General features: G+C 71.1%; 84 protein-coding genes, 1 tRNA gene, 2 pseudogenes and 2 riboswitches. Of the genes and pseudogenes, 42 read left to right on the forward strand and 45 right to left on the reverse strand.

Annotation, left to right across the window (positions count from 1 at the left end; genetic code table 11):
• Positions 1-98: 98 nt before the first annotated feature.
• From AB0G04_RS38255 to AB0G04_RS38265, 3 genes are all read left to right on the forward strand, one after another.
• On the forward strand, positions 99-548 hold the full coding sequence (locus tag AB0G04_RS38255; RefSeq protein ID WP_360993602.1) for a hypothetical protein: 450 nt from the start codon (positions 99-101) through the stop codon (positions 546-548).
• A gap of 14 nt (positions 549-562) precedes the next feature.
• Positions 563-730 carry a transposase gene (locus AB0G04_RS38260; RefSeq protein ID WP_360993605.1) on the forward strand — a complete coding sequence of 56 codons (168 nt, stop codon included), beginning with the start codon at positions 563-565 and terminating at the stop codon, positions 728-730.
• Positions 731-994: 264 nt separating this feature from the next.
• Positions 995-1,414, forward strand: coding sequence for a VOC family protein (locus AB0G04_RS38265; RefSeq protein WP_360993608.1), 420 nt, complete (start codon positions 995-997; stop codon positions 1,412-1,414).
• Positions 1,415-1,461: 47 nt separating this feature from the next.
• On the opposite strand, the gene AB0G04_RS38270 is transcribed toward AB0G04_RS38265, so the two are convergent.
• Positions 1,462-1,920, reverse strand: coding sequence for a hypothetical protein (locus AB0G04_RS38270; protein WP_360993610.1), 459 nt, complete (start codon positions 1,918-1,920; stop codon positions 1,462-1,464).
• A 491-nt stretch (positions 1,921-2,411) separates the two neighbouring features.
• On the opposite strand from AB0G04_RS38270, the gene AB0G04_RS38275 reads away from it, so the two are divergent.
• Together AB0G04_RS38275 and AB0G04_RS38280 are read left to right on the forward strand one after the other, a co-directional pair.
• A complete protein-coding gene (locus AB0G04_RS38275) occupies positions 2,412-2,600 on the forward strand; it encodes a hypothetical protein (protein WP_360993613.1) in 189 nt (62 codons plus the stop codon).
• A gap of 325 nt (positions 2,601-2,925) precedes the next feature.
• Positions 2,926-3,252: a tyrosine-type recombinase/integrase gene (locus AB0G04_RS38280; protein ID WP_360993616.1), complete on the forward strand. Its 327-nt coding sequence runs from the start codon at positions 2,926-2,928 to the stop codon at positions 3,250-3,252.
• Between the two features lie 87 nt (positions 3,253-3,339).
• On the opposite strand, the gene AB0G04_RS38285 is transcribed toward AB0G04_RS38280, so the two are convergent.
• Complete coding sequence (locus tag AB0G04_RS38285) at positions 3,340-3,633, reverse strand: DUF1330 domain-containing protein (RefSeq protein WP_360993619.1); 294 nt, start codon at positions 3,631-3,633, stop codon at positions 3,340-3,342.
• A gap of 59 nt (positions 3,634-3,692) precedes the next feature.
• A pseudogene (locus tag AB0G04_RS38290) lies at positions 3,693-4,040 on the reverse strand (transposase); the annotation flags it as partial.
• Between the two features lie 215 nt (positions 4,041-4,255).
• Between AB0G04_RS38290 and AB0G04_RS38295 the strand changes: the two are divergent.
• Positions 4,256-4,541, forward strand: a pseudogene (locus AB0G04_RS38295) (site-specific integrase); the annotation flags it as partial.
• Positions 4,542-4,657: 116 nt separating this feature from the next.
• Here AB0G04_RS38295 and AB0G04_RS38300 read toward each other — a convergent pair.
• A tRNA-Cys gene (locus AB0G04_RS38300) sits at positions 4,658-4,730 on the reverse strand.
• A 47-nt stretch (positions 4,731-4,777) separates the two neighbouring features.
• The gene (locus tag AB0G04_RS38305; protein WP_360993621.1) at positions 4,778-5,464 is read right to left on the reverse strand and encodes a TetR/AcrR family transcriptional regulator C-terminal domain-containing protein; all 687 of its coding nucleotides are present in this window, start codon (positions 5,462-5,464) and stop codon (positions 4,778-4,780) included.
• 53 nt (positions 5,465-5,517) lie between these two features.
• Between AB0G04_RS38305 and AB0G04_RS38310 the strand changes: the two genes are divergently transcribed.
• Positions 5,518-6,192: a DUF4386 domain-containing protein gene (locus AB0G04_RS38310; protein ID WP_360993624.1), complete on the forward strand. Its 675-nt coding sequence runs from the start codon at positions 5,518-5,520 to the stop codon at positions 6,190-6,192.
• Between the two features lie 51 nt (positions 6,193-6,243).
• On the opposite strand, the gene AB0G04_RS38315 is transcribed toward AB0G04_RS38310, so the two are convergent.
• From AB0G04_RS38315 to AB0G04_RS38330, 4 genes are all read right to left on the reverse strand, one after another.
• Entirely contained in the window at positions 6,244-8,982 is a 2,739-nt protein-coding gene (locus AB0G04_RS38315; RefSeq protein ID WP_360993627.1) for an AAA family ATPase, read from the reverse strand.
• Positions 8,949-9,140, reverse strand: coding sequence for a hypothetical protein (locus tag AB0G04_RS38320; RefSeq protein WP_360993629.1), 192 nt, complete (start codon positions 9,138-9,140; stop codon positions 8,949-8,951). The genes AB0G04_RS38315 and AB0G04_RS38320 overlap by 34 nt, the downstream gene beginning before the upstream one ends.
• Before the next feature lie 151 nt (positions 9,141-9,291).
• Positions 9,292-10,506 carry a DUF6596 domain-containing protein gene (locus AB0G04_RS38325; RefSeq protein ID WP_360993631.1) on the reverse strand — a complete coding sequence of 405 codons (1,215 nt, stop codon included), beginning with the start codon at positions 10,504-10,506 and terminating at the stop codon, positions 9,292-9,294.
• Positions 10,499-10,894 (reverse strand): YciI family protein, encoded by a 396-nt coding sequence (locus AB0G04_RS38330; RefSeq protein ID WP_360993828.1) that lies wholly within the window; start codon positions 10,892-10,894, stop codon positions 10,499-10,501. The genes AB0G04_RS38325 and AB0G04_RS38330 overlap by 8 nt, the downstream gene beginning before the upstream one ends.
• Positions 10,895-11,395: 501 nt before the next feature.
• Here AB0G04_RS38330 and AB0G04_RS38335 point away from each other — a divergent pair.
• On the forward strand, positions 11,396-12,880 hold the full coding sequence (locus AB0G04_RS38335; protein WP_360993634.1) for a hypothetical protein: 1,485 nt from the start codon (positions 11,396-11,398) through the stop codon (positions 12,878-12,880).
• Between the two features lie 10 nt (positions 12,881-12,890).
• Here the strand turns inward: AB0G04_RS38335 and AB0G04_RS38340 are convergent, their stop codons facing one another.
• From AB0G04_RS38340 to AB0G04_RS38350, 3 genes are read right to left on the reverse strand one after another with little or no spacing between them, the layout of a single operon-like run.
• Entirely contained in the window at positions 12,891-14,504 is a 1,614-nt protein-coding gene (locus AB0G04_RS38340; RefSeq protein ID WP_360993637.1) for an acyl-CoA dehydrogenase family protein, read from the reverse strand.
• Entirely contained in the window at positions 14,501-15,904 is a 1,404-nt protein-coding gene (locus AB0G04_RS38345; RefSeq protein ID WP_360993640.1) for a patatin-like phospholipase family protein, read from the reverse strand. The genes AB0G04_RS38340 and AB0G04_RS38345 overlap by 4 nt, the downstream gene beginning before the upstream one ends.
• Positions 15,901-16,536, reverse strand: a complete 636-nt coding sequence (locus AB0G04_RS38350; protein ID WP_360993643.1) for a TetR/AcrR family transcriptional regulator — start codon at positions 16,534-16,536, stop codon at positions 15,901-15,903. Before AB0G04_RS38350 ends, AB0G04_RS38345 begins: the two co-directional genes overlap by 4 nt.
• A 230-nt stretch (positions 16,537-16,766) precedes the next feature.
• On the opposite strand from AB0G04_RS38350, the gene AB0G04_RS38355 reads away from it, so the two are divergent.
• The 3 genes from AB0G04_RS38355 to AB0G04_RS38365 all read left to right on the forward strand — a co-directional run bounded on the left by AB0G04_RS38355 (position 16,767) and on the right by AB0G04_RS38365 (position 18,173).
• On the forward strand, positions 16,767-17,078 hold the full coding sequence (locus AB0G04_RS38355) for a hypothetical protein (RefSeq protein ID WP_360993646.1): 312 nt from the start codon (positions 16,767-16,769) through the stop codon (positions 17,076-17,078).
• An 85-nt stretch (positions 17,079-17,163) separates the two neighbouring features.
• Positions 17,164-17,589 (forward strand): Rrf2 family transcriptional regulator, encoded by a 426-nt coding sequence (locus tag AB0G04_RS38360; protein ID WP_360993649.1) that lies wholly within the window; start codon positions 17,164-17,166, stop codon positions 17,587-17,589.
• On the forward strand, positions 17,586-18,173 hold the full coding sequence (locus AB0G04_RS38365) for an NIPSNAP family protein (protein WP_360993652.1): 588 nt from the start codon (positions 17,586-17,588) through the stop codon (positions 18,171-18,173). Before AB0G04_RS38360 ends, AB0G04_RS38365 begins: the two co-directional genes overlap by 4 nt.
• Here the strand turns inward: AB0G04_RS38365 and AB0G04_RS38370 are convergent.
• Positions 18,121-19,320, reverse strand: coding sequence for a helix-turn-helix domain-containing protein (locus AB0G04_RS38370; protein ID WP_360993655.1), 1,200 nt, complete (start codon positions 19,318-19,320; stop codon positions 18,121-18,123). The genes AB0G04_RS38365 and AB0G04_RS38370 overlap by 53 nt on opposite strands.
• A 125-nt stretch (positions 19,321-19,445) precedes the next feature.
• Here AB0G04_RS38370 and AB0G04_RS38375 point away from each other — a divergent pair, with 125 nt between their 5' ends.
• The 4 genes from AB0G04_RS38375 to AB0G04_RS38390 all read left to right on the forward strand — a co-directional run bounded on the left by AB0G04_RS38375 (position 19,446) and on the right by AB0G04_RS38390 (position 27,717).
• Positions 19,446-21,668, forward strand: coding sequence for an aminotransferase class III-fold pyridoxal phosphate-dependent enzyme (locus AB0G04_RS38375; protein ID WP_360993658.1), 2,223 nt, complete (start codon positions 19,446-19,448; stop codon positions 21,666-21,668).
• A gap of 11 nt (positions 21,669-21,679) precedes the next feature.
• Positions 21,680-23,281 carry an FGGY-family carbohydrate kinase gene (locus tag AB0G04_RS38380; RefSeq protein ID WP_360993831.1) on the forward strand — a complete coding sequence of 534 codons (1,602 nt, stop codon included), beginning with the start codon at positions 21,680-21,682 and terminating at the stop codon, positions 23,279-23,281.
• Positions 23,282-24,429: 1,148 nt separating this feature from the next.
• A complete protein-coding gene (locus tag AB0G04_RS38385; RefSeq protein ID WP_360993661.1) occupies positions 24,430-26,763 on the forward strand; it encodes an ATP-binding protein in 2,334 nt (777 codons plus the stop codon).
• A gap of 273 nt (positions 26,764-27,036) precedes the next feature.
• Positions 27,037-27,717: a maleylpyruvate isomerase N-terminal domain-containing protein gene (locus AB0G04_RS38390; protein ID WP_360993664.1), complete on the forward strand. Its 681-nt coding sequence runs from the start codon at positions 27,037-27,039 to the stop codon at positions 27,715-27,717.
• 3 nt (positions 27,718-27,720) lie between these two features.
• Here the strand turns inward: AB0G04_RS38390 and AB0G04_RS38395 are convergent, their stop codons facing one another.
• Complete coding sequence (locus AB0G04_RS38395) at positions 27,721-28,290, reverse strand: TetR/AcrR family transcriptional regulator (protein WP_360993667.1); 570 nt, start codon at positions 28,288-28,290, stop codon at positions 27,721-27,723.
• 79 nt (positions 28,291-28,369) lie between these two features.
• Between AB0G04_RS38395 and AB0G04_RS38400 the strand changes: the two genes are divergently transcribed.
• Together AB0G04_RS38400 and AB0G04_RS38405 are read left to right on the forward strand one after the other, a co-directional pair.
• Positions 28,370-29,191 carry a hypothetical protein gene (locus AB0G04_RS38400; RefSeq protein WP_360993670.1) on the forward strand — a complete coding sequence of 274 codons (822 nt, stop codon included), beginning with the start codon at positions 28,370-28,372 and terminating at the stop codon, positions 29,189-29,191.
• Positions 29,192-29,445: 254 nt separating this feature from the next.
• On the forward strand, positions 29,446-30,693 hold the full coding sequence (locus AB0G04_RS38405; RefSeq protein WP_360993672.1) for a spermidine/putrescine ABC transporter substrate-binding protein: 1,248 nt from the start codon (positions 29,446-29,448) through the stop codon (positions 30,691-30,693).
• Between the two features lie 16 nt (positions 30,694-30,709).
• Here the strand turns inward: AB0G04_RS38405 and AB0G04_RS38410 are convergent, their stop codons facing one another.
• The 3 genes from AB0G04_RS38410 to AB0G04_RS38420 form a co-directional block, all read right to left on the reverse strand.
• Positions 30,710-31,243 (reverse strand): DUF6817 domain-containing protein, encoded by a 534-nt coding sequence (locus tag AB0G04_RS38410; protein ID WP_360993675.1) that lies wholly within the window; start codon positions 31,241-31,243, stop codon positions 30,710-30,712.
• Positions 31,244-31,405: 162 nt separating this feature from the next.
• Positions 31,406-32,092, reverse strand: a complete 687-nt coding sequence (locus AB0G04_RS38415; protein ID WP_360993678.1) for an Ltp family lipoprotein — start codon at positions 32,090-32,092, stop codon at positions 31,406-31,408.
• 209 nt (positions 32,093-32,301) lie between these two features.
• On the reverse strand, positions 32,302-32,781 hold the full coding sequence (locus AB0G04_RS38420) for a 2'-5' RNA ligase family protein (protein ID WP_360993681.1): 480 nt from the start codon (positions 32,779-32,781) through the stop codon (positions 32,302-32,304).
• 75 nt (positions 32,782-32,856) lie between these two features.
• Here AB0G04_RS38420 and AB0G04_RS38425 point away from each other — a divergent pair, with 75 nt between their 5' ends.
• Positions 32,857-33,330, forward strand: coding sequence for a carboxymuconolactone decarboxylase family protein (locus tag AB0G04_RS38425; protein WP_360993684.1), 474 nt, complete (start codon positions 32,857-32,859; stop codon positions 33,328-33,330).
• Positions 33,327-34,382: an RNA polymerase sigma factor SigJ gene (sigJ, locus tag AB0G04_RS38430; RefSeq protein ID WP_360993687.1), complete on the forward strand. Its 1,056-nt coding sequence runs from the start codon at positions 33,327-33,329 to the stop codon at positions 34,380-34,382. Before AB0G04_RS38425 ends, sigJ begins: the two co-directional genes overlap by 4 nt.
• On the opposite strand, the gene AB0G04_RS38435 is transcribed toward sigJ, so the two are convergent.
• Together AB0G04_RS38435 and AB0G04_RS38440 are read right to left on the reverse strand one after the other, a co-directional pair.
• A complete protein-coding gene (locus AB0G04_RS38435; RefSeq protein WP_360993690.1) occupies positions 34,379-35,032 on the reverse strand; it encodes a DivIVA domain-containing protein in 654 nt (217 codons plus the stop codon). The two genes, sigJ and AB0G04_RS38435, sit on opposite strands and share 4 nt — an antisense overlap.
• A gap of 147 nt (positions 35,033-35,179) precedes the next feature.
• Positions 35,180-36,064: an AbfB domain-containing protein gene (locus AB0G04_RS38440; RefSeq protein WP_360993693.1), complete on the reverse strand. Its 885-nt coding sequence runs from the start codon at positions 36,062-36,064 to the stop codon at positions 35,180-35,182.
• Positions 36,065-36,320: 256 nt separating this feature from the next.
• Here AB0G04_RS38440 and AB0G04_RS38445 point away from each other — a divergent pair, with 256 nt between their 5' ends.
• Positions 36,321-37,388, forward strand: coding sequence for a LacI family DNA-binding transcriptional regulator (locus tag AB0G04_RS38445; RefSeq protein WP_360993696.1), 1,068 nt, complete (start codon positions 36,321-36,323; stop codon positions 37,386-37,388).
• Between the two features lie 186 nt (positions 37,389-37,574).
• On the opposite strand, the gene AB0G04_RS38450 is transcribed toward AB0G04_RS38445, so the two are convergent.
• Positions 37,575-38,342: a DUF4184 family protein gene (locus tag AB0G04_RS38450; protein WP_360993699.1), complete on the reverse strand. Its 768-nt coding sequence runs from the start codon at positions 38,340-38,342 to the stop codon at positions 37,575-37,577.
• A 100-nt stretch (positions 38,343-38,442) separates the two neighbouring features.
• Between AB0G04_RS38450 and AB0G04_RS38455 the strand changes: the two genes are divergently transcribed.
• Entirely contained in the window at positions 38,443-39,165 is a 723-nt protein-coding gene (locus AB0G04_RS38455; protein ID WP_360993702.1) for a dienelactone hydrolase family protein, read from the forward strand.
• A gap of 165 nt (positions 39,166-39,330) precedes the next feature.
• Here AB0G04_RS38455 and AB0G04_RS38460 read toward each other — a convergent pair whose 3' ends face one another.
• On the reverse strand, positions 39,331-39,693 hold the full coding sequence (locus AB0G04_RS38460) for a VOC family protein (protein ID WP_360993704.1): 363 nt from the start codon (positions 39,691-39,693) through the stop codon (positions 39,331-39,333).
• Between the two features lie 75 nt (positions 39,694-39,768).
• On the opposite strand from AB0G04_RS38460, the gene AB0G04_RS38465 reads away from it, so the two are divergent.
• The gene (locus AB0G04_RS38465) at positions 39,769-40,740 is read left to right on the forward strand and encodes a WYL domain-containing protein (protein ID WP_360993706.1); all 972 of its coding nucleotides are present in this window, start codon (positions 39,769-39,771) and stop codon (positions 40,738-40,740) included.
• Positions 40,741-40,796: 56 nt separating this feature from the next.
• Here AB0G04_RS38465 and AB0G04_RS38470 read toward each other — a convergent pair whose 3' ends face one another.
• From AB0G04_RS38470 to AB0G04_RS38480, 3 genes are all read right to left on the reverse strand, one after another.
• Complete coding sequence (locus AB0G04_RS38470) at positions 40,797-41,486, reverse strand: CBS domain-containing protein (protein WP_360993709.1); 690 nt, start codon at positions 41,484-41,486, stop codon at positions 40,797-40,799.
• A 293-nt stretch (positions 41,487-41,779) separates the two neighbouring features.
• Positions 41,780-43,732 (reverse strand): cellulase family glycosylhydrolase, encoded by a 1,953-nt coding sequence (locus AB0G04_RS38475; RefSeq protein ID WP_360993711.1) that lies wholly within the window; start codon positions 43,730-43,732, stop codon positions 41,780-41,782.
• Between the two features lie 307 nt (positions 43,733-44,039).
• The gene (locus AB0G04_RS38480; RefSeq protein WP_360993714.1) at positions 44,040-44,609 is read right to left on the reverse strand and encodes a hypothetical protein; all 570 of its coding nucleotides are present in this window, start codon (positions 44,607-44,609) and stop codon (positions 44,040-44,042) included.
• A 601-nt stretch (positions 44,610-45,210) separates the two neighbouring features.
• Between AB0G04_RS38480 and AB0G04_RS38485 the strand changes: the two genes are divergently transcribed.
• Together AB0G04_RS38485 and AB0G04_RS38490 are read left to right on the forward strand one after the other, a co-directional pair.
• Complete coding sequence (locus tag AB0G04_RS38485; protein WP_360993717.1) at positions 45,211-45,699, forward strand: MarR family transcriptional regulator; 489 nt, start codon at positions 45,211-45,213, stop codon at positions 45,697-45,699.
• A gap of 69 nt (positions 45,700-45,768) precedes the next feature.
• Entirely contained in the window at positions 45,769-47,196 is a 1,428-nt protein-coding gene (locus AB0G04_RS38490) for an MFS transporter (protein WP_360993719.1), read from the forward strand.
• Positions 47,197-47,316: 120 nt separating this feature from the next.
• Here the strand turns inward: AB0G04_RS38490 and AB0G04_RS38495 are convergent, their stop codons facing one another.
• Positions 47,317-47,874: a transglycosylase family protein gene (locus AB0G04_RS38495; protein WP_360993721.1), complete on the reverse strand. Its 558-nt coding sequence runs from the start codon at positions 47,872-47,874 to the stop codon at positions 47,317-47,319.
• A riboswitch (cyclic di-AMP (ydaO/yuaA leader) is annotated at positions 47,872-48,046 on the reverse strand. (Overlaps the previous gene by 3 nt.)
• Before the next feature lie 110 nt (positions 48,047-48,156).
• A complete protein-coding gene (locus tag AB0G04_RS38500; RefSeq protein ID WP_360993724.1) occupies positions 48,157-49,134 on the reverse strand; it encodes a CPBP family intramembrane glutamic endopeptidase in 978 nt (325 codons plus the stop codon).
• A 114-nt stretch (positions 49,135-49,248) separates the two neighbouring features.
• Between AB0G04_RS38500 and AB0G04_RS38505 the strand changes: the two genes are divergently transcribed.
• Positions 49,249-49,752 carry a GNAT family N-acetyltransferase gene (locus AB0G04_RS38505; protein WP_360993726.1) on the forward strand — a complete coding sequence of 168 codons (504 nt, stop codon included), beginning with the start codon at positions 49,249-49,251 and terminating at the stop codon, positions 49,750-49,752.
• Between the two features lie 11 nt (positions 49,753-49,763).
• A complete protein-coding gene (locus AB0G04_RS38510) occupies positions 49,764-50,051 on the forward strand; it encodes a hypothetical protein (protein WP_360993729.1) in 288 nt (95 codons plus the stop codon).
• Between the two features lie 39 nt (positions 50,052-50,090).
• Here AB0G04_RS38510 and AB0G04_RS38515 read toward each other — a convergent pair whose 3' ends face one another.
• The 3 genes from AB0G04_RS38515 to AB0G04_RS38525 all read right to left on the reverse strand — a co-directional run bounded on the left by AB0G04_RS38515 (position 50,091) and on the right by AB0G04_RS38525 (position 55,168).
• On the reverse strand, positions 50,091-52,796 hold the full coding sequence (locus AB0G04_RS38515) for a beta-galactosidase (protein WP_360993731.1): 2,706 nt from the start codon (positions 52,794-52,796) through the stop codon (positions 50,091-50,093).
• A gap of 87 nt (positions 52,797-52,883) precedes the next feature.
• Entirely contained in the window at positions 52,884-54,146 is a 1,263-nt protein-coding gene (locus AB0G04_RS38520; RefSeq protein ID WP_360993734.1) for a M20/M25/M40 family metallo-hydrolase, read from the reverse strand.
• 116 nt (positions 54,147-54,262) lie between these two features.
• A complete protein-coding gene (locus AB0G04_RS38525) occupies positions 54,263-55,168 on the reverse strand; it encodes an NADP-dependent oxidoreductase (RefSeq protein WP_360993737.1) in 906 nt (301 codons plus the stop codon).
• 141 nt (positions 55,169-55,309) lie between these two features.
• Between AB0G04_RS38525 and AB0G04_RS38530 the strand changes: the two genes are divergently transcribed.
• Positions 55,310-56,161 (forward strand): helix-turn-helix transcriptional regulator, encoded by an 852-nt coding sequence (locus AB0G04_RS38530; RefSeq protein ID WP_360993740.1) that lies wholly within the window; start codon positions 55,310-55,312, stop codon positions 56,159-56,161.
• A gap of 28 nt (positions 56,162-56,189) precedes the next feature.
• Here the strand turns inward: AB0G04_RS38530 and AB0G04_RS38535 are convergent, their stop codons facing one another.
• Complete coding sequence (locus AB0G04_RS38535) at positions 56,190-57,374, reverse strand: ROK family protein (RefSeq protein WP_360993743.1); 1,185 nt, start codon at positions 57,372-57,374, stop codon at positions 56,190-56,192.
• Between the two features lie 159 nt (positions 57,375-57,533).
• A riboswitch (glycine riboswitch) is annotated at positions 57,534-57,632 on the forward strand.
• 129 nt (positions 57,633-57,761) lie between these two features.
• Between AB0G04_RS38535 and gcvT the strand changes: the two genes are divergently transcribed.
• Together gcvT and AB0G04_RS38545 are read left to right on the forward strand one after the other, a co-directional pair.
• Entirely contained in the window at positions 57,762-58,814 is a 1,053-nt protein-coding gene (gcvT, locus tag AB0G04_RS38540; RefSeq protein ID WP_360993745.1) for a glycine cleavage system aminomethyltransferase GcvT, read from the forward strand.
• The gene (locus AB0G04_RS38545) at positions 58,814-60,112 is read left to right on the forward strand and encodes an L-serine ammonia-lyase (protein WP_360993748.1); all 1,299 of its coding nucleotides are present in this window, start codon (positions 58,814-58,816) and stop codon (positions 60,110-60,112) included. The genes gcvT and AB0G04_RS38545 overlap by 1 nt, the downstream gene beginning before the upstream one ends.
• Before the next feature lie 15 nt (positions 60,113-60,127).
• Here AB0G04_RS38545 and AB0G04_RS38550 read toward each other — a convergent pair whose 3' ends face one another.
• Positions 60,128-60,643 (reverse strand): MarR family winged helix-turn-helix transcriptional regulator, encoded by a 516-nt coding sequence (locus tag AB0G04_RS38550; protein ID WP_360993751.1) that lies wholly within the window; start codon positions 60,641-60,643, stop codon positions 60,128-60,130.
• Between the two features lie 86 nt (positions 60,644-60,729).
• Between AB0G04_RS38550 and AB0G04_RS38555 the strand changes: the two genes are divergently transcribed.
• Together AB0G04_RS38555 and AB0G04_RS38560 are read left to right on the forward strand one after the other, a co-directional pair.
• Entirely contained in the window at positions 60,730-62,382 is a 1,653-nt protein-coding gene (locus AB0G04_RS38555; RefSeq protein ID WP_360993753.1) for an LLM class flavin-dependent oxidoreductase, read from the forward strand.
• A gap of 112 nt (positions 62,383-62,494) precedes the next feature.
• Positions 62,495-62,635: a hypothetical protein gene (locus AB0G04_RS38560; RefSeq protein ID WP_360993756.1), complete on the forward strand. Its 141-nt coding sequence runs from the start codon at positions 62,495-62,497 to the stop codon at positions 62,633-62,635.
• 226 nt (positions 62,636-62,861) lie between these two features.
• Here AB0G04_RS38560 and AB0G04_RS38565 read toward each other — a convergent pair whose 3' ends face one another.
• Positions 62,862-63,857, reverse strand: coding sequence for a saccharopine dehydrogenase NADP-binding domain-containing protein (locus AB0G04_RS38565; RefSeq protein ID WP_360993759.1), 996 nt, complete (start codon positions 63,855-63,857; stop codon positions 62,862-62,864).
• Positions 63,858-63,879: 22 nt separating this feature from the next.
• Positions 63,880-64,791, reverse strand: coding sequence for a LysR substrate-binding domain-containing protein (locus tag AB0G04_RS38570; RefSeq protein ID WP_360993762.1), 912 nt, complete (start codon positions 64,789-64,791; stop codon positions 63,880-63,882).
• Between the two features lie 78 nt (positions 64,792-64,869).
• Between AB0G04_RS38570 and AB0G04_RS38575 the strand changes: the two genes are divergently transcribed.
• From AB0G04_RS38575 to AB0G04_RS38590, 4 genes are read left to right on the forward strand one after another with little or no spacing between them, the layout of a single operon-like run.
• On the forward strand, positions 64,870-66,048 hold the full coding sequence (locus AB0G04_RS38575) for a thiolase family protein (RefSeq protein WP_360993765.1): 1,179 nt from the start codon (positions 64,870-64,872) through the stop codon (positions 66,046-66,048).
• Entirely contained in the window at positions 66,045-66,707 is a 663-nt protein-coding gene (locus AB0G04_RS38580) for a 3-oxoacid CoA-transferase subunit A (RefSeq protein WP_360993768.1), read from the forward strand. The genes AB0G04_RS38575 and AB0G04_RS38580 overlap by 4 nt, the downstream gene beginning before the upstream one ends.
• Entirely contained in the window at positions 66,704-67,333 is a 630-nt protein-coding gene (locus AB0G04_RS38585; RefSeq protein ID WP_360993771.1) for a 3-oxoacid CoA-transferase subunit B, read from the forward strand. The genes AB0G04_RS38580 and AB0G04_RS38585 overlap by 4 nt, the downstream gene beginning before the upstream one ends.
• Before the next feature lie 46 nt (positions 67,334-67,379).
• Positions 67,380-67,889, forward strand: a complete 510-nt coding sequence (locus tag AB0G04_RS38590; protein WP_360993774.1) for a GNAT family N-acetyltransferase — start codon at positions 67,380-67,382, stop codon at positions 67,887-67,889.
• A 1-nt stretch (position 67,890) separates the two neighbouring features.
• On the opposite strand, the gene AB0G04_RS38595 is transcribed toward AB0G04_RS38590, so the two are convergent.
• The 3 genes from AB0G04_RS38595 to AB0G04_RS38605 all read right to left on the reverse strand — a co-directional run bounded on the left by AB0G04_RS38595 (position 67,891) and on the right by AB0G04_RS38605 (position 71,720).
• Complete coding sequence (locus AB0G04_RS38595; protein ID WP_360993776.1) at positions 67,891-68,193, reverse strand: GNAT family N-acetyltransferase; 303 nt, start codon at positions 68,191-68,193, stop codon at positions 67,891-67,893.
• Positions 68,194-68,265: 72 nt separating this feature from the next.
• Entirely contained in the window at positions 68,266-69,339 is a 1,074-nt protein-coding gene (locus AB0G04_RS38600; protein WP_360993779.1) for a hypothetical protein, read from the reverse strand.
• Positions 69,340-69,377: 38 nt separating this feature from the next.
• Complete coding sequence (locus tag AB0G04_RS38605) at positions 69,378-71,720, reverse strand: EAL domain-containing protein (RefSeq protein ID WP_360993782.1); 2,343 nt, start codon at positions 71,718-71,720, stop codon at positions 69,378-69,380.
• Between the two features lie 181 nt (positions 71,721-71,901).
• On the opposite strand from AB0G04_RS38605, the gene AB0G04_RS38610 reads away from it, so the two are divergent.
• Positions 71,902-73,761 carry a hypothetical protein gene (locus tag AB0G04_RS38610; RefSeq protein ID WP_360993785.1) on the forward strand — a complete coding sequence of 620 codons (1,860 nt, stop codon included), beginning with the start codon at positions 71,902-71,904 and terminating at the stop codon, positions 73,759-73,761.
• Positions 73,762-73,858: 97 nt separating this feature from the next.
• Here the strand turns inward: AB0G04_RS38610 and AB0G04_RS38615 are convergent, their stop codons facing one another.
• From AB0G04_RS38615 to AB0G04_RS38625, 3 genes are all read right to left on the reverse strand, one after another.
• Positions 73,859-74,536 carry a hypothetical protein gene (locus tag AB0G04_RS38615; RefSeq protein WP_360993788.1) on the reverse strand — a complete coding sequence of 226 codons (678 nt, stop codon included), beginning with the start codon at positions 74,534-74,536 and terminating at the stop codon, positions 73,859-73,861.
• A 12-nt stretch (positions 74,537-74,548) separates the two neighbouring features.
• The gene (locus AB0G04_RS38620) at positions 74,549-75,646 is read right to left on the reverse strand and encodes a DUF4037 domain-containing protein (RefSeq protein ID WP_360993790.1); all 1,098 of its coding nucleotides are present in this window, start codon (positions 75,644-75,646) and stop codon (positions 74,549-74,551) included.
• Positions 75,647-75,953: 307 nt separating this feature from the next.
• Positions 75,954-76,253, reverse strand: a complete 300-nt coding sequence (locus tag AB0G04_RS38625) for a hypothetical protein (RefSeq protein WP_360993793.1) — start codon at positions 76,251-76,253, stop codon at positions 75,954-75,956.
• 190 nt (positions 76,254-76,443) lie between these two features.
• Here AB0G04_RS38625 and AB0G04_RS38630 point away from each other — a divergent pair, with 190 nt between their 5' ends.
• The 4 genes from AB0G04_RS38630 to AB0G04_RS38645 all read left to right on the forward strand — a co-directional run bounded on the left by AB0G04_RS38630 (position 76,444) and on the right by AB0G04_RS38645 (position 80,552).
• A complete protein-coding gene (locus tag AB0G04_RS38630) occupies positions 76,444-76,566 on the forward strand; it encodes a hypothetical protein (RefSeq protein WP_360993796.1) in 123 nt (40 codons plus the stop codon).
• Between the two features lie 147 nt (positions 76,567-76,713).
• Complete coding sequence (locus AB0G04_RS38635) at positions 76,714-77,487, forward strand: cyclase family protein (RefSeq protein WP_360993799.1); 774 nt, start codon at positions 76,714-76,716, stop codon at positions 77,485-77,487.
• A complete protein-coding gene (locus tag AB0G04_RS38640; protein ID WP_360993802.1) occupies positions 77,484-79,124 on the forward strand; it encodes a thiamine pyrophosphate-binding protein in 1,641 nt (546 codons plus the stop codon). The genes AB0G04_RS38635 and AB0G04_RS38640 overlap by 4 nt, the downstream gene beginning before the upstream one ends.
• Before the next feature lie 195 nt (positions 79,125-79,319).
• The gene (locus AB0G04_RS38645; protein WP_360993805.1) at positions 79,320-80,552 is read left to right on the forward strand and encodes a glycosyltransferase; all 1,233 of its coding nucleotides are present in this window, start codon (positions 79,320-79,322) and stop codon (positions 80,550-80,552) included.
• On the opposite strand, the gene AB0G04_RS38650 is transcribed toward AB0G04_RS38645, so the two are convergent.
• Positions 80,440-80,847 (reverse strand): phosphotransferase, encoded by a 408-nt coding sequence (locus tag AB0G04_RS38650; protein ID WP_360993808.1) that lies wholly within the window; start codon positions 80,845-80,847, stop codon positions 80,440-80,442. The two genes, AB0G04_RS38645 and AB0G04_RS38650, sit on opposite strands and share 113 nt — an antisense overlap.
• A 50-nt stretch (positions 80,848-80,897) precedes the next feature.
• Here AB0G04_RS38650 and AB0G04_RS38655 point away from each other — a divergent pair, with 50 nt between their 5' ends.
• Entirely contained in the window at positions 80,898-81,563 is a 666-nt protein-coding gene (locus AB0G04_RS38655) for a helix-turn-helix domain-containing protein (RefSeq protein WP_360993811.1), read from the forward strand.
• Here AB0G04_RS38655 and AB0G04_RS38660 read toward each other — a convergent pair.
• From AB0G04_RS38660 to AB0G04_RS38680, 5 genes are all read right to left on the reverse strand, one after another.
• Positions 81,543-83,288: an ABC transporter ATP-binding protein gene (locus tag AB0G04_RS38660; protein WP_360993813.1), complete on the reverse strand. Its 1,746-nt coding sequence runs from the start codon at positions 83,286-83,288 to the stop codon at positions 81,543-81,545. The two genes, AB0G04_RS38655 and AB0G04_RS38660, sit on opposite strands and share 21 nt — an antisense overlap.
• Complete coding sequence (locus tag AB0G04_RS38665; RefSeq protein ID WP_360993816.1) at positions 83,285-84,934, reverse strand: ABC transporter ATP-binding protein; 1,650 nt, start codon at positions 84,932-84,934, stop codon at positions 83,285-83,287. Before AB0G04_RS38665 ends, AB0G04_RS38660 begins: the two co-directional genes overlap by 4 nt.
• Positions 84,935-85,120: 186 nt before the next feature.
• Positions 85,121-88,366: a discoidin domain-containing protein gene (locus AB0G04_RS38670; RefSeq protein ID WP_360993819.1), complete on the reverse strand. Its 3,246-nt coding sequence runs from the start codon at positions 88,364-88,366 to the stop codon at positions 85,121-85,123.
• A gap of 65 nt (positions 88,367-88,431) precedes the next feature.
• Complete coding sequence (locus tag AB0G04_RS38675; RefSeq protein ID WP_360993821.1) at positions 88,432-89,868, reverse strand: glycoside hydrolase family 43 protein; 1,437 nt, start codon at positions 89,866-89,868, stop codon at positions 88,432-88,434.
• A gap of 27 nt (positions 89,869-89,895) precedes the next feature.
• Complete coding sequence (locus AB0G04_RS38680; protein ID WP_360993823.1) at positions 89,896-92,328, reverse strand: beta-L-arabinofuranosidase domain-containing protein; 2,433 nt, start codon at positions 92,326-92,328, stop codon at positions 89,896-89,898.
• Positions 92,329-92,612: 284 nt separating this feature from the next.
• Here AB0G04_RS38680 and AB0G04_RS38685 point away from each other — a divergent pair, with 284 nt between their 5' ends.
• Positions 92,613-93,059 (forward strand): DoxX family protein, encoded by a 447-nt coding sequence (locus AB0G04_RS38685; protein WP_360993825.1) that lies wholly within the window; start codon positions 92,613-92,615, stop codon positions 93,057-93,059.
• Positions 93,060-93,159: the final 100 nt, after the last annotated feature.

The raw sequence follows: 93,159 nt of genomic DNA on the forward strand, positions 1-93,159 counted from the left end.
GCCGGCCAGCACGGCGATGAGCGGGTCTGGGCGATCGAGGACTGCCGTGCCATTACCCCGCACCTGGAACGTAACTACTCGCCGCCGGCGAACGCATCATGCGCGTACCACCCAAGCTGATGGCGCACGCCCGCGACGGCGCCCGCACCTACGGCAGGTCCGACCCGATCGACGCCCTCGCCGCCCTGCGCGACCCCGACCTGCCCACCGCGCACCTCGACGGATCCGAACGCGACCTACGGCTACTCACCGAGCGCCGCGACGACCTGGTCGCCGAACGCACCCGTGCCGTCGACCCGCTGCGCTGGCACCTGCACGACCTCGACCCGCAGTGGGCCCCGGCCGCGGTCGCTGATCAGCATCCGCGCCTTCACCACCATCGCCGACCAGCTGACCGGACGCACCGGCACCGTCGCCCGCATCGCCCTGGCCATCACCGAACAGTGCCGGCGGCTCACCACCGAGATCAACATCCTGGAAACGAGATCACCGCGCTCGCCAGGAAGCTGGCGCCCGCGCTGCTCGAGATCCTGGTTGCGCGGCACTGACCGCCGCGAAGATCGTGGGCGAGACCGCCGCCATCGGCCGGTTCAAGTCCGCGGCGGCCTACGCCCGCCACAACGGCACCGCACCCCTGCCTGTCCGGTCGTCCAACCGTGCCCGGCACCGGCTCAGCCGCACCGGAAACCGGCAGCTCAACGCCGCCCTGCACCGCATCTCGATCACTTAGGCCCGCTGCCAACCACCAGCCCAGACCCTCATCACCCGCCGCAAAGCTGGCGGCGACGGCGGCATGGAAGCCCTGCGCATCCTCAAACGGCGCCTCTCCGACGTCATCCACCAAGCCCTCCGCGCCAGCACCCACCAGCCGATACCCGCTCCTTGACAGAGGAGCAAATGGAAGCCGAACGGCTTGGGCCGCGTAGCGGCGTGCTCGATCGTTGGTCGACGATGGCAGGATGACGCTTCCGGCACCGGTGACAGGAGACGACCCATGCGACCACGGTTGAATCTGATCCTTCTTGGTGTCCGGGACGTCCTCAGTTCTGTGGCGTTCTACGAGGCTCTGGGCTGGAAGCGCTCCGCCTCAGGGTCCGACGAGTTCGCGCTGTTCGACCTGGGCGGCGTTGCCGTCGCGTTCCAGTCCAGGGAGGCGTTCGCCGCCGATGCCGGGCTTACCGATCATGGGCCGGGTGGGTTTGCCGGCTTCGCGCTCGCGTACATCGCACGCAGCCCCGACGACGTATACCGGATCATCGCGAAGGCCAAGGGCCTGGGCGCCACGGTCACCCGGCCGGCAGGGGCCAACGCCTGGGGACACAACGGCTACTTCACCGACCCCGACGGCCACCTGGTAGAGGTGCTGTACGAGGACGGCTGGAAGTTTGACGACCGCGACAACCTGGTCCTCTGACTGAGCCACTGAGTTCCTGCCGTGGCACATCTTTGGCAGTGCAACGCTTACGGGTACCGGGTCAGCAGCTGGTAGGCGAAGAACGCGGTCTGGAGACCGATGTAGTTGCCGGAGAGCAGGATGAGGAGGGCGCTGCCCCAGCCCATGCCACGTATTCGTACTTCCCGGTGGGCGACCTTCTCCTTGATTGTTGCGGCCAGGTCCCGGAACAGCATGGGCGTGTGCCACCAGCACGCCGCCACCATGACGAGGGTGGCGAGGGTGACGTCGTCGCTCACCGTGCTGAGGAACTCGGGGAGCCCGTACCGGCTGGCGTCGCGACCGGCGTCCAAGAACAGGTGCATAGCCCCGCGGAAACTCAGGGCGAGACCCAGGATGACGCCGATCACCGAGTAGGTGCCTACCAGTTCGAGGTAACGCCTCATCGAGGGTAACCGCAGCGGGACCGTGAAGATGACTAGAACTTGGGTCAATGTGGACGCGGCCAGCAAGACGACGATGCCCATGGCCCAGCCTGCAACTTCCTGCCAGGGGTGGGGAATCGATGCGGGATCGTCCAGGTAGCCGGCGCCGAGGTGCCCGCCGATGATCACGAGTATGGCGAGCGGGATCAGTACTGCCGGGGTGGGAATGTGAGGGCGGTCGACCGGCCCGCCAGCTGGCGGGTCCACCGGCGGTGTGGGAGGTGGTCCTGCGCTGTTGGCCGCTGCGGGTTGACCTTCAGGGGAAAACCTTGGACTCTGTACCGGCTTTTGGCGCTGCGGCCGGGAACCTCGCCTACTCTTGCCCACGCCCCGAGGCTAGCGACCCCTGCCCACAGGGATCGATTCTTAGCCCGCCGGTCATTGACTTCCAGCCGGCTCGGATCTAGGAACGGCGCTACCAGCGACCAGCGTTATCCGCCGAGTTCGGTGGGATCTCAGTTGATAATGACGGCGAGAAGGAAGCGAGTCGCGGCCGGGAACTCAGCGGATAAGAAGGAATGGGGTGTCCTCTGGTGAGTGCCGACGTCGTCGCGCTCGCCGCGGCCGAGCGAGACCTCGACCGGTCCAAGGTGTCCCCGCACACCAAACGGGCCTACCTCCGGCACCTGCGCGCGTACCTCACCTGGCCGGGCAGGCCGGCGTCCACCCCGACGCGATCGGCGCCGAGTCCGCCGTCACCGCCTGGCGCCGGCACCTGCTGACCGAGCGGCTTGCGCCCTCCACCGTCAACCAGGCGCTGGCCGCCGTCACCCTGCTCTACGAGCACGGCGCCGGGATGCGGCTGGAAGTCGACCGGCCCAGCGTGCCGCGGGCCGGCGCCCCGGACGCCCTGGACCGCGCGCAGCAGGGCAAGGCCGAACGAGCCGCCCGCCGCGGCGGCGGCCGCGACTGGGCGATCATCGCCGTGCTGCTCTACTGCGGCGCCCGGGTCAAGGAGTGCGCCCGCCCGGACTACGACGACCTGGTGCTCACCGAGCGCACCGGCATGCTGCGGCTGCACGGCAAGGGGGCGACGAGGTCCGGACCGTGCCGGTACCCCAGGAGGCCCGCAAAGCGCTGCGGGCCTGGCTCGACCACCGCGCCCCGGGGCCGCTGTGGCTGGGGCAGCGCGGCCGGCTCACCATCTCCGGCATCACCCAGGCCGTCCTCGCCGTCGGCGCGGCCGCCGATTTGCCCGGACTGCGACCCCACCGGCTGCGGCACACCTACGCCACCCGGCTACGCCCGGGCGGCGCCGACCCCGCCCAGATCCAGGCGTTGCTCGGCCACGCCTCCATCGAAACGTCGGCCAGGTACTTCCGCGCCGGCGCCGCCGAACAGGCCGCCGTCGTCGAAGCCGCCTTCGGCACCTGACCGCGTGCCGCTCGTGCAGTCAACTGGCGGGCCAGTGTTTTCCGTTGGTCTTGGAGTGGCGCCTACGACGCTTCCATGGACCAGGCGTCAGTTCTCTACCCCGTTCAGAATCCGAATGTCGCGCTCGGCACCGTCACCCAGCTCGGCAAGCGCTTGCTGGTAGCCAGGGCTGTGGTAGGCCGCGACCGCGGCATCGACGCTGTCGAAGCGGATGACGGTGGTACGCAGAGCAGAGGATCCCTCCAGCACGTGTACGGGGTTGCCGCGGGCGAGGAAGACCCCGCCTGCCGCCCGCATCGCCGGGCCGGCCAACTCGATGTAGCGCGCCAGCCTGGCCTCGTCGTGGATAGCGGTGAACGTATTGATCCAATAGGCGGTCATGCTCCTTATGATGCTCCGCTCAGCTGGCCAGATAGGTCCGGGGCCGGGGCACGAAGGTTCGGTGCTGCCCCCGGGAGAGCCGATGTCGGGCGCAGATTCCGAAACCCGCGCCTGACCCGCGCCGCGGTGAGCCGGTCGGGCGGTGACGGTTGCTCCCAGGGTCGGCGTAGATCGATGGCCAGCGGTCGGGCCAGTCGTAGTTGGGTATGGGCGGCGATCATGATCCAGGTCCATCGGTCGGCTGCTCGCGGGTCGCGCAGCTTCGGCCGGGTCCAGCCGAGAGTCCGCCTGAACAGCCGGAACGTGTGCTCCAAACCGAAGCGCCGCAGGTATGCCTGCCAGATCCGGTCCACATCCTCAGGGTCCGCGCCGGTGCGCGAGCACCACAGCCACATGGGCTGTGCATCGCGGTCCCCGGGCAGCCGGGCCAGCACACCGACCCCGGGCAGCAGCACCCGCTCGCGGCGCGGCCACGCCCGGGTTTGCTCGAACAACACCACTGCGCCCTCGGCATGAATCCACGCCGCGAGCACGTCGGCGGCGTCCTGGGTGATCACGCGCAATCCGGCGCCATAATTTGGACAGCTGGAACAGGAACTGTGCCCCGAGTCCGGCGCGACAGCCCAACAACGTCCGCTGCCAGTGGCGGCAGGCCAGGAAAGACACCGACCTCCCCTGGGTAACTTCCCCACACCTTCCGCAAAGCCGTCGCGACGCTCATCGACGATGAGGCAAACACCAAGAGCGCCGCAGCTCGACGGGGCCACGGCAGCGAAGAGGTCACCACGACGTACTACATCGCCGAACCCGCGATCGCACCGGACAACTCGGCCATCCTCGAGCGGCTCGGTGCCGGCCGGACGACCGCCACAAACCCGCCCCGTAACCGCATCCAACAGACCGAATGATCACCGAAGACGAACCGGCCCGCCGGTTCGGGTAAGTAAGGGTTTTCGGGGAACGGGTCAAATAAAAGGACAAAAGCCCTGACCAGCATTCCTGCTGGTCAGGGCATTTCAATGGTCGGGGCCGGCCGGATTCGAACCGGCGTCCTCCTGCTTGCAGCCAAGGCGCGACGACCTCTGCGCTACGACCTCGCCGCGCCGGAGCATACGCGAGCCCACCGACACTTTTCCGCGGGGTTTCAGCGTGCCCGGTCGAGGCCGTCCAGCAGGAGGTCCAGAGTGAACTCGAACTCGACCTGACTGTCACACCATCCCAGCTCGGCCTCGTGGGCCTCACTCGCGACCATCGCCACGAGGTTCGGGAGCAGATCGGCCGGCATCTCCGGGTCCTCGCCGGCGTTCGAGGTGGCGCCGGCGTTCGAGAGGGCTCCGGCGTCCGAGGTGGCGCCGGCGTCCGAGGGGGCCGGGCTGAACACCTCCTGCACGAACCCGAGCGGCATGCTCCCGAACGCGTGCAGCGCCCGGTGCGCGAGCCGGTAGGAGAACCCGGCGCCGATCATGACCCCGATGATCGAGTCGTAGTAGCGCAGCACCGTGAACGGCACCTCCCGCCGGCTGTTGAGCACGCCCGGCCCCCAGCGGTGCCGCAGCATCACCTCGCGCGCCGCGAGGAACCGGGCCCGCAGCAGTGCCTGCCAGCCGGCATCGGTGTCCACCCGTTCGGCGGCTGCGACGACCTCGCCCACCAGCGTCTCGGCAACCCCGTCGAGCAGCGCGTCCTTGCCGCGCAGGTGGTGGTACAGCGACATCGCCTCGACCCCGAGCTCGGCACCGAGGCGCCGCATGGTGAGGGCCGTGATCCCGTCCCGGTCGGCGATCGCGACTGCGGCCCGGAGTACTCGTTCTCGGGTCAACGCCTTGCGCACGTCGCCTACCTTACTGCGTAAGACATCAGCCTTACGGCGTAAGGGAAGAGATCATGGCCCGTACCACCGGAATGTTCTATCTCGGCCTCGCCATCAGCGGCATGCTGGGCTTCTTCGTCACCCGGCCCCGCCTGTACGACGCCGATGACCCCGCCGCCACCCTGGCCAACCTGACCGGCCACCCGAACCTGGCGACCGCCCTGGTCGTCTTCGAGCTGCTGATCGTCCTCACGCAGGCGCTCACCGCGGCCTGGTTCTACCGGCTCTTCCGCACCACGGACCCGGTCTCGGCCGCCGGCATCGCCGCGTTCGGCCTGATCAATTCGACGCTGATCCTGGTCAGTGCCGGTCTGCTCGGGACCGCGAACAGCATCGCCGCCGACCCCTTCGGCGACGCCGCGAACACCGTCCAGCTGCTGTTCACGATCAGCGGCCAGCTGTGGATCGTCGGCGCGGTCTTCTTCGGCCTCTGGCTGATCCCGATGGGTACCGCCGTGCTGAACACCGGACTGATGCCGAAGGCGCTCGGCTGGATCCTGGTAGCCAGCGGGGTTGGCTACGTCCTGCACGCCTTCGTGCGTTTCGACCCGCTGACCTACCTCGCCACGATCGGCGAGTTCTGGATCATCGGCTATCTGCTGATCTTCGGAGTACGCAAGGAGGACGGACGCGAGCCGTCGAAACGGCGGCTCGCCGAGGGCGCAACGGAACCGGTACAGGTCACGTAACCAGGGTCCGGCCACACCGGACACCTACCGGCTGACCGCCCTCGACGGCGGTCAGCGGCGGCCGACCAGTTCACCCACCTCGGTACGCGACCCGACGCCCAGTTTCCGCAGGATGTTCGACACGTGCACGGCGGCGGTCTTCGGTGAGATGTAGAGCCGCTGGGCCAGCTCCGCGTTGGTCAGTCCGTCACTGATCAGCACCGCCACCTCCCGCTCCCGCGGGGTCAGCGCGGTCGCGCCGGTGACCGCCGCCTCGGTACCGGCCGGGGCCAGCCCCAGTCCGGCGCGCACCCGGTCGAGCTGTGCCACCCGCCAGCCGCCCCACCCGTCGAGCAGTGCCGCGGCGGTCTCCAGCTGCGCGGCGGCCTCGGCTCGACGGTCGGCGGCCAGCAGGCAGCGGGCGGCTCCGACCCGGACCGTGGCACGGATCGCCGGGGCCAGCACGTGCGCCTCCACCACCGACAGATATGCCGCCAGCGCCTCCGCGTGGCGGCCCCGCGCCTCGGCTGTCTGGGCTTCGACGAGGGTCCGGTAGGCGTCCCACACGTCGGCGTCGAGCAACGCGGTGACCAGCTTGTCGAGACGGGCCCGCGGCAGGCCCAGCTCCAGGGCCGCCGAGACCAGGTCGTGGGCCGCCTCGCCGCTGCGCCACGTCTGTCCGGCCAGTGCCGTGAGCAATTCGTCCATGATCCGCTCGGCCCGTGGCAGGTCGCCGCGGCGGCAGGCCAGATGGAACGCGAGCCCTGGAATCGTCGACGGCGGATTGTTCGGCACCGCCTCGAGGTCGGCGATCACCTGCTCGACCCGGTCCAGTTCGCCGGCCTCCAGATAGAGCCCGGCCAGGAACACCCCGTGATAGTCGGCCCAGCGGCCCCGGCGCTGGAACCCGCGGTCCCGTTCCCGTCCCTCCTCCAGCGCCTCGATCGCGGCCCGCAGATCACTGGCCCGCACCGCGAGCCGGGCCCGGCCCTGGAAGTAGGTGGCCACCGCCAGCGACTCGAACCCGGCCCGCTCGGCGGCCGCCCGCATCCGCTCCAGGATCGCCGCGTGCTCGGCCGGCGACGTCGGCGGTTCGTCCTGCACCAGCGCGTTGAGGGCACGGGCTGCCAGCACCCATTCGCCGGCGCGCTCCGCCTCGTCGACCAGCGCCGACAGGATCTTGCGGCCGTGGGCGGCGGTGTGCGAACGCTCGGTCAGCGTCGCGCCCTTCTCCAGCAGCGCGGCCAGCCGGACCGCCGGCAGGTCGAACTCGTCCGCCAGCTCCAGCGCATGATCCGACCAGCGCAGCGCCGCGTCCAGGTCGTCGCGCAGGTAGGCCGACTGGGCGATCGCGGTCATCGCGCGGGCCTGGTCCGCGCCGGGCGGCAGCTGCGCGATCAGGGTCTCGATGTCGTGGGTCAGGGCTCGCATCTCGGCGGTCTCCCGCGACTCCCAGGCGATCCGGACCAGCAGATAGAGCGACTCGGCCCGATCGGTGCTCGTTCCCGCGAGGTCACGCCAGCGCCGCCCGTGACGCAGCGCGTCGTCGAGGAGCCCGGCCAGCCATGCGGCACGCGCCGCGTACCCCAGCAGTTCGGTGTCGTCGGGAAGTTCGTCCAGGCCCGTCTCGGCCAGCTGCAGCGCCTGATAGGCCGACCCGATCGACAGGTAGAGCGCCGCACCCCGGCGGGCCGCCTCGATCATGTCGTCGTAGCGGCCGGCACCGTGCGCGTGGTGCGCCACCATCGCCGGATCCGACGCGCCGCCGCGCAGCAGCACGTCCAGTGCCGTCTCGTGCAGCCGCCGCCGCTGGCGGCCGAGCATCTGGCCGGCGATCGCCTCGCGCACCAGCGCGTGCCGGAACGCGAACTCGTCGTCGCCCGACTCCACCAGCACGCCCCGGGTGACCAGGTCACGCAGCACCGCGATCAGCTCGTCCTCACCGGTGCCGGTCACCTCGGCGAGCAGGTCGAACGGGATCCGGTGGCCGAGCACGGTCGCCGCCTCAACGATCCGGTGGCTGACCGGCTCCAGATCGTCGACCTGCCGGCGCAGCACCTCGGCCAGGCTCCACGGCAGCGGCTGCTCGACCAGCGACTCGAGGTCGTGACCGGGCAGCGCGCGCAGCAGTTCCTCCAGAAAGAACGGGTTGCCGCCGGTCCGGTGGTGCAGTGCCGTGGCGGCCCGCAAGGGCGCCGGTGCACCGGTCTCGGCGGCCAGCCACGCCGCGGTCTGCGCCAGGGTCAGACGATCCAGCCGTACGTGTGCGACCGCGTGCCGTCGTTCCATCCGGGCCAGCAGCCCGGCCACCGGCTGACGACGGGTGACCTCCTCGGGCCGGTACGTGCCGATCAGCAGCCGCGGCCCGCGCTGGTCGGCGAGCCGCTCGAACAGTGCGGCACTCTCCGAGTCGGCCCAGTGCAGGTCCTCGAACACGATCACCGCGGGCGAGTCCCCGATCAGGTCGGCGATCACGGCCAGTCCGGTGTGCAGGCGTTCCACCGGGCTGCGGCGCGGGTCGGCCAGATCAGCCAGCAGGTCGTCGTCCACTTCGGAGCGGCCCTCGACGGCGTCCAGCAGCACCTCGTACGGCCGGGACAGCGACCCCGGCTCGGCCTGCCCGACCAGCACATGTGTCTCGGCCGGCAGCGTCGCCAGCAGTTCGTGCACCAGACGTGTCTTGCCGATGCCCGGCTCACCGGCGATGATCGCCACCGCCGGGTCACGTGACGAAGCGAGCCGCGCCAATCGGCGCAGCTCGCTCTCCCGCCCGATCATCACCGAGCCGGCACCGCCGCGGATGGGTCGCACGACGTCAGCGTACCGGCGGGCTGTCCGCGCGCCGCCGAGGCTTTCCGCGCCCGGCGGGCACGGGCACCCGCCAGCAGCCGTCCCCGTTCGGCGTCGGCGATCAGGCCGCGGTTGCGCTCGTTCGCCAGCTCCAGCATCGTTCCCGGATGCATCAACATGGTCTGTCTCCTCGTTCTCCGTCGATGCATCAATCGTCGCGGGGAAGAGAACTCGCCACATCGGGAGCGTTTACCTATCTTCGCTGCTCAGAACATACTTAGGCGGATCTCCGCAGGGCCTAGGCATGCTTAGGAACACCCTTGGCCATCCCTACGGAGATGCCAGATCCGCCTCACGCCGGGCCCGGCGGTGCAGGTAACGCTGTTGCTGGAGGCTCATCGTCCGCATCGCCGCGGCCTCGAAACCGGCCTGGGCGGCGGCGTGGTCACCGGCCATCGCGTGCAGGTGGGCACGTACCGCGTGCAGCCGGTGGTCCGCGTCCAGTGTGTTCCCGAGTCCGGCGATCAGGTCCAGCCCGGCCGCGGGGCCGTCACGCATCGCGACCGCCACGGCGTGGTTGAGCGCCACCACCGGGTTGGCGGAGACCCGCAGCAGCACCTCGTAGAGCGCGACGATCTGCGGCCAGTCGGTGGCCGCGCTGCTCGGTGACTCGTCGTGCACGGCTGCGATCGCCGCCTGCACCTGGTACGGCCCGATCTCACCCCGGGGCAGCGCATCGCCGACGAGGGCGATCCCTTCGGCGATCAGGCCGGCGTCCCAGCGGGCCCGGTCCTGTTCGTCCATCGGGATGAGCGCGCCGTCCGGGCCGGTACGGGCGGGCCGCCGCGCGTCGGTGAGCAGCATCAACGCGAGCAGGCCGGTCACCTCCGGCTCGGCGGGCAGTTGCCGGTGCAGCAGGCGGCCGAGCCGGATCGCCTCGGCTGCGAGGTCCGGCCGGGCGAGGTCGGGGCCGGCCGTCGCCGCGTACCCCTCGTTGAAGATCAGGTAGAGCACGTGCAGGACGGCGTCGAGGCGCTCGGCCCGTTCGGCCGGCGGCGGCATCAGGAACCGCTGGCCGTGGTCCCGGACCGTCTGCTTGGCCCGGGTGATCCGGCGGGTCATGGTCGCCTCGGGCACCAGGAACGCGCGGGCGATCTCGCCGGTGGTCAGGCCGCCCACGGCACGCAGGGTCAGAGCGATCTGCGACGGCGGCGACAGCGCGGGATGGCAGCACAGGAACAGCAGGATCAGCGTGTCGTCGGTATCCGGAAGATGCGGCCGCTCGACCGGCCGCCACTGTTCCTCGCGCCGGCGGCGGGCCTGCTCGCTGCGCAGCAGGTCGGTGAGACGGCGGGCGGCGACGGTGATCAGCCAGGCACGGGGGTTGTCCGGCACCCCGCCGGTGGGCCACTGCCCGGCCGCCGCGACCAGTGCCTCCTGCACCGCGTCCTCGGCGGTGCCGAAGTTGCCGTACCGCCGCACCACGGCCCCGAGGACCTGCGGCGCCTCGGTGCGCAGCAGGTCCTCGATCCCGCGATCAGGCATCCAGGTCACCGGCACCTTCGAGGATGGGGCGTACCTCCACGTACCAGTTGTCGCCGGGCGTGCCGGGAGCCAGGGTGAGCTGCGCCGCGATCTCGGTGGCCCGGTCGAAACCCGCGCACTCGACGATCGTGTAGCCGGCCAGGACCTCCTGCGTCTCCGCGTACGGCCCGTCGGTCACCACCGGGACGCCGGCCCGCAGCGTGATGCGGCGGGTGTGAACCGGTGCTGCCAGACCGCGAGCCTCGACGAACTCGCCCGACTCCACCAGTCGCTGGTTCCAGGCGGTCATGAATTCGTACAGTGCGGCGGCCTCCGGACCGGACAATGCGTCGTCGGCCTTGCCGGAGAGCCGGTCGAAGTCGTACTGAGAGCCGGTCATCATGATCATGTACTTCACGGTCGCTCCCCCTGCTCTTCGCCGTCGTGCGCCCGATCGTCCGGGGACGGCTGGGCCTGTTCCTGCTCGGCGTCTGCGTCGTGGGCACCGCCGGCGCAGGCGTCCTCGTCGCCGATCCGGTGGCGACCCCGTGGCCTGCCATGACCGGTGCCGGCCGGCTGCACGTCGTCTGCGGCCTCTCGGCGCTGGTACTTCTGCCCTTCGCGGCGCTGCTGATCAACCGGGATCTCGCCCGCAGTCTCCCGGACTCCGCGCGGGTGCTCCGCTGGACGGGCCGGCTGCCGCTGACCGGCCTGATCCTGCACGTGCTGCTGGCGACGGTCGTCCCGCCCGAGGGCTGGCCGCCGCGGCTGCTGTTCGTGACATATGCGATCTGGCTGCTCGCCGTGACCCGCGTGTGCGGCTCCCGGAGCGTGGGAAGGCTCCCGCGGCCGATTGACAGCATGCCGGCAATCGATTCGACTGACATCGATTACCTTCGGAAGGACGCCCGTGAGCCCACCGAACAGCCGTCGTGCCGCCGTCCTGCTCACCGCGGCCACGACCGCGATGCTCACCACCGCGGTGCCCGCCCACGCCGCCCCCTCCGGCCCGGCCACGCCCACCGGGCTCTGGGCCAGCACCATCGGCACCGGCATCTCACTCATCTGGGAACAACCCCGCTCCGGGCCGCGGGCCACCTCCTTCCGCGTCTACGAGGACGACCGGGTGGTGGCGCGGGTCAGCACCCCCTCCACCTACCTGGAGGTACCGTTCGGCAGTTCGCACACCTACACCGTGGCGGCAGTCGACCAGCGCGGGCGGGAGTCGGCGCGGACCTCCCCGGTCAGCGGACAATCCTGGCTGTACGGCTACAACCCCGAGTGCATGCCGGTCGCCGGCGTGACCGTCACGGCCACCGACATCACCGCGACCGGGTTCACCGTGTCGTGGACGCGGCATCCGCTCGGCGGCGACCTGGAACTGCGGGTCGGCGGCCGGAGCCTCGGCCCGGTGTCGACGACCGGCGCCCGGGTGGGCGGCCTGACACCCGCGACGGCCCACCAGGTCGTCCTGCACCGTCCCAACCGCTGTCACATCGGCGGCGGTGGCACCGTTCCGGTCGGGTCCCTCACCGTCACGACCGCCGCGGGCAGCGCCACACCGCCGCAGTCCCCCACCGGCCTGACCGTGTCCGGCCGGACCGACTCCACCGTCGGCCTGACCTGGACCGCACCGCCCGGACCGCGACCGGCCCGGTACGCGGTGCACGACGGCGCGACCCTCGTCGCCGTGACCACCGGCACGACCGCCACCGTGGACCGGCTGCACCACGCCACCTGGCACCGTTTCACCGTCGCGGCGCTGGACGCCGCGGGCAACGAGTCCGCGCCCAGCAACGCCGTCTCGGCGGGCACCGAGACCTGCCTGAGCGAGCCGCCCCGCCCGGCCGTACCGGACGTGACCGCGGTGTCGTCGAGTACGGTGCGCCTGTCCTGGACCCTGGAGACGGCCGCGACCTCGTACACCGTCTTCGACCGGGACACCCCGGTCGCGACGACCCGCTACCCGGAGCTGGTCCTGACCGGTCTGCCGCCGGGATCGGAGCACGTGTACCGCGTGGTCGCCACCCTTCCGCAGGCGTGCGGAGACACGCCGCGCAGCCGGCGCGCCGAGGTCACCACCCCGGACGGCCCGGCGGCCCGGCCGGCGGCGCCCGCCGCTCTCTCCGTCACCGGGAACGCGCCGGGTGCCTGGCCCTCCGGAGCACAGTTGACGCTGGCCTGGTCAGCATCGACCGGCGGGGAGCCGGCCACCGTCCACCGGGTGTACGAGGGCGCCCAGGTGGTCGGCGAGACCACCGGTACGTCACTCACGCTGCCGGTCGGTGCGGCGACCACCCACGAGTACGTGGTCGTCGCCGTCGGCGCGGCCGGCCAGGAGTCCGCGCCGAGTCCGCGCGTCACGGTCCGCGCCACGTACCTGCCGCCGCCGTGACAGACCTTGCTCAGGCTCGGGCGGCGATCCTCGCCAGCGGCAGGGACGAGTCGAGGGCGCCGTACTCCAGGGCGCGGTCCGGGCCGAGACGGGCGGCCACGAACGCGTCGGCGATCTCGGCGGGTGCCTCCCGGATCAGGACCGCCCCCTGCAACGCCAGGGCCAGCGACTCGACCACCCGCCGGGCCGAGCCGGCGGACGCGGCCGGGTCGGCGGCGACATGGGCGATCAGTTTGCGGGTGGCGGCGACGTGCGCGTCGTACACCGGATGGGCCCCCGTCGCCGACGCGATCTCCCGGTCGAACGCCTGCACCGACTCGGGTTCGCGCGCCATGGCCCGCAGCACGTCGAGCGCGATCACGTTGCCGGACCCCTCCCACACCGCCATCACCGGCTGCTCCCGGTAACGGCGGGCCAGCGGGAACGCCTCGGTGTACCCGTTGCCGCCGAGGCACTCCAGCGCCTCGTAGGCGTGGTTCGGCCCGCGTTTGCACACCCAGTACTTGCCGACGGCCGTGGCCAGCCGCCGGAAGGCCACCGACTCGGCGTCGTCGCTGTCGTACGCCGCCGCCAGCCGCATCGCCGTCCACGTGGCCGCCTCGGCCTCCAGCTGCAGGTCGGCGATGACGGCGGTCATGGCCGGCTGGTCGATCAGCACGGACCCGAACGCGCTGCGGTGCCGCACGTGCCAGGCCGCCTCGGCGACGGACTGGCGCATCCCGGCCGCGCTGCCGAGCACGCAGTCGAGCCGGGTCTGCGCCACCATCTCGATGATCGTCCGGACGCCACGGCCCAGTTCGCCGAGCAGCCAGCCGACGGTGCCGTCCAGTTCGATCTCCGAAGACGCGTTCGACCGGTTGCCGAGCTTGTCCTTGAGCCGCTGGATCCGGAAGACGTTGCGGTCACCGCCGGGCAGCACCCGCGGCACCAGGAAGCAGGACAGCCCGCCGGGCGCCTGGGCGAGCACCAGGAACGCGTCGGACTGCGGGGCCGAGCAGAACCACTTGTGCCCGGTCAGGCGCCAGGTACCGTCGCCGGCGTCGACGGCACGGGTCGCGTTGGACCGTACATCGGAGCCGCCCTGTTTCTCGGTCATGGCCATGCCGAAGATCGCCGACGTCTTGCCGGCCCTCAGCTCCGGGTCGTACTCCCGCGAGTAGACCCGCGGCAGCCACTCGGCGGCGAGCGCGGGGGTGAACCGCAGCGACGGCACCACCGCGTGGGTCATGCTCACCGGGCAGGCGTGCCCCGGCTCGATCTGCGCGAACAGCATGAACGTCGCGGCCCGCGCCACGTGTGCGCCGGGCCGCGGCTCGGACCAGCAGCTGGTGTGCGCGCCGTGCTCGATCGCCGCGCCGATGACCCGGTGGTAGCCGGGGTGGAACTCGACGGCGTCGACCCGGTGTCCCCACCGGTCATGGCTGCTGAAGACCGGAGGCGACGTGTTGGCGAGCTCCGCGTCACGCTGGAAACCGGCCCGGCCGACGAGCTCACCGGCCGTGGTCAGCGAGCCCGCCGCCCAGCCGGCGTCGTAGCGGGTGACCGCCTCGACCAGCGCCGGGTTGGTCAGGTACTCGTTCAGGCCCGCGCGGGGTGGCGCCTGGTTGACGACGTCGTGGGTCACCGCAGCTCCTCGAGGACGGATCGGGCGGTGGCGGCGGCCGCGGCACGGGCGGCACGCAGCGCGGTCTGGTCACGTTCCAGGCGGCCGGGCAGCGGATCGCCGAGCCGTGGCGCCAGCGACAGCGTGCTCATACCGTGTGACCAGCCGTCGCGTACCTGCTGCAGGGTCTCCCGGTAGCGGTGCGGGCGGCCCCGGTAGGCGGCGGCCAGTTCCGGGTTCATCCGGCGCAGGTAGCGTTCGACCACCACGTCCGCGGCGCCGTAGGCGGGCTGCGTGCCCGGCGGCCGGGTGGCCAGCACGATCGCGTGGGTGGCGCCGCGGGCGGCCGCCGTGACCACCGGCACCGCCTCGACGATGCCGCCGTCGAGCCAGCGGCGCCCGCGCAGCTCGACCGGGTCGCCGGCGAGCAGCGGCAGCAGCCCGGACGCGTGCAGGCAGCCGACCAGGTCGTCGCGGTCGGTGAAGCCGGTGAGTGCCTCGGCCCGCCCGGTGTCCACGTCGGTCGCGACCATGACGAGCCGTTCGGAGCCCTCGGTGCCGATCAGCGACCCGAACCCGAACAGCTCGTCCACCCGGCGGACCAGCAGCGGCCCGTCGATGACCGGGAGGCCGCGGACGACCCGGCGCACGTCGATGAACTCCGGCGAGGAGAACACCTCGGCGTACGAGTCGGCCATCGGCCCGGCCGCACCGACGGCGATCGCGGTGGCGTTGACGGCACCCGCCGACGTACCGACGATCATGTCCACCGTGTCGAGGAAACCCGACTCCTCGAGGACCGCGGCCATCGCGGCGGACACGATGCCGCGCATCCCGCCACCCTCGATGACCAGCGCGACCGTGGCGCCGTCGTCGTTGTTCCCGGTGCGCCGCCGCTCGGTCAGGACCTGCTGCACGGTGGGTGTGCCCAGCCGCCCGAGACGCACCGCGGCCTTCCTGGTCGCGACGGCCGCACGCTCGGTCTGCGCGGCCGTGCCCTCCGGCTTCTCCGGGGCCACGATCGTGCCCTGCGCCACGGCCACCAGCGTCTCGGTGCCGTCCGCGGCGACGGCGTGCACCTCGCAACGGCAGGACGCCCGCCGCCCGGCCGCCAGCATCACGCTGCCGTGTGCGCGCAGTGTCACGCCGTGCGCCGGCGCGATGTAGTCGATGGTCAGGCCCGAGGTGACCACGTCGGGCCCGAGCGCGGCCCCACCGGCGAACGCGAGCGCCGTGTCGGCCGCATACGCCACGATCCCGCCGTGCACCGCACCGTGGTGGTTGCTGATGTCGGGCCGGATGTCCAGCTCGACGACGGCGCTGCCCTCGCCGAACGCGACCAGCCGGGTACCGAGCATCCGGCTGACGGACTGGTCGGCGAGCACCCGTCGAGCGCCGGCCAGCGCAGATGTCACGGTCATGAATTCCCCCCACGATATGCGGCGCCGAGCGCCCGGAAACAGAACGCCCGGATGCCCTCGGTAACGCTCGCCTGCTCGGCGGCGGACGGCTCGGGGCTGTCCGGCCGGATCCACCCGACAAGCGCCTCCGACACCGCACCCATCACCGCCGACGACGCGAGCCGGGCATCCTGCGGCACGAAGTCACCACTGAACAGCCCGTCCCGGATGATCTGCTCGCCGATGTCGGTGTAGGAGCCGCGATAGACCAGCCGCTCGGCCTCCACCACCGGACTGACCGGCTCGAACAGCAGCGCCCACGCCATCCGCCGGCCCTGCAGGGCCCGCCCGCTGAAAATCCGGATCAGCTCGCCGAGCCGCTCCGAGGCCTGCTGACCGGCGTCCGAGACGGCGGCGCGCACCAGATCGATCTCATGTGTGGCGGCGCTGCGGAACACCTCGGCGAGCAGCCGGTCGCGGCTGTCGAAATACGAGTAGACCGAGCCCACGCTGGCCTGGCACCGTGCCGCGATGGCAGCGACGGTGGCAGCCCTGAAGCCGTCCGCGGCCACCAGCGCTCGTGCCGCGCGCAGGAACCCGTCGCGCTTGTCCTCAGCGTTCTTCCTGGTCAACGCGGTCGGCCGGTAGGGCATCCGGTCCCCCCAAGCTCTGAATCCGGATTCAAGTGAAGGCAAGGAGTGAATCACGGTTCAAATCAACATCGCAACCTGGGTACGCCTACCGGCCCGCCGACCGCACCATCGCGAACCGGGGCCACATCGGGAGCCAGGCGGCCCATCTTGCCCCCGGCGCGCCCGCCAGGGCTGAAGGCGCCCCCTCCCGGTCCGGTTGATCCACCGCACATCCGGGCATGGACGGATGCATGACTGTGGTGAAGAAGCGCTTCCGGCTGATCACCGTCGACGGCGTCGTCTACCGCTGGCGGGTCCGCCGCCGGCCGGCCCACCAGGGGCCGCTCTCGTTCGCGATCGAGCGGGCCGACCGCCGTGGCACCGTCCTGATCGCCACCACCCCGGACACCCGCCCCACCGACTGGATGGGCACCGCCACCCCGCCGGACGTCCCGTCGATCGTCGCCGCGATGATCCGCGAGGCCCGGGACCGTGGCTGGCGCCCCGAGACCCCCGGTCCTGCCTTCCCCCTGACCGTGACCGCGGAGGCCTGGACCTCATAGCCCGGCGACGCGAAATAGCCGGCGACGCGAACTCCCTGAGCTGCCGAGTTGCGCCGGGCAGGTCGCTGTAATAAGAATGGTTACGATGGCAGCGAACAGCAGGGTGACGATAGCGGCGCACGCCTTGGCGTGGCTGGAGCTGGCGCGGCGACGGGGACAGCCGTGGCTGACCTCCGACGAGGTGGCCGCAAGCGTCAACACGAACCCGGTGATCCTGCGGCGCAGCCTCGGTGACCTGCGCACGGCCGGACTGGTCAAGGCACGGCGCGGGTCCGGCGCCGGTTTCGCCCTGGCCCGCCCGGCCGAGGACATCACCATGCTCGACGTCTGGAACGCGGTCTCCGCCGAACCACTGGTGGCCCTGCACAACTCCGAGCCCAACCTGGAGTGCCCGGTCGGTGCGGGCATCCGCCCGGCGCTGACCGACGTCTACGACGAGGCGACCGAGGCGTTCCGGGCCTCCCTGTCGCGCCGCACGATCGCCGGCATGCTGGAGAGGATCCTCAAGTGATCGTGGAGCTGCGGCGGTACACGTTGCGCCCGGGCCGGCGCGACGACCTGATCGACCTGTTCGACGCGGAGTTCGTCGAGTCGCAGGAGGAACTCGGCATGGCCGTGCTGGGCCAGTTCCGCGACCTGGACCGGCCCGACCGGTTCGTCTGGCTGCGTGGCTTCGCCGACATGGGCGTACGGCTGCGGGGATTGAGAGATTTCTATGGCGGCCCGGTGTGGAAGGAGCACGGCCCGGCCGCGAACGACACGATGATCGACTCGGATGACGTGCTGCTGCTCCGCGCGATCGTGCCGCCGCCGGCCACCGCACGCGAGGGCGGCAGATCCGAGATCAACGCCTTCATCTGGTACGCGGAGATCCCGTTCGAGGAGACTGCCGCCACCCTGGTGCCGGACGCGATCGCCGCGTTCACGACCGAGTACGCCGCGAACGACTTCCCCGCTCTGCCGGTGCGCGCGGGCGAACACGCGTTCGCCTGGCTGTCCCGCGACGACGCCACCGTCGAGCCGCCGCAACGACTGAAAGTGATCAGGACCGAGCGGCTGCGGCTGCACCCGACGGCCCGCTCGGCCCTGCGCTGACCGGTCCCGCCCGATAGGCGAGGACCAGCTGCAACTCGAACCGGATCCGGGGGTCGTCGAGGTCGGCGCCGAGCAGTTCCCGCATCCGGTTGAGCCGGTAACTGACCGTCTGCGGATGCACGAACAGTTCGGCGGCCACGGCCGTACGCGATCCCCAGTGCCGTAACCAGCTGGAGAGGGTGACCAGGAAGGCTTCGCGCTGGCTGTCCCGCAGCCCGGCCAGGGGTGCGAGCCGGCGTGCGGTGAGTACCGCGAGTGCCCCGGGTTCGCCGCGCAGCGCCAGCGCCGCGAAGTGGTCGTCGACGAACACCGGCCCGGCACCAGGGGTGACGAGTTCGGCGGTGCGCTCGGCCAGGCGGACGGCCTGCGGCACCTCGGTCCAGGTCAGCGCCGGCCCGACGACCGCGTCCCGGTCGTGCAGGGCTTCGGCGAGCACCGCCCGTTCGGCGCGGGGCCCGGCGCGGAGCAGCAGTACCGCGTCGCGCCCGCGTTCGGCGACGACACCGTCCGCGCCGAACCGGAACCGGGCGTCGCGGGCCTGGTCGGACGGCAGCAGTACCGGGACGATGCCATCGACGGCGGGCCAGCCGATGCCGGCCGCCGCCTCCCGGACGACCTCCGGTGAGCTGCCGCCGGCGAGCAGCAGGTCGGCCACCTGGCGGCGTCGCCGGTCGCCTTCGCCGGCCTGTTCGCGCAGCTGGCGGGCCAGGCCGTCGGTGCAGGCGGTGGCGAGCTCGTCGATGAAGGCGCTTGTCGCGTCGGCCAGGTCGATGACCTCGGCGACGCTGACCGGCCGTTGCTCGGACAACGCCAGGGTCGCCTCACGCAGCAGCAGCCGGGCGGCGATCCGCAGCGACGCGAGCACGGTCTCCGGGCCGCGGTTCTCCCTGGCCTCGGCCGCGCCGAGCCCGACGAACACCTCACGGATGCGGGGCGGCAGGGCCGGTTCGCCGGTCCCGGCGAGATCGACGAAACGATCAAGGGCGACCTTCACGGCGGTACGCACGTCGCGCCGGAACTTCTCGCCGGCGCCGGCGGTTCCGGTGTGCTCGCCGACCGCGGCGGAGATGGCCTGCACCGCGTCGGGCAGGCGGGGGCGCATCGCGGTCGCGAAGTCACCGGGCAGGTTGAGCCAGGGCGTAGTCATCGCCACCGATTTTGTCACGCCGTGATAAGCCGGCCCCCGATTCTTGCTGTTTCACCGATGATGCTTCGGCGCGGCCCACGGACGACGATGGTTTCGGTAGGAACCTGCGACCTGAGGATCAGCCCGTGAAACATCGCCTTTCCCGCCGGCACGTCGTCGACATGTGCCGGACGATGCTCGACCGCGGCTACCTCAAGGCGACCGAGGGTAACGTCTCGGTCCGCATCCCCGGCCACGAGCTGTATGCGGTCACGCCGAGCAACTACGACTACGACAAGATGCGCGTCGAGGACATCTGCATCGTCGACTTCAACGGCAAACACGTCCCCGACCCGGGCGGCGCCGGCGGTCTGGTCCCGTCGATCGAGTGCGGCATGCACGCCAACGTCTACCGTGAGCGCCCCGACGTGAACGCGATCGTGCACACCCACCAGCCATACGCGAGCGCGCTGGCGTTCCTGCGCAAGCCGATCCCGGCACTCACCGACGAGCAGGTGCGCTTCCTCGGCAAAGAGGTCGCGATCATCGACTACGCCCCGTCGGGCACCGGCTTCCTGGCGAAGAACGTGCAGAAGAAGGTCGCGAGCGGCGACAACGCGTTCATCATCGCCAACCACGGCGTGGTGGCGCTGGGCACCGACCCGGACCGCGCGGTCTTCAACATGGCGCTGCTGGAGAAGGTGTCGATCGCCTACCTGATGGCGCTGACCAGCGAGGCCGGCAAGGTCTACACGATTCCCGACACGATCCGTGAGATCGCCTTCAGCAAGCTGAGGAAGGACGAGAAGCGGATCGCCGCGCAGATCACCGAGGCGGTCGAGCCGGTCCGCGTGCCGGAGGACGAGGAGCCGCCCACCAGCAGCACCGTCGAAGCCCCGGCAGAAACCGCGAGTGCGGCCGAGCTCGGCTACTCGATCAGCGAGTATCTCGACGTGGACGACACGATCCGCCGGCTCAAGGCCCTGGTCGCCCAGCCTCTGCGCGGTCTGCGCCACGACGCCCTGCTCGACACGCTGAACTACTTCGAGACCAAGTGCACGGCCTCCAAGGAGATCACCGAGCGGGCCAAGAAGCGCATCCCCGGCGGTGTGCAGCACAACCTGGCGTTCAACTACCCGTTCCCACTGGCGATCGACAAGGCCGAGGGCGCCTACCTGACCGACCGCGACGGCAACGTCTACATCGACTTCCTGCAGGCCGGCGGCCCGACGATCCTGGGCAGCAACTACGGGCCGGTCAACGAGCGCGTCGCCGAGGTGATCCGTGAGTCCGGACCGGTCACCGGCCTGTTCCACGAGTACGAGTTGAAGCTCGCCGAGATCATCCACCAGTACATGCCGCACATCGAGATGTACCGGTCGCTCGGCTCCGGCACCGAGGCGGTCATGGCGGCCGTCCGCGCGGCACGGGCGTTCACCAAGAAGAAGATGGTCATCAAGGTCGGCGGCGCCTATCACGGCTGGTCCGACACCATGGTCTACGGCCTGCGCGTGCCCGGCTCGTTCCGGATGAACGCGAAGGGCATCCCGTTCGGCGCGACGGGCCGCACCCGTGAGGCCTTCCCGCACGATCTGGGCCTGCTGAAGCGCAAGCTCATCGAGAACCGGCTACGCGGGGGCACCGCCGCCGTCGTGGTCGAGCCGCTCGGCCCGGAGTCCGGCACCCGCCCGGTGCCGAAGGGCTACAACGCCGCGGTCCGCAAGCTGTGCGACGAGTTCGGCGCGCTGCTGATCTTCGACGAGGTGGTGACCGGCTTCCGCACCGGCCTCGGTGGCGCCGCCGGCTACTTCGGCGTCACCCCCGACCTGACCGTCCTCGGCAAGGCCGTCTCCGGCGGCTACCCGATGGCCGGTGGCGTCGGTGGCCGCGCCGACGTCATGGCGGTCTTCGGTTCCGGCCTCGACGGCAAGCACGGTGCGCACATCCAGGTCGGCGGCACCCTCTCGGCCAACCCGCTGTCCTGCGCCGCCGGATACTTCGCGATCCAGGAGATGGCCCGGACCAACGCGCCGGTGATCGCCGGCAGGGCCGGCGACCGGCTGACCCGAGGCCTGCAGAAGCTGATCGACAAGTACGGCCTGCCCTATGTCGCCTACAACCAGGGTTCGATCGTGCACCTGCAGTCCAGTGGCGTGCTGATGCTGGACATGCGCAACCCGGTCAAGCTCTTCAAGGAGAACAAGGGCCGCAAGACGCTGATGGAGCAGATGGGCGCCGCCTACGCCGCCCACGGCATCATCACGCTGGCCGGTTCGCGGATGTACACGTCGATGGCCGACACCGACGAGGTCATCGACGAGGCGCTGACCCGTTTCGACCAGGTCTTCGCGCTGGTCGAAGGAGTCTGACCTTGGCACCGGTGTCCGGCGTGGCCCTGCCGCCGCAGGTTCTGGCGATCGACCTCGGCACGTCGGGGATGAAAGCGGCGCTGGTCGCGGCCGACGGGACGGTGACCGGCTGGGCGGAGCGCCCGGTGCCGCTGGTGGTGCTGCCCGGCGGCGGCGCCGAGCAGGATCCGGTCGCTTGGTGGGACGCGCTGGCCGAGGTCGTCGCCGACCTCGGCCGGGCCTTCCCCGACCATGTCCGCGCGGTGACGACGATCTGCTCGTCGACGCAGGGCGAGGGCACGATCGCGGTGGACGCCGACGGGAACCCGCTGACCAGGTGCATCAGCTGGCTCGACATGCGGGGGGCACCGCACCTGCGTCGTCAGTTCGGCGGCTTCCCGTCGTACGACGGCATGTCGGTCTTGAAGATCGCCCGCTGGCTGCGCCTGACCGGTGGGATGCCGTCGGTGACCGGTAAGGATCCGGCAGCGCACATGCTGCTCGTCCGCGACGACATGCCGGACGTGTACAGAAAGACCAGAACCTTCCTCAACGTCCTCGACTGGATCAATCTGAAACTGACCGGCCGCACGGTGGCGACCGTCGACTCGATCCTGACCTCGTGGGTGACCGACAACCGGAAGGCCCCATCCATCCGGTACTCCCCCGCGCTGGTCTCCGCCAGCGGGATCGACGCGGACAAGTTCCCGCCGATCGTGGCCTGCACCGAGGTGATCGGCACGCTCGCCCCCCACGCTGCCGATCACCTCGGTCTCCCCCGCACGGTGCAGGTGGTGGCCGGCGCCATCGACAACACCGCCGCGGCGATCGGCGCCGGCACGATCCGCGACAACGAGACCCATCTCTACCTGGGTACCTCGTCGTGGATCGCCGCGCACGTGCCGAAGAAGAAGACCGACGTGACCACCGGCATCGCCTCCATTCCGTGCGCGATCCCGGACCGCTACCTGATGACCGCGTTGCAGGCCACGGCCGGCGCCAACCTGACATGGCTGCGCGACAAGATCGTCGAGTACGACGACCCGATCGTCAGCGCCGGTCACGTCTCCCGGGACGAGGGCACGATCTTCGACGCCTTCGACAAGATCATCCCCAGTGTCCCGGCCGGGGCGAACGGCGTGATCTACACCCCTTGGCTGTACGGCGAACGTGCTCCCGTCGACGATCCGAACCTGCGGGCCGCGTTCCTGAACATCTCTCTCGACACCACCCGTTCGGACCTGCTGCGTGCCGTCTTCGAGGGGGTCGCGCTGAACACCCGCTGGCTGGCCAAGGCGGTCGACAAATTCCTGGGCACGCCGGTCTCGTCGATGGTGATCACCGGCGGAGCCGCCCGTTCCGACTCGTGGTGCCAGATCTTCGCCGACGTCCTGGGCGTCGAGATCCGCCGCGACGCCAACCCGGTGACCGTCAACGCCCGAGGCGCCGGCTGGATCGGCGCGGTCGGCGCCGGCCTGATCTCGTTCGACGACATCCCGGCACTGACCCGCAACGACCACGCCTTCACCCCCGGCGCCAACCACGGTCGTTACCTGGAGATCTATGACATCTACCAGGACCTGCACAAACGGCTGGCGCCGGTCTACCGCCGGCTGAACCGCCCGGCCTCCTGATCGAGCCCGGGGCGACCGGCCGCCATCGGCCGCCCCGGGCTTTCAGCCTTCAATCACGGTGGCCCGCCCACTCGCGCCCAGCCCTGCTCAGTCCGCCCCTGCCCGATCGGCCCTGCTCAGTTCGCCGTTGCCGGTCGGCCGTGCTCAGTTCGCCGTTGCCCGGTCGGCCCTGCCCAGTTCGGCCCTGCCCGATCGGTTCCGCCTGGCCCGTTCAAGGTCGTCACCGTCGTCGCAATGCCTGCCCCGATCACAAGCTGCCGTGCCCCAGCCCTGTCGTCCGCGCACGACACCAAAGGGTCACGTCCGCTGGCGTGGTGCAGGAGTCGGCCATCACTGATCCGTGCGGGTTGCTGCTGCGCAGCAATCTTGGCGAGTTCGGCGTCTTGGCCGGTGGGTGACGGGTCACGTCCGCCGGGGTGGTGCAAGAGTCGGCCATCACTGATCCGTGCGGGTTGATGCTGTGCGGCAATCTCGACGGGTTCGGTTGCTTCGCGTCTTGGCTGGTGGTGACAGGTGTGAGGCAAGCTTTGCGGAGCAAGTCCAGGCCCATGTAGCGGCGTCCTTCGACCATTCGTCGGTCTGCCCGGCCGGCACATGACGGCGCATCTCCGACGAGAACACCAACGGCCTGCTCCACCAGTACTTCGTCAGGAACAGCGACCTCAGCGTGCATACCACCGATGACCGGACCCCGGTGGCGACCGGAATCGACAACCGTTCCCGCAAGATCCCCGGCTGGTCCCAGCGGTTCCCCGATCACTCGGCGAAGCCGAACGCCCAGGCATCCGCGGTTCGCTCGCGCTCGTTCAACAGGAGTTCGCGGCTCGGTCGGTCAATGGTCTCGCGGAGAGGCATCGCTCAGCAGCGTGCGATTGCTGCCGATGGAATTAGCGCGAACCGCACTGAGATCGGGTTGCAGTGGGATCAGCCGTGAGTCGGCCACCGCCGATCGGCGTCTCGTGGTCGACCCTGACCGACGCCGGCGACCCTGACCGAGGCCGGTCGCGCGGCGCCGGTTCGGCCCCGAGCAGCCAATCGCCGCTGACCAGGGCCGATCAGGCCCGCGACAGTGGCAACATCTGGAGGTACTGGGGCCCTGCTGGCCACCGGTCCGGCACCGTATGCCGCACCGGGGCACTGAGAGGTTCATGATGGTTGACACGGTGACCTCGGCCGGCTCAGCGGAGCCGACGGGACTGTTACGCAACAAGAAGATGCGCCGGCATGTGCTGATCAGCGCCAGTGTGCTGGTGGCCGCGATGGTGACGTTCCTGCCGCTGTGGACGCTGACCAGCAGCCACTTCGACAAGGTCGAACACCGTGATGCCGTCCGGCAGGCAACCGGGTTGCAAGCGGCGTTGAACGCCCAGGCCCAACGGCTGATCGACTTCGGGATCACCAACTCGGTGTGGACCGGCGCCGTCGACGTCATCCGCACCGGCGACCCCGCCATGGCTCTGACGAACTTCCCGCCGCACCTGATCGGCGGTGCCTACCACTTCGCCGGGCTGATCGCGGTGAACCGGGCGGGGCAGATCCGCGGCGGCGGCCTGGTCGTCGAGGGCCTCTACCAGCGTCAGCCGGGCCAGTTCCCCGACCCGCAAGTCATGCAACGCATGTGGCAACCCGACGCAGCCCCGGGAACACCGTCGTGCGGCCTGGTTGCCATCGCCCAGGCACCACACCTGTACTGCGGATTCCCCGCCCACCACACCGACGGCAGGGGCAGCAGCAACGGCGGCCTGATCATGTTGAAGCCGGTCAACGACGCTCTGCTCACCACACTGTCCGAGGCAGCCGACGCCCGGGTGTATCTCAACTCGGACCCCGGCCGCGCCCAGGTGGCCCACGGCGAACTACCCACCCTGCTCGGGCCCATGACGGTCAACACCGCTCTCGCCGACCACGCCATGACCGCGCACGCCACCGTCACCGGGGTCGACGGGCAGATCGTCAGCCTGCACGCCGTCCGGGACCGGCCCATGCGCGAGATGGCCTCCACCACCCTGCGCATGGTGTTGCTGGCCGCTGCGGGATTCACCATCGTGATCGTCGTGCTGATGATCCTGCTGGTACGCAGCAGCGTTCAGGTGCAGATCGGCCCACTACTGCACACCACCGAGCGGATCATGAAATCCGGTGACCTGAGCCTGCGCGTGCCCGCCGCCGGCGGGGGCCACATCGCCGCGCTCGGCCGGACCATCAACGCCATGCTGACCACCCTGCAACAACAGGAACAGCAGATCCTCCACGCCCATGCACGGGAGGAACAGCAGCTGAACACCCGCCGCCTGGAAAGTCTCGGCCAGCTAGCTGGTGGGGTCGCTCACGACTTCAACAACATTCTGGCGGTGATCAGCAACTACGCAGAGATGATCTCCGAGACGCTCGACTCGCCGGTACCGGACCCGCAGGACCTGGCCGACGCGCGTCAAGACATCGGCCAGATCAGCCGTGCCGCCGAGCGCGCCACCCGGCTGACCAAACAGCTGCTCGCCTTCGGCCGCCGCGACATCATCCAGGCCGAGACCCTCGATCTCAACCACGTCATCGGCGACATCGAGCCCATGCTGCGCCGCACCATCGGCGAACACATCCATCTGGTCACCAAGCTGGACCCGCAGCTGTGGCCCACTCACGCCGATGTCGGTCAACTCGAGCAGATCCTGCTCAATCTGGTGGTCAACGCCCGTGACGCCATGCCCGGCGGCGGCACTCTGGCCATCGAGACCAGCAACACCGAGCGCAGCGATCACGACGTCAGCGACGGCTCGCCCCTGCAGGCCGGACGCTACGTACGCGTACGGGTCAGCGACACCGGCAGCGGCATGCCAGCCGAAGTCATCGAACGCGCCTTCGAGCCCTTCTACACCACCAAACCCAAGGGCTCCGGCACCGGCCTGGGACTCGCCACCGTGCACGGCATCGTCGCCGCAGCCGGCGGCGACGTGAGCCTCTACTCCGAGAACGGCATCGGCACCACCGTCACCGTCACGCTGCCCGCTGTCGACACTCCCGCGGACACCGACACCTCCGACCCCGACAAGAACCTCGAACCGGTCATCGGCATACCGCCGCACGAGACCATCCTGATGGTCGAGGACGAGGGCGACCTGAGAGTCATCACCGGCCGCATCCTCACCCGCGCCGGTTATCACGTTCTCACTGCCAGCGGCGGTGAACAGGCGATCCACCTCGCCCAGACCCATCCCGGCCCCATCGACCTGCTGCTCACCGACGTGATCATGCCGGAGATGACCGGCAACCAGGTCGCCGCCCGCGTCGAGGCACTCCGGCCCGGCATCCCGGTGCTCTACATGTCCGGCTACGCCGAACCCGTTCTCGCGGAGAACGGCACCCTCCCCGAAGGCGTGACCATCATCGAGAAGCCCTTCACCAGCAAGGAGCTCCTCGACTACATCCGCATCCGCCTCCACCGAACCGAGAGCCGGCGTGCCGATGGCTTCTTCGTCAACCAGTGAGGGCGATGCCGAACCGGCCCACCCGGCTCCGCCCCGCCCGCGGGTCTTCCGTCGGCGGCCGCCCCCACGGGTCAGGGCTCGCCGTACGACAATGGCGCGATGCCGCCTGATCTGCTGTGGGACGACGTCCGGGTCGCTTTCAACGCCGATCTGAAGGCCTGTGCGTTCCCGGCACCTCGATCGAGGACTGGCAACGTGGCAGACAAGGTCGTCCTGCTGGAAACGCTCCCGCCGGACGCACTAGCCACCCGATGATCTCGAGCGAGGACGGATATGCGGATCAGCCACGATCACGGGCTGTCGGGTTTCCTTGCGGGGCTCGACGGTTTCGCCCGGTGCGCCGCGAGTCTCGATGACCGTGAACTCATGGCGGCCAGCCGATGCACCGGCTGGACCGTGGGAGACGTGGTCGTGCACGTTCATCTCGCACTGCAGGAGATGCTTCTCGGTCTGGTGAGTGTCACCGGCGAGCAGGCCGACACCGATGCGAGCGACTACTGGCGTGCGAGGTCTCGGGCCGATGCCGGCGACGAGGACGAGATGGCCGGTCTGCGGTTCGTCCGGCTTCTCGGCGCGGCGTACCGCCGGCCCGCCGGTGCGGTGCGGCACCTCCTCCCGACGGTCGAGGGCGTACGGGCCGCCGCGTCCCGTCTGGAACCCGGCTCGGTGCGCTTCCAGGGGCATGTGCTGGCGACCGGTGACTTCCTGGCCACGTGGGCGGTGGAACTCGCCGTCCATCACCTGGACCTGGGCCGCGACCTGGAGCTGCCGCCGCCGGCGCCGGCTGCGCTGCGGCTGGCCCGTCGGACCGTCGAGGATCTGGCCGGCACCGATGTGCCCGGGTCCTGGCCCGACGACGTGATCGTGCTCCTCGGCGCGGGCCGGGTCCGTGCCGACGCCGCACAGTGCGCGGAGGCGCCGGCGTTCACCCGGCGGCTGCCCGTTCTCGCCTGAGGCCTAGCTGTCTCGCCGGAGACCGGCCAGGACGATCTCCAGGTACCGCCGGGTGAGCGGGGGACGTTCCTCCGGCGTCGCGTGGACGGTGCCGGCGAAGACCACCCCGCACATCAGCCGTACCACGTCCTCCGGTGTCAGGCCGGGGCTGACCGCACCCGCGGACCGCGCCCGGTCGAGCAGCAGCGCGCTGACGGTGTTCAGGCGATTCACGAGTTCGGCCGTTTCCGGGAGAGCGTGGCCGGCGGCCGCATAGACCGGCTGGACCGAGGCGTCGGCCAGTTGTACGCCGATGCCGGCGGCCAGGTACCCGGCGAACGCCTCCCACGGGTCGTTGCCGGCGAGGGCCCGGTCGGCGGCGTCCGCGAGTTGTTCGAGGGACGGCCGGGCGAGGGTCTCCAGCAGCGCTTCCGGGGTGGGGAAATGCCGGTAGACGGTGGCGACGCCGATGGATGCCGCACGGGCGACGTCGTTGAGCCGCAGCGGTGTCCCGTCGTTCACGAACTGCCGGGCGGTGTCGACGATGTGCTGCCAGTTGCGGGCCGCGTCCTTGCGCAGCGGGGTGACGGTCACGTGACGAGCATAACCGGATAGCTCATCCACATCATGTTACGTTGAAGTGGATAGCTCATCCGTTTCAAGGAGGCGTTCCATGGAGACCATCGACGTGGCCGGCCGTACCCGCACGTACACGCTCGTCACCCCGGAGGACGGCGACTACGACCGTCTGCTGCTGGTCTTTCACGGCTCCACCCAGAACGCCGGCGTGTTCCGCGCCTTCACCGGCAACGCCTTCGACCGGCCGGCCGGTACCGCGGTCGCCTACCTCGACGGATTTCGCGGCAACTGGAACGACGCCCGCAAGGCCAGCCGATTCCCGGCCCGCACGCAGGGCATCGACGACGTGGCGTTCACCGAGGCCGTCGTCAAACGGGTCGCCGACGGCCGGGAGACCTTCGCGGCCGGCTACTCCAACGGCGGCGGCATGGTGATCCGCCTGCTGCACGAGCGACCCGACCTGATCGCCGGCGGCGCCGTCATCGCGGCCCAGCAGCCGGCCCCGGACAATTTCCTCACGCCCGGGCTGCCCGTGGTTCCGAAGCCGGTGCTGCTGATCCATGGCACCAAGGATCGGATCGTGCCGTACGGCGGTGGCGAGATGGCCGCCTGGGCGCGTGCCGTGTTCCGGGTCGGCGGTGGCATGCTGTCCGCGCCGGAGACGGCCGCCTACTTCGCGCGCCGTAACGGCATCACCGCCGCCCCGGTCACCACCGAGCTGCCGTCCGGCGACGGGACCCGCACGACGGTCAGCCGCACCGATCACCGGCAGGACGGGCGCGCCCCGGTGACCCTTTACACCGTGCACGGCGGCGGCCACACCATCCCGGGGCCGAAGCCGTCCCCGGCACTGATGGGACGCACCGCGACCGACCTGCACGCCGCCCGTACGATCGCCGATTTCTTCGGGTTCTGAACCGGCTTCCCGACAGTCACCGGCTCGACGGCGGCCCGTCCCGCGACTCGCCGCACACCGGGTTCTTCGCGCGGATGACCCGTACCGGCGAAGTCAATGTGATGTTCATGATCAACCGGGTGGCCGGGAAGCCGCGACGCCCGGTCGCGGCGCCGGGCCGGACCGCCGATGGGAGAAAGACGCGGATCGCCCTAGCGTGGTGATCGACATCCGCATCGCCGGGGAACCCGGGCGCGGCACCTGATCGGAGACCGATGTTCCACCGCACCGCCACCGACCCGACCGTGCTCCGCGGCCTCACCCAGCGACGCCTCGGCCGCCGCGACGCGCTCCGGGCCGGTGGGCTGTCCGTGCTCGGCGCCGCCCTCGCCGCGTGCGGGGTGCCGGGCCAGGGCCGGCCGCGGGAGGTCCCGGCGTCCTCGCTGGCGTCGTTCTGGGACGGCAAGGTGCGCAACGGCCGGATCGACTTCGCGAACTGGCCGCTGTACATGGACCCGTCGAAGCCGGAGCTCGCGAAGTTCACCGAGCGCACCGGGATCGAGGTGCACTACCAGGAGGTCATCCAGGAGATGGGCCCGTGGTTCGCCAAGGTGCAGCCGCAGCTGTCGGCCAAGGAGCCGATCGGCTTCGACCTCATGGTGATCACCAACGGGATCCAGTTCGGCCAGTTCCGGGCGGCCGGTTTCCTGGCCCCGCTCGACCATTCGCGGCTGCCGAACTTCGCCGCGAACGCCGCGGAGAAGTACACGCGGGAGTCTTTCGACCCGGCGAACGTGTTCAGCGTGCCGTGGGCGTCCGGCATCACCGGCATCGCCTACGACCCGGCCAAGGTGAAACGGCCGATCACGAAGCTTGCCGACCTGTGGGATCCGGCGTTCAAGGGCAAGGTCGGCATGATGTCCGACGTCTCCGAACTGGCGAACTTCGGGCTGCTCGCGGCCGGCTTCGACCCGGCCGGCTCCGGCGAGGCCGAGTGGCGCAAGGCCGCCGCCAGGCTTCAGCAGCAGAAGGACGCCGGGCTGGTCCGCAACTACTACGAGCAGGACTACCTCGACGCCCTCGGCAAGGGCGAGATCTGGATCTCGCAGGCTTGGTCGGGTGACATCTTCCAGAAGAACCTGAGCGAGGGTACGAACCTGAAGTTCGTGGTCCCGCAGGAGGGCGGCACGATCTGGACGGACAACCTCGCCATCCCGGTCACCGCGGCCAACCCGGTCGACGCCCTCATGCTGATCGACTTCTTCTACGAGGTGGAGAACGCCGCCTCGCTCGCCGGCTACATCAACTACGTCTCCCCGGTTCCGGCCGCCCGTGCCCGGATCCGCAAGGACGCCGCCGCGCTGTCCGGTGCCGACCGCGAAGCCCTGGAGCAGGTGGCCGCCAGCTCACTGGTCTTCCCGAGCGACACCGACTACGAGAAGCTGCACTACTACGTGGGCTTCGACACCGCCGAGGAGCAGAAGGACTTCGCCGCGCTCTTCGAGCCGATCACTCTGAGCTGAGCCGACGCCGAGGGCCTCAGTGGGTGAGCAGGCGCCGGATCTCGGTGGCCACGGCCGGTGAGGTGATCGGCGACCACGCCGTGAACAGGCCGGTGAAGTAGGCGCGGTGCTGGTCCAGCCGGGCCGGGTCGTGTTCCAGCACGTCGAGCTCGTTGACGGTCGACAGGTCGACGAACGGGGTCAGCTGCCAGTCGGCGAGCCGGACGACCGCGCCGGTGAAACGGTCGGTGATCTGGTGCGTGGCCGCCAGATCGGGCCAGGACCGGTCGCGGTCGCACGCGGCGTACAGATAGACCAGCTCCTCGGCGTGCGGCCCGATCAGGTCGCGCAGCGTCTCGCGGTCCCGCCAGAAGAGCAGTGCCAGGTCGAACCCGTCGGTGCCGTACGCCGCATGCGTCAGCCCGGCGAACTGGACGTGCTGGTCGTGGCCGAGCGCCGCCAGGCGCTGCTGAACCCGGCACAGATGGGCGTAGAGGGTGCCGCCCGGATGCTTGACGGTCTCGGTGCCACGTTCGCGCAGCCACGCCCGAACTTCCGCATCGACGCTCATGGACCGAATGTACGACCAAGATCAACGATCCGCCACAACCCCCGGGTCAACGGCATCTGCCTCGGTGTGACGGGACGGCCGGGCCCGGCGTACCGCCGGAAGGAACCGGCCGTGACCCGCGTCTCAGGTGGGGATCGGCGCGGTCACGGCGGGTCCCCGGGACTACAGCCCGGCCTTCTTGACGCCGTATTCGGCCTGCTTGGTGGTGAAGCCCTCGAACTTGAGCTGAGTGATCAGCCCGGAACGGGAGAACGAGCTGTACTCCAGGTAGTCCTCCGCCTTCCGGACGGCCTGCTCGTTCCAGTTCGCCTTCTGCGCGTCGACCCCGAAGGTGGCGTCCTTGGTGGAGAAGCCCTCGAACTTGAGCTGCTTGATCAGCCCGGTCCGGGAGAAGCCGGAGTACTCCAGGTAGCTGGCGGCCTTCTCGACGGCGTTCTCCTGGGCGACGGTCAGCTTCTTGGTGGGCTCCGCAGTCGGCTCTGCGGCGGCCTCGGTGGTTGGTGCGGCGGCAGGCGCGGTGGTCGGCTGCCCGGCCGAACCGAGACTGCCCTTGTACTCACCGCACAGTTCGGTGTCCCACAGCGCCGGGTCGTACGCGCGGTTCCCGGCGGTCATGTCGATGCACGTCTGGAGCTTGTCGATCGACGCCTGGTCCGGCGCACCCGTCGACTCGGTGTTCGTGGCGCCCGCCGCGACGGGTGCCGTGACGGGAGTCCCGCCGCCTCCGCCCATGGCGAGGCCGATGACGACCAGACCGGCGAAGAGGCCGCCGCTGACCAGACCGGCCTTCTTGTGCGGGCCCATCGGGCTCTTCGGCGCCGGAGGGGCGGGGTACGGGGGAACAGACATCAACAAATCTCCTCGTGTGTGGGCCGGCTCTGCGGCAGCGCTTCCGGACCCACCGTTGAAACGGGCCGTCAACAGGGTAAACGCCACAGCCGGCGAATCAATCCGCCCTCCGTGTCAGCGCGGTGCCTGCGAGGGGGCACGACCGGACCGAAAATCGGAGTGTCCTTGCCGCTGACGGCGGAGCCAGTCTGGATCAAGGCACGGGGCGGTCACGGCTGCAGCTCACGAACGGTACGGGCGACGGTGTCGTAGGAGCGCGCGGCGACACCATGTCCCGTCCGGGGCGGCAGGCCCGCCAGCAGCGCCAGAGCGTCGGCTCGCTGCGCGTCCGGCAGGTTGAGGGCCAGGCTGACGTGCGGCACCCAGGCGGCCGGGGCGTGCAGCGGATTGACCGAGCCGACCGCCCGCCAGACCCGCTCGTGCAGCGCGCGCAACCGGGGCGACTCGATCGGCCGGACCAGCGCCCGCCCGAGCAGGCGAACCGGTCCCAGAGCGATCGGCACCGGCAGGTCCAGTTCCGGCAGTCCCGCCAGCGAGGCGGCGGCGACGAGCGTGACATGCGGCCGGTTGGTGGGGTGTCGGTGCGTGGCGAGGCTGCGCAGTCCGGCGGCGTGCAGCGATTCCCACAGATCACGGACCGCGGCCTCCAGGTCGTCGTCCAGCAGCAACTCCACGGTGAGCACGGTCACGTCTCCCACTGTCACAGATGGCGAGGGTGATCTGTCCAAGAGGGCGAACAACGAAACACGACGAAGGAGTCCGTCATGGAAGCTCGCCTCGACCTGTTCGGCAACCCGATCGCCACCAAGATCCTGAAGCACTTCACCGCGGCCGGGAAGGCGGTGCGTGACGCCGGCCTGCCCGAGTCGACACGGGAGCTGGTGCTGCTGCGGGCGAGCCAGATCAACGGCTGCGGATTCTGCGTCGACATGCACACGAAGGACGCCGCCCACGCCGGTGAGACGGCGCAGCGCCTGCATCTGGTGGCGGCGTGGCGGGAGGCGACGGTGTTCACCGACGCGGAGCGGGCCGCGCTGGAACTCGCCGAGCAGGGCACCCGGATCGCGGACGCGGCGGGCGGGGTGCCCGACGATGTGTGGGCGAACGCGGCGAAGCACTTCGACGAGAATCAGCTGGTCGCTCTGGTGGCGACGATCGCGACCATCAACGCGTTCAACCGGATCAACGTGATGGCGCAGCAGCCGGCCGGCTGGTACCAGCCGGGTCAGTTCGCGTGACCCCGACCGACGAGACGACGGCGGCGGCCGGTTACCGGCCGCTGCTGTTCTCCATCGCCTACGGCATGACGGGCTCGGTCGGCGACGCCGAGGACATCGTGCAGGACGCCATGCTCGGCCTGGTCAAGGCACGCCGGTCGGGTACCGCCGTGTCGAATGTGAAGGCGTACCTGACCACGGCGGTGACCCGGCTCGGCATCAATCACCTGGGATCGGCCCGGGTGCGCCGGGAGACGTACGTCGGTGCCTGGCTCCCCGAGCCGGTGGTGGTGCCGGCCGGTGCACCGGGCCCGGCCGAACACGCCGAACTGGCCGATTCGCTGTCGATGGCTTTCCTGGTGATGCTGGAGGCGCTGTCACCGGTCGAGCGGGCCGTGTTCATGCTGCGTGAGGTGTTCGGCTACGGCTATCCGGAGATCGCCGGGCTGGTCGGCCGGTCGGAGGCCAACTGCCGGCAGATCTTCGCCCGTTCCCGGCAGCGTGTCCGTACAAGCCCGGCCGGGACCGGCGCCCGGACGCGCCGGGCCGAGGCCGCCGCACTCGCCGACCGGTTCTTCACGGCCGCGGCCGGCGGCGACATCGACGTGCTGCTGGAGCTGCTGGCGCCCGACGTGGTGCTGATCGGCGACGGTGGCGGCAAGGCACAGGCGCTCGCGACCCCACCGGCGGGCCGGCTGGCGGTGGCCCGGCTGTTCGCCGGTCTCTTCCGCCGCTTCCGGCGTATCGGCGTCACGATGCGCCCGGCCTGGGTGAATGGTCAGCCGGGTGCGGTCTTCCGGGACCCCGGCGACCGGGTGGTGGCGGTGATGTCGCTGGATCTCGCCGACGGCATGGTGCAGGTGGCGCGGTCGGTGGTCAACCCCGACAAACTCGGCCACCTCGGTCCGGTCTCTGATCTCGGGCTCCGCAGACAACCCGACCATGCGGTACGGACGGAACAGCCCTCGACCGCAACCGGTGCCGTCCCGTCCGGTCCACGCGACGTGGCTGCCGCACCGGGCCACCACGCGAGCGCCGGGGCGGATGCGATGGCTGAGGACCGGAACACCTAGGTGCGCCCGGCGTCGATCAGTTCGCTGAGGCGCCGGGCGAGCCGGTCGTGAAGGTCCCCGCGCCGGTCCCGGACCAGTTCGCCGAGCCGGTCGATCTCGGCGAGGGCTGCAGCCCGCAAATCGTCGAGCGCGCTCACGGCCTCGGCGTGCCGGTGCCGGGCGTCGCTGTCGATGGTGGCGGCCCGCAGCTCCGCCTCACTGGTCACCTGTGCGGCCTTGTCGCGGGCGGCCGCCAGCAGATTCGCGGCCTCCTCCTCGGCGGTGCGCAGGTAGTCGTCGGCGGTCCGCCGGGCCACCGCGAGCACCCCTTCCCCGCTGTCGGAGGAACGCCGGCCATCGCCGGCGGGCGCCCGCCGGGCGTCGCGGGCCCGTTCGAGTTCGGCCGCCGCCGCACGGGCCTGCTCCTCGGCCCGCGCCTGCTCGGCGCGGAGCCGTTCCAGGTCCGCCGCGGCGGCGGCGAGTTCGTGTTCCGGTGTGGCGGCGGACTGCCGGAGCCGCTCGCGCAGCGCCCGGTTCTGTCCGTTCAGCCTGGTCAGCTCGCGTCCGGCCCGTTCGAGGAAGGCATCGACCTCCTCCTGGTCGTAGCCGCGGACGCCCTGCGGCGGTGTGCGGAACTCGATGCTCTTGATGTCCGCCGGGGTGAGGGGCATATGTCTTTCCGTTTCGTTCGAACCGGGGCCACGTGGGGAGCGGACCCGCCGGACAGCCGGGGCGCACCGCGCGGACGGGTCCGCATCGGCACGAACCCGCCGGTGGTCGTGGGACGAGCCGGGCCCTCGTCGTGGCGGCCCGGCGGATCAGTTCGGCGCCACCGCACGGAACGCGGTCGCCTGGGCCGGCGTTGCCTGCAGGAGCCGCACCGCATCGCCGGAGCGGGCCAGGTGGTGGTCCGGATAGTTCACCGACCGCAGCGCGAACCCGGCGCCACCGACCGGTACCGGGCAGAACGTGGCGTCGTGCAGATACAGGGCACCGGTCTCGGCTCGCTCCAGCAGCAGCACGAAATTGCGGTGCCGCAGGTAGAAGCCGGGATGGCTCACCGACTCGAACGAGACGCACGAGGCTACGGCCAGTCCCCGCCGGACCGTGAAGCGGGCGTCCGTCCCACCGGCCGCGCTGACGTCCTCGACGCGGGCCACGAAGTCGCGGTTGCGGATCCGCTGCCCGGGCCGGTCGACCGGCCCGATACCAACGGTCCGTCCGGGGGTGAACGCCGGGTCGAACGGCGGGGACGACGACGCGGCCCGGCTCGGCGCGGCGGCGGCCGTGCCGGCCTGCCCGACGCGATCGCCACGGACCTTGCGCACGCCCGAGGTCGCCACGGCGGGGCCGCTCGGTGACTCCGGGAGCACGGACACCGGCGGCGACGCCGGACCCAGTGCCTGCCCGGGCGGGACGGGCCGGAACTGCGGCGCCGGTAGCGGCGACCCGGGGTCGAGCATGGTGACCGCCACGATGCCGTAGCAGAGCACCGCGAAGGCGGTCGCCGCGACGAGCGCCAGCAGCGGGCTGCGGGGTACGCCGGCCCCGGACCCGCCCGGTGCGGGGGCCACCGGCGGTGCACCGGGGAGGCGGCGCGGCCTCCCCGGGGTGGAGGAGTGGGTGTGCTCCGTCGCGCCGTGCGCGTACGGCGGGATCCATACACCGACGCGCTGCGTCTCGGAGTTGTCGGCCTCCGTCATCGGATCTGCGGCTCCTGGTCGGGGGCTGGGGAGTTAGCGGGGAGGGGTGGTGACAACGTTGTCACGGGAGTGAACTCGAGCACTCGCGGACTTGTCAACCGAATGTTTCTAGAAGGTTTATTGCCTGACCAAAAGCCCACGGAAACCGCGGCACAACAGCGTCGAATCGCCCGATTCACCAGGGCTGACAATGGCTGACATCGTTGTCCGGGTCATGCGTGCTGTCTAAGCTGTGACCGCGAACGAGAGGAGCGGCGTGCCCACCGAACGGACATCCGGAAGCCGTGGACGCGGCCGCCCCACGATGAACGACGTCGCCCGCGTGGCCCGCGTCAGTCTCAAGACGGTGTCCCGGGTCGTCAACGGTGAGGAGAACGTCTCCCCGGTGCTCGTCGCCCAGGTGCAGAGCGCGATCAAGCTGCTGAACTACAGCCCCGACATCGGCGCGAGCACGCTGCGGCGCAGCGACCGCCGTACCGAGATGATCGCCCTGCTCCTCACCGACGTCGGCAATCCCTTCTCGGCCGCACTGCACCGGACCGTGGAGAACGAGGCACGGACCCGCGGCGTGCACGTGATCACCGGCAGCCTCGACGAATGCTCGGCACGCGAACGCGAGCTGGCCCGCAGCATCACCATGCGCCGCGCCGACGGCCTGATCATGGTGCCGGTCAGCCCGGATCAGAGCTACCTGGCGACCGAGTTGCGCGTCGACACCCCGGTCGTGTTCGTGGACCGGCCGGGCGTCGGATTCCCCGGCGACGCCGTTCTCGCCACCAACGTCATCGGGGCCACCGAAGCCACCCGCCATCTGATCGAACACGGACACCGCCGCATCGCCTGCCTCAGTGACGACGCCCGGATCCCCACGGCCCGGCTGCGCCGCGACGGCTACCTGGCCGGGCTGCGTGCCGCCGGTATCGCACCCGACGACCGGCTGATCGTCGCCGACCTGCACAGCGAGACCCTGGTGGAGAGCTGCGTGACAGGGCTGTTCCACCGCCCGGACCCGCCGACCGCCCTGTTCACCGCCCAGAACCTGGTCACCGTCGGAGCGGTGCGCGCCCTGCGCCGGCTCGGGCTGCACCGCACCGTGGCCCTGGTCGGCTTCGACGACTTCCCGCTGGCCGACCTGCTTGAACCGGCCGTCACCGTGGTGGCCCAGGACCCGGTCATGATGGGCCGCACCGCCGCACAGGCGCTGTTCCACCGGATCGACGGCGACACCGCCCCACCGGCCGAGCACTGGATCCCGACCACCCTGATCCGCCGTGGCTCCGGAGAGCTGCGCCCCCACACCGCCGGCCACACCGCGGATCGCTGACCACACCCGGACACCCTGCGCCCGCGCCGTGGTCATCGACATCCGCATCGCCAGGAAGCCGGCTCGGAGGAGGGCGGCCGCTGGTACTCCCCGTTCACGATCAACGTGGAGCGGCTCAAGCCGGCCACGCCGCCGGACGCCCGCACGCCGTGGCTGAGACACCGAACACCGGCGTGATCACCCGCCTCAGGTACGGCCGGCGGGCGGACCGGCAGCGGGCGGACCGGCAGCGGGCGGACCGGCAGCGGGCGGACCGGCGGCGGGCACGGTGGGAGGTTGCGGGGCGGCGCGACCGGTAGCCGCCGCGGCGGCGAGCAGGCCCACGGCGAGCGCGGTCAGTACCCGTACCCCCGTGGTGTGGGGAAGGAAGGCGGCCGGGAGGAACGGGACCACCGCGAGCCCGGGCAGGGCCGCCGCGACCGCGACGGACCAGAACCGGACCGGCTGCCGGGCGATCCGCGGCGGCGGGCCGTGCCAGCGGTGCACCAGGCGCCGCCGTCCGATCACCGCGGCCAGTGCCGTCATGGCGACCAGGCCCACCAGGTGCGCCGGGTACTCGATCGCCGGAAACCAGGCTTCCAGCCCGTCGAGCAGCAGGTGGCTGGCCGCACCGATGACCGCGGACGTGACCGTGATCCACCACGCGTGCCCCGATTCACGCAGCGCCCCGTAGTCGCCCAACGCGAACGGCCCTCCGGCCGGCAGGTGCGCGGCAACGGCGGGAGCTGCCCGGCGCACCAGGAAGCAGCCGAGCAGCGTGACCGGCAGGCAGAAAATGATCAGACCGTGCAGCTGGTGCGAGAGCGGCCAGACCGGCAGGCCGCTGCCGTCGACGAGGTACGCGATGTCCGGCGACGCGGCTCCCAGAACCAGCGCGACGCCGTCGAACCAGCGTGGCCGCCACAGTTTGAGCGGCAGGATCCCGGCGGGGTGAGTCGGAAAGGTACTCGGCACCGCCCGCACGGTAGCCGGGCACCGCCAGTCGAGCGGCCGCCGGGTGCCGATGAACTCGCCTCGGTGGAAAGGCTCCACCAGCACGGATATGGTGCTGATCATGAAATTGCGTGAGGAAGAGGTCCGGGCGGGCACGATCCGGACGATCGTGCTGAGGCCGGCCGATGACCGTGAGTGCCCAGGGCTGCTGCTCTACACGGACATCTTTCAGCTGACCGAGTCGACGCTGCGGACGGCCCGGCGGCTGGCGGCTGACGGTTTCGTGGTGGTCGTGCCGGAGATCTATCCGCACGGGCCGCTGGCCGGGGTGGCGCTGGAGTTCGACGACGAGGGGAAGCAGCGGGGGCTGGCGGGTGCGGCCGCCACCACGACGGCCTCGTTCGACGCGGACCGCGCGACGGTGCTGAACTATCTGTTTTCCCGGCCGGACGTCACGGACGTATTCGTGACCGGATTCTGCATCGGCGGGCATCTGGCGTTCCGGGCGGCGTTCGATCCACGGGTGACGGCGACGGCCTGCTTCTACCCGACCGGCCTGCACAACGGGGCGCTGGGCGCCGACGCGGACGCCGGCTCCCTGGACCGGGCAGCCGAGATCCAGGGCCGGCTGCTGATCGTTTTCGGTAGCCAAGACCCGCACGTCCCGGCCGACGCCCGGCTCGGCATCCTGCGCCGGCTGTACGCGGCCGGGCTGACCGACCTCGAGTTGCACGTCTACACCGGCGGCGAGCACGCGTTCATGCGTGATGTGGGCCCGCGGCACGACCCGGCGCTGACCGATCGGGCGCTGCTCGAGGCGGTCGCCTTCTTCCGCGAAACCTGACCCGGCGTCACCCGTCCCCGCTGCCGCGGCGGATCCACGTCCGCCTCCCGCACCGTGCCGCCGGCCAGCCGGTCCGCGGCGACCACCGAGGCGGCGGCCACCGCGTGCCGGACCGGTGACACCGGTGCGGGCGCCGGAGTATGCGGTCCGGGCCGGACCTCCGGGTCAGACCGACGCGGAGATGCAGAACGGGTGACCGGCCGGGTCGAGCAGGACCCGCCAGCGATCAGGCTGCGGCTGGTGTTCCGCCTTGGTGGCGCCGATGGCGAGGATCGCCGCCTCACCGGCGTCCAGGTCGTCGACGCCCAGCTCCACGTGCGCCTGCTTGGGCACGTCGGCGCCGGGCCAGGTCGGTGGCACGTACTTCTCCACCTTCACGAAACCGAGGCCGTTGCCGGGCCCGCCCAGGTAGACGAACTCGTCGCTGGTGTAGCTGACCTCCATCCCGAGCAACCGGGTGTAGAAGTCCGCAAGCGCGACCGGGTCGTCACAGTCGAGAGAGAAACCGACATAACGGGCGAGTGCCATGGTGGTGCTCCTTAACGTCGTCGTCGCCCCTGACCCTGCCAGCCATGACTGACATCCTGTGGCAGTCTTTGGCGAATGCGTGCCAGCCGTCTTCTGTCCGTGGTCCTCCTGCTGCAGGACCGCGGGCGGCTCACCGCCCAGCAGATAGCCACCGAACTGGAAGTGTCGGTACGGACCGTCTACCGCGACATCGAGGCACTCGGCGCGGCCGGTGTCCCCGTCTACGCCGACCTCGGCCCCCAGGGCGGATACCAGCTGGTCGACGGCTACCGGACTCGGCTGACCGGGCTCACCCCACAGGAAGCCGGCACCATCTTCCTCGCCGGAATCCCGGACGCGGCCGCCGAACTCGGCCTCGGCGCCGTGCTCACCACCGCAGAACTCAAACTGCGGGCCGCACTCCCCGCCCGCCTGGCCCGGCACGCCGACGAGATCCGCGACCGATTCCACCTCGACGCGGCCGGCTGGTTCCGAGAGACCGAGACCCACCCGCACCTCGCCGCACTGGCGGCGGCGGTATGGAACCGGCGGCGGGCCCGGATGCGCTACCTGCGGTGGCGGCAACCGCGTGAGGTAGAACGCGAGATCGAACCGCTCGGAATCGTCCTCAAGGCCGGCGTCTGGTACTTCCTGGCACGCGTCAGCGAGGAGATCCGCACCTATCGGGTCGCGACCATCCTCGACATCACCGTGCTCGACGAGACGTTCGAACGGCCGGAAGGCTTCGACCTCGCCGCCGCCTGGAACCAATGGGCCGCCGACTTCGAACGCCGGCTGCACCGCGACGAGGCCACCGTCCGGCTCTCCCCCGCCGGCCTCGACCGGATCCCGTACCTGATGACCCGCGCCATGGCCCGCAACGTCCGCGACGCCGTCGGCGAACCCGGCCCGGACGGCTGGACCACCGTCACCCTCCCCACCGAATCGGTCCGGCACGCCCACGCCGAATTCCTGCGGCTCGGCGCCGACGTCGAGGTCCTCGGCCCGCCCGAGCTGCGCGAGATGATGCGCACCAGCGTCCAGGAAATGGCAAACCTCTATTCCTGATCGGTACGCCGCCGCACCGCCCACGACCCTCAGGGACGGCTGATCGCCGTCGCCGCTCAGGCGACGAAGAGCGCCGGGCCCGGCTCCACGAGCCGGTGGTCGTCGAAGTCGAAGACGACCTCGTCGACCACCGCCACCACCACGCCGGGAACCAGAGCCACCCGGCGGGCGAGCAGCACCTTCGTCGACCAGCGGTCGACCTGACCCGCCAGGGTGACGACACCACGGTCGACCGCGATCCGGACAGCCGGGGAGTTCTCGGCGATCACGACCTCGTGGACGGCAGCCCGCACGTCGGCGTGGACCGCGTCGTCGGAGCGCAAATGCTCCTTGAGAAGATCACTACGGGTCACGATGCCGGCCAACCGGCCGAGCGTGTCCACGATCGGCAACTGCTTGACCCCGGACTCGTCCAGCAGACGCGCCGCGGTCCGCACGGCGGCCATGGGTGTCAGGGTGATCGCCGGCGACGTCATCAGCTCCCCGGCAGTACGTGCGGCGGCCTTGTGTTGCTGTCCGCGGCGCCGCCGCTCGAACCAGCGGGGCTCGCCCTCACCGGCGAACTCGACTTTACGGAGCAGGTCGGACTCGGACACCACCCCGATGACCCGGCGATCGTCGTCGATGACGGGTACGGCGTTGATGCGCCGGCCGATGAGCAGGTCGACCACGTCCCGGTAGGGAGTGTCCGGCCCGACGCAGACAACGTCCGGGGTCATGACGTCGTTCACATGCCAAGTCTTCATCGCTCTTACCTCCGCTCTCTACGCTAGGCGGGGGCCGGTCCCGGCCGTCAGAGCCGAACTACCCGGGCCGGCGGGGCCTTCGCAACGATCGGCTGCCGGACGTCGCGGCGCGCCGTTGACGGGGCCCGTAGCCGACCCGCAGCACCATCTGCGCCGGCCGGCGGGCGAGACGCTCGCGGATCTCCGGTGCCTCGGCTCACGTGGCCGGGACGAAGGACATGCTCATCACGGCTCCCTCCGGACACCGGCCGCCGGTGCGGTGACCAGGATCGGTCACCGCACCGGCGAAGTGGTCAGGACAGGGAGCAGCTGATCGGCGCGGGCGTGGCAGCCGCGCCGTTGCCGACGAACCCGAACGTGGTCGAGCCACCGGCCGCGAGCGCCCCGTTGTGGGCGGCGTTGCGGACCGTCACCGCGGGGGTGCCGACCACGCCGTTCCAGAGGGAGCCGATGGTGGTACCGGCCGGGTAGGTCCAGTTCACCGTCCACGCATTGCCGGCGGCGGTGCCGGTGTTGCGTACCGTCACCTCGCCCTGGAACCCACCGGACCACGACGTCAGGGTCTTGTAGGTGGCGGTGCAACCCTGATCACCGTTGCCGCCGCCGGCACTGGTGGTGACGCTGCGGCCCGCCGACGCTGCGGAGACGTTCCCGGCGGCGTCACGGGCACGGACACTGAACGTGTACGCCATGGACGCCGCCAGCCCGGTGGCCGTGTAGGACGCCGACGAGACGGTGGCGATCACGGTCCCGTTGCGCAGCACCTCGTACGCCGTCACGCCGACGTTGTCGGTGGCGGCGGCCCAGGTCAGCGCCACACTGTTGGCGGTGATCGTTCCGGCGGCGGGCTGACCGGGCGCGCTCGGCGCGGTGCTGTCGCCCTCCGAACCGCCGTCGCCGTACCGCTGGCCCAGGCTGATCCCGGTCGTGCTGCCGTCGCCGCCCAGCGGAACCTGGTGGTCGAGGCCGACGAACTTGCCGGCATGCTGCCACAGCGCCGGCTTGAGCAGCGCGTACTTCTGCTCGTCCCAGGTCTTCCAGTCGTCCAGCAGCAGGCCACCGGTGTCGCCGGAGTTCGGGTTCAGCACCCAGAACGTCTGGTGCAGCCGGTGCTCGACGATCAGGTCACGCAGCGCCGTCATCCAGCGGTCCTGGCGTTCGTCCTGACCGAGCCGCCCGCCCCACTCGCCGATCAGCAGCGGCGCGGTGCCGTTCTCGTGCAGGTAGAACCAGTTCGGCCGCCACACGTCATCGGTCAGGCTGGCCTTGTCGAACGGCTTGTCGAACCACGGCTGGTTGAACACCAGCGGCCCGTAGTCGTGCGGGGAGTAGACAAGCTGGTCCTGATGGGCACCCAGGTTGATCGGGTGGTCCTTGGCGCCGCGCAGGTTGCCGCCCCACCAGTTGTAGTAGTAGTTCGGCGACCGGTCCGGGTCGGTGTTCGGCGAGTTCCAGGTCTCGCCCTCCCGCGGGTAGATCTCGTTGCCCTCGACCAGGATCAGCACCTCCGGGTTGATCGCCAGGATGCGCTTGGCGGCCGTCTCAGCGGTGTGCTTCCAGTTGTCGATGTCCGTGGAGTTGTCCCACTTGGCCCGGGCGGTGTCGTTGGGCGTACCGTGCGGCTCGTTCTTCAGGTCGAAGGCGACGACCGTGTCGTTGGTCTTCCACCGGGTCGCCGCCCATTCCCAGGCCTGGTAGTAGAGCTCCGGCGTGACCGTTCCCTTGTACCAGACAGGGTGGATGTGCCCGGAGTTGTCAGCCTCCGCCGAGTGCACGTCGAGCAGCACCTTGACGCCGTAACGCTCGCACAGCTGCAGCCAGTACTCGAAGATCTGCAGGCTGTTCATCCCGGTCAGTTCCGGGTTGGCGTAGGTGTTCACGCTCGGCACCGTGGCCTGGCCGGCCTTCCATTCCAGCAGCAGCTGGGTGGAGATCGGCACCCGCACGATGTTGATGCCGCGCTGTGCCATCGCGGCGGTGACCTGGGTGATGTTGGCCGACCACAACCCGTGGAACACCCGTTCCGTGGCGTTGAAGCCGAACCAGTTGGCGCCGGTCAGCCACACCGGATTGCCGGCGGCATCGACGATCTGGTTGCCGGACACGTGCAGCCAGTCGGTGGCCGGCGCGGCGGCGGCGGCGGATACGCCGGGCGCCACGGTGACGGCCGCTGCGGCGCCACCGGTGACCGCCAGGGCAGCGCCGAGGACGGCGGCGACAACCCTGCGTTTGGGTTTGGCAAACACTCGAACTCCCCACGAGGACACGGGCATGATCAAAATCTGGGAGCGCTCCCATCGACAGTATTTAATCTCGTCGAAACAGGAAGCAAGACTTTTCGAACGCGAGTTCTTCCAGCTTCTGCCGAGTTCGCATTCGCCTTGATCGGCGGCGCTCGCCACGGCGCCACCCGCCGGCATGCCCGTGCGGCGATTTGACCGCCGGCGATGGCATACGTCCAGGCGTGGCAGCCCGGCGACCACACATCCCGTTAAGCATCCTAGGAGGCTGGCTTGCTGCTTCTCAGTGGCCGCTGGGCGGTCGCCGGCTAGGTCAGCCGCCGTCCGCCGGCAGGAACATGACGCTCTCCACGTCGACCGCCACACCGAACTCGGCGGCTGCCGCCGACTCCAGGGCTGCCTCCGCCTCGACCGGCACCTCTTCCGGCTCCCGCACCAGAGTCCCGGTGACCACCACGCCGTCGAAACGGGCGCTCACCGGCGCGACCTCGAAGATGCTGAACCCGGCGAACACCCCGTTCCCGGCGCTGCCGAGAATCGCCCGCCCGGCACGCTCCAACTGCGGACGCCCGTAACGACGCTGCTCCACCCGCATCACCATCCCGGCCGCACGTGCCCGGTCCAGGATCCGACGCTGCACCTCGTCCGCCGGCCCGTGCCACAGCAACGTCACCGAACCGTCCTCCGGCACACCGGCATGCCCGACATATCCACGGCTGCCCGGGCCGGCCGTCTCACCTATCCAGGGATGCAGGTCGTTCATCACCAGCTCCACCGGCTCCTGCGCCACCGCGACCGCGGAGACCTGCCGGCCGGCATCCAGGGGGTCCGACTCCAGCACGACGGCAACCCCTGCGAGCAGCACCCCTGAAACCAGATACAACCATCGATCCCACCGGCCGCGCCCGCCCGGCACCACTCCCCCGCCATCCATGCCGACCCCCTCTCAACAGGGAGAACGTGCATGATCCACACCTGGTTCAAATCTTCCTTCGGTACGGGCCACCCGGCACCGCCGAATCGGGACAGTTCCGGACCACAACGCGACGCGGGCGCCACTCCGGCCCACCAGCGCGCCGCACGGGCTGAATCCCCGGTCACCGCCGACCCGCCGGCCGTACCGAGAGCAGTCGTCGCGGGCTGGACAACCGCCGTCAGGTACCGCCGGCAGGCCCACGACGCACTCCGGCCGACGGGCGGCCGGTGAGACGAACGCATCCGGGCCAGCGAACGCCCGGCGGAACGAACGCACCGGGGTCGGCGGCTGGCCGGACCCACCCGGGCCGCCGGCTGGTCGGACGCATTCGGGTCGGCGGGTGGTCGGCGGGACGGACGCATTCGGCCCGGCGGGCGGTCGGCGGCCGGGACGGATCGCCTGCGTTCGAGCGATGGCACGTAACGCGCTGATGCGGTCGGGCCGGTGGTGGCCCGTACCGAAGGAAGTGGATTATCTGTCGCGGAACTACCGCGGCTACGCTGGGATCATGACCGCGATGGCGCCCACCCGGACCGAGACGGACCTGTCGTTCCTGCTTGATCACACCAGCCACGTGCTTCGTTCGCGGATGACGGCGGCGCTGGCCGTGGTGGGCCTGACGGCGCGGATGCACTGCGTTCTGGTGCATGCGCTGGAGGAGGAGCGGACGCAGATCCAGCTGGCCGAGCTCGGCGACATGGACAAGACGACCATGGTGGTGACGGTCGACGCGCTGGAGAAGGCGGGCTATGCCGAGCGGCGGCCGTCGGCGACGGACCGGCGGGCGCGGATCATCGCGGTGACCGAGGCGGGTGCGGCAATCGCGCGGCGCAGTCAGGAGATCGTCGACGGTGTGCACCGTGATGCGCTGCGGTCGGTTCCGCAGGAGGAGCGCGACATTCTGGTCCGGGCGCTGAACAGGCTGGCCACCGGTCATCTGGCCGCACCCGTGGAGAACGCGCAGCCGGCGCGGCGGGCCCGGGAGCGCGCCAGGTAGGTCCGTCGAGGATCGTCTACAACAAAACTATCTGCTAGGGTCCTTCCCATGAACTCATGGGGAGGCTCCATGCGACGCTGGACCGCACTCGGCGTACTGTCCGCCGCCGGGCTGATGACCGTTCTCGACGGCAGCATCGTCACCGTGGCGATGCCCGCCATCCAGCAGGACGTGGGCTTCTCCCCCGCCGGGCTGAGCTGGATGGTGAACGCGTACCTCATCCCGTTCGGCGGACTGCTGCTGCTCGCCGGACGGCTGGGTGACCTGGTCGGCCGCCGCGCGATGTTTCTGGCCGGGATCGTGGTCTTCACCGCCGCCTCGCTGCTCGCCGGGCTGGCCACCGGTCCGGGCATGCTGATCGCCGCCCGGTTCCTGCAGGGGGTCGGCAGCGCCATGGCGTCCGCCGTGGTCCTCGGCATCCTGGTCACGCTCTTCACCGAACCGGGCGAGCGGGGCAAGGCAATCGCGATCTTCAGCTTCACCGGCGCCGCCGGGGCGTCGATCGGGCAGGTCCTCGGCGGCGTGCTCACCGATCTGCTCAGCTGGCCGTGGATCTTCTTCATCAACGTGCCGATCGGGGTCGCCACCATCGCCCTGGCGCTGCGCGCCCTGCCTCGCGACCGCGGAGCCGGGCTGTCCGGAGGCGCCGATGTGATCGGCGCGGCACTGGTCACGTCCGGGTTGATGCTCGGGATCTACACGATCGTCAAGGTCGAGCAGTACGGCTGGACGGCGGCGCACACCCTCGGCCTCGGCGCGGTGTCGCTGGCCCTGCTCGCCGGATTCGTGGCCCGTCAGGCGACCGCCGCGCAGCCGCTGATGCCGCTGCGCATCCTGCGCTCCCGTAACGTGGCCGGCGCCAACATCGCCCAGATGCTGTCGCTGTCGGCCATGTTCGCGTTCCAGGTTCTGGTGGCCCTGCACATGCAGAAGGTGCTCGGCTACGGCGCCCTCGAGACCGGCCTCGCGATGCTCCCGGCCGCGGTCGGCATCGGCACGGTCTCGCTGTTCGTGTCGGCCCGGCTGAGTGCCCGGTTCGGCGCCCGGACCGTTCTGCTCACCGGCCTGACGCTGCTCATCGCCGCGATGGTGCTGCTCAGCCGCATCCCGGTGCGGGCCGGGTACGTCACCGACCTGCTCCCGGTGATGCTGCTGATCTCCGGCGGCGGCCTGGTGCTGCCGGCGCTCGCGACGCTCGGCATGTCCGGCGCCCGGGAGAGCGACGCCGGCCTCGCTTCCGGGCTGTTCAGCACCACACAGCAGGTCGGCATGGCGATCGGCGTCGCGGTGCTGTCCACACTGGCCGCCTCCCGCACCGAGAACCTGCTGGCAGCGGGCCACTCCTCGGCCGCGGCCCTGACCGGGGGCTACCGGCTCGCCTTCACCACGTCGGCGGGTCTGCTGGCCGCCGCCCTGCTGGTCAGCGTCCTCGTCCTGCGGCGGGGGCCTGGCGCCGCGGTACCCGCATCCGCCGGCGCTCCCTCCACAGCGGCCTGAGACGGCGCCCGCCCACCGTCCGGCCAGAACTCAGCGCCGTCTTCCCGTCCGGGATACCGCGCTGGGGTCTGGCCGGATCGGTCGGCGAGCATACCGATCACCCGGCGATCAGGACCGGAGTCAGAGGCGGATGCGCTGGCCCGCGAAGATCAGGCCGGGGCTCTTGAGACGGTCGGAGTTCAGCGCGTAGAGCGTACGCCAGCCGCCCTTGACCTTGTACTTCCTGGCGATGCCGGCGAGGGTGTCCCCGGAGCGGATCACGTAGGTCCGGCCACTGGCCTTGGACGGGGTGGCCTTCTTCTTGGCCGCGGTGCTCGTCCTCTTGTAGACCCCGGCCTTCTTCCCGCAGGTCGGCCACGGCTTCAGGCCACGCTTGGCGTAGAGCTTGTTCGCGATGGCGATCTGCTCGGCCTTGGTGGCCTTGTCGGCGGTGGGCGCGTATCTGCCGCCGCCGTTGGACTTCCACGTGCTGCGGCTGAACTGCAGGCCGCCGTAGTACCCGTTGCCGGTGTTGATGTGCCAGCGGCCGCCCGACTCGCACTTGGCGACGACGTCCCAGTTGACCTGGCGGGCCGCCTGGGCGGGGCTTGCGGGGGCGAGCAGGATGCCTGCTCCGGTTACCGAGGCCGTGGCCAGAACCAGGGCGAGGCGCACTCGTCCACTACCGATCCGAGACATGGATTTCCTCCACGCCTGCGAGGTGAGCTGTCGGGTTCGGGCTGGAAATGGCCCGGCCGTTCACACGGCTTGACCCCGAGGCGCGTCACACTCGCGCCGTGGAGATTGGGTCCCCCGCTCCTGCCGTCCGATTGCGTCTGTGGGCGGCGGCAGGATTCGGCGGTCCGTCCACAGTGCCCGCGTCGCGGGACGGCCCGACGGTAACCACGTCGATGGGCGGGTAACCAAGCGAAGGACCCCGGATAGTGACGTTCTTCTCAGTATTTGCCCGCTTTGATCTTGTTAGCGCCCTGAAATGCCGGAAACGGGGGTTATTCCGTTCTGATCTGAATAATGGGTATTCAGCGGGGCAATGATCGGGGTGGCGGTGAGCAGATCGCGGCGGCGGGCCAGCCAGAGGATCACGGCGGCGAAGCCGATCAGGACCGGTGCGTCCACGACGACCGCCTGCCACGGCATGTCGGCCGCCGTCTCGTCCAGAGAGAGGTCACCGAAAGCGGCCGACAGCACGCTGCCGATCAGGTTGTTCATCACATGCAGCGCGATCGCCGCCTCCAGGCCGCCGGTACGGACGGTCAGCCAGCCGGTCACCACGCCGAAGACGACCAGGTCGGCGAAGCCCCACGGAGTGCCCCACCCGTGCAGGGCCGCGAACACCGTCGCCTGCACCACGATCGGGAGCCACGGGCTGCGCAACCACGCGCCGATCCCCTGCAGCAGCCAGCCGCGGCACACGTACTCCTCGGCCGCCGCCTGGAAGGGAACGACCACGAGCAGGACGGCCATCGAGATCAGGAACGGGCCCCAGCCGGCGAGCGGATCGTCCAGTCCGGCATCCTCACCACCGGTGATCACCGACAACGCGGTGCCGCCCGCGATGAAGACCACGATGGCGACCGCGGCGACCGGCAGGCAGATCATCAGCCAGCGCCAGCGGATCCGGCCCGCCACCGACGACAGGGTCCCGGCCGGCCGCTCCTGGATCCAGCGGGCCGCGAGGAGCGCGAACGGCAGGAACACGGCGATCAACAGGAATCCGAGGGTCAGGTCGGGCAGCGGGCCGAAACCGGGCATGCCGTCCGGCCCGTCGGGGCGCCCGGCGATCTCCGCCGCGACGGTGTAGACCCCGTAGCCGACCACCATCACCAGGAATCCGCCGAGGACGATGAACAGGGTGCCCAGCACGGTGCGCCACCAGCGGTGCCCGGCGGTGCGGGCCAGCCGGTGGTAAGGGGTGCCCGGCGGTGGAGGAATCATCATGAGGAGAATTTTCGTGTCCGGCAGCCGTGCGCGGATCTGGCCGCAGCCGGATACGCATCCCTAACCTCGGATATAGACGTGCCCGCCACCTGACCCGCGGGCAGAATGCCGATCATGGAACCACCCGAGATGATCAATGCCGGTGAGCTCGTCCTCAAGCGCTGGGAACCGGAGTGGTCCGGCGAACTCGCCGCGGCTGTCCAGGAGTCGGCACCCGAACTGCGGCCGTTCCTGCCGTTCGCGGCCGGCGACTACGGACTTGCCGAGGCGCGGTCCTACACCGAGCGTTCGGTGACGAGCTGGGCGGAGGGCACCGAGTTCAACTACGCGATCTTCACCTCGGTCGGTGACCTGATCGGCTCGATCGGCCTGATGACCCGTCCCGGCCCGGGCGCGCTGGAGATCGGCTACTGGCTGCGCACCCCGTGGACCGGCCGCGGCCTTACGACCGCCGCCGTGCGGGTGCTGACCCGCGTCGCGCTGACCCTGCCCGGCATCGAGCGCGTCGTCATCCGGCACCATCCGGCCAACGCCGCCTCGGCCGCGGTCGCCACGAAGGCCGGTTTCGCCGAGGTCGCGCGGGACGGCGACGACGTCGTCCGGGAATTCCGGCCGTAGGGTCCGTCCGTATGGAGACCACCGACGACGGGCGCTACGTGGTGATCAACGGGCGTCGGTGGCGCGCCACCGACCCGGAGATACCCGACGAACCGGCCGCCCGCCTGCGCAAGGCGCTGATGGCGGCCCGCCGCGACGTCGGTGCGGCACTGCGCGCCGGGCGGGACCCGGCGCCCGCCCGGGCCCGGGTGCAGGCCGCCAAAGTGGCACTCGGGGAACGCGGCACGCCGTGGTGGGAGCAGTCCGCCGACGAGCGGCGCGAACGATGGGAACAGGGACTGCGCGATCTCGGCGCCTGACCGGCTCGACGGTGCAGGAGCGGGAATCCGGCGGCGACGTCAGGGAGCGGGCACGACCACGACACCGCGGCCCGGCAGCGCGGGCGGGGCACCGGGCAGCTCGGAGAGGCCGACCGGCTCGTCGGTGCGGTTGATCAGGAAGCGGACCGGGCCGCGGATCGCGAGCTCCACCCTTCCGCGCAGGCCGGCCGGCAGTTCGCTGACGACACCGGCCGGCGTGAGCAGGTCCTCCAGGATCAACCCCAGGCCTTGCGGCCCCAACCGGGTCGAGACGTACGCCGCGGAGCCGTCACCCACCGAGCGGCGGGTGACGGCAGCGCCGCCGTCGGCGTAGGCGGCCAGCACCTTCACGGCCGGATCGGTGACCTCGACCCGCTCCGACCACAACGTGCCGGACGCGCCGTTGGTCAGGGGCACCGCCGTGCCGTCCGGCAGCGGTGCGAACTCCTCCACCCGGATGCCGAGCAGATCCCGCAGAGCCCCCGGATAGCCGCCGAGCCACACGTGGTCGTTCTCGTCGGCGATTCCGGAGAAGTAGGTCGTCACGAGGTGGCCGCCGCGTTCGGCGTACGCCTCGAGGCGCTGCCGCAGCGAAGCCGGCACCAGGTGCAGGATCGGGGCCACCACCAGCCGGTATCCGGTCAGGTCGGCGCTGACCGGCACCACGTCGGCGCGGATGCCGCGATCGAGCAGGGCCGTGTACCAGTCGAGCGCCTCCCGGCGGTACCGCAGCCGGTCGGTCGGGTGCGAGTCCAGCTCGGCGGCCCACCAGGACTCGTAGTCGACGACCACGGCGACCGGCGCCGGCGTACGACCGATGCCCGCCACCCCGGACAGGGACCGTAACCGCGCCCCGAGTTCGGTGACCGCCCGGAAGATCGCGGTTTGTTCTCCGGCGTGCGGCAGCATCGCCGAGTGGTACTTCTCGGCACCCGCGCGGGACTGCCGCCATTGGAAGAAGCAGACGCCGTCGGCACCGTGCGCGACATGCGTGAGCGAGTCGCGGGCCAGTTCGCCGGGAAGTTTCGGCGGGTTGACCGGCCGCCAGTTGACCGCGCTGGTGGAGTGTTCCATCAGGAACCAGGGCCGCCCGGCGATCAGGTTGCCGCACAGATTGGCCGAGAAGGAGAGCTCGTCGCGGGCCTGCGCGCCGAACCCGATGTAGTGGTCGTTGGCGACGAAGTCGACCTCGGCCGCCCAGTCCGGGTAGTTCATGCCGTTGATGTCTCCGGCGACCATGAAGTTCGTGGTGACCGGAACGTCCGGGGTGAGCTCGCGCAGGATCCGCCGCTCGGCGAGGTAGTGGTCCTTGAGTGCGTCGGACGAGAACCGTTTGAAGTCGAGCTGCTGGGTCGGGTTGACCGGCCCGCCGGCGTGCCGCGGTGGCAGGATCTGGTCCCACTCGCCGTAACGCTGCGACCAGAAGTCGGTGCCCCAGGCCGCGTTCAGCGCGTCCAGGGTGACGTAGCGGGCACGCAGCCAGACCCGGAAGGCACGGGCCGCGTCGTCGGAGTAGTCGTCGACGTTGTGGCAGCCCAGCTCGTTGCTGACGTGCCAGGCGGCGAGGGCGGGATGCCGTGCGTACCGGCCGGCGATCGCCCGGACCATGCGCAGCGCGTGCTCGCGGAAGACCGGCGAGGTGGGCCGCCAGTGCTGGCGGGCACCGGGCCAGACGGTTCGTCCCTCCCGGTCGACCGGCAGGATCTCCGGATGCTTCGTGGTGAGCCACGGCGGCGGGGAGGCGGTCGGCGTGGCCAGGTCGACCAGGATCCCGTTGGCGTGCAGCAGGTCGACGACCTCGTCGAGCCAGCCGAAGTCGTAGCGTCCCTCGGCGGGTTCGAGCCGCGCCCAGGAGAAGATGCCGAGCGAGACGATGGTGACCCCGGCCTCGCGCATCGCCCGCACGTCCTCGGCCCACACCTCGCGCGGCCATTGCTCGGGGTTGTAGTCGGCACCGAACTCGATGCGGGGCTCGCCGTCGCGCCGCAACCATCGAGGAGCCTCCCGCGGTACGCGCAACGCGCCCGCGAAGAACCCGAGCGAGGCGTCGTCCGCGGCCGGGGCGTCGTGCGGCCGGTTGAGGTGACCGTGCGTGGTACCCCGGGCCAGGAACGTGCCGGCCGGCACCCCCGCCTCGCGCAACTGCCGTTCCAGCAGCTCCCCCGAGGGCCGCAGGTCGTCGTCCTCGGAGAGCAGGATGTGCACCGGGGGCAGGCCGCGGAGGTCGGCCGAGCCGGGCAGCGCGTCGGCGGGGATGTCGCTGATCCGGCCCACGTAGTTGCGGACCATGTCCTCGATGTTCTCGAGGCTCCGGCCGTGACCGAGCGTGGGCGTCGGGAAGTGCAGGAACGGGTACGCCAGCAGGATCAGATCAGGGCCGTGGCCGCGGCACCGCAGTGCCGTGGCCAGAGCGAGAGCCGCTCCGGCGCTGGCGCCGCCGATGGCCTTGCGGGCCGGCAGGTCGTCACGCCCGGTGACCCAGGTCCACACGGCGTGCACGTCGTCGACCGGTACCGGATACCGCACGCCGCCGACCGCGAGCCGGTAGCCCACCGACACGACGACGGCGTCGGCGCGGCGGGCCAGTTCGGCGGCCACGTGGTCGGCCTCCGGCATGTCCAGGTCACCGTGGCGGAACCCGCCCCCGTGCGCCCAGACCAGCACCGCCCCGGCGGGTCCCTCAGGTTCGTGGATCCGCACCGGAACGGGCCCGTGCGGTCCCGCGATCTCCCGATCAGTGACCATCCGTACCCCCTTCGATGAAACGATTTGACCACGAGGGACGGCGTACGGCAGGACGCCGCGGGCGGTGCCGGCATCGGAGAGGGCGGCTCACACGCGGGCGGCCAGCCAGCCGGCCATGGCACGGACCCCGTGGCCGATCGCGCGCTCGTCCGGCTTGAAGGTGCCGAAGTGCGGATAGCTCGTCTCGATGCGCTGGCCGGGCGACCGGATGCCGAGCAGGGTGTAGGTGCCCGGGACCTCGTTGAGGAACAACGAGTAGTCCTCGCCGCTGAACGGGACCGCGGCGTGCAGCGCCGAGACCCGGTCGCGGCCGATCGTGCGACGCAGGTGCCGTTCGAGAGCACGGCCCTCCCGTACCGGACTGAGCATCGCGGGGAACGGCTCGGGCGGGAAGTCGACGGACTCCGCTCCGGCGGCGAGCGCGCGGCGGCGGACCTCGGCGCGGATCTCGGTGTACCGCGGCTCCGGCCAGCAACGGTAGACCACCTGGACCTGGGCGCCGGACGGGCGTGCCTGGAAGAACACGAACCGGGACAGCGGGGTGCGCGGCGTCTGCAGGTCGGTGACGAGTTGCTCCAGCGCGGCGGGGGTGGCCGGGCGGGTGACCGTGCCGAGGCCGGCCAGATCGGCGGCGAGCCGCTCGGCCCGGGCCGGGGCGTCCGGGCCGGTCAGCGTGATCGTGCCGCGGTCCTGGCCGGGCATGCCGAAACCGGAGGTGACCCGGAACTCGCCGACCGGGAACGGGAAGCAGTGCAGGGCGTGGATCTCGGCGGGACGCGCGATGTCGAACACCCCGTCGGCAAGCATCGCGCGGGCCCCGGTCAGCGACTCCTCGGCCGGCTGGAACACGAACATGACGCGGCCGGCGAGACGCTCGCGCAGCCGGGCGAGAACCAGGGCGACGCCGACACCGACGGTGGTGTGGATGTCGTGCCCGCACACGTGGGTCGGCGTCGTGGCGCCGCCGACCTGGTCGCCGGGCGGGACGGCGTCCATGTCGGCGCGGTAGGCGACGGTCCGGCCGGGGCGTACCCCGTTCAGAACCGCGACGACGCCGTGACCGCCGACCCCGGTGGTGACGTCGAGGCCTGCCGCGCGCAGCGACCGCGCCACCACGTCGGCGGTGCGCCGCTCCTGGCCGGGACCCTCCGGATGGCTGTGGAGGTCCCGGCGCAGAGCGACGAGCCGATCGTCGAGCCGGGCCGCGATCCGATCGATCGGCGACGACAACGAGGCCGAGGCCGCGGCCGCGGCGGGTCCGGCGGATGCCAGCCACGCACCGGCGACACCGGCCGCGGCGCCGCCGAGCACGGCGCGACGACTGAGAGCACGTTCCTGTGAATGCGACACGATTCTCCCCGTTCTTCACCATCAAGCTGTCTGGTCCCAGCCTGCCGGGAACCCGTGCGCACCACAGTGGAGCAGGGCCGTGGCCGATGGTGGTGCCAGCACCACCATCGGCGCTCTCACGGGTGCAGCAGCAACTTGCCGCGGGTGTGGCCGGCCTCGCTCCGATCGTGGGCCTTCGCCGCCTCGGCCAGCGGGAACGTGTCCGCCACCTCGATGTGCAGCCGGCCGGCGACGGCCAGCGCGGCCAGTTCCGCAAGCGCCTCGGCGGTGCGTTCACCATTGGCGGAGAACGGGACGCCCGCCTCCTGCGCGGCGGCCGCGTCGGCGATCGTGACGATCCGGTCCGCGGTGCCACGCAGTTCGACGGAGGCGTGCACCGCGCCGTGACCGGCCGCGTCGAGAACGGCGTCGACACCCTGCGGCGCCACCGCGCGGACCCGGCTGACCAGGCCGTCGCCGTACGCCACCGGAATGGCACCGAGCGAACGAAGATAGTCGTGGTTCCCCGCCGACGCGGTACCGATGACGGTCGCCCCGCGAGCGACGGCGAGCTGCACCGCCACCCCGCCCACACCGCCCGCCGCGCCGTGCACCAGCACGGTCTCCCCGCCGGTGACCCCGAGCAGCCCGAGCACCCGCTGCGCGGTCTCCCCGGCGACCGGCAGGGCCGCTGCCTCGTCCCAGCCGAGCCCGGCCGGCTTGCGGGCCACGACGGTCGCCAGAGCGAACGCGGCGTACGCCCCGGTGTCGGTGAACCCGAACACCTCGTCGCCCGGCGCCAGGCCGGTGACCCCCGCGCCCACCTCGTCGACCACGCCGGCCGCCTCCCAGCCGGGAACCGCCGGGAACACGGTCGGGAAGAATGCGTCCAGCCAGCCGTTACGGATCTTGTAGTCGACCGGGTTGACGGCCGCGGACACCACCCGCAGCCGAACCTGGCCGGGGCCGGGACGCGGCACGTCGGCCTCTGCCACGCGCAGTACCTCGGATCCGCCGAACCGGTCGAAGACGATCGCCTCCATCGTTGCCACCTCTCCTGGATCGTTGCGTGCATCGCTGTGGGACCCACGCTGCAGTCCGGGAAGCCGGTTGTGGAGCGGACCCGTCTGCCTAGGATCAGCGGTCCTTGGCTGGTCCCGCGGATCTGCGGGAGCATGGCGACCATGGATCGACGAGAGCTGGCCGACTTCATCCGGCGGTGCCGCGAGCGACTGCGGCCGGGCGAGGTGGGGCTCTCGGCGGGGCCGCGACGGCGTACCCCCGGTCTGCGCCGGGAAGAGGTGGCACTGCTCGCCGGCATGTCGGCGGACTATCTGATGCGGCTGGAGCAGGCGCGCAGCCCGCAGCCGTCACCGCAGGTGCTGCGCTCGCTCGGGCAGGCGCTCCGGCTCAGCGACGACGAACGCGACCACCTCTACCTGCTGGCCGGGCACCGTCCGCCGGCGGGGCCACTCGCCGGCGCCCACGTACGGCCGGGTCTGCTCTATCTGCTCGATCAGCTGACCGGTGTGCCGGCGCAGGTGCTCAGTGACCTCGGCGACGTGCTCGCGCAGAACCCGCTGGCCGAGACGCTGTTCGGCGACATCTGCCCGCCGGTGCTCCACGATCACGGGACGGACCACAACGTCGTCTGGCGGTGGTTCAACGATCCCCGGATCCGGGCGGCGCACCCGGCGGAGGACCACGACTACTGGAGCCGGTTGCAGGTCGCCGACCTGCGGGCGGCGGTCGCCCGGCGCGGCGCGGACCCGGTGGCGGCGACGCTGGTCCGGCGCTTGCGGGCCGGAAGTACGGAGTTCGCCGAGCTGTGGGACCGGCACGAGGTGGCGGTACGGCGAACCAGCCGGATGCGGGTCCAGCACCCGACCGTCGGCATGCTCGAACTGGATCTCGAGACGTTGCTGACACCGGCCGAGGACCAGCGGCTGGTGATGCTGACCGCACCGGCGGGCAGCCCGACGGCCGGCTATCTGGACCTGCTTCGTGTCGTCGGCCGGGAGTCGTTCGCCGGATGACCGGGGCCGGCGTTCACCGGCCGGCCGATCAGGCCGCGGCGGCCCGGGTGATGTGGCCGAGCGGGTCGGACAGCAGGGCGGCGAAGCCTTTCTCGGCGGCGCCGATCAGGGTGGCGTCGTCGCCGAGCCCGGACGGCAGCAGCCGCGCGCGTTCCCGCGACACCGGCATGCTGTGCCGGGCGATCCGGGCACCGATCTGTGGCGCGGCGACGGCGTAGAGCTCGCGGAGGGTGCCCCCGAACACGACGACACCCGGATTGAACAGGTTGATCAGGCTGGCGACGCCGATGCCCAGCCAGTCACCGGTCCCGGCCACCGCGGAGGCGGCGGCCGGATCACCGGCGGCCGCGGCACGCACCACCGACCGGACCGCCGCACGGCCGGACTCACCGCCGCGCCCGGCGGCTTCGAGCAACGCGTACTCCCCCGCCTCCGCCTCCAGGCAGCCAAGCGAGCCGCACAGGCACTCCCGGCCGCCGTGCGGGTTGACCAGCATGTGCCCGACCTCGCAGCCGTAGCCGCTCTCCCCGCCGAGCAGTGCGCCGCCGACCAGGATGCCGCCGCCCACCCCGACGTCGCCGTGCAGGTAGATCAGGTCGGGTGAGCCGATCCCGGCGCCGCGCACGAACTCGGCCTGCGCGCCCAGGTGGGCCTCGTTGCCGACGGCGACCGGCAGGCCGATCCCGAGAGCGGCCTCCAGCTCGGTGCCGAACGCCTGGTCGACCCAGCCCAGCTCCGGACCGTAGCGGACCATGCCGTCGCCCGGCCGGATCATGCCGCAGTAGGACGCACCCACCCCGGCGCAGACGGTGCCTGGCGGCGCCGCGTCGTGGAGGTCCCGGCCGAGCGCAGCCAGGCCGCCGACGACGGTGTCCAGATCCGCGCCGGTACGCGGACGTGTCGTCTCGCGCCGGTCGAGGACCGTCCCGCCGAGCCCGACCCGGGCCGCCACCAGCCGGTCCACGGCCACGTCGAAGGCCAGCACGAACACCCGGTCGGTCGCCGGCCGCACCACCAGCGACGGCCGCCCGGCACCGGCCGGCGTGGCCGGGTTCTCCTCGCCGACCAGGCCGGCGGCGGCGAGTTCGCTGGTCAGAGCAAGAATGGTGCTGCGGTTGACGCCCATCCGCCCGGCGAGCGCGGCCCGCGACAGCGGACCGCTGACGTGGACGTGGCGCAACAGCGTGCCCAGGCTCGCACGATGCTTGCTCACTGCCGGGTCCTTGCGGGGTGTGACGGTCGGGGGTCATCCACTCTCTCACACGCCCGGCGCGGACCACCGTGGTCGCGCATCAGGGCGCCGTCCACGCGGAGGGCTGGACCGGCCCGCCGTTTCGGGTATGGTCCGAGCCACAAGTGAAGACTTCGCCGCGACACCGCCGCGGGAGAGTCCCCGCCCCTGACCGGGCGGGGCGCCGAAGGAGCAACTTCTCCCTCAGAATCTCTCAGGCCCCAGTACCGCGACGGTCAGGCGACTCTGGAAAGTCAGCTGCTCTCGACGAGCAGCTGCGCCCACGGTGCAAGCCGCCCTCGGGCGGTGAACCTCTCAGGCAGAGATGACAGAGCGAGGGAGGCCCCGACCCCGACGAAGGAGCCTCCGTTGCGACGCACCGCACTTCATCACATCCACCAGCGCCTGGGCGCGACCATGACCGGTTTTGCCGGCTGGTCGATGCCGTTGCGCTACGGCAGTGACATCGCCGAGCATCACACCGTACGGACCGGTGCCGGCCTGTTCGACCTCGGTCACATGGGCCAGCTGGAGGTGACCGGGCCGGAGGCCGCCGCCTTCCTCGACCACGCCCTGGTCGGCCGGTTGTCGGCGGTTGCCGTCGGCCGCGCGAAGTACACGATGCTGTGCCACACCACCGGCGGTGTCCTCGACGACCTGGTCGTCTACCGGCTCGCCGAGGACCGGTTCCTGGTGGTCGCCAACGCGTCGAACGCGCCGGTGGTGCGCGCCATGCTGGGTGAGCACTCCGGCGGCTTCATGGTGCGCATCGCCGACGCCGGCCGGTCACTGATCGCGGTGCAGGGGCCACGGGCGGCCGAGGTGGCCGGTGTCCACCCGGATCTGCGCTACTACGGCATCAAACGGGACCGGCTGGCCGGGCGTGAGGTCCTGCTGGCCCGTACCGGGTACACGGGCGAGGACGGTTTCGAGATCTACTGCGCGCACGAGGACGCCGAGCAGATCTGGGAGTGGGCCGCCGCGGCGGGCGCGACCCCGACCGGCCTGGCCTGCCGGGACACCCTGCGGCTGGAGGCCGGGATGCCGCTGTACGGGCACGAGCTGACCCTCACGACCACCCCGTTCCACGCCGGTCTGGGCCGGGTCGTCGCCCTGGACAAGACGGACTTCGTGGGTGCCGCCGCCCTGCGCGCCGTGCAGCCGGACACCACGCTGGTCGGCCTCACGACGAAGGGCCGGCGGTCCCCGCGGGCGGGCCACGCGGTGCTCGACCCGGCCACCGGCACCCGGGTCGGCGAGGTGACCAGCGGGGCACCGTCCCCGACGCTCGGGCATCCGATCGCGATGGCGTACGTCTCCAAGGACCTGGCCGGGCCGGGCACCCGGCTGACCGTCGACGTCCGGGGCACCCACGAGGACGCCGAGGTCGTCAGCCTCCCCTTCTACCGGCGGCGGTCCTGATGGCCGTCTCCGTCTTCGACCTGTTCTCCATCGGCATCGGCCCGTCCAGCTCGCACACGGTCGGCCCGATGCGCGCCGCCCGGCTGTTCACCTCCCGTCTCGGCCCGATCGACGACGTGGCCACGGTGCGGGCCGAGCTGTTCGGGTCGCTCGGTGCGACGGGGCACGGCCACGGCACGCCGAAAGCGGTCCTCCTCGGTCTGCAGGGCGAGGATCCCGAGACGGTCGACACCGGTCTCGAGCCGTCCGACGGCGCCGCCGGTTTCGCGGTCGACCTGGTGCTGCACCGGCGCCGGTCGCTGCCCGGGCATCCGAACGGGATGCGGTTCACCGCGCTCGGCGCCGACGGCACCGAGCTGCTTGCCAAGACCTACTTCTCGGTCGGCGGCGGGTTCGTCGTGGATGAGCAGACCTCGGGCGTACGCCTTGATCGCACGCCGGTGACGTACCCGTTCGCCTCGGGCGCGGACCTGCTGTCGCTCACCCGCACCACCGGTCTGTCGATCTCCCGGCTGATGCTGGCGAACGAGACGGCGTGGCGGCCGGAGTCCGAGATCCACGCCGGGCTGCTGAGGATCTGGCGGGTGATGAGCGACTGCATCGACGCCGGTCTCGCCGCCGAGGGTCTGCTGCCCGGTGGTCTGAAGGTGCGCCGCCGGGCCGCCGCGACCGCCCGTCAGCTGCGCGCCGAGGGCAATCCGGAGGCGCATGCCATGGAGTGGCTGACCGTCTACGCGATGGCCGTCAACGAACAGAACGCGGCCGGTGGTCGGGTGGTGACCGCGCCGACCAACGGTGCCGCCGGAATCATCCCGGCCGTGCTGCGCTACTACCTGGAGTTCGTGCCGGGCGCCTCGCCGGACGGGGTGGTCCGGTTCCTGCTGACCGCGGCCGCGATCGGTCTGCTGTTCAAGGAGAACGCCAGCATCTCGGGTGCCGAGGTGGGCTGTCAGGGCGAGGTCGGGTCGGCGTGCGCGATGGCCGCGGCCGGGCTCGCCGAGGTGCTCGGCGGCACCCCGGAGCAGGTGGAGAACGCCGCGGAGATCGGCATGGAACACAACCTCGGCCTGACCTGCGACCCGGTCGGCGGCCTCGTCCAGATCCCGTGCATCGAACGCAACGGCATGGCCGCCGTCAAGGCCGTGACGGCCGCGCGGATGGCCCTGCGCGGTGACGGCCGCCACCACGTCTCCCTCGACAAGGTCATCAAGACCATGAAGGAGACCGGCGCCGACATGAAGACCAAGTACAAGGAGACCGCCCGGGGCGGCCTGGCCGTCAACGTCATCGAGTGCTGACCGGGCGGCTCGCGATCAGCGGGCGCGGGCCCGGCGGGCGGGCCGGGCCGGGGCGTCACCACGGGCGGCGGTGACGGCCTCGCACAGGTCGGTGAGCGGGTCGAGGCGCTGGGCAGTGCAGGCGATCGCCTGCAACAGGCCGCGGAAACGTTCGGCGTCCTCCGGTGCGAGGGCGCCGAGGACGTGCGCCTCGACATGACGCAGCGCGTCGCGCCGGGCCTGCCAGGTCTCGTGTCCCTTGGCGGTGGCGACCACGAGGCGGCTGCGGCGGTCGGCGGGGTCGGGACGGCGCGCGACGAGTCCGGCGCCTTCCAGGTCGTCGATCAGGTACGTCAGGATGGTCCGGTCGATGCCCAGGTCCTGGCCGATCGCGCCCTGGTTGCGGGGAGGCTCCCCGACGGCGGCGGACAGCACCTGATAGCCGCGGGGCCCGCCGGGCAGGTCGTTGAGGGCGTGGTCGGCGGCCTTGGCGTAGGCACGGAAGACCACTCCCAGCATCCAGCCGAGGTCACCTTCGAGGGGGGTCGTCACCACCCCACCATAGCCCAGTGCAGCAGAAGTTCTGCCTGACAAATGTTCTGTTTGACAGAACATCTTTTCCGCGTCACAGTTGCCGCATGTCCGACTACGGCCACCCCCTTGAGTTCGGGTCCTTCATCACCCCGGCAGCCGCCGACCCCACCCGGGTCGTCGCGCTCACCGTGCTCGCCGAGCAGGCCGGTCTGGACCTGGTCACCTTCCAGGACCACCCCTACCAGCCCGGCTTCCTCGACACCTGGACGCTGCTGAGCTACGCCGCCGCGCGCACCGACCGGGTGCACCTCGCGGCGAACGTCACCAACCTCCCGCTGCGCCCACCGGCCGTGCTCGCCCGCAGCGTCGCCGGCCTCGACCTGCTCAGCGGCGGCCGCATCGAGCTGGGCCTCGGCGCCGGCGCCTTCTGGGACGCCATCGAGGCCATGGGCGGGCCGCGCCTGGCCGCCGGCCAGGCCGTGCAGGCCCTCGAGGAGGGCATCGACGTCATCCGTCAACTCTGGGACACCGGCGCCCGTGGCGCGGTCCGGGCCGACGGCGAGTTCCACCGGGTGATCGGCGCCAAACGCGGCCCGGCACCCGCCCACGACGTCGCCATCTGGCTCGGCGCCTACAAGCCGAGAATGCTCGCCCTCACCGGCCGCCGCGCCGACGGCTGGCTGCCCTCCCTCGCCTACCTGAAAGACGGCGACCTGGCCGCCGGCAACCGGATCATCGACGAGGCGGCACTCGAGGCCGGACGCAAGCCCGCCGACGTGCGGCGGTTGCTCAACATCGGCGGCCGCTTCACCGACATCGGCCGCGGTCCGTTGCAGGGCCCGGCCGAACAGTGGGCCGAGGAACTCACCGACCTGGCCCTCACCGACGGCGTCGGCACGTTCATCCTGGCCACCGACGACCCGGACGACCTGCGGCGCTTCGCCGCCGAGGTGGTCCCCGCGGTCCGCGAGGCGGTGGCCGCCGAACGAGCCGGCACCGCGACGAGGCCGACGGCCACACCTTCGCCCGCCGCGCCTTCACCGGCCGGGCAGTCCCCCGCGGCACGCACCCGGCCCGCGCCCACGTCCGTCCGGGCCGGGCAGTCCCCTGCCGCCGGCACCGGGCCGGCGTCCGTGCCGGGCCGGGCGGCGGGCCGGTCACCGTTCACCGTCACACCGACCGAGGACGACGGCGTACGCCGCAGCAGCACCACGGTCTGGGACGAGCAGGCCCGGCCCACCGGCCCCGCGCCGGACCCGGAGCGCACCTACACCCCTCGGGAGCTGGCCAACGGCCGTCATCTGATCGAGGTGCACGACGGGCTGCGCGGCGAACTCGCCCAGATCCACGACCTCATCGATCAGGTCGAGGCGGGAAGTCTCGACGTCGGTGCGGCCCGTTCCCACATCAACACGATGACGATGCGGCAGAACAACTGGACGCTCGGCACCTACTGCGAGTCGTACTGCCGGATCGTCACGACGCACCACACCATCGAGGACCGGTCGCTCTTCCCGCACCTGCGCCGCAGCGACCCGCGCCTGGCCCCGGTCGTGGACCGGCTCGAACAGGAGCACCATGTCATCCACGAGGTGCTCGAGGGAGTCGACAAGGCTCTGGTCGAGATGGTCTCCGGCCCGGGCGGCACGGCCGGCCTGCGTGCCGCGGTGGACCTCCTCACCGACACACTGCTGTCCCACCTGGCCTACGAGGAACGCGAGCTGATCGAACCGCTGGCCCGCCTGGGCGCCCAGTAGGACCCGGTCCAGCCGTACGGCGGGGTGGCACCCGCCGGTCAGCGGGTGGCCCGGTCGTCGCCGCCACGCTGAAATCTTGGGGGACCCGAACTCGACGACGCGAAGTGATCGTTTGTCCACCGACGCCGATGACGACGTGACGAATCTGGTGATCATGTCGCCGGACGAGTTCGAGGCCGCCCTCGGCGGAACGCTTCCGGAGACCCCGGCGGGAGACGCCGACGGGCCACCGGACTGCGGGTGCGCCGACTGACCGTTCGCTCGGGGCGCTCGCGGGCAGTCACCGGCCGGCGGGGTGGGGGGAAAGCTCCCCGCCGGCCGGCCTGACCGACCCACGGAAAAGCCCTCGCCGGTTCGAGCCGGGCCACCGCACGGGAAAGCCTCGCCGGTCGCCCTGCCGCTCCCCCACGGGAAAGCGCCGGCCGATCGACATGGCCCACCCTCGCAGCAGAGGACGGACATCCGGCCGGCGAGCGGAATCAGGCGATGGTCAGGTGGGTGGCCAGGGCCTTCAGGAAGTCGGGGGCGTCGAAGAGGCGGCCGGCCGAGGCCACGCCGGTGGTTCGGGTGCGGCCGTCGAGGATCCGCTGGACGGCTTCGACCGCCAGGGGCGCGCTCACGGCGTAGATGTCGGTGCCGGTGGCGGTCAGGCGGCGTTCGGCGGTGCCGTTGCGGACGATCGCGTCGACGGTGAACGTCTCGGCGGTCCGGCCGTCACGGCCCGTGTCGCCCGCGGCCAGGTCGCTCGCCGCCTCGGTGGTCATGTAGGTGCGCACCTCGGGAACGGCCAGGTGGCTGGGCACGGTGACGACGTCGGCCATCGTGAAGCCGGCCAGCACCGTCCGGCGGCCCAGTGGTTCCGGGAAGTCCCAGCTGACCACCGGCAGGTCACGACTGTCGGTGTAGTGGTCGAGGCGGCCTCCGGTGTAGCGGACCCGCCGACCGCCGCGCCGCTCGCGGGAGACGGTGCCGGCGGCGAGTGTTCCGGTGGTCGGCTGCCAGCTGCTCAGACCGTAGGCGATGTGCGCCTCGCCGGCCGTCGTCCAGTCGCCCATCGCGGCCGTCACCAGCAGATCCCCCAGGCCGCCGAAGAACGCCATCGCCGGGAGCACCGTGACACCGGCAGCCCCGGCCCGCTCGGTGAAATGCGCGAAGGTGTCGGCGTTCGCCTCGATCTCGGCGGCCACGTCCACGTACGGGATGCCGGCCCGTAGCGCCGCCTCGATCACCGGCGCCGCGGTGGTGGCGAACGGACCGGCCGTGTTGATGACCGCGTCGGCACCCTTGATCGCCCGGTCGAGCGCGGCCGGGTCGTCGGCCGGCGCCACCCGCGTCTCGATGTCCGGCCCGAACCCGGCGAGCCGGCCGGCATCGCGCCCCACAGCCACCGGCACCAGTCCCCGTCGCGCCAGCTCCGCCACCACGAACCGGCCGGTGTGACCGTATGCCCCAAAGACCGCTACCCGCTTCTCCATGCCGAGAATGCTGTCAGGGGCGTCAGGACGGAGACAGTGTCCGGAGCGCCAACCCCCGAACAGTTTCGGACAGCACCCGCATGGCCTGGCCGATCACCGGTGAGTCGTCGCCGGCACGGACCGCGACGGCCAGATCGATCCGGGCGTCCTCCTCGACGAGCGGCCGATACGTGGCGCCCGGCACGCCGAGCTGCGCCACCGGCTCCGGCACGATCGCCACGCCCAGCCCCGCCGCCACGAACGTGACGAGCGTCGACGTCTCGACCACCTCGTGCCGGACGCGCGGCTCGAACCCGGCCCGGTCGCACAGCCGCCGGAGGGTGCCGTGCATCGCCGAGTCCCGGATCGCATGGACGACGAAGTCCTCGTCGCGCAGGTCGCTGACGCTCAGGCGGTCCCGGGCGGCGAGACGGTGGCCGTCGGGCAGGACGACGATCAGGGCGTCGCTGCGCAGCACCCGCACCTCGATGCCCGGGTCATCGACGGGCGGGCGCAGCAACGCCAGGTCGATGTCACGTCGTTGCAGGGCGGCCACCTGCTGGGCGCCGAGCATCTCGCCGCGGAACGCCACCTCCACGCCGGGCAGTTCCTCGCGCAGGCGGCGGGCCACGGCGGGCAGCAGGCTGTAGGTGGCCGAGCCGACGCACCCGACGGACAGGCGGCCCTGCAACCCGGCCGCGACCCGCCGGGCCACCTCGCCGGCCTCGTCGACGGCGGCCAGCACGGCCCGGATCCGGTCCAGGTAGGCGGCACCCGCCTCGGTCAGCTCGACGCGGCGGGTGTTGCGGTCCAGCAGGCGTACGCCCAGTTCGGCCTCGAGCTGCCGGATCTGCTGGGACAGCGGGGGCTGTGCCATGTGCAGCCGGGCGGCGGCCCGGCCGAAGTGCCGTTCCTCGGCTACCGCGAGGAAGTAGCGCAGGTGACGCAGTTCCATGCCATTGATATTCACAGAGTCATGGTCAGCCGGAAAAGAGTATTTCTGAATATCAGCGCTGGTTACTAGCCTGGGCTCATGGCTGACTCATTTGTGTACGCCGCCGCCCGCACCCCGTTCGGCCGCTACTCCGGGGCCCTCGCCGAGGTGCGCCCGGACGATCTGGCCGCCACCGCGCTGACCGGTCTGCTGGCCAAGGCGCCGGATCTCGACCCGGCCCGGATCGACGACGTGTACTGGGGCAACGCCAACGGCGCCGGCGAGGACAACCGCAACGTGGGCCGGATGGCCGTGCTGCTCGCCGGCCTGCCCACCTCCGTTCCGGCGGCCACCGTGAACCGGCTGTGCGGCTCCAGTCTGGACGCGGCGATCATCGGGTCCCGGGCCATCGCGGCCGGCGACGCCGAGGTGGTCGTGGTCGGCGGCGTCGAGTCGATGACCCGCGCCCCGTGGGTGCTGCCGAAACCGTCGCGCGCCTTCCCGGCCGGCAACCTGGAGGCGGTCTCGACCACGCTCGGCTGGCGGCTGACCAACCCGCGGATGCCCGCCGAGTGGACGGCGTCGCTCGGCGAGTGCAACGAGCAGCTCGGTGACAAGTACGGCATCTCCCGGGAACGGCAGGACGCCTTCGCGGCCCGGTCGCACACCCTGGCGGCGAAGGCCTGGGACGAGGGCTTCTACGACGACCTGACCGTTCCGGCCGGCGACCTGACCCGCGACGAGGGCATCCGCGCCGACAGCAGCGTGGAGAAGCTGGCCCGGCTGAAGCCGTCGTTCCGCGCCGACGGCACCATCACCGCGGGCAACGCCTCGCCGCTCAACGACGGCGCGGCCGCGGTTCTGCTGGGCTCCGCGGGGGCGGCCGAACTGATCGGCATCGCCCCGCTCGCGCGGATCGCCGGCCGGGCGGCGCATGCCGTCGACCCTCAGGAGTTCGGGTTCGCCCCGGTCGAGGCCGCCGAGAAGGCGCTGCGCCAGGCCGGTATCGGCTGGTCCGACGTCGGCGCGGTGGAACTCAACGAGGCGTTCGCGGTCCAGTCACTCGCCTGCGTCGACGCGTGGGACGTCGACCCGGACATCGTGAACACCCGCGGCGGGGCGATCGCGATCGGCCACCCGCTCGGCGCGTCCGGAGCCCGGATTCTCGGCACGCTCGCCCACGTGCTGCGCGAACGCAACCAGCGCTGGGGTGTCGCGGCCATCTGCATCGGCGTCGGCCAGGCCCTCGCCGTGGTTCTGGAGAACACGGTCCGATGAAGACGGTCATCACCGGCGCCCGGGACGCGGTCGGGGCGGTCAAGGACGGCGACACGGTGCTCGTCGGCGGGTTCGGCATGGCCGGCATGCCGGTCGAGCTGATCGACGCGCTGATCGAGCACGGCGCCGGCGACCTGACCATCGTCAGCAACAACGCCGGCAACGGCGACACCGGCCTGGCCGCGCTGCTCGCCGCGGGCCGCGTACGCAAGATGGTCTGTTCTTTTCCCCGGCAGGCCGACTCGTGGGTCTTCGACGGCCTCTACCGCGCCGGGAAGATCGAACTCGAGCTCGTGCCGCAGGGGAATCTGGCCGAACGGATGCGCGCGGCGGGCGCCGGGATCGGGGCGTTCTACTGCCCCACCGGCGTCGGCACGCCGATCGCCGAAGGCCGCGAGACCAGGCAGATCAACGGCCGGGAGTACGTCCTGGAGTACCCGATCCACGGTGACGTCGCGCTGATCCGCGCGCACCGCGCGGACCGGCTGGGCAACCTCGTCTACCGCAAGACCGCCCGCAACTTCGGACCGGTGATGGCCACCGCCGCACGCACCACGATCGCCCAGGTGTCGCAGATCGCCGAGATCGGCGAACTCGACCCCGAGACGATCGTGACCCCGTCCATCTACGTCGACCGGCTCGTCGAGGTGAAGTCATGACCAGCAAGGACGACCTGGCCAAGCGGGTCGCCGCCGACATTCCCGACGGCGCCTACGTCAACCTGGGCATCGGGCAACCCACCGCGATCGCCCGCTACCTGACCGCCGGCAGTGGCGTCGTCCTGCACACCGAGAACGGCATGCTCGGCATGGGCGAGGTCGTACCCGCCGAGGACGCCGACTGGGATCTGACGAACGCCGGCAAACAGCCGGTCACCGAGCTGCCCGGCGCCGCCTACTTCCACCACGCCGACAGTTTCGCCATGATGCGCGGCGGCCACCTCGACGTGTGCGTGATGGGCGCCTTCCAGGTGTCGGCCGGCGGTGACCTGGCCAACTGGCACACCGGCGCACCCGACGCGATCCCGGCCGTCGGCGGGGCCATGGATCTCGCGGCCGGCGCCAAACAGGTGTGGGTGATGATGACGCTGTTCAGCAAGACCGGCGAGCCGAAACTGGTGCCGTCCTGCACGTACCCGCTGACCGGCAAGGCATGTGTGACCAGGATCTACACCGATGTGGCGACATTTCACATCACCCCCGGCGGCGTACGGGTGACCGAACTGCACGGCATCGGCTTCGACGACCTCTCGGCGCGATTGGACGTGCCTCTCGTCCGGGTTTGAGGCCGGAGTGATCGGCATTACTGTTGGCGGCGTGCCAGGAACATCGTTGACCGCCGTTGTCCGCCGGGCCGTGGACACCGATGCGGCCGCCATCGCCCGGATCTGCTCCACGGCCTACCGGAACGCGTACCGCGAGCTGTTGCCCGAGGGGTACATCAACCGCAGCGTCGCCGCGTTCTACCAAGAGCCGCGGATCGTCGCCGACATCGACGCGTCGCCGCCGGCATGGTTCGGCTACCAGGTCGTCGAGGAGGACGGCCGGGTCCTCGGCGCGGCCGGCGGCGGACTGTCCGGCCCGGCGGCCGGCGAGCTGTCGCTGATCTACCTGGAGTCCGCCGAACGTGGCCGCGGCCTAGGCACGCTGCTGCTGGACCGGGTCACCGAGCAGATCCGCGACGCCGGTGGTACCGAGATGTGGGTGTCGGTCTTCCTCGGCGACAGCGCCGGGATCGGGTTCTACCGGGCGCGCGGCTTCCAGCCGATGGACACGGTCCGGGCGACCCTGTCCCGCGAGGACGACCACATCCGCAGCCTGCGCATGCGCCGTCCCCTCTGACCTACTTCACCCGGCGGGTGGACCGGGCGACGATCGACTCGTACCCGGGATGCTTGTCGAGCCACCCGGCCAGGAACGGGCACATCGGCACGACCGTGCGGCCGCGGGCCTTCGCGTCGTCCATCACCGCACGGGCCAGCGCCGAACCGGCTCCCCGGCCCTCGAACTCCGGCACCACCTCGGTGTGGGTGTAGACGATGATCGGGCCGGTCACCTGGTAGGTGACCACACCGGCCAGGGTGCCCGCCTCGTCGCGCGCCTCGAATCGCTCCCGTTCGGGCAGCTCGGTAACCGTGAACGTCACCCGTTCATCCAACCACGCCTGCTTACGGCGTCTCGCCGCGCGGGATCAGCAGCGCTGCCGGCCTCTCCACCTTCAGCGCTGCGGCAGTGTCCAGATGTAGGTGCTGGTGTCGCCGTCCGTGCCGGACGCTGCCAGCTTCCGGCCGTCGCCGCTGATCGTCGGCGGGGTGAGCCGGCGGAAGGGGCCTCTGCGGCTCGTGAACGTGCGGCCGGGCACCTGAGCCGGCCAGTCGATGACGTCCAGGGTGGCGGCGTCCCAGACGTAGACGGTGCCGTACGACTCGCCGGTGCCGACGAGGGTTCGGCCGTCGGGAGTGAACGCGACACCGGTGACCTTCTCGGTGGCCTCGCCGACGTACCGTTCGCCGAGCATGCGCATGGACGGCACCTCGAGCGTCACGATCCGGTAGATGCTCGGGTAGGCGATGCGACGGCCGTCGGCGCTGAAGGTCAGCGTGCCGCTCACGGCCGCCTGCTCGGCGACGCCGATAAGCTTTCCGGTACGCGCCTCCCAGAGCTTCAAGGTCGAGTCGCCCGGTCCCTGGTGCTCGGCGCTGGCCAGCCACTTCCCGTCGGGGCTGAACGCCAGTTCGGCGATGGCCTGCTCGTGGCCGGCCTCCCACTGTGCTCCCGGCTTGCCGGTCGCGCTGTCCCAGACCCGCACCATGGTCCGGCCGCCGTCGCCGCCGGCTGTGGCGATCCGGCTGCCGAAAGGGCTGGCCGCGACCGCCGTGACGAACTTGTCGTCGGGCCGCAGCGACGGGCGCGTACGTTTCCGGGCGGCGACGTCCCACAGTTCCACGACGCCCACCCGCTTGCCGTCGAATCCCTCACCACCGACCAGCAGAGTACGGCCGTCGGGGGTGAAGGCGATGTCGTACGAGCCGGTCATGTCGGTCTGCAGCGGCTCACCGTCCTGGCGGCCCGCCGCGGTGTCGAAGAACCTCAGCTCGGAAAGGTCCGAGGTGACGGTGACCAGCAGCGGGTCCCGCGGGCTGAACGCCACCTCGTGGATCCACTCGTCGCCACCGGCGAGGACGGTCTCCGGCGGCACGATCCGCTCGCCGGCGTCCGGTTCCGGTGCCGTGCAGCCGGCCGCGAGCAAGGTCAGTGCCGACATCACGATCAACAACCTCGTCCTCGCCATGCGCTGCAGGGTGCCATAGCAGGCCAAACCGGCAGCGCTCAGCACCGCCGGACACCGACCTCCTTGGCGGCGCGTGCCTCGATGGCCCGCTGCCGTTCCAACACCCGGGACACCCCGTCGGCCGGCATCGGCTCGTACAGATGGAAGCCCTGACCGCGGGTGTAACCCAGCTCGAGGAGGGCGGCCACCTGCTCGGGGCTCTCGATTCCCTCGGCGACGGTGTCCAGGCCCAGCGCGTGCGCCAGCTGGATCACCGCGCGGGCCACCGCCTGCCGGGCATCGGCGGGCCGGCCGTCGTCGATCTCGATCCCGTCGACGAACGACTTGTCCAGTTTCACGATCGCGGCCGGGACGGCACGGAGCAGACTCAGGGACGACTCCCCGGTGCCGAAGTCGTCCAGGGCGAGACGGATGCCCATCCCGTCCAGCTCGTGCAGCGTCCGGGAGATCTGCGGCCCGCGGAGCACCCCCGATTCGGTGACCTCGAGGACCAGCCGTTCGCGCGGCAGCCCGCTGTCGCGGAGCGCGGTGGCCACATCGGACACGAAATCGGGGTCGTGCAGTTGCCGGGCGGACACGTTCAGCCCGGCCTCCTTCAGCGCGCCGGCACCGAACTCGGCAAGCCACGCGGCCGCCTGACGGCACGTCTCGCGCAGCACGAACCGGCCGAGAGGAACGATCAGGCCGGTACGCTCGGCCGCCGGGATGAAGTCGGCGGGGCTGACCAGGCCACGGGTCGGGTGGTGCCACCGGACCAGGGCCTCCACCCCGATCACCCAGTTGCGGTCCAGTCGCACGATCGGCTGGTAGACGACCCGGAACTCGTCGTTGTCCAGGGCCCGCCGCAGTTCGCCGCCGAGCTGCATGTGCGCCAGGACGGGTTCGCCCATGCCGTCCTCGTACCGCACGATGCCGGCCTTGCCACGCTGTTTGGCCGTGTACAACGCGACGTCGGCGTCGCGCAGCACCGAGTCGAGAGTGGCACCGGGTGCGGCCACGGCGATGCCGATGCTGGCCCGGACCAGCAGACGATGTTCACTGATCGGCTGGGTGAGGGCGGCCAGGGCCCGCTCGGCCAGGTCCTGCGGGTCGGCCCGGTTGCCGGTCATCAGCACCGCGAACTCGTCGCCGCCCACCCGTACCGCGAGATGGTCGTCGCCCGTCTCGGCCCGCAACAGGCCGGCCATCGCGACCAGCAGCCGGTCCCCGGCCCCGTGCCCGAGCAGATCGTTGACGGTCTTGAAGTCGTCCAGGTCGATGAGCAGTACGGCCACCGGACCGCCGGCGGCCAGCGCGGCCGTGAGCCGCTCCCGGAACAGCGCCCGGTTGGCCAGCCCGGTCAGGCCGTCGTGGCTCACCTCGTACCGCAGCCGGTCCTGGTGGTCCTGTGCGGCCCGCAACAGGCGGGCGTTCTCCCGGTACGCCAGGTACTGCCGGACCATGACCAGCGCGGTCACCAGGACCGCGGCGACCAGGGCCATCCGGGCGGGCCAGCGCAGCGGCGCGCCGGCCGCGACCGCCACCAGCGGAACACCGACCAGGATCGTGGCCAGGTAGGGCAGCACCATGCCGGCCGGGTCCGGGTCACGGCGTGACCGGTGAACGGCGCGGCCCTGCGCGGCGGCGCCGAGTGCGATCAGCACCGGGGCCAGCGGCATCACGATCGCCTGGGCCGGGACACTGGCGATGTAGCCGAACTGCACCGCCAGTACGCCGACGGCACCGGCCGGAACCCCGCCGCCGGCCGCGACGAATCGCATCGCGGTGGGGTCGACCGGGCCGCCGGCGAGGTACGACACCTTCGTCACGGCACCGACCGCGACCAGAAGACCCAGCCCGACCAGCAGCATCGCCTGCCGGCTCCACGGCTCACGGGCGGTCAGCATCGGGGCGATCCCGGCATACCACAGCACGGAGGTGCAGCCCAGAAACGCGATGGTCCGGTCCAGCACCATGTGCCACCGCTGTTCGCCGCGTGACGCGACGACCGGCACCCGGGCCAGAGCCCAGACGGCGATCAGGAAACCGATGGCCGCGAGGGCCGCCGCCGGGACGGGCATGCTGCGGGTGCGTACCTCGTCCGGGTGCGCGAGCATGTCGGCGGCAAGCCAGGCGTAACCCACCGTGACGAGCACTACGGCGACCAGGACGGTACGCCAGAATCGTGCCGCCACCGGGTCGAGACCTCGCCCGGTCCGGGTCAGGTGACGGACGGACGCGGCGGCGAGCACGCCGCCGGCGGGGACGAAGAGGTAGGCAACCGCTTCGATGCCGATTCCGGCGCCCAGGTGGGCCGCGCACCAGACGGTACCGAGTACGGCGACCGAAACGGTGGCCCGTACATACCACCGGGCCGTCGGTTGAAGCGCATCCCGCGTCACGGGCCGACCCTAACGGGACCGGTGTGCGGGCGATCTCCTCCGAACGTTCGACGTTCACCGATGTGAGGACCACTCCACGGTCCGATGTGGACCTCGCCGGATCGTCCCCCGTCCACCCGATCGAGAGCCCCCGTCCACCCGGTGGAGCCGTTCCGGCTGATCCATCGGGCAATCTTGAGCGATGACGCCGACCGATCGCTACCGAGCCGCCGCCCGCGCGGTCCGCGGTGCCGAGTTCGGGCGGGAGGCCATCGACGTCGCCCGTCCCCGCAGTGTGCTGGGCCTCGTGCGGGACCGCGGACCGCTGCCGATCATGCTGCGGGTGGCGGACGCCGAGGGCCGGCTCGTCTGGCGGGGCCCGGACAGTTTCGTGCTGCTGGAACGGCCGCTGGCCCTCCGGCCGCCGGACATCGCCCGTGGGGGCGCCGGGCTGCGGGTTCTGCGGGTGATCGACCGGCACTGGGCGCCGCTGGTCTGGGGCACTCCCCCGGCACTGCTGTTGCTGATCTCCGCGATCGTCGCGCTGGCCGTCCCGCGGCCGCCGATCGGCAGCGTCCTGCTTCCGCTGACGGCCATGATCTGGGTGGCGATCTTCCTGATCGGACAGTTCGTGCAGTCGTCGCAGTGGATGCGCCGCACCTTCGGGAGGCGTCCGGCGGGGCCGGACGAACTGGCCGCCGAGTCGTATCCGGGCTGGAACTGGTCGATACGGTTGTGCCACCACACCGCCCCGGCGCCGGGCGAGGAACTGCTGCGGGCGGCGACGGAACGACTCGGTGAGCTGGTCCGCCGGGATGCCGCGCGGGTGCTGGAGGACTCGGGTGCCGAGGCGGACCGCCTCCGCGTCCGTGAAGTGCTCGTGGTGCTGCTGAACGGTGTGACCACGGAACCGATGCGGGCCGTCGCGCGGGAGCGGCTGGACATGCCGTTCGGTCCCGAGTCCCGGGTGGCATTGAAAAGGCCTTCCGATGTCGTACGAGGTGTGCGCCAGCCGGTCCAGGAGGGCGGCGGGTTCCTCTTCGTGTGGGCCGGCGGGGTGACGGCCCTGCTGGCGGTACTGGCTTATTTCGTCACGGTCTGGGAACGTGACGGCGGCCGGTCGATCGCCTATCTCGACGCCCTGGCCTGGCTGGCGTGGCGCCTGTGGCTCCAGGACGGAACCGGTCCCGCACCCGCCGGCTGGCAGGCGGCGGTGATCGGCTGGCTGGTGAGCGTTCTCGGCATCACGACCGTCGGTGTGGTGATCACCGCCATGCGACTGGCCGTCAGACGGGGCCGCACCGTAGTCACGGCCTTCGAGGAATGGAGCAGACCACCGATGGGTTCGCGGCTGCTTCTCATCACTGTCACCGATGCCGAGCGCCGGGCCGTCTTCGAGGCGCTGGACCGCACCCCGGAGCGCAGCTACCTGGAGAAGCTGGTCGTCTTCGACTTCGGCCTGTTCGGCGGCACCCGGGTCGGCCTGGTCCAGAGTGCCCGTCCGGGAGCCGGCGCACCGGGCGGCGCCCAGTCCACCACCGCCGACGCCGTACGGCTGTGGCGGCCCGACATGGTGGTGATGGCGGGCATATGTTGTGGTCTGCGCGACGACTGGACACCCCCGCACCGGCTGGCCGAGGTGGTGGTGGCGACCTCCGTCCACGACCTCGACCACCGCCTCCGGTCCGACGACCGCACCGAGAACCTCGGCGACCGAGCCAGCACCTCCACCCTGCTGATCAACCGCCTCCGCGCCGCGTCGGTCGACTTCGAGGCCACCCAGGTGCACTTCGGCCCGGTCCTGTCGTCCCATGCGCTGCTTGATTCCCGGTCCCACCGTGACGAACTGAAACGCGAGCACAGCCGGGCCCTGGCCTACGAGATGGAGGCCCACGGCCTGTACGCCGCATGCGCCGACGCCGGAGTCCCCTGGATCATGGTGAAGGCCATCTCCGACTGGGGCGTGGACCGCAAGCTCCATTACGAGCCGGCCGCCGCCGCCCGCAACGCCGCCACCTTCGTCCGGCACTCCCTCGACAACGGCGCCTTCCGCAAAGAATGACCATGCCGGCGGCGGACGTCGCGGGTACCGGCATCCGGCGGGCCCGGCGAAGCGACGTGGTCCAGACGGTTCTTCGACTACCTGTGAAGCACGCCGGTCAGCCGGTGCCGTGGAGTCTGCGGGCGTCGGCCGCCGCGAGCCCGGCACGTATCGCCTCGCGGGCTCCGGGCTCCCACGGCCCGGAGGCGGCCAGGGGGATCTCGGTCATGAACCGCCGCCCGGATTCGGGGATCCTCGCGACGACCAGGTCAGGGTCCGAAGCCGCGGTCGCGTACAGGTTCGGGCCGTCGGCGTAGAACAGGTCGGCGACGACGAGCCGGCCGTCTGCGGCGCGCATGACGTTGGCCGGGTTGTGGTCCAGCGGGCCGCACCAGGGCAGTTCCCGCCGGGCCTGCTCGTGGACCCGGCGTACGACGTCGGCGAGCTCGGCGACCTGCGGTGCCCGCCCGGCGACCGCCCGGTGAAAGGCGACCGCCTCCTCGCGGGCGACGGGCCGCAGCCATTCCATCAGCTGAAGGTCGCCGCCTCCGGTCAGCCGGGCGTGGGCCAGCAGTGCGGGAACCTGCCGGGTGTGCGCGGCCTGCCGGTACAGGGCGGCGGTGTAGGGGCCGGTCGGATCGAACGGGCTGATCCGCGCCGCCGTCGTACCGTCCGGTGAACGCAGCGCGATCGCCCAGTCACCGGCGCCGCACGGTGTCCATCCGGCCGCGAGAAGGGTGCGTTCGACGAGCCGGTGGTCGACGTCGTGGAAGGAAGCGGACACGGAATCGGACACGGTCTCAGGATCTCAGCAGCGCCGCCGGTTCAACAGCGCCGCAGTCAGGGCCCGGGTCAGGTGCGGGTCCGAGAGGGCATCGGTGCTGTCGACGAACTGGTCGATTCCGCCGGCCAGGGGCAATCCGGCCACCTCCGGGTCGCTGATCCGGGCCCGCAGCGCGGCCGCGAAGCGCCCGGCCTCGATGACCGGGAACGGCCGGTCGAAGTAGGGGCGCCGGGTCGCCTCGACCGGGTCCGCGAGGGCGAGCCGGTTCTGCCAGGAGGCGGCGGCCTCGTAGGCGGTGCACAGCGCGTCCTGCCGCCGTCGCGGGTCGCCGGTCGCCACGGCGTCGCGCAGCGCGGCGGCGATCCGGTCCACCTCCGGCAGGCTTGCGAAAGAGCTTCCCAACCATTTGCTGTACGGGGGAAAACGGCGCGCCAGGAGCAGGCACAACCGCATCACCTCGCGGGCGAGGCGGGCCGCGACCGTCCGGCTGCCCAGCTCGTCACCGGCCTCGGCAGCCCGGCCGGGGAACGCCTCCTCCTCACCGATCCGCGTCCACTGGGCGGCCAGCAGGTGCCGCCACACGTCGTCCGGATACCACCGCAGTCGTGCCCGGAGGGCGGTCAGCTCGCCGGGACCGTCGTGGAACACCTCGCCGCCGACCGTCTCGGCCAGCCGTTGCGTGGGTGTGGCCAGCCAGTCCAGGAGGTCCGGCTCTCGGCGGGCGTCGAAGCCGAGCTGCTGCACCGACCAGGTCGCCACGTCCGTGACGAGAACCCGGTGGGCGACCGGGCCGGTGGTCGCGGTCATCACCCGTACGCGGGCGCCGGGGGGTTCGAAGTTGGTGGGCCAGCCGTGCACGTCCTTGGGCAGGCGCTCGGTGAGCAGCGCAGCGATGCCCGGACCGTGCCGCTCGGCGTCTCCGGACGACAGGAACAGTTCGAGCCGCGGCCCCCAGTCGTGATCGACCGACCGTGCGGTGTCGAAGCCGAGCACCTCCGAACCGGGGCCGATCCGGGCGGCGGCGTATGCCAGACCCGGGTAGGCCTCGTCCAGCAGCGGGCGGACCGCCTCGGCGTAGAAGAACCGGCACAACCGCAGACCGGGCATGAAGGGCGCGAACATGCCGTCACGCTAACGGCCGCCCGCACGGTGACCCGAGCCGCCCGTTCGGATGGCGACGCGGTCATGCCGGAAGTGATCGGCAGAGTCTACTCCACGCGGCCGGGAGAATGGTGACGACGTTGCCGGAGAAAAAACCGGAAAGCGGGCGGCGGCAATGGCACCGGGGTGCCAAGCGTACGAGCAATTGCCGTTGCAGCGGCCATCCGGTGAGGTCCGTCAGGAAATGACGGCGAATGGGAGCCTGACCCGCGCAGCGCTGCGGGCGCGACAGAGTGTTCCTCCGTCGCGCCCGCGAATGCGCCGCCGATCAGTGGGTGCGCGGGTCGACGTCGTTGCTGCGGCTGCCGGCCTTGGCCAGACCACGGCTGACCATGTATCCGATGGTCAGCAGCGTGACGTACCACCAGGCCTTGTCCGCGGCGAAGTAGTCGGCGCCATTATTGGCCGCTCCGTCACCGACGGTGTAGGAAGCGATCAGTACACCGATCACCGCGAGCACGTAGACGACCAGTTCAGTGGTCTTGAAGGAGGGCTTGGTCTCTTCTCCCCGGATACGCGCGCTCTTCACGGTGGCGTTGTCGTCGCGGGTGTGGGTGCCGATAGCCATGATGTTCTCCTCAGGGGGGTCCTATTCAAGCCGTCAGGTGGCGGCAGGAGGCGGATACCCGAATCCCGAGGCGCTAATCCAAAAACTCACAGCTCTCTTCCAGGTGTTTATAAGAATATACTTCTAATGGGTGACGAAAAACATTCGTCATGGGGGGTGCACGGCCAGGCCCGAGGGGTAGATGGAAACCATGCGCATCGGAAACACGCAAGTACGGTTCCTCGGCGGGTCAGCCGGCTGCCTCGGCATGATCGTGGTGTCGATCCTGCTGTCGATCGGCCTGACCGTGCTGCTCAACCTGGTCCTACGGTGAGAGGCGACCCGCGAGCCGGCGCGGAGCCCTCTGAAGGCTGAGCCGCCACCGATTTCGACAACGCGGGGCGTCGATGCGCGTTGGAAAGGCCGGGGCGGCCGTAGGCTCGGAGCCGTCACCGACGACCTCGCCCGCGTGGAGATGCCGATGAGCGTTCTGAAGGCCCTGTTGTCCGGACTCAGCGGTGGCACGATCGAGGTCGTCGACCTCACCGCACCGCTGTCCGCGAGCACGCCGATCCTGCAGCTGCCGCCGCCGTTCGCGAACACCATCCCGTTCGGGCTCGAGGAGATCAGCCGCTACGACGACCGCGGTCCGGCCTGGTACTGGAACGACATCCACACCGGCGAGCACACCGGAACACATTTCGACGCGCCGATCCACTGGGTGACCGGCCGCGACGGTGACGACGTCTCGCAGGTCCCGCCGCGCCGGCTGATCGCCCCGGCAGTCGTCATCGACGTCGCCGACCGGGCCGCGAAGGACCCGGACTTCCTGCTCGAGGTCGAGCACGTGCGCGAGTGGGAGTCCACGCACGGGCCGCTGCCGGACGGCGGGTGGCTGCTGTTGCGTACCGGCTGGGATGCCCGTTCCGGTGACCAGGAGGCGTTCCTGAACGCGAACGAGACCGGCCCGCACACCCCCGGCGTGTCGGTGGAGGCGGCGAAGTGGCTGGCCGAGGAGTCGCCGCTGATCGGGCTCGGGGTGGAGACGGTCGGCACCGACGCGGGCGCCGCCCACTCGTTCGACCCGCCGTTCCCCTGCCATTCGTATCTGCTGGGCGCGAACAAGTACGGCCTCACCCAGCTGCGCAACCTGGACCGGCTGCCCCCGACCGGGTCGGTGGTGATCGCGCCGCCGCTGCCGATCGTCGGCGGTTCCGGCAGCCCGGTGCGGGTCCTGGCCCTGATCGAGAAGTGAGCGACCGCACGGTTGCCGACCTGGTCGGCGAGACGCTCGCAAAACTCGGCGCCGACCTGGTGTTCGGGGTCGTGGGCAGCGGAAACTTCCACGTCACGAACGCTCTGGTCGCGCACGGCGCCCGATTCGTGGCAACCCGGCACGAGGGCGGTGCGGCCACCGCGGCCGACGCGTACGCGCGGGTCAGCGGCCGTCCCGGGCTGGTCACCGTGCATCAGGGCTGCGGGCTGACGAACGCGATGACCGGCATCGCGGAAGCGGCGAAGAGTCGTACCCCGATGATCGTTCTCGCCGCGGAGCCGGCCGCGACCGCATCGACCTCGAACTTCCGGGTCGATCAGGACGCGCTGGCCCGCGCGGTCGGCGCGGTCCCCGACCGGGTGCACAGCGCGGCGAGCGCGGTCGCCGACACCGCGCGGGCCTGGCGCACCGCGGTCCGCCGGCGGCGCACCGTGGTGCTGAACCTGCCGCTGGACGTGCAGGCCGCAGCCGCCGAACCGGCCGAGCTGCCGCAGGCGCCGGCAGTGCAGCCGCCGCGCGCCTCCGACGACGCGGTGACCGCTCTGGCCCATCTCCTGGGTGGTGCGGAGCGGCCGGTGTTCATCGCCGGGCGGGGTGCGGTCGCCGCCGGCGCCGAACTGGCCGGCCTGGCCGGGGCGTGCGGCGCGCTGCTCGCCACGTCGGCCGCGGCGAAGGGCCTGTTCGCCGGCGACGACTGGAACCTGGACGTGTCCGGCGGCTTCGCCACGCCACTTGCCGCCGAGCTGATCCGGGCGGCTGACGTGGTGGTCGCCTGGGGCGCGTCGCTGAACATGTGGACCAGCCGGCACGGTTCGCTGATCGGCCCGGACACCGTCGTGGTGCAGGTGGACCTGGACGAAGCCGCCTTCGGCACCCACCACCGCATCGACCTCGGCGTGTGCGGTGACGCCGGGCCGACGGCGGTCGCGGTGGCTGCCGCGCTCACCGGCCGGCGGGTGGCATACCGCACCGATGACGTACGGGAGAAGCTGCGCACCGGATCGCGATGGCGGGATGTGCCGTTCGACGACGACGGCGACGACACCCACATCGACCCGCGGACGCTGGCGATCACCCTCGACGACCTGCTGCCCGCCGAGCGGGTGGTGTCCGTCGACTCGGGCAACTTCATGGGCTATCCGTCGATGTTCATGTCCGTACCTGATCACCGCGGTTTCTGTTTCACGCAGGCGTTCCAGTCGATCGGACTGGGTCTGGCCACCGCCCTCGGCGCGGCCCTGGCCAGCCCCGGCCGGCTGCCGGTCGCGGCGTGCGGCGACGGCGGGTTCCTGATGGGAGTCGCCGAACTCGACACGATCCGCCGGCTCGGCATCGGCATGCTGGTCGTGATCTGGAACGACGAGGCGTACGGCGCCGAGGTGCACCACTTCGGGCCGGCCGGGCACCCGATCTCCACGGTGGTCTTTCCGGAGACCGACCTGGCCGCGATCGCCCGCGGCCACGGCTGCGCGGCCGTCACCGTCCGTGGCCCGGCCGACCTGGAGCCGGTCCGGGACTGGCTGGCCGGTCCACGCGACGTCCCGATGGTCGTCGACGCGAAGGTCGCGGCCGACCGTCCGTCCTGGTGGCTGGAGGACGCCTTCCGCGGCCACTGACGCGCCCGTCGCAACCCGCGCTGCCCCGGCTTGCGTGGCGATCCGAGGCCCGTCACGGCCCGCGAATCACCACGCAGCCCGCACACCGGCCGCGCGGCGACCTGTCACCCACCGGCAAGCCGCAGGTCACCACACGGGTGGCTCTCAGCCACTTCACAGTGGCGATCGTCGATGGTGGGCGCCGGAGGTGGAGCGATGCGGGTATTGATCGCGGCGGTGGGCAGCCGGGGTGACGTGGCGCCGTTCACCGGGCTGGGGGTGCGGCTCCAGGCCGAGGGGCATCAGGTCACGATCGCCACACACGGGCTGTTCGAGTCCTACGTGACCGGCTGCGGCCTGGGCTTCCACCGGCTGCCGGTGGACACGCGGGAGGAGCTGGCCGTCCGGGTCGAGGCCGACGGCGGTCGCAGCCCCGCCCGGATGACGCTGGCCGTGAACCGGGCTCTGGCCGCGCACGCCGGTGCGACCGCCGAGGCTCTGACGGTGGCGGCCCGCGACACCGACGTGCTGCTGCTGACCCCGTTGAGCTGGATCGGCGGGCACGTCGCGGAGGGACTCGGGCTGCCCAGTGTCGGTGTCTACCTGCAGCCGATGACGCCGACGGCTGAGTTTCCGCCGGCCACGGTCACCACCCGTACGCTCGGAGGCTGGGGGAACCGGACCGCCGCCGCCGCGCTGCGTGCCGCCGGGATGCGGCCCAGCCGGCGGGTGGTCGACGAGCTGCGGGCCGGGTTCGGCCTGGCCCCGGTGGCGCCGGGCGCCTGGCTGAGCGGGCTGGAGCGGTCCCGCTGGCCGATCCGGTACGGCTTCAGCCCGCTCGTGGTGCCACCGCCGGTGGACTGGCCGGACTTCCACCGTCCCGTCGGCTACTGGTGGCCGGCCCCGGAACCGGACTTCGAGCCGGAACCCGAGCTGGCTGACTTCCTGGCCGCCGGCCCTCCCCCGGTCTACGTGGGCTTCGGCAGTCTGCCCGCCACCGATCGGGTGGCTCTGTCCGCGACGGTCGCCACGGCGGTCCGGGCCGCCGGGCTGCGGGCGGTCGCGCACGGTGGCTGGGGCGGCCTGACGGTCGCCGGTGACGACATGCTCGCCGTCGGCGACGTACCGCACGAGTGGCTGTTCCCGAGGATGGCGGCGGTCGTGCACCACGCCGGGGCCGGCACGACGGCGGCCGGACTGCGGGCCGGGGTGCCGTGCGTGCCGGTGCCGTTCATGGTGGACCAGCCGTTCTGGGCGGACCGGCTGCACCGCCTGGGCGTGACGCCGGGTCCGATCCCCCTCCGGCAGTTGACGGCCGGCCGGCTCGCGCACGCCATCACGGCGGCCGTGCGCACCCCCGTTCATCGGCAGCGGGCGGTCCGGGTCGCCGGGCGACTGGCCGGGGAGGACGGCGCCGCGGCCGTGTCCCAGACCCTGCGCGAGCTCTGAGATCTGGATGCCGACGATGCGCCGCTGTGTCACCGGGTTCGCGTGAGCTCTGACATCCGGCTCCAGGCGATGCGCCGTCGTCACGCAACGGCGTCACGTACTCGAGGGCGTAGGCGACGTCGTGGATCGGCGGATGCGGCCAGGCGTAGTCCCAGTCGAGGATGCCGACCGGCCGGTTGCCGTGCCAGACCAGGTTCCACGGCCCGAAATCGCCGTGACAGACCAGGTCACCGGGCTGGCACACGCCGTCGTGCGCGGCCCCGCCGATACGGGTCGTCCTGGAGGACCTCGTCACTCACCGGTACACCGCACCACACGAACCGGCCGGTGCGGAAGGATGGGGTGATGTCCGCAGAGGTGTCCCGCACGCGCGGTGCCGGCCGCCCGCCACGCCTGTCCCTGGAGGCGATCATCGCCGCGGCGGAGCGGATCCTGGCCGACGACGGGCCGGAGAGGCTGTCGATGCGGCGGCTGGCCGGCGCGCTGGACAGCACGCCGATGGCTCTGTACCACCACGTCCGGGACAAGGACGATCTTCTGGTACGGGTGATGGAGTCCCAGGCCCGGGCGATGCCCCGCCCGGAGTTCCCGGACGACCCGCGAGCCCGGCTGCTCGCCGCGTCGACGCTGCTCTACGAGCTGCTGGCGGAACGCCCGTGGATCGTCGAGGTGCTGACCGGCGACGACCTGATCGGCCCGTCCGCCCTGTGGATCGTCGAGGTGATGGTGGACGCCGCCGTGCGGTGCGGGCTCACCGGTGAAGAGGCGTTCTACGTCTACCGGACGATCTGGTTCTACATCCTCGGCGACCTGATCATCCGGGTGACCGGCTCCCGCCGCCGCGCCCGGACCGGCACCGTCCACCAGGACGCGGTGGTGGCCGATCTGGACGCGGCGGCGCATCCGCGGCTGGCGGCGCTGGCCGGGAGCTGGGCGGAACTCAACGCCCGCGACACCCACCGCCGGGCACTGGCCGCGATGATCGACGGCCTACTGCCGGCCGGCCGCTGACAGGCCCCAGAACGCCGCGTAGCGGCCGCCTTCCCGCAGCAGCCGGTCGTGGGTGCCGTCCTCGGTGATGCGGCCGCCGTCGAGGACGACGACGCGATCCGCGCGCCGGACGGTCCGGATCCGGTGCGCCACCATGAGCACGGTGCGGCCGGCCATCAATCGTTCCAGGCCGTCGTGGACCGCCTCCTCGGCGACCGGGTCGAGCGCCGAGGTCATCTCGTCGAGGAGCACGATCGGGGCGTCCTTGAGCAGCGCGCGGGCGATCGACACCCGCTGGCGCTCGCCGCCGGACAGCCGCGTGCCGCCCTCCCCCACGTTCGCCGACCATCCGCCCGGCAGCCGCCCGACGACCTCGTCCAGTCTCGCGGCGGCGGCCGCGGCGCGTACCGCCTCGGGGGTGGCGTCCGGCCGGCCCAGCCGGACGTTCTCCTCGATCGTGCCGTCGAACAGGTAGACGTCCTGGAAGACGATCGCGATCCGGGACATCAGGTCGGCCGAGCCGAGGTCCCGGACGTCGGCGCCGCCGACGCGGACCGCGCCCGCGTCGACGTCGGCGAACCGGGCGATCAGCCGGAGCAGGGTGGTCTTACCCGCTCCGGAGACGCCGGCCACGGCGATCCGCTGCCCCTGCGGCACGGTCAGCGACAGGCCGTCCAGGACGACTCGTTCGCCGTACCGGAAGGTGACGTCGTCGAACGAGAGGTCGTGACGTCCGGGACGGACCGGGTCGGCGGGTTCGGGCAGCGGCGGGGTGCGCAGCAGACGGTCGAGCCGGTCCAGTTCGCCGCGGGCGGCGCGGAGCTTGCCGCCGATGTCGGACAGTGACAGCAGCGGGTCGGCGGCGCGGGCGGCGAGGACCAGGATCGCCAGCAGTTCCGCGGCACCGATGCCGCCCGCGAGGGCTCCGGCCTGGCCGCCGGCACTGGTCCCGGCACCGCCGATCGCCAGATAGGCGCCGAGAGCCAGGATCGTGGTGAACACGATCTGCACGGTCACGGTCATGCCGACCGCACCGGGCAGCACCGACAGCGTCCGCCGCCGCGAGGCACGTTCGACGTCCCGCAGCGCGTCGTCGAGCGGGGCGTACCGTTCGTGGCCGCCCGCCCGCAGCACCGGCTGGGCCTGCAGGTACTCCATGACCCGGGCGGCGGCCTCGTCGCTGCGCCCGGCGTGCGCGGCGTCGGCGGCGGCATCCGAACGCGCCGTCACGATCCGCACGAGGACCACCACCGGGGCTGCCGCCAGCGCGGCGAGCCCGAGCCGCCAGTCGAACAGGGTGATCACCACGACGATGGTCAGCGGCGTCACGCAGGCGGCGACGAACGGTGCCATCAGGTGGGCGGCTATTCCCATCGCGGCGAGCAGACCACGGCCGGCCAGTCCGGAGACCTCGCCGATCCGGGCGCCGGTGAACCAGCCGATCGGCAGCCGGGCGAGGTGCCGGCCCAGGCGGTGGTACATGCCGCGCAGCATCGTCGTGCCGACCCGCATGCCGGACAGGTCGCTGCGGTAGCGCAGCAGCCCGTAACCGGCGACCGCGACGGCGAACGCGGCGAGCCACGGCCGGGCGTCCGCCGGGGTGCCGCCGAACAGGGCCCGCAACAACGGCACGAGCAGGGCGTAGAGCAGGCCCTCCAGCACGGCGGTGGCGGTCATCAGGGCCACGGTCCGGCGCATCGGTACGGCGTACTCGTGCCCGAGCACCCGCAGCAGCATCCTGATCATCCGACGATCACTCCGTCCTTCAGTGTCACGACGGTGTCGGCCGCCGCGACCGTCTCCGGCCGGTGGGCGATCACCAGGATCGTGCGGTCACGCAGGCCCGTCAGCGTGTCGCGGACCGCGCGTTCGGTCCAGGGGTCGGCGAAGGCGGTGACCTCGTCCAGAACCAGCACCGGGGTGTCCGCGGCCAGCGCCCGGGCCAGCGCGATCCGCTGTGCCTCACCGCCGGACAGATCCGCCTCCTCACCGAGGACGGTGTCGTAACCACGTGGCAGCTCGGCGATGCGGTTGTGGATGTGGGCGGCCTTCGCCGCACGGATCACCGCGGCGCGGTCGGCTCCCGGCGCCGCGAGACCGATGTTGCCGGCCACCGAGGTACGCAGCAGGCGAACGTCCTGGAACACGAAGGACACCCGGCGGTGCAGCCGGCGGCCGATGTCGCGCAAATCGGTGCCGTCGCGCAGGCCGGTGCCGCCGAGCAGGATCGCCCCGCCGGTCGGGTCGAAGAACCGTGGCAGGAGCCGGACCAGGGTGGACTTTCCGGCGCCGGACGGGCCGACGAGGGCGGTGACGGTTCCGGGTTCGAGGGTGAGGTCGATGCCGCGCAGCACCTCGGGCCCGTCGTCGTAGGCGAACCGTACGGCGCGGAACTGGACACGCTCGCCGCGCCGGGTGCTCGGGTTGCCGCCCGTCCGGCGTGCGGCGGGCTCGGTGCCAGTAACCGGCTCGGCGGGTTCCGGCAGCGGCTCGACGGCCAGGACCTCCCGGATCCGCCCGACCGCGCGCCCGGCGGCCTGGATGTCGTCGAAACCGTGCCCGAGAGCCGCGACCGGAGCGGTCAGGCCCAGGCCGAGCAGCAGGAACGGCAGCAGGTCGGCGGGCCCAAGTTCGCCCGCACCGATCAGAACGGTGCCGCCGGTCAGGACAGCGAGCAGGACGAACGGCGGCGACAGCGCGAGTTGCATGCCGGCGGCGACCGCGGACACTCCGCGTACCCAGGTGGTGAAGATGTCGACGAACTCGTCGGCGGCGGCCCGGAACCGATGATGCGCCCGGTCGGCCCCACCGAACGCCTTGACCACGGCGATACCGCGGACGTACTCGACGACGGCGTCGGCGATCCGGCCCAGCGCCGCGTCGTTCTCCCGCTGCTCACGGGTGCGGGCCGGTGTCATCAGCAGCGGAACGAGGGCCAGGGCCAGGATGACGGGGATCAGGGTGATCAGCGTGAGCCGCCAGTCGATGCGGACCAGGTAGAGGAACGAGACCAGCGGGATGACGAACGCGGCGGTCAGCTCGCCGGGCGCGTGGGCGATGAACGGATGCACGGCGGCGACGTCCTCGCCGACGACCTTGGCCAGTTCGCCGGTGCGGCGGCGGGACAACCATCCGAGGGGCACGCGGCCGAGTGCCGCCGCCAGCTCACGCCGCAGCGACAGTTGCACCCGGCCGTCGAGCAGGTGCCCGAGGCCGGCCGATGCCGCCGTGAGCGCCAGCCGGACCAGGAGCCCGGCGGCGCCGAGGATCACGACGAGCCGTACGTGATCCGCGGCGACCGGGCCGCGCGCCAGGAGCACACGACCCAGCTCGGCCACCGCCAGCAGCGGGGCGAGCCCCGCGACGGAACCGATCACATGCAGGACAGCCACCAGCGCGAACCTGCCGGCGTGCGGTCTCACCAGTTGCCCGGCACTCACGCTCATCGCTCCCCCAGTCCTATTTTCGTACGCGTACGTTAATAGGCTAGGCGCTGAAGACGGACCGGGCCACCCCGCTCCTGCGGAATGGCCCGGAACTCCCGTGCGGAAAGGCATCGATCACTGCCCACCGATGCGTCAGGTGGCGAACGCCTTCACCTCCAGCAGGCCGACGGAGGCGGCGCCACTGGTGAGGGCCATCCGCAGCCGGGTGGTGCTGACCTGGCCGAACGTGACCTGGTTGTACTGGTTGGCGGCGACCGGGTAGGCGCCGGCCGACGGCACGTCGACGTAGGCGGTGCAGTTCCAGTACTGCAGCTTCCACGACGCGGGCAGGTCGATGCCCTGGCCGTCGTCGAAGAAGTACACCTGTGCGGATCGCAGATTCTGCGCCGTCGGCCAGGTCAGCTCCGCCCACTGCTCGCCCTGTTCGGGCCAGGTTCCCCAGCGCGGGTTGACGGTGTCGTTCGACGACGGCGGGTCGATGCCGTCGTTGATCGCCGCCACGGACTCCCACGACGAGGTGTACGACGCGGTCGCGGTCGCCGAGGTCGCCAGGTTCGGGCCGGGGTCCGGCGGTACGGTGCCCTGCCCGTACAGCTTCAGCTCGGTCAGTCCGGTCTTGGGGGTGCCGGACGGCTGCGTGAACTGGATCCGGAGCCGGGCCGTGCTGACCGGTGTGAAGGTGACCTTGTTGAAGTTGGCCTGCGGTGTGCCCGGCGACTTGACCTGGGAGGCCGCGTTCACCCAGGCGGTGCCGTTCCAGTACTGGACGTTGTAGGCGGCCGGTGGCCGGTACCGGTTGCCGGCCCGGTCGTTGCGGAAGTAGATCCAGGCCTCGTCGACCGTACGCGCGGAGCCGAGGCTGACCTCGTACCAGTCGGTCGCGCTGGTGCTGCCGAAGCTGCCCCAGAGCGGCGCGTTGGTGGGCAGCCCGTCGATGGCGGCGGCCGCCGACGTGCCGGAGGTGGTGTAGGACGCCGACGCCGTGCCGCCCGCGGCCAGGTTGGGCCTGGTGGAGGTGAGGTCGACGCCCGCCTTGCGAAAGATGTCGACGACCCGTGCGCTGTTCTGCACCACATTCTGCGGCGCCTGCAGCGACGGGAACGCGGTACTGGCCGCGACCGTCCCGGTGGTGGTGACGGCACCGGTCGCCGGGTTGTAGGTGAACGGCACGAGCTGGTTGACGGTCGACACCCGGGTCCCGTTCAGGAAGATCGAGTAACCCTGCGGGACACCCGGATACCTGGTCACGCCGTCCGCCGGGTCGTCCCAGACGACCGACAGGTTGGCGTTGCGGTACCGCAGGTTGTTGACCGCGAAGTGGCTCCAGCCGATGTTGATCGGTGACAGCTCGATCTGGGTGTCGTTGCGCGGACGCAGGCCGGCGACGTCCTCGATGACGGTCCAGTTGCTGCTGCCGAGGATGTTGTGGTGGATCCAGGAGCGGTAGTTGATGGCGCTGCCGTTCCAGTCGGCCCAGAACTCGTTGGCGTCCGGCCAGGCCGTGTTGCCGCCGACGTACTGCGCCCAGGCGTTCCAGTAGAGCAGCTTCTTGTAGTCCTCGGCGTTCATCCACTGGTTGGGGTAGTTGCGCAGCACCTGTGAGTACAGCCGGAACTGCACCGTCGAGTTGATCGTGGAGAAGTTGTTGCTGCCCGGGTTCCCGGCGGCCGCCGCGGCGGCCTTGTCGACCTGGTTCGCGGTGTAGAACGGGAAGATCGGATACTGGCCGGCGTCGGCGAACAGCCGCAGCGCCTCCCGGTACTGGGCGGTGTTCGGCATCAGCCCGACCGAGTACGGGTAGTAGTTGTTGATCTCCTTCCAGGGCACGTGCGTGTTCGTCGAGACGTGCTTGTGCTCCAGCAGCTGCCGCGACGGGTTCCACAGCGTGGTGACGACACCGTTGCGGATCCGGTCGGCGAGCGTCTGCATCTCGTTCGCCTTGGCGGTGTTGCCCAGCAGCCGGTAGGCGTCGCGGGCGGCGTTGGCGGCACTCCACACGTAGGCGGTCTCGGCGCGGTCCAGGTTGCCGGCCCGCCAGTGGAACGAGACGGCGTCGGCGTCGTTGCCGGTCATCGCGCCCCAGTCGTACTCGATGACGCCGTTGTTGTTGGTGTCGTAGGTGGCGAGCTGACCCTTGACGTCCCCCTCGGCGTAACGGGCGAAGTTGTTCAGCATGGCCGGCTGTCCACCGTGGATCTGGTAGGCCCGCCAGGCCGCCTCGGCGATGTACTGGGTGTACGAGTTCGACCAGTTCTCCGGGTCGCCCGGGTTGTCCATGAACCGGCCGTTCGCCGAGTACTGCCCGACCGCCAGGTACGGGCCGTAGGAGTACTCCGCGCCGCGCAGGTACTTCAGGTCGTCGATGTGCATCGGCTGGGTCAGCGCGATCGCGTTGTTGTAACCGGTGACGCCCTCGATCGACTGCGGGAACTGGAAGTCCTGGCCGGGGATGTCGGCGTCGAGGTGGTTGAAGCGCATCAGCCACCAGCGGTAGTAGATGTTCTTCTTGATCGCCGCGTCCGGCACGTCGATGTACGGGACGTTCTCGGCCCACCAGCGGTTGTAGTCGCGGACATGGGTGGCGAACGCGTCGGCGGCGGTCCGCGCCCGGTAGGCGTCGTACTCGGTGCGCGACGCCGGAATCTCGTTGGCGACCAGGCCGAGCTGCACCTTGACCGTGACGGTCTGGCCGGCGGCGACCGTTACTGATCGGCTGAGCGCCCCGTTGGCGGCGGTGAAACCGTCGCCGGAGAACCGCGGGTACAGGGTGGTCAGGTTGTTCTTGACCGCCCGCGTGCCGGTGAGCTCGCTGCCGCTGACGGTGGTCGCGTACGGCGAGGTGGCGTTCAGTGTCAGCGTCGTCGAGGCGGTACCGGTGTTGACCACGGCGACGTTGGTGACCAGCACGTTGTTGTTCGTGATGAACTTCGTGACGTCGAGCCGGACCGACCCGCCGGTGTGCACGCTGCGCCAGTGGCTCGGCGTCTGGCGGCGCTGTGCCGCCTGCTCGGTGAAGGTGCCCGACGAGGCGGTGATCGCATAGGCGTTCTGGCTGGAGATGTTGTCCCAGTAAGCCGCGTTGCCGCCGAAACCGATCACCGACGGGTTGTGCGTGAACATGAACGCGGCCCGGCCGCGTGTCATCAGCCAGGTGCCGGCCGGGTCGTTGCCGGTCCGGGCGAGCAGCCGGTCCATCCAGAAGTCGGTGCCGCCCGCCTCGGCGTCGTAGATGGCCCGCATGGTGTCACCGGTCGTGTAGCCGACCGGCGGCGCCGGGATCGACCCGGTGTTGCTGAACGTGGGATAACCGATCGGCTGGGCGGCCTGCGCCGGCTGCTGTGCCACGGTCAGCGAGGCCAAGATCAAGAGCGCACTCATCGGGTACGCCCGGAGCCGCGCCCATCCAGGCCGCCGGCCGTCGGTTCGCTGTCGCATCGGCCCGCTCATGACTGCAACGCCTTCCACTCGAGCACGCCGGTGGACAGGCCGCTGCGTGACGTGATCTGCAACCGGAGCCGGGTCGTGCTGATCGCCGTGCTGAACGTGTTGACGTTCTCGACATCGCCGGCGACGCCACATGTCGACTGCAGTGGAACGGGTACATACTGGCTGCCGTTCCAGTACTGCAGCTGACAGGACGCGGGTACGTCGATGCCCTGGTTGTCGTCGAACCAGTAGACCGAGCTCTTGTTGATCGACTTCGCGGCCGGCCACTGGTACTCGACCCACTGCACGCCCTGCTGCGGCCAGTTGCCGTAGGCGAGGTTCGACCGATCCTGCGAGTTGGCCGGCGTCCCGCCGTTGTTGATCGCGGCGAGGCTCTCCCACGACGAGACGTACGACGTGGACGCGGTCGCGGACGGCCCGAGGTTCGTTCCGCTGCCGCCTCCGCCGCCACCGGGGTTCGCGGGCGGTCCGGTGGTCGTCTGCACGACCGGCCGGATCGTGCCGTCAGCGTTGAAGTCCAGCCGGTCGACCGCCACCGACCTGCGGAAGTTGCCGCCGCCCGGCGCGTTCGCGTTGTGGTAGACGATGTACCACTGGCCGTTGAACTCGACGATCCCGGCGTGGTTGGTGGTCGACGACACCTGCCCGAGCACGACACCCCGGTGCGTCCACGGCCCGAGCGGGTTCGTCGCGGTCGCGTACCGCTGGCAGGCGTAGCTCGTGTTGGTGACACAGCCGGCGGTGTCGTTCGCGGCGTACATCATGTAGTAGAGGCCGTTGCGTTTGAACATCCACGGCGCCTCCCAGAAGTTGGTCAGGCCGGTGGGTGTGACGACCGGCCCGACCGTGTCGATCATGTTGCCGGCCAGGCGCACGGCGCGCGGCCCCCAGTACCCGCCCCAGTACAGGTAGGCCTGCCCGTCGTCGTCGACGAAGACGGTCGGGTCGATGTTGAGGCCGGACGACTTGGGGGTGCTGTCGCTGATCAGCGGCCCGCCCTTGGCGTCGGTGAACGGCCCGAGCGGGCTGTCCCCGACCGCGACGCCGATGTTCATCCAGCCGGGACCGTTGCCGTTGACCGACGTGTACCAGTAGTACCTGCCGTTGCGCGGTTCGACCTCACTGGCCCACGCGTCGGCACCGGCCCATGGGAAGGTGCCGATGTTCGCCTTCGCGCCGTGGTGGGTCCAGTTGGCCGCGTCGGTGGACGACAGCACGTGCCATTCGCGCATCTGGAAATTGGTGCCGCCGGAAGGTGCCTCGTCGCGGCCGGCGTAGATGTACATGGTGTTGCCGACGACGAGGGGGGCCGGGTCGGCGGTGTAGATGTTCGTGATGATCGGGTTGGCGGCCTGTGCCGGGGTGGCGACGGCTGTCGCCGCGACTGCGGTGACCAGCGCGCACACTGCGGCCGGCCATCTTCTTCTGGACATCGGACTTCCTTTCACGGCCCGTGGGGATCACTGCCCGGTGGAGAACAGTTGGGCGACCTCTGCCGCCGTCAGCGCCCGGCTGTGGATCCGGAAGCTGTCGACGGCCGCGGTCAGGTATGGATCGGAGCCGTACTGGGAGCGGCCGATCCAGTTCTGGGTGGTGGACGGCAGCGACGACGGGCGTACCGTCAGCGCGGTGTTGCGGGCGGTCTCCGCGCCGTTGACGTAGAGGACCCCGAGGTTGCCGGTGTGGGTGACGGCCACGTGGGTCCATGCGCCGGTCGGCAGCGGGAGCGGCGCGTTGATGCGCTGCTCGGTGCCGGAGCCGCCGCTGGCGATCGCGTACCGGGCGGTGCCGGAACTGCTGCGCGGGGTGAGGAACAGGTACGCCCCGGTGCCGGTGCCGAAGTCGAACACCCGGGTCCACGTGGCGGCCGCGTCGATGCGTACCCAGGTGGCGATCGTGAACGCGGTGACCCCGCTGAGGATGCCGGCGGGCAGGCTGACGTACCCGTTGCTGCCGTTGAGCAGCACCGCGTTGCCGCTGCGCCCGGCCGTGCGGGTGACACCGCCGGCCAGCGTCGCCGTCCAGCCGTTGCCGGTGGCGTCGGCCGCGGTGGTGCCGGACGACTCGTCGAACGGGTAGCGGGCCTCACGCGGCGTGGTGCCCGTGACGTTCCAGTACACCGAGTACCGCTGGCCGTGCGTCTTGTAGAACGGTCGCAGCAGCACCGAGCCGGCGGTGTACTCGAGCGGCGTGCCGGTCGGCTGCGGTGTCGCGGCCAGTGTCGGCAGGGCGGTCAGGTTGCTGGTGCCGAACTGCCCGGCCAGCACGATGGGGCCGTGCTTGACGGCGCGTACCGACGGGTTGTCCGGTGCCGGTTCCAGGGTCAGCGCCATCGGCAGGCTGATGTCGACGACGTCGCCGGTGGCCCAGGTGCGGTTGACGGAGAGGTACGACCCGGGCGTGGCCGTGCCGGTGACGGTGCCGTTGACCCGCACCTGGGCGCCCCCGGCCCACGACGGGATGCGGATCCGCAGGTCGATGGCACCGGATCCGGCGGTGACGGTGAGCCGCGAGGAGGGGCTCTCCGGATACGAGGTGTCCTGCCGGATGGTGAGGCCACGACCCGGCCACGTCAGCGTCGATGCGATGTAGAGATTGACGTACAGCGTGTTGCCGTTGAAGAAGTAGATGCTGTCACCGAACTTGGTGTTCGTCTCCATGCCGGTGCCGTGACAGCAGGTGAAGTTGTCGTAGTCGTTGCTGTACGTCTTGATCCCGCCGGCCCGCAACGGCACGTAATAGCAGTGATGACCGTGCGCCGAGCTGGGGTTCTGCGCGCCGAGCAGGTGGTTGTAGAGCCCCTTCTCGTAGAAGTCCATCAGCTCCGCGCCGCGGGCCGGGTCGGTGAAGAACAGCTGCCGGGTCAGCTTGAGCATGTTGTACGTGTTGCAGCACTCGCACGTCGTGTCCGACAGCTCGCTCGCGATCCGGTTCGGTGCCTGGAAGTACTCGCCGTTGGAATTGCCGCCGATGGCGTAGGAGTGCTGCCGGACCACGAAGTTCCAGAAGTTGACGGCGATGTCGCGGTAGCGGGTGTCGCCGGTGGCGTGGAAGCCGCGGATGGCGGCTATCGCCTTCGGGATCTGGGTGTTCGCGTGGAAGCCGGCCAGCGCGTCCACGTTCGCCGCGAGCGGGTCGAGCACCTGCGCGTGGTCGAAGTACTGGGCGGTGAACAGGTGCACCGGATCTTCGGTGAGCTGGTACAGGTTGAACAGCGTCTCGCCGATGCCGCCGAACTCGACGCGCAGCATCTGCTGCCGCTGTGCGTGGGTGAGCCGGCTGTTGCGGGCCTGCACCCAGGCGGCCTTGCGCGAAAGCACCGTGAGGGCCTGCGCGCTGCCGGTGTGCAGGTGCCAGTCGAGCAGCCCCTGCACGATCTTGTGCAGCGTGTAGTACGGCGCCCACACCTGCTGCCCGGTCTCGACCCGGTCGATGAACGACTCGGGATAGGCCGACAGGAACCCGTTGGGCCGCTGACAGAGGGCGAGCTGGGCCACCAGGTAGTCGCCCTTGGCCTGGTAGGTGCTGTCGCCGGTGCTCGCGTAGGCCTGGGCGAGCCCGCTGAGTACGTGGCCGATGGAGTGACCGCGCAGCTCGGTGGCGGGTGACTCCCAGCCGCCGCACGGGGTCGCCGTGGACGGCAGGCCGTTGGTCACCCGGAACATGTGCAGGAGCCGGTCGGCGTCGAGGAAACGAAGGTAGGTCCGGGTACGGCCGGCGTTGTCGAGGAACGGGCCGGCGCTGACACGGACGGCGGCGAGCGGGAACGCGTAGGCGGAGACACCGAAGTCGGGCCGGGCTGCGCGGGCCGGGCCGGACGGCAGCAGGACGCCCGCGGCACCGGCCGCTCCGGCTGCTCCGGCGATCAGGAGAGTACGACGGTTGAAACGCATGAGGACACCTCTGCAATCGAGATCTTTCGATGCGTAAGGGGGAGGCGAGCACCCGGAAGACGCAGCGTGTGGCACCCCTGGACAGCCCCGGTCCGCCCGCGGTTCGCCTGCGGCACACGCTGCCTTACGAAAACGTTTTCGGCAAGATGTTGCCGATGTTACGAATAGATTGCCGTGATGACGGCCTCTTAGAGGAAATTTAAGATCCTCTATGTCGTACGCGCTGGGCGGGCCTCTACTGTGGATTGCCAGGAACGCCCGTTCTCCCCCACGAGGAGCGCCAATTGTCTTCCCCCCACGCGGCCCGTATCGCCTGGCCACTGTTCCGCATCGTCGTCGGCCTGCTGTTCGCCTGCCACGGTCTCGCCGGCCTGTTCGGCCTGCTCGGCGGCAGCCGCGGCACCGGCGAGCCGATCCCCGTCGGCGTCTGGCCGAACTGGTACGCCGCCCTCATCCAGCTCACCTGCGGACTGCTCGTCCTGATCGGACTGGCCACCCGCCCGGCCGCGATCCTGGCCTCCGGCTCGATGGCGTACGCCTACTTCGTGGTGCACCAGCCCGACGGCCTCATGCCGATCGAGAACGGTGGCGTCACCTCGGCCCTGTACGCCTGGTCGTTCCTGCTGATCGGCATCGTCGGCGCCGGATCCTGGTCACTGGACTCCCTGATCAGCGGCCGCCGGACCACCTCCCCGGCGGTCACCACCGAGCCCGCGAAGCAACCGGCCTGAAGATCCGGCTGTGCGGCACCGCTGTCTCAAGTGGCTTGAGCCGATACGACCGGCTCTCCCGGCTGACTACCTGATCCCCGCGACTGCTTCAGATCTATCG

This window comes from Actinoplanes sp. NPDC023801 (assembly GCF_040639655.1).
Classification (GTDB): Bacteria; Actinomycetota; Actinomycetes; order Mycobacteriales; family Micromonosporaceae; genus Actinoplanes.

Coding starts and splice junctions, on each gene's coding strand:
- AB0G04_RS38255 (WP_360993602.1), top strand. CDS start 99: ATGCGCGTACCACCCAAGCTGATGGCGCACGCCCGCGACGGCGCCCGC.
- AB0G04_RS38265 (WP_360993608.1), top strand. CDS start 995: ATGCGACCACGGTTGAATCTGATCCTTCTTGGTGTCCGGGACGTCCTC.
- AB0G04_RS38270 (WP_360993610.1), bottom strand. CDS start 1,920: ATGGGCATCGTCGTCTTGCTGGCCGCGTCCACATTGACCCAAGTTCTA.
- AB0G04_RS38285 (WP_360993619.1), bottom strand. CDS start 3,633: ATGACCGCCTATTGGATCAATACGTTCACCGCTATCCACGACGAGGCC.
- AB0G04_RS38310 (WP_360993624.1), top strand. CDS start 5,518: ATGGCCCGTACCACCGGAATGTTCTATCTCGGCCTCGCCATCAGCGGC.
- AB0G04_RS38320 (WP_360993629.1), bottom strand. CDS start 9,140: ATGTTGATGCATCCGGGAACGATGCTGGAGCTGGCGAACGAGCGCAAC.
- AB0G04_RS38325 (WP_360993631.1), bottom strand. CDS start 10,506: ATGCCTGATCGCGGGATCGAGGACCTGCTGCGCACCGAGGCGCCGCAG.
- AB0G04_RS38330 (WP_360993828.1), bottom strand. CDS start 10,894: ATGATCATGATGACCGGCTCTCAGTACGACTTCGACCGGCTCTCCGGC.
- AB0G04_RS38345 (WP_360993640.1), bottom strand. CDS start 15,904: ATGACCGTGACATCTGCGCTGGCCGGCGCTCGACGGGTGCTCGCCGAC.
- AB0G04_RS38350 (WP_360993643.1), bottom strand. CDS start 16,536: ATGCCCTACCGGCCGACCGCGTTGACCAGGAAGAACGCTGAGGACAAG.
- AB0G04_RS38355 (WP_360993646.1), top strand. CDS start 16,767: ATGACTGTGGTGAAGAAGCGCTTCCGGCTGATCACCGTCGACGGCGTC.
- AB0G04_RS38360 (WP_360993649.1), top strand. CDS start 17,164: ATGGCAGCGAACAGCAGGGTGACGATAGCGGCGCACGCCTTGGCGTGG.
- AB0G04_RS38370 (WP_360993655.1), bottom strand. CDS start 19,320: ATGACTACGCCCTGGCTCAACCTGCCCGGTGACTTCGCGACCGCGATG.
- AB0G04_RS38385 (WP_360993661.1), top strand. CDS start 24,430: ATGATGGTTGACACGGTGACCTCGGCCGGCTCAGCGGAGCCGACGGGA.
- AB0G04_RS38390 (WP_360993664.1), top strand. CDS start 27,037: ATGCGGATCAGCCACGATCACGGGCTGTCGGGTTTCCTTGCGGGGCTC.
- AB0G04_RS38400 (WP_360993670.1), top strand. CDS start 28,370: ATGGAGACCATCGACGTGGCCGGCCGTACCCGCACGTACACGCTCGTC.
- AB0G04_RS38405 (WP_360993672.1), top strand. CDS start 29,446: ATGTTCCACCGCACCGCCACCGACCCGACCGTGCTCCGCGGCCTCACC.
- AB0G04_RS38410 (WP_360993675.1), bottom strand. CDS start 31,243: ATGAGCGTCGATGCGGAAGTTCGGGCGTGGCTGCGCGAACGTGGCACC.
- AB0G04_RS38415 (WP_360993678.1), bottom strand. CDS start 32,092: ATGTCTGTTCCCCCGTACCCCGCCCCTCCGGCGCCGAAGAGCCCGATG.
- AB0G04_RS38425 (WP_360993684.1), top strand. CDS start 32,857: ATGGAAGCTCGCCTCGACCTGTTCGGCAACCCGATCGCCACCAAGATC.
- AB0G04_RS38435 (WP_360993690.1), bottom strand. CDS start 35,032: ATGCCCCTCACCCCGGCGGACATCAAGAGCATCGAGTTCCGCACACCG.
- AB0G04_RS38440 (WP_360993693.1), bottom strand. CDS start 36,064: ATGACGGAGGCCGACAACTCCGAGACGCAGCGCGTCGGTGTATGGATC.
- AB0G04_RS38455 (WP_360993702.1), top strand. CDS start 38,443: ATGAAATTGCGTGAGGAAGAGGTCCGGGCGGGCACGATCCGGACGATC.
- AB0G04_RS38460 (WP_360993704.1), bottom strand. CDS start 39,693: ATGGCACTCGCCCGTTATGTCGGTTTCTCTCTCGACTGTGACGACCCG.
- AB0G04_RS38465 (WP_360993706.1), top strand. CDS start 39,769: ATGCGTGCCAGCCGTCTTCTGTCCGTGGTCCTCCTGCTGCAGGACCGC.
- AB0G04_RS38470 (WP_360993709.1), bottom strand. CDS start 41,486: ATGAAGACTTGGCATGTGAACGACGTCATGACCCCGGACGTTGTCTGC.
- AB0G04_RS38485 (WP_360993717.1), top strand. CDS start 45,211: ATGACCGCGATGGCGCCCACCCGGACCGAGACGGACCTGTCGTTCCTG.
- AB0G04_RS38490 (WP_360993719.1), top strand. CDS start 45,769: ATGCGACGCTGGACCGCACTCGGCGTACTGTCCGCCGCCGGGCTGATG.
- AB0G04_RS38495 (WP_360993721.1), bottom strand. CDS start 47,874: ATGTCTCGGATCGGTAGTGGACGAGTGCGCCTCGCCCTGGTTCTGGCC.
- AB0G04_RS38500 (WP_360993724.1), bottom strand. CDS start 49,134: ATGATGATTCCTCCACCGCCGGGCACCCCTTACCACCGGCTGGCCCGC.
- AB0G04_RS38505 (WP_360993726.1), top strand. CDS start 49,249: ATGGAACCACCCGAGATGATCAATGCCGGTGAGCTCGTCCTCAAGCGC.
- AB0G04_RS38510 (WP_360993729.1), top strand. CDS start 49,764: ATGGAGACCACCGACGACGGGCGCTACGTGGTGATCAACGGGCGTCGG.
- AB0G04_RS38515 (WP_360993731.1), bottom strand. CDS start 52,796: ATGGTCACTGATCGGGAGATCGCGGGACCGCACGGGCCCGTTCCGGTG.
- AB0G04_RS38525 (WP_360993737.1), bottom strand. CDS start 55,168: ATGGAGGCGATCGTCTTCGACCGGTTCGGCGGATCCGAGGTACTGCGC.
- AB0G04_RS38530 (WP_360993740.1), top strand. CDS start 55,310: ATGGATCGACGAGAGCTGGCCGACTTCATCCGGCGGTGCCGCGAGCGA.
- AB0G04_RS38545 (WP_360993748.1), top strand. CDS start 58,814: ATGGCCGTCTCCGTCTTCGACCTGTTCTCCATCGGCATCGGCCCGTCC.
- AB0G04_RS38555 (WP_360993753.1), top strand. CDS start 60,730: ATGTCCGACTACGGCCACCCCCTTGAGTTCGGGTCCTTCATCACCCCG.
- AB0G04_RS38565 (WP_360993759.1), bottom strand. CDS start 63,857: ATGGAGAAGCGGGTAGCGGTCTTTGGGGCATACGGTCACACCGGCCGG.
- AB0G04_RS38570 (WP_360993762.1), bottom strand. CDS start 64,791: ATGGAACTGCGTCACCTGCGCTACTTCCTCGCGGTAGCCGAGGAACGG.
- AB0G04_RS38575 (WP_360993765.1), top strand. CDS start 64,870: ATGGCTGACTCATTTGTGTACGCCGCCGCCCGCACCCCGTTCGGCCGC.
- AB0G04_RS38580 (WP_360993768.1), top strand. CDS start 66,045: ATGAAGACGGTCATCACCGGCGCCCGGGACGCGGTCGGGGCGGTCAAG.
- AB0G04_RS38585 (WP_360993771.1), top strand. CDS start 66,704: ATGACCAGCAAGGACGACCTGGCCAAGCGGGTCGCCGCCGACATTCCC.
- AB0G04_RS38600 (WP_360993779.1), bottom strand. CDS start 69,339: ATGGCGAGGACGAGGTTGTTGATCGTGATGTCGGCACTGACCTTGCTC.
- AB0G04_RS38610 (WP_360993785.1), top strand. CDS start 71,902: ATGACGCCGACCGATCGCTACCGAGCCGCCGCCCGCGCGGTCCGCGGT.
- AB0G04_RS38620 (WP_360993790.1), bottom strand. CDS start 75,646: ATGTTCGCGCCCTTCATGCCCGGTCTGCGGTTGTGCCGGTTCTTCTAC.
- AB0G04_RS38625 (WP_360993793.1), bottom strand. CDS start 76,253: ATGGCTATCGGCACCCACACCCGCGACGACAACGCCACCGTGAAGAGC.
- AB0G04_RS38630 (WP_360993796.1), top strand. CDS start 76,444: ATGCGCATCGGAAACACGCAAGTACGGTTCCTCGGCGGGTCAGCCGGC.
- AB0G04_RS38635 (WP_360993799.1), top strand. CDS start 76,714: ATGAGCGTTCTGAAGGCCCTGTTGTCCGGACTCAGCGGTGGCACGATC.
- AB0G04_RS38645 (WP_360993805.1), top strand. CDS start 79,320: ATGCGGGTATTGATCGCGGCGGTGGGCAGCCGGGGTGACGTGGCGCCG.
- AB0G04_RS38655 (WP_360993811.1), top strand. CDS start 80,898: ATGTCCGCAGAGGTGTCCCGCACGCGCGGTGCCGGCCGCCCGCCACGC.
- AB0G04_RS38660 (WP_360993813.1), bottom strand. CDS start 83,288: ATGATCAGGATGCTGCTGCGGGTGCTCGGGCACGAGTACGCCGTACCG.
- AB0G04_RS38670 (WP_360993819.1), bottom strand. CDS start 88,366: ATGAGTGCGCTCTTGATCTTGGCCTCGCTGACCGTGGCACAGCAGCCG.
- AB0G04_RS38675 (WP_360993821.1), bottom strand. CDS start 89,868: ATGTCCAGAAGAAGATGGCCGGCCGCAGTGTGCGCGCTGGTCACCGCA.
- AB0G04_RS38680 (WP_360993823.1), bottom strand. CDS start 92,328: ATGCGTTTCAACCGTCGTACTCTCCTGATCGCCGGAGCAGCCGGAGCG.